We start from the raw sequence: 110,645 nt of genomic DNA, 5'->3' as shown, positions 1-110,645 counted from the left end.
CATGGTTAGGTGAGCAGTCCTTGTCATTTCGGCTCTGCTCATCAAGATGACCTTATCGCGACAGAACCAGGAACGACAACCGCGGGGCGGCGGGTGTGGACAAGCAGTCGATGACGGAATTCGAGGCAGATCTGAAGGATAATCTGTATCGAATCTGGAATCGAATGTCGTCTGGCAGCTATCTTCCGCCGCCGGTCTTGCGGGTTGACATATCCTATTAAAATTAACGTCCTCGACTATCACCGCTATTTGCACCAGATCCATGAGGCGGTAGCCGTGTACGACTGACGACCGCCCGCCACTGAAGGCGGGTCGGAGCGACGCCACCCGTCTATTGGACCGGGCCCGACGCAATATCAGTGCGTTGGCTCACGGCTGCCGTTCGCTCCTGCTCCTTTTCTTCTCCTTCCATCTTGCATAGTGATACCCCACGATGCAACCGTCCATGACTCCGTGTACGGCACGGTGGCCATGCGACATAGTCGGTCACGCCGCTAACCACCGCATTTTTTTCAGACATCCCGCTGCGCGCGACGCGCCGACAGCCGTGAGTATTGTCGGCACCGATATTGCAGCGGCCACATCCGTATATTAACTTGCAGTACTAAGAAGATAGTCGGACTTGGATGCCGTCCAGATCACAGGAGCCTATATGCGGGTTGCGCTTATCAGTGAAACCACGGGCGCTTGAGTCATACCGGGAAGCACGCACGGTTCCAACTCTTCTGCTAAGCCAGCCATCATGGCGATCGCTGCCTCTCCCAAACGGTTCAATGAGCATTCCGTCTGCCAGAATTTGTGTCGATTGACAGAACGGTGGTCGAAAAATATTCTGACTTCACTAATTCTGGCCTTACAACGAAGGAGACTAAAACAATGCTCAGCCCCGCAATGAACGAACGCCTGACGCGTGTCGGCCCTGGAACGCCTGGTGGCGAACTAATGCGCCGCTACTGGATTCCCATCGCGCCCTATTCCCAACTCGACGACAATCCAGTCCGCAAGGTGCGCATCCTCGGCGAAGACCTGGTCCTGTACAAAGACAACAGCGGCAAGCTCGGTCTGGTGGGGGATCGTTGCCTGCACCGCAACGTGGACCTTCAATTCGGAATTCCGGACGATTGCGGCTTACGCTGTCCGTACCACGGCTGGCTTTTCAATCAAGAGGGCAAATGCATCGAGCGCCCAATGGAAGCTACCCCGTGCGGCGAGATCAAGCAAAAGCTCAAGGCGTATCCGGTTGAAGAACTCGGCGGACTGGTGTTTGCTTACATGGGCCCGGCTCCGGCGCCCGCATTACCGCGCTGGGACCTGTTCGTGTGGCCCAACGCGATCCGCCAGATTGCCATCATGCAGATCAACTGCAACTGGCTGCAGTGCCATGAGAACACCGGCGACCCCACGCATAGCGCGTGGGCGCACGGTCATATGTTCCAGTACGTGCTCAAGCAGCAAGGCCGCTTTGAAGAAGCTACCGCGCAGGCAGAGCACACGCTGCACACGCGGCTGAAGACGGGCGTAGGCATCAAGGAGCTGTACGCTCACCCGACCACGCATGGTTTTGCGAAAGGCGTGAATTACTCGCAGGAACTGGGGGCGGATAGCGACTACACCCGCGACCACTCAACGGTGATCTTCCCGTTCTATACGCAGACCGGCAAGACTGGTGCGCCGCGCAGCGAATATCAGATTCGTGTTCCGATCGACGACACGCACACGTATCACATCTGCTATCAGGTCTACGCGGCGCCTCCGGGAGTCGATGTGCCCAAGCAGGATTCGGTGCCGTGGTACGAGCCGCCACGCCACGATGAGAACGGTCGTCCGATTCTTGATTACGTGTTGGCGCAAGATGCGCTGGTATGGGACGCGCAAGGGCCGATCACGGACCGCAGTGCAGAGTTGCTCGGGCGTACGGACGTTCCAATCGTGTTGCTGCGCCGTCAGCTCGACGAGCAAATTACGCGCGTGGAGCAGGGCGAGGAGCCGATCAACTTCTTTCGTGAATCACCGCCGATTATCTATGGGACGGGGGAAGCGCCCGACTACAGCAAGCCGCTGTTGAAGCACAACTTCCGCAAGCTGTATCACAAGGGTTTCTTTAACGACGATGCTGACCGTTACGGGCCGGCGCTTGAGATGGTCAAGGATTTGCATCGGCGCATCGAGGAGTTCGAGCTCGCTCAGGGCACAGCCACGGCGACTGAAAACACGCCCGGCTAACTTAGCCTAAAGCTTCATTGCTTCACCTGAGGATCCAGCAGCTAAAGATTGACCGAGGGTTTAACCGGGACCGTCGCTCGAACGTTAAGCTGGATCCTCGAAATTACCGTTCGCATAGTGTCGTCTTAAGAGCCGTGCCCCACGCGGCCAGGACGCCCTGGTTCGCCTCACCGCTGCCAGGGAATGTGAACGCAGTGCCGGCGAGACCGGCATGCCCGCAGGTTGGGTAGAAGAACAAAGATAAATGGAGACAAGATGACGACAAGATGTACCGTCACAGCAACTGACAACACGTGGTCCGTTCTCGTCGCGGAGTGCGTGGCAGGTGATAGGCGTGCAACGCTGACCTTGCAGGATTCCCCGAGTCATCCTCTCGACAGGGGGATCGTATGGAAATGACCTTCGATGCGATGAAAACCGCTATTCAGCGTTCTCGCCGACTCGAAAGCAAATGGCTGATCATTGGCGCGGCGGTCCTGATCACCGGCATCCTCGCGCTGATTCCGTTGTGCTTCCTCTTCTGGCAAAGCTTCTACACCCCGCAAGTCGCCGATACACCGGCAATGTTCACGTTCGGCAATTATCGTATTGCGTATGGCAGTCCCGAAACGCTGCGCACGCTGGGCAATTCGCTGGAGTTCGCGTTGGGCGCAGCGCTCGTGTCATTTTTCATCGGTACCTTGCTTGCGTGGATTATCGAGCGCACGAATACCCCGTTTCGCAAGCTGTTTTACGCCATTACCATTGTCCCGCTGATCATCCCCGGCATCCTGTTCACGATCTCGTGGATCTTCCTGGCAAGCCCGAAGATTGGAGTGCTAAACGTTGTGCTGACGTCAGTATTCGGGTTATCGAAGCCCGTGTTCAACGTCTACAGCATGGGCGGCATGATCTGGGTCGACGGGCTGCATTATTCGACCATGGCGTTCCTCTTGATGTCCGCCGCCTTTCGCGGCATGGATCCTTCGCTCGAAGAATCGTCGCTGATGAGCGGCGCCGGCATTGCCCGCACCATGTGGCGAATCACGTTGCGGCTGGCTTTTCCGGCCGTGGTGTCCACGTTGCTGATCCTTTTCGTGCGTGCTCTGGAGTCGTTTGAAGTGCCGGCTCTGATCGGCTTGCCGGTCAAGTTGCAGGTGTTCACGTCGTCGATCTACGAAGCCATTGAACAATATCCGAGCCAGGTCGGACTGGCTTCGTCGTATTCGATGCTGCTGTTGTTGATTACGTCGGTGGGACTGTATCTGCAGTCGCGGGTTGCATCGCGCGGCGGCAAATATACGACCATCAGCGGCAAGGGCTTTCGTCCCCGGCAGATGGATCTCGGTGGCTGGCGCTTCGTGACCGCGGGCATCTTTGTTATCTATTTCTTGTTGATCGTCGCATTGCCGCTAGCCGTGCTGCTCTGGTCGTCCCTGCAAAAGTATTACCGCTTACCATCGCTGGCGGCCGCGCATCACCTCACGTTCGATGCTTACCGTTACATCATTCATCTGCCGGCGTTGCGCACAGCAGTGGTAAATAGTCTGCTGCTGTCGTTCGGTTGCGCGACCGCCGTGATGCTGCTAAGCGCCGTGATCTGCTGGATCGTGGTGAAGACCAAGCTGCCGGGTCGCTGGCTGCTCGACAACCTGGCGTCGCTGCCGCTGGTCTTTCCAGGGCTTGTGCTGGGATTGTCATTCATGATCGTGTCGCTGAAGGTCGATATTGGCATCTACGGCACGCTATGGATCCTGCTCCTCGCTTACATCACCCGCTTCATGCCCTACGGCATGCGTTACACCAATACGTCGATGATCCAGATTCACAAGGAACTGGAAGAATCCGCCGCGATGAGTTGTGCGACGTGGAGTTCCACCTTCTATCGGATCGTGTTGCCGCTGCTCAAGCCGGGCCTGATGGCCGGCTGGATCTATGTGTTGATCGTATCCATCCGCGAGTTATCCAGTTCCATTCTTCTATACAGCCCGGGCTCGGAAACGGTTTCAATCGTGATCTGGGAGCTTTGGCAAAACGGTCAGTATGTTGAGCTGTCCGCACTTAGCGTGATGCTGATCTTTGTGTTGCTCGCACTGGTTTCCCTCGCTCAATACATTGGCAGCAAGTTCGGCGTCAAGCCGAACCGCGGCTGAACACACGGAGATCATTGTGCTAAATGTTCAGGGTTTGAATACAGAATATGTCGATGGCAATAACGTGCGCGTACGCGCTGCCCGCGACGTTTCATTCGATGTGCCTCAAGGCAAGCTCTTCACGCTGCTCGGCCCGAGTGGATGCGGCAAGACGACGACCCTGCGTTCCATCGCGGGTCTCGAGCGTCCGGTGGAAGGGTCCATTTCAGTGAACGGCGTGACGGTGTTTGCAGCGGGAAGCAATACTTTCGTCCCTCCGAATAAACGCCAGTTCGGCATGGTCTTTCAGTCGTATGCGATCTGGCCTCATCTGTCCGTCTTCAAGAATTGCAGCTTTCCATTGGAAGTGGGTACAAAGAAATATTCGAAGCGCGAAATTGAAGAGAAGGTCATACGAGTTTTGACCGCTGTCGGGCTGGAGCATATTGCCGACCGCGATGCCACGAAGATGTCCGGCGGGCAGCAGCAGCGGCTAGCGTTGGCGCGGGCCCTGGTGATGGAGCCGAAGCTCTTGCTGCTTGATGAGCCGCTATCAAATCTCGATGCAAAACTGCGCGACAAGATGCGTTTCGAGCTTAAACGCATGCAGCGGGAGCTCCGGATTACCACGATTTACGTCACGCATGATCAAGAGGAAGCGCTCGCGTTGTCGCATGAGATCGCGGTAATGCGGGAAGGGCGCATCGTTCAAAAAGCGACGCCACGTGAGATTTACGATTTGCCAAATAGCAAATTCGTCGCAGACTTCGTGGGGACGACCAATTTCATAGAGGGAACGGTTCTTAGTTGCGATGGACCTGACGGACACCTGATTGTCGATTCGGCGATCGGGCCCGTTGCGGTCGCCAATGCATTTTCTTGTCGAGCTGGCGATAAGGTCACCATTTCCATGCGACCCGAAAACCTCATGGTTCATGAGACCCGCGATGCAGCCGGATCGCACAATGTATTTGAAGGCACGGTATTCACCAAGGTATTTCTGGGCGAGACCCTGGACTTCCAGATCAAGGTGAATGAACAGGTCGTCCTCGCACGGGTTCATCCCGCACACAAAACGCCGGTTGGCGGGACGATTTTCTTTTCCGTCGATCCGGCCAGCTGCATCGCGCTCAGGTCGGAGACCGTATAGGGCCGGGTACGTATCAACCGCTTTTATTGCACGGCGGGATTCGGCCCTGATCCCGCGCACGGGAGTTAGGTGGAACCAGGGCCACCGTCATTGGAAAAACGCTTGACGGTAACGCATTGAATAGCAGTACGACCACGCAGCCGAGTCAAATAAAACAATAGATAGTTAGTATAACTACATTGAGTCTGCAGGGATGCAATGCCGAAGATCGGTTTGCACGATCCCTCGGGCATATAGATTCGAGACGATATAACGGGACGGAGACCCCAATGAAGAAAGCAACGGCAGTATTAATCGCATTTCCTTTTCTGGCTGGCGCGGCTCATGCGCAGACCTCGGTGACGTTATACGGCATCGTTGATTCCGGTCTGGTGTACATCAACAACCAGTCCGGTCATGCGAACCTGGAAACAATCACGGGGCAGACCAATGGAAGCCGTTGGGGCTTGCGCGGATCGGAGGATCTCGGCGCAGGCCTGAAGGCAATCTTCACTTTGGAGAATGGTTTTGACTCATCCAATGGCAAGTTGCTGCAAGGCGGCCGGGAGTTCGGCCGACAAGCGTACATGGGACTCAGCAGCGAGACGCTGGGTACGCTCACCATGGGCCGTCAACGCGATGCGATGAGCCAATACATTGGAAGGAACATATCCGCGACTTCCATATGGGCGTGGGTGGGCACCCATCCAGGCGACTTCGATAATCTTAACGACAACTTCCGCGACAATAACTCGCTGAAATATGCATCGCCACACGTGTACGGTATGCAGGCAATCGCCTTGTTCGCGCCGGGCGGCGTAGCGGGTAATTTCGCGACGAACCGGATCTACAACTTCGCTTTGAATTACGCACAAGGCCCTCTCGATGCTGTTCTTGTGTATGACAACGTGAACAACCCGTCCGAGTCCGCACTCGACGGGACCGTGTTCCCGGGCGCCAAAGGCTATACATCCCCGGGTAAGAGTCCCGTGTTTAGCGGCTACGCCTCTGCGCAAGTCCTGCAGATTTTTGGAGCAGGTGTGGCATATAAAATTGGCGACGGCAGGGTCGGGCTGGTCTACACCAACTCTCGCTATCAGGACATTGTGCGTACTGCGTCCACGCCGAACAGCGGCACGGCAGTCTTCAATAGCTTCGAAATAAACGGCCGCTATAACTTTACGCCGGCGCTGCTGGTGGGCCTGTCTTTTGACTACACAAAAGTCAGAAACGCAAAGTACGAGCAAGTCGACTTCGGGCCGGACTATGCGCTCTCAAAGCGCACGGATCTGAACCTTGTCGGCATATGGCAGCACGCATCCGGGATTGACTCTACGGGACAGGCCGCGGTCGCCTCTATTGGATCACTTGGGCAATCCAGCACACCGACCCAGATAGCAGTGAAAATGGGGATCCGGCACCGCTTCTAAGATTTGATAGTAGAGCCTGGAGATCTATCCGCACGCTATTTGCCTCCGTTTCGGCAGAAGCGAATAGCGTGTTTTACGTTCAGGCTGAAGCGTCCCTGCCTGACGCGGCATGCAGGAAGATCTGGTCGAAGATCGTATTCCACTCGGTCTTCTCAGTCAGCGGCATAGCAGGGTCGACAGGTGTTACGTGCACGTCCTTCAGAGGAGAGGCCACGTTACGATTGGCCGGAACGTAATCGCGGCTCGCGAGGATCTTCTGGGCGTCGACGGAAAGAAGGTAGTCATACAGCAGCAAGCCAGCGGCTGGGTGCGGAGCGTGCTTTAGTATTGCGACGCCATTGACCCGTGCGGCAGCCGGTTGCAAGACGAACCAGTCAATAGGCGCGCCCTTGCGCTTCGCTTGCGCCGGCATGTAGTTATAAACCTCGAGCGCCAGCGGCACTTCGCCCGCCGCCACGAGATTATTCAAGAGCGAATTGCCGGTTCGCGCAGCGACGCCGTTGGTAGCAACGAGCTCCCGGAAAAAATCGATACCCTTGTCGCGGCCCATCTGCATTGCCACGGTTGCGAACCAGTCGGAACTCTTCGCTTCAATGCCCAGCTTGCCCTTCCATTTCGCCGATAGTAAATCCGCATAGGAAGTGGGCAGGTCCGCCTTCTTGATCAAATGCGTGTTGTACGCTTGCACCCACACCGACAGCATGGTAGCCGCCCACTGATGATGATCAGGGATGGTCTCGGGCATGAGGTCTGCAATCACCGGCGACACGACCGGTTGCAGAAGCTTCTCGCTGCGTAACGCGTCGAGAAAAGACGAACCCGTATGCACGGCGTCGGGAATGTATCGGTGTCCTTGAGATTCGGCCACGATGCGCTGAACCACTTGTTCGTCGCCTGCTCGCCAGATGTTCACCTGAATGCCGTACTTTGCCTGGAACGGATCGATCAATGGGGCGACATCCGGTTCTGCTATCGAGGTATAGAAGTTCAGTTCGCCCTCGGCTTTGGCGGCTTGCAAAATCTTTGCGGCTCGATCCGGGCCGGTATAACCCGTCAACCCAAGATTAGGCGAAAGCTTTTCGTTTGCCCGCGCGCTCAAGGGCGCGTTGACGGCGGCCAACGCTAGCCAGGTCGCAGCCATTTTTGTCATGGTACGTCTTGTTGTCATCGTGTCTCCATCGTATTTATTTAGTATCAAGCCGGTATTTGGCGAGGGTGCTTACTGGTTTCTCAACCTACCGCGAAGTTATTGCACCATACGGCCTCAAGCCTGTTCAATAACTCAGGCGGAATCGCGTCCATGCCGGATACGAGAGTCAATTCCTCAAGCTGCGCGAGCGACGAAAAACCGCCCAATGCCGTAGTCACGCCAGCATGTCCAAGCACGAAACGGAAGGCGGCTTGAGCCAGGCTGATTCCGAGTTCCCGAGCGACGAACCGGACCTGCGCCGCTTGCCGCTGCAGTTCCGTGCCACGCTCGCCGTAAGCGCCGGTACTGCGGGCGAGTGAATGACGCTCGTGGCCCTCCACGCTGTCATCGGTTAGAAACCCGCGGGCAAGGACGCTAAAGATCGCCGAGCCGCAGCCGGCGTCGCGTGCGACATTCAGTACGTTGCCTCCGTCCTTGTCTACTCTCAGGCCTTCGGGACACCCCATGCCGGGCGTCGGATTGAGCATCGTGTAGCAGACGTTGATCATGCTGAAGAGACCGGTTTGGAGCAGTTGCTTGATCGGGCCGATGTCGTTACCTCGGCAAATAAAGCCGGCATGCCGGATCTTCCCGGCCTGCAACAGCCGGCGCAAACCTTCGAGCACACCGTCGGGACGCATGAATTGATCAATGCCAAGCGTCGCGTAATACTTGCCCTCGAGCGGCGCCGCGCCGTGCACAGGGCCATTGTGAATCTGCAGGATGTCGAGGTGATCAAGTTGCAGCCGACGCAATGTGGCTTCGGTTGAACGCACCACGTGGCCGGCGATATCGTCGAGATCCCGTGAGCGGATTTCAACCTTTGAGTTCATCACCGGGCGTGCTCGCAACTGCTTCAACACTCGGCCAAGATTTTCTTCCGCTGCACCGTCACCGTAATCCGGCGCATTGTCGAAATAGGTAATGCCGAGGTCGAGCGCGCGTTCAACCACGGTTAGCTGCTCGTCGAAACTGCCGCGCACCATCAGGCCCGCATTTCCACCGCAGCCAAAACCGATTTCCGAAACGGTGAGATCGGTCGCGCCTACTTTTCTATATTTCATTTGCCAGACCCTCAAGCGGGAGCAATGCGGCTAACAACGCCTTGGGCAACAGCTGTGCCTATTGTCTATGTACAGGACTTATCCGGCGCCCGGAATGCACGCCGCACTGTTATCGGGTTGATTACCGAGTTGAGAATAGGACGCGATTGGAATCCGGAAGCGGCGCATCAGTTTGCCACCAGGAATTGTTGGGCCAACACGGGTTAGACAGTCGTTCGTCGCGGGGCTGAGCATTGTTTTTGTCTCCTTCTTCATTAGTGAAGTCAGAATATTTTTCACCCATCGTTCTGTCAAGCGGCACAAATTCTGTTAGCCAGAACACCTATAAATGCGCTATAAATTCATCCATGCAACGTGGCAGGAGACAAGCATGAACACTCAGCATATTGAAAACGATGACGACGCAATGACGGACGCATCGAACGACGACCTCACCGGCGATGACCCTGAAAAGCCCCGTGCCCGGGTCGAGGCAGTCGAGCGATCGCTGGCGCTGCTCCAATGTTTTAGGCAGCCGGGCGAAATCCTGACGCTCGCCGTGCTGGCCCAGCGATCAGGCTTCTACAAAAGCACGATCCTGCGACTGGCTGCATCGCTCGTGTATATGAAATTCCTGCAACGCGATCCACGCGGCCATTATTTGCTAGGGCCCGAACTGCGCCGCTTGGGCGCGCTGGGTCCGGCGCAGGTCAGCCTCGAAGATCTGGTGCGGCCGGCGCTGCAAAAGCTATCTACGTTGACGCGTGAGACGGCGTCGTTTTATGTGCGTGATGATATGGATCGGGTGTGTCTGTATCGCGTGAATTCGTCACGTTCGGCGCGGCACCATCTGGACGAAGGTTCGCGTCATCCATTGAGAAGCGGTGCAGCGGGAAAGGTGCTCTGGGCGTTCGATCCCGCTGCTGCGACTGACGAAGCATCGGCGGCCGTTCGCACCCGCGGGTGGGTTGTGTCGAAGGGCGAGCGGGATCCGGATCTTGCCGCGATTGCCGTGCCGCTGCTTAACGAGAGCGGGGAATTGTTAGGTACGCTGACCGTGTCCGGCTTGCTGACACGCTTCACCACGGCCGAGATCAAGACGTTCCGCAAGCTGCTGCTCGATGTTGCCGCTACGTTGAAACCTCGCCTGCCATCGCGCAGTGTTCTCGACACTGGCAACAAGCCGTGAAAGAGGCGGCCGCATCGCGCGCCGTGCAATTGAAAGTGAAAGAGGAACCTATGTCTGATACAGCCGCCGTGCTCGACACGGCACCCGGTATAGGGAGCTGTGCGGCTGACCATCCCGTGGCTCGAGCGACCATGACTATGCGCGTGACAGCGATCCGCTACGCTGCCCATGAAACCAACGTGTATGAAATTCGCCGTCCCGACAACGCGACGTTACCGGCGGTCGAACCGGGTGCGCATATTGACCTGCACTTGCCGGGCGGCATCGTACGTCAGTATTCACTGATCACAGCCGATGGCGATCCTCGAGCCTTCCTTATCGCCATCAAGCGTGAGCGTGCAAGCCGGGGCGGATCGAGCTTCATGCACGACAGGTTGCGTGTTGGGCAGACGCTTGAAATCGGTGGTCCGCGCAATAGCTTTCCATTGTCCGAAACCGCCCGTCATACGGTATTGATTGCCGGTGGCATTGGCGTTACTGCAATCTGGAGCATGGCGCAGCGCCTCGAAAAAGCCGGCCGTTCATTCGAGATGCACTATGCGTGCAGGGAGCGCGGAGACGCTGCCTTTCTCGATGAGATCGAACGTCTTGCCCAGGTGCGCACGCACATTGACGCGGATTGCGCTGGACAACATCTTGACGTCGCCGCGATTGTCGCGGCTGCGCCAGCCGATGCGCACTTCTACTGTTGCGGTCCTTTGCCGATGCTCCAGTCATTCGAAACCGCCACTGCCTCACTCCCGCCTGAGCAAGTGCACGTCGAATATTTTGCACCGAAGCAAATGGCGGCGATTGATGGGGGCTACGTAGTGCAATTACATCGCACCGGCCAAGAGTTCGCCATTCCCAAGGGGAGAACCATTCTCCAGGTCTTGAGGGACGCCGGCGTCAGCGCGCCTTATTCCTGCGAAGAGGGAATTTGCGGCGCGTGTCAGGTGAACGTGGTCTCAGGCGTTCCCGATCATCGGGATAGCGTACTAAGTCCGAGCGAGCAGCAAACCGGCAAGACCATGTTGATCTGCTGCTCAGGATCCAAAACCGAACGGCTGGTGATCGACTTTTAGCTGCAGCCGGTTTAAACGAAAACGCACATGACTGTTGCGGCGAGACGCGCTCTCGCGCCGTACGGTACCTTCTTTGGGCGCGAGGTAAACACTATGACACTGGACGAAGCAAGGCGAAGGTTGATAGACGCGGGCCGTATTCTTGAAGCCAATGGTTTGGGCGACCTGACCCGCGGTCATGTATCCATCCGGACCCCGGATGATTCGAACCTCTTCATCATGAAACCACACAGTTTTGGTTTCGATGAAATCACCGAAGAGAACATCGTTCTTTGCAATCTTTCGGGCGAGAAGATTGGCGGGGGCGGGCGCCGACATAGCGAAGTGTTCATTCACTCGGAGATCTTCAAAGCGCGGCCGGAGATCAACAGCGTGGTGCACGCCCATCCGGCACATGCTATCGCATTGTCATCGACCGGTCAGAACTTGCAGATGATCAGCCAGCCCGCCTGCAAATTCGCTGATGGCCTTCCGTACTACACCGAGACCATGTTCCTCGTCCGTACGCAGGAGATGGGAGCCGGGGTGGCGAAGGCCCTCGGTCAATGCAAGGCGACCCTGATGCGCAATCACGGCGTCGCAGTTGCGGGGCGCACGGTCGAGGAAGCCGTGGTGCTGACGCTCGCGCTAGAAGAAGCATGCAGGATCCAGTTGATGGCGCAAGCGGCGGGCGGAGTCGGCGAGCGTTTCTCCGACGAAGAGGTCAGCCGCCTGCACGACGCGATCACCCGCGAAGAACAGTTCACCATGAATTTCGATTTCCTTGCTCGCAAGGCCAACCGCCTGCACGCGCACTGACCGATCTCTTCTTTCCATCTTCACCAGGATTCCTTATGATTGGTAAACTCAACCTTTCGATTGCATGCGGCGACTACGACCGCACGCGCCCGCTGCTGGACGGACAGGCACAGATCGACGGCGTCGATCCCGTTTTCATGACGCTCTCGCCAGAAGAAATGTTTTTTCGCGCGTTCCGCAGCCAGGAATTCGATATCAGCGAACTATCGTTTTCAAGTTATGCAGTGAAACTTGCAGACGGCACTTGCCCGTACGTAGCAATTCCCGTGTTCCTGTCGCGAGCCTTCCGGCATACCTCGATTTATGTCCGCCGAGACCGGATCGCGCGCCCGGAGGATCTGAAAGGCGCACGTGTTGGCCTGCCGGAATATCAACTGACAGCGAATGTCTGGGCGCGTGGTTTGCTCGAAGACGACTTTGGGGTCAAGCCGTCGGACATTACGTGGGTACGAGGGGGTATTGACGAACCCGGTCGTCCCGAGAAGATCAAGCTTGATCTGCCGAAGGACATTCGCATTGAAAGCGCGCCCGAAGGCGACACTATTTCGGCGATGCTTGATCGCGGTGATCTCGATGGATTCATGGCGCCGCGCCCGCCTAGCTGCAAGAACCCCGACGTGGGCTGGCTGTTTTCGGATCCGACAGAGGAAGCAAAAGGCTATTATCGCCGCACGAAAGTGTTCCCGATCATGCACGTCGTGGGCATTCGCAAGACGCTCGTCGAAGCGCATTCCTGGTTGCCCGCTGCGGTACTGAAAGCGTTTGAGCATTCGAAGCGCATCGCACTCGAGCGTCTGTCGGACACCTCAGCAACGAAAGTCACGTTGCCGTTTGTCGAAGAGCAGTTGAAGGCCGCACGCGAACTGCTCGGCGACGATCACTGGTCATACGGTATTCAGCCCAACCTCAATACGCTCGAAACTTTCCTGCGTCACCATCATTCGCAAGGCTTGTCGAAACGGCAGCTTACAGTGCAGGAAGTCTTTCATCCTTCGACTTGGGAAACCGCGAAGATCTGATAGCCGCAGCAGTGACCCTCGCGAACCGGGTACTGTAATACCAACCCGCAAGCTCGGTTCGCACCGCCTTGTGATCACCGCCGCATGACCGTCGATCAGTTTGCCTTTCGCCGCTGCCACCGGGCTGTGGCCGCACGCGGGCTCCCGGTCCACTCGGTTCACCGGATAGCGATCGTCAGTGGGGAGTGACCGCCGCAGCGTCCATCGAGCATTGACAAGTTGCCCAGAGCGAGGCGCTACGACGGGAGGTGTGACGACTTTCAATAAGCGGCTGACGGATTTTGGGCGAGTTCGGCGAATTCGCGCCACGCATCGAAACGGGCTGCGAGGTGTTTGCGGTAAAGTAAAGCGCATAGCAGATGCCGCTTGAGCGTGAAATGTTGTCGGATCAGTCCGAAGCACGAGAGGAATTTCTGTGCGCATTTCAGGTCGCGAAAGCCACGGACGTGACGCTCGCGTTGGCAGGTCGGTTGGTGGCTGTTCTCCGCACAATTGTTCAGCCGGGCTGCAGTTTTGACGAACACGTGCTTCACGCTCACCAACTCCGGAATCTCGGCTTTTGCCGCCGGATAGCTGCGCAGTTGATTAGTGACGATCTTATGCGGCACTGGGCTCGAGCGTGGCGCACGCTTGAATGCTACTGAATTAAGGGCTACTGCACCGAGCGAAGGCCAAATCTCAACGAAAGCATGTTAAGTCTAAGAGTCACATAACACAGTGGTGCACGAATCACGAAAAGGGCAGCTGTGCCGGCCAGTGACATAGACGGAATTATAGATGTTGGCGATCAACGCTCGCGCGCAACGCCGAATGTCAAAAGCGCCGCTGATTTCTGCACCTTTGGCAGTTTCCGCCTAGCAGACCAACCCCATGTTGCCTTCAGTCAGTAGGCGCCGAAAATCCGGTCGAGCGCGGCCGAGATAGCATCGCGGCGATCCGCAAGGGAGCCGAGGCGCCTGCCAAGCGCGTTCAAGGGAACAGCACTCATGGCAGGCGTGTCGAGGAAGTGTTTCTCGCCATTGATTTCGAAAACGGGCAGCAAATCGGACGGTTTGCCCGAGAACCCGAGATCCGGGGTCGGTCGAAGAGGAATCACGATGCGCGTCGGCAAGGTTCCGACATGCGTGCTCTGCACGTCGAGCAGATACGGCGCGAGTCGCCGAGTCTCATCGTCAGGATTAGCATAGAGATCAAAACGCGCCATTAAAACGTCCTGTACTTCGAGAGCGGCAGCCCGTCGCGTTCAACCATCGAAGTGTACGCTGCGACCAACTCGGCATTGTCGTCGGCCCAACGACGAGCCTCAGTCTCCTGAATTTCTTCGCGCACGCCACGCTCACTCGCGCGCGAAAGGTTTATCCCTAGCTCCTTGGCCCGATCTAGGACTTCAGGCGGCAGCGTGACATTCGTAGACTTGCGTGCCCGGGCTTCGAGTGCCTTACCCATGCGCATCTCCATGTTGAAAAACATGTGCATTATAGTCCACACCGACGTTAGTCGTGTTCGTTGAGATCTTTCTGCCGCGGAGCGATGTTAATTTTAATTAGACATAATCTTAATTATCACTTTTAAGTAATTGAATACATGATAGGGTTACTTGGACTCGAATGCATGTAACCGGCGCCCGGCCACCCGCCAATCCTCCATCCCGAGTGCCGCCGGCTGCTACGACGGTTCGCACAGCGGCCAGATATGGCCACGGTTTTGTGCGATTAAGCTGCTATAATGGTGCAAATATTGTGCATCCGGGATAAGAAAATGGATACGTCACTATCTCAAGCTGTCGGTCATCGCGCCAGCTTCGACCAGTTCATGGAATCCCTGCGTGACTCGGACTCGCCGGCCTTGTCTGCGCGGGCATTCGGGCAAGCGCTGAAAATTGACCTGCAAACCTTGGCCCAGCAAGCCCATGTGCACCGAAATACGCTCAGCCGGGCGCCCGGCTCTGAGAGCGTACAACGGTTCTTGCGCGAAGCGGTACGGGTCCTTCGGGCCGCGAGCGACATTTCGGGCGACATTGAGCGCGCGATGTTTTGGTATCGAAACGAGCCTCTGCCCGTATTTGGCTATAAAACTGCGGAACAACTCGTTTCCGACGGCCGGGCTGACGATGTGATCCGTTATGTTGTGTCGCTCGAAGCAGGCGCCGCAGGATGATTGTCACTCAGCTTGACCACATCACCGCCTACCGTGTTCACCCGCCAAAGTGGGCTTCGATACCTCTCAGCGGCGCTGGCGCGGCTACCCACGGTGGCCGCGTCAATCGGCCCGGGATCGAGGCGCTCTACCTCGCACTCGATGTACAAACGGCCATTGATGAATACAAACAGGTCTCGACGCTCCTGCCACCCGGTACGTTCGTGACCTATCAGATCAGCGCTGCACCGATCGTTGATTTTCGTGAAGGGTTTAACGCGCGCGAATGGGACCCGCTCTGGGAGGATTTCTATTGCGATTGGCGCGCGTTGTGGTTTAACAATCGGATTGAACCGCCCAGTTGGGTGCTCGGCGATTTGGTGCTCAGTGCCGGGGCCAAAGGCGTTCTTTTCAATTCACGCCTAGCCTCAACGGGCACCAACCTTGTACTCTACCCGAGCGCATTTAACGAGGCCGATACAATGTCGGTGTTTGATCCCGCGGGCGCGCTTCCGAAAAACCAAACGTCGTGGCAATAAACGTTCGTGATCTTGGATCGCCCAGTTGGCATTTCCTCAAAACGCCGCTGCGCGTCGACGACCAATCAAGTTGAGAGGGCTCTGTGAACAAACTGTCCGATGAGTTGACCCGAGTTCTCGCGGAAGCCGGCGAAGGGCTCAAGGCACTACAGGAGGACGTCATCACGACCGGCTTCGATCCGGACGATCCGGTGAGCGTTGAAGCCGCCATTCAGCACGTGGAAGACACGATCGACGCGAAGGTTGCGCGTTTTTACGGCAACGCGTTGGTCAGGGAAGCGGCGAACCAGATCAAAGCCGAGTGTCGCGCGAATATCCTTCAACAGGTCGAGGCCGCAGGCACGAATCGCGGCGCGCGGACTCTGCATTAATCAACGGCGGCCGTTCCGAAATTAACGCCCGATGCAACACGCGCCACGACCAACTGATTGCCGAGAGAAAAGCCGCCGAGGAATTAGGCTCTTGCATAAATTTTGCGATTTCATACAGGGAGCTTTGCTTAGTCGCTAGACTTTCCGAATGCGCCCCTGAGAACTGAGTGCACAAGCTCGGAAGTCGCGTCTTCTCACGCTCAAGCTCCTTCTTGACCAACCCCACTTCGCGTTGTACGGCACATTCGGCACTTGTGAGCAGTTCGTCCAAGCGTAGAGATCCTCTCCGTTCGAATCTTCGCTGAAGGTTATCGCTATATGGTGACATGCGTGGTCAGCTCAACCGCTCTCTCGCGCTTGACTGATGGGGAGATCGCACGCGGCCTCTCAACAACGGCGGCACCGCTTCACGCTCGCCTATAATGCGCGAACTGATAGTGATTTCACGGCGGGGAGCCCCACTTTATGAGTCAAGCACACGGGCGATACTCGGGATCTCGAGACACAGGCCAGCGTCAATCGCGCCAACCTGCAAAAGCGACATCCCACCGACAGAACAAGCCATACGTAAAAGCTCCACCTCCTCGAGACCCGGCCCACACGGCGTCCATTTTCAAAACACGTTCGTTTAAGTTGTTGGTAGATGCGGTGGGCGCGGAAAACATCGCACTGGGACTCGACTCCAACTTAACGCGTGTGGCCGAATTGGCGGATGGCGAGAGATTCACACCTGAGACAGCCTTTCATATAGAAACCACGCTTGGGCTACCCGATGGGTTTTTCGATCAACCCAATCCCGTTCTCACACCCGAGACCATTAGTCGATTGAGGTCACCACTTGACTTCATTCATGCGAACGCCGAACCGGAAATTGCGTACGAGCAAGTATTGAAGCCGGCTCCTGTTACACAGGCTAATCACCACTCTACCCTCACCGATCGCTCGCCCAGAGAACCAGAAATGCCAAAGAAGACCAGTATCGGGTCGCCAAGGACCATCGCGAAGAGCAACGCTACGGCCGCGAAGCCTGCCACGGCGACCCCGACGAAATCAGCGCCCGCGAAAGTCAAAGCGTCCCCAAAGTCGGGGGCTCAGCAATCCTTGCCGTTGAACGACATCGCAGTTCTGGAAAACATTCGTCGCGCCAACCTACACGTGCTCACGTCCCGCAAAGGATCGAAGGTTCGGCTCGGTGCCGTGATGGAAATTAGCGACTCCAACATGGCCAATCGTTTCTATGGACAGAAGCGTATGAACGATGCCGAAGCAAATCGGTTCACCGAACGCCTTGGTTTGCCGACTGGCTGGTTGGACGTTCCGCGTTCAGTAACGGACATCCCTGAGTCTGTGTCGGATTTGCTTGTTCCCCCGTCGCGTCGCCATGCATCCGCTCAGCAAGAACTGCCGCCCGCGATTGAGCCAAAAGCGATAGCGGCGAAGAAACCTGCGGGTACGAAGGCGAAAAATGCGGGTGCTCGACTCACCCTACACCCTGATGCGGATGGCACAGGCGGTCCAACAAGTGTCGCCGCTGAGACGAATGTGGTCACGAGGCAACTAGATCAAGCGGTCCCGTCCGCTGCCGATCCGGCTATTCGGCAAACTGTTGATAACGATGTCTCGTTCTCCGCCGCCCGTCAGCAGTTTGCGCCAGCCCCGGTAACGCAGGTCATCACGGAACCGCGCCGTCTTACCTCGGCAAGCAGCTTGGACGACCTGCAAGGGATTGAACCGATAGCGGAAGCGCTGATAAAGACGCTCGCGGGCAAAGCACGTACTGGTCGCCTAGACGAAATGAAAGCGTTGGAACTATTGCGACAAATCGTGTCGCTCTGATTTGAATCGACATGGCAATTGGTATCTCCGGTTGGACGTTTGGCGGGATCACGCGTCTTATTACGTGAATCATGGCAAGTTCGCCTGCCGTTAAGAGTCAATCACCGTTCAGATGGGATCTGGGTTCAGCGGGACTCAGCTTTCGACGGTCGAACAGTGGCGCGCTTCCTTGTTGCAGCCACTTTCGGCGTTGCGGGCAAGTTTGCCACCTTTGCTTTACCGGCAACGACGTTGCCAGACGTTGATTTACGTGGCCCAGCAGATGGCTTGACTGGCAATTTCTGTGTTACCGCTTGATTGTCCGCCGCAGTCTTCACGCTCATGGTCGGCTTCCGGGCTGTCGTGACAGTCGGCTTGGCTGCCTTCTTCGCTGTGACCTTACCTGCCGATGGCTTGTTACGTCCGGCAGCAAGCTCGGCCGGTGGGTAAGCTTCGGCCATCTCGATGCCGAACACATCGGCCACCAACGCGTCGTCGAGCACTTTGCGTGTAGCTGGGCGTTTTCTCGATTCAGGTAGACCGGTACCGACCTGACGGATGAGATCATTGGCATCGACCCGGCGCAAGGCAAAGAGAAAGTCCGGCTGTTGATCGAGCCGTGCGCCGACGCCGTAGAGCACGGCGGCAACGTGCTTGCACATCGACGCCCAGTCCGGGCAAGTGCAGTTGAACGTGATTTCCTTGGGCGCCGGAAAAAGACCGGTGCCAGGTTTGCAGATGCGATCCATCACGGCTGTCGAGAGCTTGCCCTGCAAGAGTTCCACGATCGAATCGATCGACCCCGAGCAATCGGCTCCGATTGCTTGCCACTGCTTTTTGGGACACGCCGCCACGGTCATGGTAACCGTGTAGAGCCTCGAACCCATTACCTGTGCTCGCACTTCGCCTGCGGTAATCTGGAGGTCAATCACCGAACCGTTGCGCACATAGGTACGGCCGCGCGGCAGGCGGTTGGCATAGTCACTGTAGCGTTCCAGATTGTCGCACCAGGCCTTGCCCCAAAAGGTCTTGGCGATGGCGCCGCGATACGACGCGATTGGTGACAGGACCGCACCGGCCTTCTTCGCCTTGGCGGCGGCCAGTTCAGCCTTTTTCTTGCGTGCGGCGACCGAGACATAAGGCTTCCATCCCCCATAACCCATTGCGCTTCCTCTTGGCGATCAGTTTTCTTGCGCAGCATGAACGTCGAGCTTCACGAGATCGAGCAATTCGCGATCGCTCATCTCGGTGAGCAGGAGTTCTGCACCGCCCTCCAGCACATCCTTCACCAATTGCTGTTTCGCTTCGATCAACTGATCGATACGATCCTCAATCGTGCCACGGCAGATAAATTTATGCACCAGGACGTTCCTCTGCTGCCCGATACGAAACGCGCGGTCAGTTGCCTGATTTTCCACGGCCGGATTCCACCAGCGGTCGTAGTGGATCACGTGGGAAGCGGCGGTCAGATTTAATCCCGTCCCACCCGCCTTTAGCGAGAGCACGAAGAAGGGTGTCAACTCATCTTCCTGGAATCGCTTGACCAGTTCGCGGCGCTTAGCCACCGGGGTGCCGCCATGGAGCACCAGACCTTCGCGACCAAAGATTGAACCCAGGAATGCCGCCAGCGGCTCAGTGGCCTCGCGGAACTGGGTGAATACCAGTACCTTTTCCTGCTTGGCTGCGATGACTTCGCCTAGTTGCCGCAGGCGAGCGAACTTGCCGCTATCTTCGGCCTTCCACGCCGCGTCGCCCAGCCATTGCGAGGGATGGTTGCATATCTGTTTGAAACGCATCAGAAAGCTCAGCACCACACCCTTGCGACCGATGCCTTCGGCGTCCTCAAGCGCGGCGGCCAGGTCCTTCACCGCTCGTTGGTAAAGTGCCGCCTGGTTCGGGCTCAGGTGGCACCATGCCTTGAGTTCAGTCTTGTCCGGAAGGTCGTCGATCACCCGCTTGTCGGTCTTGAGGCGGCGCAAGATGTAGGGCCGCACGAGCGTACGCAGCGGGCCGAAGTGCTCGGCCTTTGCCAGGCGCTTGGTGAAATTGGCGAAAACTTTGTCCGAGCCCAGCAAACCGGGGTGGGTGAAATCGAAAATGGACCAGAGATCGGACAGACGGTTTTCCACGGGGGTTCCGGTGAGCGCGATGCGCGACTGTGCTTGGAGCTGCTTGACCTGTCGCGTTTGCTTGGCGCTCGGATTCTTGATCGCCTGCGCTTCATCAACGATAGCAATGCGCCATTGGATCGTCTCCAGTACCGGCTGGCGAAGAAGCGAGCCAAAGCTGGTGATGACGAGATCAATGTCCGCAAGGCGCGCGGCATCCAACGCGCGCAAATCGGCCGCCGGCATGACCGATGGATGGGCAATCAGCAGCGCCAAGCCGGGGGCGAAACGCTCGGCCTCTGACGCCCAGTTGGCCAGCAGCGATGCGGGGGCGACCAGCAGACTGGGCCGCGCCTCGGCGCTTTCGCGCTTCAGCACGAGCAGCAGCGAGAGTACCTGCATGGTCTTGCCCAGGCCCATATCGTCCGCCAGGCAAGCGCCCAGGCCAAGCCGGGTGAGCAGATACAACCACCGCACGCCAGCCTGCTGGTAGGGCCGCAGGCTCGTCTTGAGTTCCGCGCCCGGGCTGATCTGCGCCAACCCTTCCGGCTGACGCAGCTCCTGCAGGATATCGGCCAGCCAAGGCCCAGCAACAAGCTGCGACCAGTCGCGATCAGCAGGGTCGCCGCTATCGTCGAGCGAAACACCCGCCAGAAGACGTAGGGCTTCGTTGAAGGGCAGACCGGCTTTCGCCGCCTTTTCCATGGCCTCGAACTGCTTCAGGAGGCGACCGAGCCTTTTTTGGTCCACCTCAACCCAGCGACCACGGATGAGTTGCAGGCCGTCGGCGCCTTTGAGCAGATCCCTGACCTCGGAAGCGCCGAGATGCTCACCGTCGAGGGACACCTCCATGCTGAAATCGAGCAATGCATCCTTGCCTAGGAGCGAAGGTGGTCGTGCGCCGACGCTGGCTTTCACAACGGGACGAGCAGGTCGGCCCGCCCGCCAGACGCTTGGCGTGCGAACGACAATGCCGGCGGTTTCGAGTTTGGGCAGGTCTGTGAGAAAGCGATGGGCGTCAAGCGGCGTCCAGCGCAGCGGATGGTATATCTCGCCCGTATCCACCATTTCACGAAGCCAATCGCAGTCTTGCACGGCGCGCTGCACCGGCAGCAGCAGCGACAAGAGCTGTGCCCTGCTCCTGGCCCCCGAAAATTCCGCCAGAGCTTGCGACAGTGGCTGATGCTGCGCCTTGCCATGGGCCGACAGGCGCGAAGTGTAGGTCGCAAGGAAGGCGAACGGTGACTCGGGATCCTGGCGGTTCTCAGCGAGGTTGAAATGCACGCGGCCGACGAGGTTCCAGGCCGGGTGGCGCGACTTCAGGAAATTCTGCAGCGAGACTTTTGTGATCGCCAGTTCCTGGTGCAAGGCGGTATCGATCTCGCCCCACAGCGTGATCAGCACCTCTGGCGTTAGGTACTCCCCGCCCTTCATCGGCGGCGCATCGGAGATCAGGGCATCGAAATCCTTGATAGCAGGGGTGACGACCGCGATCTCGCCGCCTTCGGGCGTGGCGCACAAGGCGGTGACGTAGCGCACGGCAAAATCACGCCACCAGCCCCAGGCGGGTGGGAGAATGCGGCCGATTTCCGCCGTTCCCAGATGCAGCAGGCCATGCCCCGCTCCGAGCGCAAAAGAACTGCCTAGCCGCAGTCGTACTTCATCCGCCAATAGTGGCGCGGCATCCTCCGGCACCGCGAGCAGGTGACCACCGGGCGTCAGGTGTGGCGCGAACATGTCGGGAGCAGTCAAGAACGCCCGTCCACGTCGCGCGGTCGCAGCAAGCGCTGCAGCTGCCTGTTTTCACGGAAAGCGGCTTCGTAAACAACCAGCGGACCCACCCGCCTAGTGCGAACTGGGCGAAGCTCCGTTTGCGCCTGGTCCGATCGAACTGTGGGGTGAACCAAGTTGCCGGGGTGTGCGTGGCCGCTGTGTCGTGCATGTCTGGTGAACTGTCTTTTCATTTGCTGTAGGACGACATGATTGCTACATCCACTCACAGAGGTTCGCCCCGGCACTGCCGCCGGCGGGCCAACCCTCAACGGTTGCGGCGGTTCCGTTGGATTTCCGAATTCTGCGAGAAATAACACTCATGATGAAAGAGTACCAAAACTGAGGCATACGAGATGCAATGCCGATGGCGGCGCCATCCCGCGCAAGCGAAAATCAGTTGGCGCGTATGTTACAAACGACTAAAAGGCGAAGTGTCTCCTTCGGCCGAGGATATGACGACCGACTCGAAGGCGGGAATGACCGTTGCACCTCGACCACCTCCGATCTCGACCGGTGTGAGTCACGCCATTGCGCTCGCGTCTATGCTGCGAACGCCCCTTGCTCAGCCCCACAGCCATTGCTTCGCAAACCCGCTTGTAGCGGCGTACGGTAAAGGTGCAAGAAACTTGCTACGCTTTGTGTGTACTTCCGTGACGCCGCGTACGTCACTAGGCAAGGCATGCGAGGGAGGGATCATGACATTCAAGGCTCAGTGGTACCGAGACAAGTTTGCAAAAAAACGTGGCAAGGGCTTCTGCGGCTATCCAGTGGCAACGGTTGCCTTCTACGGGCCGGACGACACGAGAGCGACGAAGGTCTCTGTTGGCATCGTCGCACACGAAGATGCTGACGCTGACCCGGTTGAGCGGTGGTTTTGCGAAACAACCGATGCGAGAGGCGATCCCGAAATCACCGAAGCGATCGTTCGATTCATCGATCATCATGGTGCCAAATCGGTGGTGGCCGTTGATCGCATCATCGGCTGCCCGCATGAGGAAGGCATTGACTACCCGGAAGGCGAAAAATGTACGCAATGTCCGTTCTGGGCGCACCGTGATCGATGGAGCGGCGAGCTCGTGCAGTGAGACGTCAAGAGGCAAGCGCTTCCATCCTCAGCCTCGTCCCGACCGCGGTCATGCAGCCGTTGAAGCAGAACGCTTTCTGGGCGAGAGGGTCGCGCCCGTGGCGTGGTTTCACGCAATCGTGATTGCCTACGCGACTGGCTTCGACTATATGAAGGCGGGTATTCGCCGAGCTTGATGGCCTGGCGCGCACTCAGCACATGCACTCGCCCCTCCAGCGCAATGTGCACCATCGAGGGCGCCCACGTAGCCCGATCGTCGGCGGCGGGGGCGCAGTAGATTTCGGTTTCCCGGGCATACATCGTCAGAACCGCCGCATCTACCCTTAAGAATATTGGCCATGCGGTGTGTCGAACCGGGCTACGTGCTCCTGATCCGACGAACCACTGCATCGGCGAACTCACTCGTTGACGCGGTGCCTTTCAGATCGCGCGTGCAAATATGGTCCGTTTGGAGTGTTTCGTTGATTGCGGTTCGCAAGCGCTCGGCGAGATCGCCTTTACCAACGTGGTCAAGCATCAACCCCGATGCAAGTAGTAGCGAGATTGGATTGGCAACACCCTTGCCAGCGATGTCCGGCGCAGACCCATGTACAGCTTCAAATATCGCTGTGTCATTGCCGTAGTTGGCGCCAGGAGCCATGCCAAGTCCGCCGACAAGACCCGCTAACTGGTCCGACAGAATGTCCCCAAACAGATTGGTGCACACGAGCATATCGAACTGCCACGGGTTCAACACCAACTGCATCGCACAGGCGTCGACGATCATGTCATTCATTTCCACCCTACCTTGGTATTCCTGGGCCACGTCTCTAGCGGCCTCCAGGAACAATCCGGTAAGTACCTTCAGGATGTTAGCCTTATGTACGACGGTGATCTTCTTTCGTCTGTGCTTCAATGCGTATTCGAACGCAAATCTGACAATCCGCTCGCACGCGTCGCGCGTATTAACACCCGTCGCGACCGCGACTGCTTTTGGATCCTCGTCGACAGGAATATAGTACTCGTGTGCAACATAGAAGCCGCCCAGGTTTTCTCGCACGAGAACGAGGTCGATCTTGTCGTAGCGTCCGGGGACGATGGTACGCACGGGCCTGACGTTGGCAAAAAGCTGAAACTCTTCGCGAAGTCGAACGTTGGAAGAACGGAACCCCTCGCCGACCGGGGTGGTCAACGGACCTTTGAGGGCAAGCTTGTGCTTGCGAACGCTATCGAGTGTCGCATCGGGCAGCGGGTCGCCACTGTGCGCTACTCCGGCGATTCCAGCATGCTGTACATCCCAAACAAATGGCGATCCTAAACCATCCAGAACATGAACCGCGGCGGCAACTACTTCCGGCCCGATTCCATCCCCGGGGATCAGCGTTGCGGGAATTTGATATTTCATCATGTTTTCCATAAGTCATCCAAATTCGAATGGAGCAGACCGCAGCGATTGACCGCTTATGGCGGACGCTGCTGGTACCGCGGTTAGTCGTAGCCGTGGCTAGAACCGACATGCCACTACTACGATGTACGAGACTCGGGCGGGTTTACCCTAATGTTATTATTTTGAGGAATGCGAATCACAACACGCCTTACGGGCCAGAACACTCGGCCCCGGCAACGGTCCAAAGAGCACGCGGTATAGCAAGAATGCCGTCCACCTGTGTTAGTCCTGCCAGCGGTGCTCCGGTCACGCTGCCATGCGCTAATGCGGCAACTCCGTGGAGTGGGAACCAGAACTGAGGGCCATCGCCCGGATTCACCGAGGGGGTCTCGCGAGCCTGAAGATTCATGTCTATCCGTTCGGCGATGTACCGGGTAAGCAGTCGCCCGTCACTCTGTTTCGTTGTCCGGCTGCCGCATCGCGCGTCTTACTTCTCGTCCGCATTCACATGTCTGACTGTACACATAAGACTAGCTTCCGCAGCCACCGCACCCTGCACTTCGGCGCGTGCCATGAATTTCCAGACGCCGCGCATGTGCCGCTTGAACACGACTGTCAGGATCAGTTGGTCCCCGGGCTCGACCACCCGCTTGAAGCGCGCATCGTCAATGCCGGCGAATAGGTACTGTGTGTTGGCCGGATCGTGTGGCTCTTCTGAGAAGGTCAGTAACGCTGCCGTCTGTGCAAGCGCTTCGAGCACCAGCACGCCCGGCATCACAGGGCGTCTCGGAAAATGACCCATGAAGTATGGTTCGTTGATCGACACGTTCTTCAGTGCCTTGATGCGCTTGTGCGGTTCGAGCTCGAGCACCCGATCGACGAGCAGGAACGGATAACGATGCGGCAACAGCGTGAGAATCCTGTGAATGTCGAGATTGATTTTGTCGGTGCTCATGGTATTTCTGCTCAGGTCGCTTACTGTGTGACGATGTCTATGTATACCGGCTCAGGAGGATGGGCAACGCGGCCGGCCGTCCATCAGCGCGACGCTCGGATTGCCTTGTTCTTGCGAAGCAGCGGCAGTTCCGCACCGATCGTCGATTGCACCGCGTCGTTGCGTGCGCAGTTCTCCGCCGAGGTACCCCCGCCTATCACCTCAGGCGCCTACTTCTCGTCGAGGAACGACCTCAATCGTTCGGACCTAGCCGGGTGACGCAGCTTGCGCAGTGCATTGGCTTCGATCTGGCGGATTCGCTCACGCGTCACATCAAACTGGTTTCCGATTTCCTCCAACGAGTGATCCGTGCTGTTCTCGATCCCAAATCGCAAGCGCAGAATTTTAGCTTCACGTGGCGTCAAGGTTGTGAGTGCTTCGCTGATCGCGTCCCGCAGGCTGGCATGCAGGGCGGCATCGGCGGGCAAGATGGCCGCAACATCTTCGACCAGATCGCCCACGGACGTGTCGTCGTTTTCTCCTACGGGTGCATCCAGAGAAACTGGCTCTCTGACCATCTGCAGCATTGCCCGAATCTTGTCTTCGCGTATCCCCATTCGCTCCGCCAGTACTGCTACGTCGGGCTCGTGTCCCGTCTCCTGCAAGATTTCGCGCGAAATCCGCCTTAGCTTGCTGATCGTCTCGATCATATGGACCGGGATTCGAATGGTACGAGCCTGGTCCGCAACCGACCGGCTAACGGCCTGCCTGATCCACCAGGTGGCGTACGTGGAAAACCTGTACCCACGGCGGAATTCGAATTTATCGACGGCCCGCATCAGGCCGATATTGCCCTCCTGTATCAGATCGAGAAACAGCAGGCCACGATTCGTATATTTCTTTGCGATTGAGACCACCAACCGCAAATTCGCTTCAATCATTTCGCCCTTCGCTCGGCGCATTTTCAGTTCGCTTGCCGCCATCGCGCGGCAGACTTCTCTGAAATCGTCAAACGGCAGCACAAACCGCTTTTGCAATTTGATCAGTTTCTCCTGCTCCAGCCGTATCGCAGAGAGGTTTCGTTCCAGCACCCGACCGAATGGGTGCCCTGCTGCGATGGATTGTTGTAGCCACATCGGGTTGATTTCATTACCTCGGAAATGTGCAACAAACGTGTCGCGCGGCATGCCGCACCTGTCAACTACGATCCGCGCGATCTCGTGCTCGATCGTTCGCACCTCGCCGACGAACAGTCGCAGCGTGCCGCATAAACGTTCGACAGTACGCGCGGTGAAGTGGATCGTCGTCAGTTCGGACTCAATCGCCGTCTGCGCCATACGATATCGCCCGGAACCATAACCCTCCGTTTCGTACCCGTCACGTAGTTTCTCGAACCAGTCGGCCACTCGTGAGAACGTCGCCAACGCGTCGCGCGTTAGGGTCTCCATGCGCAAATGTTGTGACGACGTAGCTTCAATTTCGTTGTCTTCATCGTCGCTGTCATCGCTGGGCGCCGGTTCGGCCTCCACGTTTTCCTCAACGATCGCAGCAACATCGTCTGCGTCCGGCGCGCGGGGATCAATGATGTCGTCAACGAACTCTTCGATACGCGTTTCGCCGCTGGCGACGCCGTCAGCGATCGACAGCATCTCGGCAATCGTTGCGGGACATGACAATATGGCTCGAATCATGCCGTTGCGGCCTTCTTCGATGCGCCGTGCAAGCGCAATCTCGCCCTGACGGGTTAGTAGTTCGGTAGCACCCATCTCTCGCATGTACATGCGCACGGGATCGGTGGTTCGACCGAACTCCGCATCCATGTTCGAGAGCGTCGCCGCCACCTCTTCCTCGACCTCTTCATCGGACGGGGTCAAGATCGCATGATCGTGCATCACCACGGTCTCAGCGTCCGGTGCCCGCTCCAACACGGGGACCCCCATGTCGGTGAAGCTTCTGATCACACTCTCGATTGCGTCCGATTGCGCAAGATGGTCCGGCAGGCAATCGCTGATCTCGAAACGGATGATAAAACCGCGTTCCTTGCCCAGTTTGATCAGTGTCCGCAGGTTCGAGCGTCCGTCCTCGCTTTCGCTGGCGGAATCATCCTGCTGCGCAGCAAGAGCCTCCCGCGCGCGTGGGTCTTCCTTCGTCCGGCGTGAGCGGGTGCTCGGTGGAACTGTTCCGACTGTCGGCCGTGTGGTAGGCGCGTTATCCAGTACCGCCGAGGGTGCGTCTTGCGGCGCGACTGTGGTAGCTATGTGCGTACGATCTGAAACGCTTTCGCCCGTGCGTCGGCTCGTCACGTTCATGTTGTCCGCGACCGCGTCCAACCCCTGGTTCTGGTTCGCGGCCTTCTTCGTCACGCTGTCGCTCCTTCAAAAGTGACGTCAGGGTTAGCTCGCAGCACACGCCGCGGTCTTATAGGGGTGCCTCGCCGATTCATAGACGGGCGCCGTGCGCCCGTATCAGTTGAATCAGCTCAGAGACCGAAATCTCATGCCGGACTTCCTGTTCCGGCCCCGTCGCATGGTGGTCGCTGAACCGCTCTTCCGGTTCGATCAAGACAATTGTCTTTCCATCAAGCGTCGCGTACAGAAAGACCTCACCGGGAGCTGGCGCTGCCTCTGCCGACGATCCGACCGGATCGTGACGCAGGCGCATTCGCTCTCGGTCATCGAGGTATGTGGACGAAGTCATCTGAGCTTCCTGTATTCCGTTGCTGAGTGTTGTCGCACGTTAGCTTGGCCGCGTCGATTTCCCGCGCGGCACTTCGAGGACCCCTGCCCGCGTACTGGCATCCCACTGAGGTGATAATATCATTATCATTTACTGCAAATATGAATAGCCTGGAGACATCATGCGTACGGCAGCCGAAGACAAACTCCGCGAAGCTGCGCTCAATTACCACGAGTTTCCTACGCCGGGGAAAATCGCGATTGCCCCGACCAAGCAAATGATCAACCAGCGCGATCTCGCACTGGCGTATTCGCCGGGCGTCGCGTTCGCGTGCGAAGAGATCGTCGCCGACCCGCTGAACGCTGCGCGCTTCACCGCGCGCAGCAACCTCGTTGGCGTCGTGACGAACGGCACGGCCGTGCTCGGGCTCGGCAATATCGGCCCGCTCGCGTCGAAGCCGGTGATGGAAGGCAAGGCGGTGCTGTTCAAGAAGTTCGCGGGCATTGACGTTTTCGACATCGAGTTGAACGAGATGGACCCGCACAGGCTCGTCGACGTGATCTGCGCGCTTGAGCCCACGTTCGGCGGCATCAACCTGGAAGACATCAAGGCGCCGGATTGCTTCATCGTCGAGCGTGAATGTCGCAAACGCATGAAGATTCCGGTGTTCCACGACGACCAGCACGGCACCGCGATCGTCGTCGCGGCGGCGATCACGAACGGCCTGAAGGTGGTCGGCAAGGACATTGCAAAGGTCAAGCTGGTGTCGTCCGGTGCGGGTGCAGCGGCACTGGCTTGTCTGGATCTGCTCGTCGACCTCGGTCTGCCTCTCGGAAACATTCTCGTGACCGATCTGGCCGGCGTAGTCTACAAGGGCCGCGTCGAGCTGATGGACCCGGACAAGGAACGCTTCGCACGTGAAACGCAAGCCCGCACGCTCGCCGAAGCGATCGCTGACGCGGACATTTTCCTGGGGCTCTCGGCCGGCGGCGTCCTGAAACAGGACATGGTCAAACAGATGGCCGACAAGCCGCTGATCCTCGCGCTCGCCAACCCGACGCCGGAAATCCTGCCGGAACTCGCCCTTGAAGTGCGCCCGGACGCGGTGCTCGCCACCGGCCGTACCGATTACCCGAATCAGGTCAACAACGTTCTGGTGTTTCCTTTCCTCTTCCGCGGCGCGCTCGATGCAGGCGCAAGCACGATCACGCGCGAGATGGAAATCGCCGCGGTGAACGCGATTGCCGAACTGGCTCGCCAGGAGCAGAGCGATATCGTCGCGACGGCCTACGGCATCCAGGACTTGTCGTTCGGTCCGGAATACCTGATTCCGAAGCCCTTCGACCCGCGCCTGATCGTGAAGATCGCGCTAGCCGTGGCAAAGGCCGCGATGGATAGCGGCGTGGCCACGCGTGCGATCGAGGACATGGACGCCTACGAACAGCATCTGCAGCAGTTCGTCTACCACAGCGGCACGACGATGAGGCCGATCTTCCAGCAGGCGCGCAGCGTCGAGGCGGAGAAGAAGCGCATCGTGTTCGCGGAGGGCGAAGAGGAACGCGTGCTGCGCGCAGTCCAGATCGTCGTCGACGAAAAGCTTGCCAGACCGATTCTGATTGGCCGTCCGGCGGTGATCGAGCACCGCATCGCGCGCTATGGCCTGCGCATCAGGCCGGGTATCGATTTCATCCTCGTCGATACGGATCACGACGAACGCTATCGCGACTTCTGGCTGGAATATCACGCGTTGATGGCGAGAAAGGGTATCAGCAAGCAGATGGCCAGCCTCGAGATGCGCCGCCGTACGACACTGATCGGCTCCATGCTGGTGAAGAACGGTGACGCCGACGGCATGATCTGCGGCACGATCAGCACGACGCATCGCCATCTGCACTTCATCGATCAGGTGATCGGCAAGCGCGAAGGCTGTAGCGTCTACGCAGCCATGAATGCGCTGATGCTGCCGGGCCGGCAGATCTTCCTCGTCGACACGCACGTGAACGTCGACCCGACGCCCGAACAGCTGGCCGAGATCACGATCATGGCGGCCGAAGAAGTGCGCCGCTTCGGCATTGAACCGAAGATCGCGCTTCTGTCGCATTCGAACTTCGGCACCAGCAACGCACCGTCTGCACAAAAGATGCGCGATGTGATCGAGATTCTCAGAGCGCGCGCGCCGGATCTACAGGTGGACGGGGAAATGCACGGCGACGTCGCACTTGACGCAAAGCTTCGGAGCGAAGTGCTGCCCGAGTCGACGCTCGAGGGCGATGCAAACTTGTTGGTGCTGCCGAACATCGACGCGGCAAACATCTCGTACAGCCTGCTCAAGATGGCCGCAGGCAACAACATTACGATTGGTCCGATGCTGCTGGGAGCAGCCAGGCCGGTGCATGTGCTGACCGCGTCCGCCTCGGTGCGTGCCATTGTCAACATGACTGCATTGGTCGTCGCCGATGCGGGTGCTGCATTCCCATCGCCCCGGGCGACTTGATGTTTCAACTGTCAAAGGCAAGCGCAGGTCAGAATTGATCTACATCAATGGTAGCGTGGTCGCTCGATGGCCATAATGCGGGCGAGCGGTGGACCACCCAGTTGCACTGGAATCTGCATATAGACATGACCCTTTGAGACGACAGACCTGTCATCGCCCGATCATGCAATTGAAGGTTACGCGGGCCCAGCCAATCTACGTGGGTTTGTCGGCATCCAGCACGGTGATAAGGCGCTGCCCCTTGCACAGGATCGCACCCTGGGTTTCAAGGGTAAGAAGCGCTCTGCTGACCGATTCGACCGAAAAACCGACGCAAGCCTTCCGGATCACATGGAAATCAGACCTGGCGCTTGTCGCTGGCGAAGCAATCAGACCAATGCGTGCTCAACGACCAGCCAGTCAAGCAGGGCGCCGGGCTATCGTCCGGGCGCCGCCCAGCATGGCGGGCGCAATGATCGTCGGACCCCGCGTCGAGACCGTGCTGCGCGGTTGTCCATCGTGATGACTTCCGCCACCCCATGCGAAGGTCCTTCGGCAAATCGACGCGTCAGCTATGTTGTGGACGACTGCCTCCGTTCAACCTCGAGCGTAAGTGGTCTCAGGACCACATCGCGGCTTCAGCCTGTTTCAGGTACTCACTATCCGCCGCTAAAGGGCAGCCAACTCGTCCCGGTGACGATCGTTATCGTGCCCGCCACGTCGATTGCGGACGCGACGATCCCAGACATCTCCCGTAACTTATGGCGTGTCCGCCGACTCCCGCGCGTGGGCGATTACACTATTCGCTGCCAATGTGGTGTTGAACCCGTTGACCGGCGGCTCACGTGTTCGGTGAAAAGCGACGCTTAACACCAAGGGCTTTACCAACTCGGAAAGACACGATGCCTGACTCATTGGCCCAAATAACGCCATCGCTTCTGGCCGCAGGTTTGAACCTGCTGCTTCTTTTGTGGGCAGATGATCGGCGCAGACCCGTGGTACGAACCACGGTGAGATGTGTAGTATTCGCGTTGCTGACCGCAGCTATGTTTCACGATGGTATCGTCCCGACCCAGGCTTCGGACCGCCTGGCACACCCAGAGGTCCGCTTCGTTCGAGGGGTGTTGGAAGTAACCTGGTGGCTGCTGGCGGCCGCGACGATCATCACGGTCATGCGCACGTACTATTCACTCGTTCTGCGCCTTCGCGAGCACCGTTTCATGCTCGACGTCACCGCGACGTTGCTGTATCTGGGCGCAGCCCTTGCGATCATCACGGATGTACTGGATATTCCCTTGAAGGGGGTTCTCGCTACGTCGGGAGCGCTTGCCATTGTTCTGGGGCTGGCGCTTCAAAGCACACTGTCGGATCTCTTTTCCGGCTTGCTTATCAATGCCACTGCGCCCTATCGTGTTGGCGACTCCATATCATTGGACAGCGCCACCGAAGGAGAAGTTGTCGAGATCACCTGGCGCGCGACTCATCTCGCGAAAGCGAACCGGGACCTGATCGTCATTCCCAATAGCACGATTGCTAAGTCGCGCATTGTGAATGCCAGCGTTCCCCGCGGGCCGCACGCAACGACCGCTCTGTTCCAGGCGCCTTCGCGGTTCCGGCCGTCCGACGTGGTACATGCATTACAGCTTGCCATCGAAACCTGCGTCAGCATCGCCGCGCAACCGGTGCACACCATCGCCACGAAGTCAGTCGGCTGGGAGGCGACCGACTACGAAATCACGTTTTTTGTTTCGCATCGTTGGTCGCAAGCCGAAGCGTTGAACAACTTCTATGACGCCGCGCACCGACACCTGGAATCGTTCAATGCGTTGATCGCGCCAGCAGGTGAAGCTAGCGATGCGACCACCGAAACACTGGAGTACCGCCTCATTGAAGCAATCAATGTCTTTGGTCTGCTGCCCCGGGATGAACGAAACAAACTCGCAACCGCGCTCGTCCGGCGCGAGCTGATGCCAGGCGAGGTCCTGATAGAACAGGGACAGATCTCCGAAGCAATCACGATCATCGGTTACGGCATTCTTGCGGCGTCCACCGCTCACGACGACACAGGTGTCGACATCATGCGCTTCGGGCCGCGCGAATATCTTGGAGAAAGCGGTCCCATTGCCGGCGTGCCGTTCAACGTGACCGTCACCGCAAAGACTTATGCCATCGTCTATGACTTGCCCGGCAGTGAAGTCGCAAGACTCCTGAAGGAACATTCCGACGTCGCGCACGCGCTTGCCGCCAGGCTTGCCGCGAGGGAGCGTGAGGGGCGTGCACTGATGCAACCCGCACCCGAGATACCAGTGACCCAGCATGGTCTCGCTGATTGGATAGCAAGACGCATCCGATCCCTGCACGATTTGCGCTCCTGATGAACTTAATGGCAAAAAGAAAGCTCACACGACAAGGTGCCTGGCGTTCTGCCAACGCAGTCATAAGCGCGATGTCTCACTTTAGGCAATAGAGAAATGTCGGTCATGTCAGTGGATAACGTACTGTCCTCCACGATCAATCCCAAAACACGGGCATTTGTCACCGTATCGGTCATGCTGGCGACGATCATGCAGGTGCTGGACAGCACGATTGCCAACGTCGCCTTGCCTCATATGGAAGGCAGCCTGTCGGCGACACAGGACCAGATCACCTGGGTGCTCACCTCCTATATCGTCGCCGCGGCAATTGGCACGCCGCTCACCGGCTGGCTCGCTGGAAGCTTTGGGCGCAAGCGCCTGTTTCTTCTGTCCATTGCAGGCTTTACCGTCGCGTCAATCGTCTGCGGCGCGTCGACATCACTGGCCGAAATGGTAGCGGCACGCCTTCTGCAGGGCATATTCGGTGCGTCGCTGGTACCACTCTCCCAGGCGGTGATGCTCGATATCAACCCGCCCGAGAAACACGGTCAGGCGATGGCTGTCTGGGGGATGGGTGTCACCATAGGACCAATCCTCGGGCCCACGCTCGGTGGCTGGCTCACGGACAGCTACAACTGGCGATGGGTCTTTTACGTCAACGTTCCGATCGGCATCGTGGCGTTCATCGGCATTCTGGCGTTCATGGCGGAGACGAAGGTTTCGCCAAGAAAGCTCGATCTCTTCGGGTTTTCCACGTTGAGCATCGCCATCGGTGCGCTCCAGCTCTTTCTCGATCGAGGTGAAGTGCAAGACTGGTTTGGTTCGACCGAAATCTGGATTGAATCCCTGAGCGCGTTAATCGCGTTCTCCCTTTTCCTCGCCCATACCCTGACCGTTCAAACGACTTCATTTCTCAATAGAGAACTTGCGCGCGATCGCAACTTTGTGGCGGGCTGCGGATTTTACTTCGTCATGGGCGCCGTGCTATATGCAACCCGCGCTCTGCTGCCGCCGATGCTTCAGGACCTCATGCAATATTCCGTCGTCAAGACAGGACTGGTCACTGCGCCAAGCGGCGCCGGGTCGATGATCGCCATGATGCTTGCGGGCCGCCTCGTCGGCCCACTGAAGCCTCGCACCCTGATCGCTTCAGGTTTTGCGATGGCCGCGTTTTCGCTGTGGCAGATGTCCCACTACAACCTGTATATGTCGGAAAGCACTGTCATCTGGTCCAATTTCCTGCAAGGCCTGGGTTTGGGCATGATTTCGGTGCCTCTTACAACGGCGGCCTTCTCTACGCTGGACCAGCATTTGCGCGGGGACGGAACCTCCATCTACAGTTTGAGCCGCAATATCGGCAGCAGCATCGGCATCTCGTTTGTCCAAACGGAGTTGACACGGAACACGCAGATTGCACACTCTTCTCTCGTGGAGCACATCAATATCTTCAACCCGCTTGCGCAACCCGACGTGCTGCCGCCCATCTGGGATTTTCGTTCGCCGTCGGGCTTGGCCGCGCTGAACGCGGAGGTAACCCGGCAGGCATCGATGATCGCCTACATCGATGACTTCAGGCTTCTCTTCATACTTACGCTTGCCGTGATGCCATTGCTGATGTTGCTAAAGGCGACGCAAGCGCAACCCAAGGCGTCGCCTACGCCTGAACATTGAGCATACCCTGGGCGCACCGCTAAATATAAAAGGCGAATGGGGTACGCGCGCCGGTGCCCAGGTCTTTGCGCGCGATCAATCGTTCAAGCCGGGCGTGAATCCTCGCGGAACGCGAAGGCGGCGAATCACAGTTACTACAGGAATCGCAAGTCAGGCTCCACGGTATGTCCAGATCCTTGACCTACATCATCTTCATCACCTTGCTAATGAAACAGTATTCGGACAATATCCGCCTTGGAGTGCGTCCGTGCCGTCCAATCCTTCCGCCGCTTCTCGTGCCGAATCCTTTCACCCCGCCTTCGTCGTTGCCTGGATATTTTGCCTGATCTTTTATTTCGGGCAGTACGCGTTACGCTCGGCTCCAGGCGTCATGGTTCCCGAGTTGACCCATGCCTTTGCGCTGTCCGCGCTCGGCGTAAGTTCGCTCGTTGGGCTCTACTACTACACGTATTCACTGTTTTCCCTTGTCGCCGGCGCCTCGCTCGACCGGTACGGCGCTAAATATGTGATCCCGCTCGGCGTGGTCATGCTCGCAGGGGGAGCCGCGCTGTTCGGGGTCGGATGGGTTGCTTCCGCTGAATTCGGCCGCTTGCTCCAGGGCGCCGGCGGCGCATTCGCCTTCACTGGCGCCGTGTATCTGGCGACCCACGGCTTCCCTCCACGCTATCTGGCTACGGCCGTTGGCTTTACCCAATGCTTCGGTATGCTGGGCGGATCCGCCGGGCAATTCGTCGTGGCGCCATTGATTCACGGCGGGATTGCTTGGCAGCAGTTCTGGCTGTATGCGGGCATCGCGGGCGTGATCGTCGCGGCGCTCATCTTGGTCCTGACTCCCGCGGACCATGACGTCAGGACAACAGAGCAATCGTCGGTCTGGTCGATGTTCACTCCTTACAAGACCGTGCTGACCAATCCGCAATCGTACTTGTGCGGGTTCGCAGCAGGCTTGCTGTTCCTGCCCACGACGATCGGCGACATGATCTGGGGCGTGGCCTTCTTGCGCGAAGGCTGGCATATCGACTACGCGCAAGCCGTCGATCGCGCGTCGATGGTCCCGCTTGGCTGGGTGATCGGCTGTCCCGTGCTCGGGTACATTGCCGACCGGATCGGCCGCCGCAAGCCCATGTTGATCGCTGGAGCCCTGGTGATGCTGGCGGCGGCACTCTCCATACTCTACCTCCCGCAGGGCACCCTGCCGCCCTACCTGGCCGGCTTCATTCTTGGATTTGGGTCTGGCGCGGCGATGATTCCCTACACGATCATCAAGGAAGTCAATCCGGATCATGTGAAAGGCAGCGCGACGGGCGCCATCAATTTTCTGGTGTTCACGTTCAGCGCCGTGATGGCGCCGGTCTACGGCTGGCTTCTGACGAAAATCTCCGGAGGCGCCGAACTCACGCTGCCAGTCTTTCAGAAGGCGGGCGTCGTGGGTATTGCCAGCATCGTGCTTGCAATCATCCTGTCGCTGTTCCTCAAAGAGACCGGCCGCGCGGTGACAGCGAAGTCCGGGCCGCCGCATGAAGCCGCGCCGCAGGCGCCGGATCCGTCCGTGATCGGGGAGCATTAAAGCCTGCGAAGCGCTCCGGTACGCGGCAAGCCGATACGTCCTTCCCCGCTACCGCAGCGTGTCCGCGTTCAGCAACATGCCGTCGTCAACGCTCGACGTTTCATAAAGCGATCCCGTTGAAAAACTGGGAATGTGCCGTCCCGCAATGGACGACGTTTTGACACCAGAAAAGGGGCACACCCAATGAGTACCCTACACAGCGAAATGAGTCCGGTGGTGAACCTCACGCGCAGACACGCGGTAGGAGTCGAGCGGACGAGCCATCCCGTGTACGTCGATTTGCTTCCCCCGTGCAATCACGCTTGCCCCGCTGGCGAAAACATCCAGGCTTGGCTCGCGCAGGCGCAAGCCGGACACTGGCACGCTGCCTGGGAGACGCTCGTCGCCGACAACCCATTTCCGGCAATCCATGGACGCGTGTGCTACCACCCGTGTGAAGGGAGCTGTAACCGGGGTGAGCTCGATAGCGCAATAAGCATCCACGCGGTCGAGCGTTTCCTTGGCGACCAGGCGCAGGCCGAAGGCTGGACAGTAGCGAAGGCGGCGCCAAGCGGCAAGCGCGTGCTCGTAATCGGTGCCGGCCCGAGCGGACTTGCGGCCGCCTGGCACCTGGCACGCCTCGGACACGAGGTGGAGATCCGCGATGCCGGGCCGGTCGCCGGCGGCATGATGCAGTTTGGCATTCCGGCTTACCGGCTGCCGCGTGAAGTATTGGCAAAAGAGATTGCCAAGGTGGAGCAGCTGGGCGTGAAGATCGTTCTCGATCACAAGGTCGAGGACATACTCGCCGAGCAGCAGGCCGGGCACTTCGATGCGATCTACATAGCGATCGGTGCGCAGGTTGGACGCCATATTGACATCCCGGCACGCGACGCGGCACGGGTGCTGGATGCAGTCTCGCTACTGCATACGACTGCCAGCGGAGAGAAGCCCCTTCTCGGGCGCCGTGTCATCGTCTACGGTGGCAGCGGCACCGCGATGGACGCGGCGCGCACCGCGAAGCGGCTCGGAGCGGACGACGCGATGATCGTCTACTACCGCGACTCCGCTCGAATGGCGGCCCAGCCATTTGAGGTCAAAGAGGCGCTTGCCGAAGGCATCAAGATAAAGTGGCTTTCCAGCATCAAGGACATCTCCGGCGAGACCGTCACGGTAGAAAAAATGGTGCTGGACGACAAGGGCCGCCCTCAGCCAACGGGCGAATACGAAACCCTGCAAGCCGACTCGGTAGTCCTCGCCCTGGGACAGACCACGGACATCGGCTTCCTGCGCAAGATTCCCGGCATCGAATTCCAGCAGGACGGCACGGTGATCGTCGGCGATGACATGCAAACCGGGCGCGCGGGCATCTTTGCCGGGGGCGACGTAGTACCGGCTCAGCGTAGTGTGACCAACGCCGTGGGCCTTGGCAAGAAGGCGGCGCGCCACATTGATGCCTGGCTTGCCGGTACGGTCTGGACACATCCGTCCACGCACCGTCTCGTGTCCTTCAAAGAGCTGAACCTGCCGCTATACGCCGACGTCATCAAGGCGCGGGAACCCGAGTTGCCGGCGCCCGAACGCGCGGACTTCTCTGAAATCGTGGGCGGTCTCGACGAGGCGGCGGCCCGGCACGAGGCGCAGCGTTGCCTGTCCTGCGGCAACTGCTACGAGTGCGACCACTGCTACGCCGCCTGTCCGGAGGCGGCCATCGTCAAGCTCGGCCCTGATCATGGCTACGACGTGAACCTGGACTTGTGCACCGGTTGCCAGGCCTGTTTCGAGCAGTGTCCGTGCCATGCGATCGACATGACACCCGAGGCGGCGGCAGCCACAGGATCTGCCCCTATTCCCAGCGAGAAGGAGTTGACCGCATGACGCGAGCGACGATGGATGCCAACACGGCGGTTGCCACGATCGCCTACAAACTCAACGAGGTCTGTGCGATCTACCCGATCACGCCTTCCTCCACCATGGCCGAGCTGGCGGACGAGTGGGCTTCCGCCGAAATCCCCAACCTGTGGGGCAACGTACCGGTGGTGCAGGAGATGCAGGCTGAAGGAGGTGCCGCAGGCGCCGTCCACGGAGCCTTGCAGTCCGGCGCGCTGACAACCACCTTTACGGCATCGCAAGGCTTAATGCTGATGCTGCCGAACATGTACAAGATTGCCGGCGAACTTACCGCGACGGTATTCCACGTGGCCGCGCGTTCGCTCGCGACGTCAGCCTTGTCGATCTTCGGCGACCACTCGGATGTGATGGCCGCCCGCATGACTGGCTTCGCATTGCTTAGTTCCGCTTCGGTACAAGAGGCGCAGGACAGCGCGCTGATCGCGCAGGCGGCGACGTTGGAATCGCGCGTGCCGTTCATGCATTTCTTCGATGGCTTTCGCACTTCGCACGAACTCAACACGCTGGAACTGCTAGACGAATCGGTTTTACGCGCGATGATCGACGACAAGCTGGTCCATGCCCATCGGGCCCGTGCGCTCAACCCGGAACATCCGTTCGTGCGCGGCACCGCGCACAATCCCGACACTTACTTCCAGGCGCGCGAGGCGGTCAATTCATTTCACGACGCGGTGCCCGGGATCGTCGAGCGCGCGATGCAACGTTTTTCAGATCTTACCGGCCGCCATTACCGGTTGTTCGAGTACGAGGGCGCCCCGGATGCGGAGCGTGTGCTCGTGCTGATGGGGTCGGGCGCCGAGACTGTGCGCGAGACGGTCAAAGTGCTCGTGGCCGCGGGCGAAAAGGTCGGCGTGATCCAGGTGCGCCTGTACCGCCCGTTCTCCGCGCAGCGACTGCTCGCCGCGCTGCCTCAATCGGTGCGCCGGGTCGGGGTACTCGAGCAGACCAAGGAATCCGGCGCCACAGGTGAGCCGCTGTACCAGGATGTCGGCACAAGCCTGTCGGCGGCATTCTCCCGCGGCGAACGTGCGACCCTGCCCCTTGTGATTGGCGGCCGCTACGGCATCTCCAGCAAAGACTTCACCCCGGCGATGGTCAAGGCTACGTTCGACGAACTCGCCACCGAGCGCCCACGCCACAGTTTTACCCTCGGCATCGAGGACGACGTCACCCACCTGAGCCTGAGGTACGACCCAGCATACTCGATCGAATTGGACAGTACCCGGCGCGCCGTGTTCTACGGGCTCGGCGCCGATGGCACGGTCGGCGCGAACAAGAACAGCGTGAAGATCATCGGGGAGGACACGCCGCTCTACGCCCAGGGCTACTTCGTCTACGACTCGCACAAGTCCGGTGCGCAGACCGTCTCGCACCTGCGCTTTGGTCCGGAACCGATCCGGGCACCCTACCTGATCCATCAAGCGCAGTTCGTGGCCTGCCACAAGTTCGAGTTCCTGGAGCGGCAGGACGTGCTGCGGGCCGCCGCCCCCGGCGCAACCTTCCTGCTCAATGCCCCCTACAGCCCCGAAGAAGTCTGGGGGTACCTGCCACGGCCCGTACAACAAACAATCATCGACAAGAAACTCAAGGTATATGTCATCGACGCCTCCGAAACAGCGCGGGCGCTCGGGTTGGGGTTTCGCGTCAACACGATCCTGCAGACCTGTTTCTTTGCGCTCTCCGGAATTTTGCCTCGCGACGAGGCTATCACGCACATCAAGGAATCGATCCGCAAGAGCTACGGCGCAAAGGGCGAGCGCTTGGTCCAAATGAACTTCGCGGCGGTGGACGGGGCACTTGAGCGGCTGCACGAAATCGATGTACCGGCGACGGTGAATGTCAATGCGCACGAGCCCGCGCCGCTCGTCCCTCGGGAGGCCCCTATCTTCGTGCGCGAGGTCACGGCGCGCATGTTCGCAAACGAAGGCGACAGCATTCCCGTGAGCAAGATTCCCGCCGATGGCACGTTCCCGTCCGGCACGAGCGCGTACGAAAAGCGAAACATCTCCGACACCGTGCCTCAATGGCGCTCCGACCTGTGCATCCAGTGTGGTCAATGCAGTTTCGTGTGCCCGCACAGCGTGATCCGCAGCCGCTATTACGACGAAAAACTACTCGAGCAGGCGCCGGTCGATTTCCCGTCGGCGACGATCAACACGCGAGGCTACCCGGACACAAAGTTCACGTTGCAGATCTATGTCGAGGATTGCACTGGATGCGGGCTTTGCGTTGAGGCATGTCCTGCTACCAGCCTGATCGAGCCTGACACCAAGGCACTGAATATTATCGACAAGCTGCCGATCCTTCAGCGCGAGCGCGACAACATCCGTTTTTTCGAGACGCTGCCGGTGAATGACCGGGCGCGCGTGGATTTCGCCAATGTCCGCGGGGTGCAGTTCCTGCAACCACTCTTCGAATTCCCCGGTGCCTGCGCTGGCTGCGGCGAGACACCCTATCTGCGTCTTCTGAGCCAGCTTTTTGGCGACCGCCTGCAGATAGCCAATGCCACGGGTTGCTCGTCGATTTACGGCGGCAACCTGCCGGTGACGCCGTGGACCAGGAACCACGAAGGACGCGGACCGGCCTGGTCCAACTCGCTGTTCGAGGACAATGCCGAGTTCGGCCTGGGCTTTCGGCTCGCCGCCGACCAACACGTCTCGCTCGCCCACAAGCTGCTCAAGCAGTTGGCAGACCGGGTTGGCGGCGACCTCGCCCGCTCGATCATCGATGCGCCTCAGATACAGGAGTCGGATATTCGCGCGCAGCGCGAACGCGTCGCGGTGCTCAAGGTGAAGCTGCTTGCGCTCAAAGGCAAGGATGCGCAGGCCGACGACCTGCTCTCGGTGGTCGACCACCTGGTGAGGCGCAGCATCTGGATTGTCGGCGGCGATGGCTGGGCCTATGACATCGGCTACGGCGGACTGGACCACGTGCTGGCTCAAGGCAAGAACGTCAGCGTGCTGGTGCTTGATACCGAGGTCTATTCGAATACCGGCGGTCAGTCATCAAAGGCCACCCCTCTTGGGGCTGTCGCCAAGTTTGCCGCAGCCGGCAAGCGCACGCCGCGTAAGGACCTGGCACTGCAAGCCATTGCCTACGGCAACGTCTACGTGGCGCAAGTGGCAATGGGCGCAAACCCGCAGCACACGCTACAGGCTTTCCGCGAGGCGGAAGCCTACGACGGCCCATCTCTCATTCTCGCCTATAGCCAGTGCATCTCTCACGGCATCGACATGCGCCTTGGTATGCAGCAGCAGGACTTGGCCGCGGCGTCCGGCTACTGGCCGCTATTTCGCTTCAATCCCGCACTCAGGCAGGTTGGGGCCAATCCCTTCAGCCTGGACTCGCCGCGCCCGACGATTCCCTTCAAGCAATACGCGTACAACGAACTTCGCTATAAGTCGCTCGCTACCACGCGTCCCGCCGAAGCGGCCGAGTTACTCGCCTCGGCGCAGAAATGGGTGGATGAGAAATATATGCAGTACGCAGATCTCGCTTCCCGCGATGGCAGCCGCTTTACCCTCGAAGCACATCCGGAAGCTGTCGATGCAGCCGACGGCCAAAAGGAGCCAGTGTAATGAAAGTGACGTTGTTTACGACTCATCCGTTCGAAGAAGAGGCGTTCGAGCTCGCCCGTGAGGATATGGGAAGTGCTCACGCGCTGACGTATGTCAGCGCACCGCTCGACACCCGAACAGCCGAACTTGCGCGCGCAAGCGAAGTCGTGGTGCCGTTCGTCAATGACCGGCTCGACGTGCCGTTGCTGAGGCAACTGGCGGCCTACGGGGTGAAACTGATCGCGCTGCGTAGCGCCGGCCATGACAACCTGGATCTGGTCGCGGCCCGGCGGGAGGGGCTTCGGGCAGTCTACGTGCCGTCCTACACACCGCACGCCGTGGCCGAGCACGTGTTCGCGCTGGTCCTCTCGCTGCTTCGCCACGTGCCTCGTGCCTTGGCGCGGGTGCATGAGGGCAATTTCAGTCTCAATGGACTGATCGGTTCGCAACTGGTGGGGCGTACTTTCGGTGTGGTTGGCCTTGGCAGGATCGGCCGGGTCGTCGCGGGTATCGCTGAGGCATTCGGTTGCGAGGTGCTTGCCTGCGATCCCCTGGCACAGGAGAAAAAGTGGCCGCTGTTGCCGCTCGACGAACTGCTCGCGCGAAGCCACGTCGTGTCGCTCCATGCGCCGCTCAACGCCCAGACCCGCCATTTGATCGACGCGCGCCGTCTGGCGTTGATGCAGGATGGCGCGATCCTGGTCAACACCAGCCGCGGCCCCATCCTGGACACCCACGCGCTGATCAATGCGCTCAAAGAGGATCGCCTTGGCGGAGCCGCGCTCGATGTCTATGAGCGCGAGGCCGAGGTTTTCTACGTCGACCATTCCGACAAGGCTCTTCAGGACGACGACCTGGCACGGCTGCTGAGTTTTCCGAACGTTATCGTCACCTCGCACATGGGGTTCATGACCCGCGAAGCACTGGGCGAGATCGCCCGGACGACGCTAGCCAGCGTGGACGAATTCGAAAAAGGAAAGCCCTTGTCGCACGAACTCACCTTATAGGATGCCCGACATGAATCTCACGACACGCTACCTCGGACTGACCTTGCGCAATCCGCTGGTCGCCTCGCCCTCGCCGGCCAACGCCGAACTGGGTCACCTGAAGGCGCTGGAAGATGCGGGCATCGGCGCGGTGGTCTTGCCGTCGCTTTTCGAAGAGCAACTGTTGGCGCACCGTGAAAGTATCGACGCAATTCTCGCGCAGGGGGAAGCCAATAATCCGGAAGCGCAGAATTATCATCCCCCGTTGGCGCTCGATGGCCCTTATGGCGTTGGGCCGCAGAGCTACCTTGAGCTCATTCGCACAGCCAAGGCAGCACTCGATATTCCGGTATTGGCCAGCCTCAATGGCAGCACGCCCAGCGGCTGGACCGATTATGCGGCGCAAATCGAGCAGGCCGGTGCCGACGCGCTCGAGCTCAATATCTACTACGTGCCGATCGACATCGAGCAGCCTGGGTCGGCGATCGAGCAGCGCTACCTGGACGTGCTCGCCGATGTGCGCCGAACCGTGAAAATTCCTGTCGTAGTGAAGATGCCTCCGTACTTCAGCTCAATTGGAAACATGGCGCAACGCTTCGTCGATGCGGGGGCGAACGGACTCGTCATCTTCAACCGGTACCTGCAGCCGGACATCGATTTGTTGCGCATGCAGCTATCGAGCGAACTGCAGCTGAGCCAACCGGCAGAAATGCGACTTTCATTGTTGTGGACCGCCGTGCTTGCCGGGCGTGTGAAGTGTTCGCTGGCAGGCTCTACCGGTGTGGAAACCGTCGACGAGGTCATCAAGTACCTGCTCGCCGGTGCGGACGTGGTGATGACCACGGCTGCGCTGCTGCGTCACGGGCCGGGCTATATCAGCACGCTGCTGGCCGACCTCGATGCCTGGTTCGAGGCCCGGCAGGTAGGCTCGCCGGACAACCTGCGCGGCGTGATGAGCCACAGCCGTCTGCGCAAGCCCGACGTCTATGAGCGTGCGAACTACATTCATCTGATCGAGCATTATGCGAGTTCGCATCGCAGATGATATCAAGCGCGTGGGCATCAGTATTACGGTGAGAGGCTGACTAGAGCGTCCCCTGCAACGCCTTTCCAGCAAAAAAAGCCATCCGTAAAAGCTCCCTCGCCTTTATGTTGAAGTCATCTGTCGTCCGTCTCGTTGCCTGGTCGGTGCGCCATCCCGCGCGAGTCGTTGTGTTGTCGCTCATGCTTGCCATTCTGAGCGGCTACTATGTCGTCCAGCACTTCAAGATCAATACGGATATCAGCCGCCTGGTCAAGGCGGACAAGGCGTGGTCTGCCCTTGACCAGGCGATAGACAAGGCGTTCCCGCAGCGCGCGCAGACGGTCCTCGTCGTGGTCGCGGCGCGCGCGCCCGAATTCGCCGATGCCGCCGCCGATACATTGAGCGCCGCACTACAGAAACAGAACAACGAATTTGCCGCCGTCACGCAGCCGGAAGGGGGCTCGTTCTTCGAGCACGACGGGCTGTTGTTCCTATCGCTTGGAGAGGTCCAGTCCACCACCGGACAACTCGTCAAGGCGCGCCCGCTTATTAACGCATTGGCCCACGATCCGAGCCTGACCAGCCTCGCCGGCTTACTGACGACAACCCTGTTGCTGCCGCTGCAGATGGGTGAGGTGAAGCTCAGCGACATGAGCCCTCTGCGGTCGCGCAGCGCAGCCACGCTCGATCGATTATTTGCCCGCCAGCCGGCGGCGCTCTCCTGGCGTGCGCTGGTCGATAAGGGTGTCTCGACCGACCCGGCACGTGCGTTCATTACCGTGCAGCCAAAAGTCAACTATGGCGCGCTCGAGCCCGGTGCGCGCGCATCGAAAGCGATCCGCGCAACCGCGGCGTCGCTGAACCTCGCGGCACGCTATGGCGCGACCGTGCGGCTGACAGGCGAACAGCCGCTCGCCGATGAGGAATTCGCCTCGCTGCAGGAGGGGGCGGCGCTCAATGGCGCCGCCGCTTTCGTCGTCGTGCTGGCGATCCTGTGGCTCGGGTTGCGCTCAGGCCGCATGATCACGGCGGTATTCATCACGCTGTTCGCCGGGCTCGTCATCACTGCGGCGATTGGCCTGATGATGGTCTCCGCGTTTAACATACTGTCGCTCGCCTTCATGGTGCTGTTCGTCGGACTCGGAGTCGACTTTGGCGTGCAGTTCTGCGTTAAATACCGCGAAGAGCGCTATCGCGACGACCGGCTCGCGGCCGCTCTGGTCAAGACCGCCCATAGCATTGGCGTGCCGCTGACGCTCGCCGCTGTAGCCGTCGCCGCGAGCTTCTTCTCATTTGTGCCGACCGCGTATCGCGGTGTATCGGAGCTTGGGAAAATTGCTGGCGTCGGAATGTTGGTCGCATATCTGACCACCATGACGCTGTTGCCCGCGCTGTTGAAAGTCTTCAATTTGCCAAAGGAAACGGTTTCACCAGGTTTCAAGCGACTAGCACCCGTCGACGATTTTCTCGACCGGCGCCGCAAGCCGGTGCTAATCATGACGCTTGTGGTGGTAATCGGTGCGTCGCCGCTGCTCACGCACCTACGCTTTGATTTTAATCCTCTGCATCTGAATGATCAGCATACCGAATCGATGTCAACGCTGCTATCGTTAAAGGATTCCCCCGAAGGGGCGGTCAACAACGTACACGTGCTGGCGCCGTCACTTGCCGATGCTGACCGCGTCGCCACACATCTGGCAACATTGCCAGAAGTCCGTCGTATCACGACGCTCTCCACCTTCATCCCCCCCGACCAGCCACAGAAAATCCTGCTGATCGCAAATGCCGCGCAACGGCTCCTTCCAGCGCTAACCCAAACGCCGACACCGCCCGCGACCGATGCAATACGTGTGGCAGCATTGAAACGAGCGGCCAATCAGTTGGCGCTCGCTGCGGAAGATTACCCAGGTCCGGGCGCCGTTGAGGCCGACCACTTGTCGGTCACGCTTCTAAAGCTGGCGTCCGCGGACACCGCCACGCGCGAGCGCGCCGAAACGGTGGTGGCCGGGCCGCTAAAGATCGCGCTCGGACAACTGGCGGCCCTATTGCAGCCCTACGAAATCACGCGCCACCGTCCCGCCGCAAATCGTGCGTGACTGGGTTTCCGCCGACGGCAGCGCGCTAGTCGACATTGCGCCGAAGGTCGCGCCGGGCGCCGATGCAGGCGACGATACGATGCTGCGCCGCTTTGCGTATGCGGTGAAGGCCGCCGAGCCCGGCGCGATCGGTGGGACCATCTCAATACTGCATTCCGCCGACACGATCATCAGTGCGTTCCTGGAGGCGGCGGGGTGGGCGTTATTGACGATGACGATCCTGCTGTGGCTGACGTTGCGGCACATGAGCGATGTATTACGCACGCTGATTCCGCTCCTGGTGTCGGCGACCGTCACGCTGGAGTTGTGCGTCGTATTCGGCATGCCACTCAACTTTGCCAACATTATCGCGCTGCCACTGATGCTCGGCGTCGGCGTCGCGTTCAAGATCTACTTTGTGATGGCTTGGCGCAGTGGCCAAACCGGCCTGTTGCAATCGAGCCTCACTCACGCCGTGATGTTCAGTGCGGCCACTACCGCGACCGCATTCGGCAGCCTGTGGCTGTCACACCATCCGGGCACATCGAGCATGGGGCGGCTTCTCGCCCTGTCTCTGTTCTGCATGCTGATTGGTGCCGTGGTGTTCCAGCCTGTCTTGATGGGCAGGCCCCGTGTAAGGCGCGCGTTGCAAAAACATTGATCGCGACAACGGCCGGGACCCGGGTCTGTGGACATACATGTTCCATTCAGCCCTCCTCGAGGAAGTTCACGGGATATGCGGGCCGGTTTTAGACCGCTTGATGTAGATCAACCGCGCCGGAATAGGGACTAACGCCCGCGTTCTACCATTACGATGCGTCAGGCCGCGCATTCGTCAGGAAGCCTCTTCGCATGCGCCGATCGGAGCGTCCCTGAGCCGAACGGTTGACGTGATCCTGGCAACATTTGTTTGGGCAGCCAGCACTTGATCACCTGGCGTCCTCCCGGGAACCCATCAAGTAGACGCTCGACAGTTTGCACCGACCTTGCGTTGGATCAAATTGTGTACAGCACGGTAAATCACCGCTGACGACGACCAGCAGCACGACTGTCCGTGTGGACCGGCAGGTTCCCTCGTTGACCAAGGTCAAAGGGGGCCACCTTTGACGGTCTACGCTCGTGGTGTTCCGGTGAATGCACTGCCGGCCACCGCTAGCCGACCTCGAGCCGGGCGGCACGCGAGGAGAGATCAATGGGAAGCAGGATAGAAACGGCCCAGACACTCAGTGACCTGTTTCAACCGGTTCAACTCGGGTGCTATCAATTGGCAAACCATATCGTCATGGCGTCGCTGACGCGCGGCCGCGCGGGCGAGCACGGTATCCCCGGTGCACTGATTGCCGCGCACTATGCGCGGCGGGCCTCTGCCGGGTTGATCATCAGCGAGGGCGTCAACATCTCGCCCACCGCAAGAGGCCATGCGTTGACGCCGGGCATCTATGACGATGCGCAGGTCGAGGGCTGGCGGCGCGTAACAGAAGGCGTCCATGCCCGAGGCGGCCGGATTTTCCCGCAACTCTGGCACGTCGGCCGGGTATCCCACCCGTCGTTGCACAGCCCGGCGGCGTGTTGTCGGTCGCGCCTTCGACGCTCAGACCAGATGCCACCTCCTATACCGCGTCCGGCATCCAGCCCTGCCCGACACCGCGCGCCGGATTCGACGGAAATTCCTGCGATTATCGACCGGTATCGCCGTGCGGCACAAAACGCGCTGGACCTCGCACGGCGGCAGCAAGGACGCAGCCACCCCGGGATGATCGGGTGACACCGATATTGAGGATGACCCACCGATTTCGTCACAACAAAACATAAAACAACCGTGTTCGATAAACTCCACACTGCTGTATCAGCACACCGCTTGCAGGTTCTGCTGGCGCTCACGCTTCTCGTTGTCGCTATCGGCGGCTACGGCGCGTGGCGCTGGCCGACACTGTTCGGTGCCGCTCCGGACGCCCGCGGGATCATCGTATCCGGCAACATCGAGGCGCACGAAAGTGTCCTGAGCGTCACGCAGGTGCAGGCGCCGATTGTCTATCTGCCGTTTGACGAAGGCGCATCCGTCAAACGCGATACGGTGCTCGCACGGCTCGACGATCACCTGTATCTTCAGCAAACCGAAATAGATCGCACCGACCTGGACGTTGCCAGCGCGCAGATCAGCGCGAACGAAAGCACGCTGGCTGCCGCTCATAACAGCGTCATTAGCGACCAGTTCGACCTTGCCGAAAAGCAGTTGGATCTCGCGCGTGACGAAACCCTCGTGAAAGGCAATGCAGTCGCCGTTCAGGCGCGCGATCTTGCTTTTACTGCCGAGCGGCAATCCACCGCCACGCTTGCGCACGATCGGGCACTAGTGGAGGTCGCACGCAACAACATCGCGCTCGCGCGCGCGAACCAGGCCGCCGCCGATGCAAAGCTCAAACTCGACCAGGTGATGCTGTCTTACACGGTGCTACGCGCCCCCTTTGATGGGGTGATCGCCGTGCGCGAAGCGGAACTTGGCCAGCTTGCGGGCGCCGGTGTCGCCATCTTTACGCTCGACGAACTCGACCATGTCTGGCTGCGCGCCTATGTGAACGAGCCTGATATCGGCAAGGTTCGTCTGCACGAAGCTGTCGACGTGACGACCGACACTTACCCCGGCAAGACCTATCACGGCCATATCAGCTTCATTTCCCCTCAGGCAGAGTTCACGCCGAAAACGGTCGAGACGCACGCGGAACGCGTAACGCTGGTGTACCGGATTCGTGTCGATATCGACAACCCGACCCACGAACTGTTGCCGGGCATGCCCGCCGATGCGTCGATCGCGCTGTTGGCACCCGGCAAATGAGCACCATGCCAACGGGCCCCGCCATCCACGCGCATGCGCTGATCCGCAGCTTCGGATCTGTGCATGCCGTGCGCGGTATCAGCTTCGACATCGCGCGAGGGGAAATCTTCGGGCTCGTCGGGCCGGACGGCGCGGGCAAAACCACCATCATGCGCATGCTCGCCGGCGTGCTGCGCCCAGACTCCGGCGAAATCCGGCTGGAGGATATCGACGTCGTGGCAGCGCCCGAGCGCGCCAAGGCGGCGCTCAGTTATATGCCGCAGCGCTTCGGCCTGTATGAGGATCTGACCGTCGCCGAGAACATCGCGTTCTATGGCGAACTGTTCAGCGTGCCACGCAAGACGCAACGCGCGCGCAGCGACCAGCTTCTCGAGGCCGCGGGCCTCGTGCCGTTCAGGCAGCGTCTGGCCGGCCAATTGTCCGGCGGCATGAAGCAGAAGCTCGGTCTCGTCTGCGCCTTGATTCACACACCGCGCGTGTTGTTGCTCGACGAACCGACAACCGGGGTGGACCCTGTGTCACGGCGCGATTTTTGGGAAATCCTGTACAACCTGCGTGAAAGCGGCGTCACCATCGTGCTGTCCACCGCGTATATGGACGAGGCCGAACGCTGCTCACGTCTGGCGCTGCTGCATGCCGGCGAAATCCGTCAATGCGACACGCCAGCGCGGCTCAAGCAGGCCATGCCGGGGGCATTGCTCGCCATCATGGCGCCCGACCCACGCGCGGTGCATGACGCCCTTGTCGACGCGCCAGGCGTGCTGGGAACACTGCTGATGGGCGACCGCGTGCATGTGCGAGTCGACGACGCGGCGCGCCGCACGCCGGAACTGGGCGCTTTCCTTGCCAGCAAGGCAATCGTGTACACGACGATTACGCCCGTCGAGCCCGGCATCGAAGACGTTTTTGTCGCGCTCGTCGGCTCGGGAAGCGCAGCATGACCGATCTCGGCGATCCCGTCGTCAAGGCAACGGGGCTGACCAAACGATTCGGCACCTTCACCGCGGTGGATCGCCTCGACCTGTCCATCGGCAAAGGCGAAGTCGTTGGCTTTATCGGTCCCAACGGAGCCGGCAAGTCGACCACCATCCGCATGCTGTGCGGACTGCTCTCGCCGACCGCCGGGCAGGCGTCGGTGGCAGGTTTCGATGTCGGTACGCAGGCCGAGGCGCTGCGCGCGCACATCGGCTACATGTCACAAAAATTCTCGTTATACGGGGACCTGACCTGCCGCGAAAACCTGCGCTTTTTCTGCGGCATCTACCGGGTGCCCCGGCCCGAGATCAACGAGCGGATCCGGCGGGCCATCGCCATGGCGGGGCTGGAGGGACGCGACGATACACTCGTGCGCACGCTCGCGGGCGGCTGGAAACAGCGGCTCGCGCTCGGCTGCGCGATCCTGCATCGCCCACCCGTGCTGTTTCTCGATGAACCGACCTCAGGCGTCGAACCGGAAGCGCGCCGGCGCTTCTGGGACCTGATTCACGAGCTTGCCGCGAGCGGAGTGACCGTGCTGGTGTCCACGCACTATATGGAGGAAGCGGAGTACTGCCACCGCATCGCGCTGATCGACGCCGGCCGGCTGGTGGCGATCGGCAGCCCAGGCGCCCTGCGCGAGCACGACCTCGGCGGCAATCTGTTCGAACTGGTTTGCACGCCGCTTGGCGCCGCCCTTGCGGCGTTACGCGAGACGCCGGATGTGATCGATGCAGCGATCTTCGGCGACCGGCTGCACGTGCTGATGCGCACCGGCGTGACCGAAGCCGGGCTCGTGCCCCTGCTGGCGCAACGGCAGATCGAGTCGACGCCGCCGCGCGCCATACGTCCCAGCCTCGAGGATGTATTCGTGCAGATTGTCTCCCGCACGGACAAAGGAGCCCATCCGCGATGAACCTGAGACGTCTGTGGGCAATGGCCTATAAGGAAACGTTGCAGATCTGGCGCGACCCGCGCAGCCTCGCGATTGCGCTGCTCATGCCGTTGCTGCAGATGGTGCTGCTAGGTTACGGCGTCAGTCTGGACATCAGACGCATACCGCTGTGCGTCGACGACCAGGAACATAGCCAGATCAGCCGCGAACTTGTGCAGAACTTTGTCTCATCGAACTGGTTCTCCGCCGTCCACCCGCTGAACAACGAGCGTGCGCTGCGCAACGCGATGGACCGCGGCACCTGTGCCGGCGTAGTCACCATTCCGGTCGATTTTTCGCGCGTATTCACCGCGACCGGCGTCGCTTCGGTACAAACCGTGTTCGATGCAACCGATGCCAATACGACCAATATCGCCATCGGGTACGCCCAAGGTGTGATCGCCCAGACCACCGCGGCATTTCAGTCCCGCTGGAACCAGGCGCATGGGCTGCCGCCAAAAACAGTCGGCCTAGTCGATCTGGAACCACGGGTCTGGTTCAACGAAGGACTGGACAGCCGCAATTTCATCATACCTGGGGTCGTCGCGGTGATTCTCGCGCTGGTCGGCGCGCAGCTCACGTCATTGACGGTCTCCCGCGAATGGGAACGCGGAACGATGGAGCAACTCATCTCGACCCCCGTCACCGCGCTCGAAGTGATGCTCGGCAAGCTGCTGCCGTACTTTGGGATTGGGCTTGCGAACGCCGCGTTCTGCCTGCTCAGCACGATCTTCTGGTTTGACGTACCGTTTCGCGGCAACATCGTCACGCTGGTCGCCACCACCGCGCTCTTCACGCTTGTCGTGCTTGGCATCGGCTATCTGGTCTCGGTTCATATCCGCAGCCAGCTCGGCGCGAGTCAGGTTGCGCTACTGCTGACAATGCTGCCAACCAGCATGCTGTCGGGCTATACCTTCGCGATCGACCAGATGCCGGCACCGATCCAGGCCGCGACCCTGCTCGTCTACGCGCGCTACTACATCACCATCTTGCGCGCGGTATTCCTGAAAGGCAGCACCGTTGCCGAGCTTGCCGTGCCGATCCTCGCACTGGCGTTATATGCAGTCGCAATCATCTGGATGGCAGCCCGCGCCTTCCACAAACACCTGGACTAGCCTGTCATGTTCGACCGCCTGCAGGTCATGCTGATGAAGGAATTTCTCGAGCTCAAGCGGGACCGCTGGGCAATGTTCCGGCTTATCGTGCCGCTGCTGCTCCAGGTCATTGTCTATGGTTATGCTGCGACCTTCACGGTCAATCACGTGAGTCTCGCCGTGCTCGATCTTGACCATAGCCAGGCAAGCCGTAGCCTTGTCTCGCACTTCGCCGCCACCGGCAAATTCTATGTCGTGGACAATGCCGGCTCGGAACCGGAGATCACCCATGACATCGATACCGGCGATGCCACGATGGCAATCGTGATCCATGCAGGGTTCTCGCAATATCTGAACGGCGGCCGCAGCGCGCCGCTGCAGGTCATCGTGGACGGTACCAATTCCAACACGGCTCTCATCGCGCTCGGTTACATCAGCCAGATAGTCACGCAATTCCAGACCGATCAGATAAGCGAGGCCTGGCCCCAGTCTGCCGGAGCGGCGCCGTCCACCGTGGCGGTCTCGCTGCGCGAGCGCCCCTGGTACAACGATGCCATCGACGACCGCTGGTTTTTCATTCCAGGCGTGGTTGGTACGCTCTCGCTGATGCAGGTGGTCAGCCTCACGGCGTTTGCAGTGGTTCGCGAACGGGAGATCGGCACGCTCGAGCAGATCATGGTCAGCCCGATCAGGCCGATCGAATTCATTCTCGGCAAGACCGTGCCGTTCTTCCTGATCGGCCTGGGCGACGTCGCGCTCGTCACAGCGGTCGGCGTCTGGTGGTTCCACGTGCCGTTCGTCGGAAATCTGTTCGTCATGCTGGCAGGCGCATCGCTTTTCCTGCTGGCGGCGCTCGGTCTCGGCTTGCTGCTGTCGACCTTCTCGCGCACCCAGCAACAGGCGTTTGCCCTGAATTTCTTTCTGATCAATCCGCTTTTCATCCTGTCGGGCTTCGCGTTTCCGATCGCGGCCATGCCCAAGATATTGCAATGGATCACGTTGATCAATCCGCTACGCTATTTTCTCGTCGTGCTGCGCTCGGTGTTCCTCAAAGGCGTTGGCTTTGCCGTGCTGTGGCCGCAACTCGCGGCAATGGGCATACTGGGCGGGGTCATGCTGACAATCAGCGTGCTGCGATTCCGCAAGTCTCTTGACTGAGTCGCGAACAGGGTTGGGTCCGGCGCTGCTTCGTTGCTGCTGCCGGCCCGTTTCGCGCCGAGCCGCAGTGCGAGCGGTTGAGCCGCCACATCGCCGTCACGCGTGAACGCGTAGACCGTGCGCTCCTGATAACGCGCGACCCGGGGCAAAGATATGCGCGGCTACACCAAAGCTGCAGATGCCGATTCGCATCGCCCGTCATGTTCAGCGTCCGGTAGCCGATAAGTCCCACGCACAGCAATGGTGCCGCTTCCAAGTCCGAAATTTGAGTCAACGCTTCAATCGAGACGTCGGCGAGCGTTTCGGGAACCGGGACAAAAACAAAGATCGTTAGGAATGTTCGCTTATATCTCCTTCATTTATTAAGCTATCCAAATCTAATTGGAAAGGTGTTTGCAATCTTAAATCCATCGGCTCTGTCCAGAATGCAAGGCACACCCTCACCTCAATAACTCGAAACGGACCCGGGACTCGTGTCAATCGGACAGGCAGTGCGCAAGTCACCAACTGAAACCGGTGCCGCTTTTGCAGCCGCATCCGACTCTATCGTTGATACAGGTCAAGTGTGAGGCCGGCAGGCGAGTGCCTACTGGCATGCATGCTGGGTTATGCCACACGTCGCAGGACAAGGCTTAGGGGTTACAACATGAAAGTAAAGGCGAGATTGCTCCTGGCCATAGCATTAGCCCTGACCGTCGGTACGTTCGAGGCGCGTGCACAAAACGTGGCGCAAGCTCCATTGGCTCCGGATACGATGCCATTTACGCTGGCGCAGCTCGACCAGATGCTGGCGCCGATCGCGCTCTATCCCGATCCCCTCGTCGCTCAAATTCTGATGGCGGCAACCTATCCACTCGAAGTAGTCGAGGCCGATCGCTGGCTTGAAGACCCGAAAAACAAGGCGCTTTCGGGAAACCAACTGGCGACCGCGCTCGAAGCACAGCCGTGGGATCCCAGCGTAAAGTCACTGGTGCCCTTTCCCCAGATTCTACGCATGATGGACAGCAATCTCGACTGGATAGAGCGTCTTGGCGACGCCTTCCTGGCCGACGAGGCCGCGGTAATGGATTCGGTCCAGCGTCTTCGTCGGCAGGCTGAAGCGGCCGGCAAGCTGGACTCGACCTCCCAGCAGGTGGTCGTAACGAATGGCCCCGCAATTACGATCGAACCGGCTAATCCCGAGATCGTGTATGTGCCGGTTTACGATCCCGCGTATGCCTATGGCGTGTGGCCGTATCCCGCTTTTCCGCCTTACTATTTTCCTGGCTACTTCGACGGCGTGATCGTCGGCAGTGTCGGTTTTGGCTGGGTTGGTATCGCGATCGTCGGGCCGCTTTGGGGCTGGAACTACTGCGACTGGGGACGGCACCGGATCGGTCTCGACCGGGACCGCTTCGCCGGCCTCAACCGCAATCGTCCGCCAGGTGGGACCGTGTGGGCACATGACCCGTCACATCGCCTTGGCGTGCCGTATCGCGACCCTGGCGTGCGGAATCGGTTTGCCGACAGCATGGGGGTGCCCGATGCACGCCGGAGTTTCCGCGGGTATCCGGCTGACAGCGCAGCTCATTTCCATCCGTCGATGGGCGTTGCGCCTGTCTCAGACTTCGGACGCTCCGCGGCGGCGCTGACCCGTGTGTCTCCAACGGCACCACGCTTTCCGTCGACATTCGAATCGTTCGGTCGCGGCGCCGAAGTCCGAAACGAGGCTGACCGTGGACGTGGCAGCCGTATGTCAACGCCGGCGTTCGGCGGGGGCCGTCCGGCCGCCCCGAGATCAATGCGTTCGGGCGGCGGCGGGAGACGTTAATGAGCGTAATCGAAACCCGGCAAAAGCCCAGAGAAGATGCGATGACCAGCCCAAACCGAACCCGTGCCCCGGTGTTATCCAGACGCCGATTGATCACTCTGATCGTGAGCGCAGCCATATCGGCCGGCAGCGGCCTGTGCGCGGCCGCCGCCGCCGTTGCTGACGGAAGAAGGTTCACTTCGCCTGAACAGGCCGCCGACACGTTGGCCGCTGCCTGGCAAAGCGACCAGCCCGATGCGCTCCTGGCGATATTCGGGCGCGGCGCGGAAAAACTCGTCCGTTCCGGAGATCCGGTGGCCGAACGGGTAGCCAGAGAAAAACTGGCCTCGGCATACGCCGATGAGCACCACCTCGAAACGGTCAACGCACGGGAAGTTGTCATCGTCCTCGGAAAGGACGCATGGCCCTATCCGATTCCGCTCGTCAGACAGGGAGCCGACTGGACCTTCGGTGTCAAGGCAGGCGCGCAGCAGATCGTCGATCGCAGGGTCGGCAGAAACGAAAAAAACGCGATTGAGGTTTGCCGCGCCTACGTCGAAGCGCAACGGGATTACGCACTCAAGAATCGCCAGGGCAACGGGCAACATGAGTACGCACAGCGTGTTGCAAGCACCCCGGGAACGCATGACGGACTTTATTGGCAACGCTCGGCGGGTGACGAGGAAAGCCCGCTCGGCCCACTCGTCGCCGGGGCCGAAGCGCAGGGCTACGGTGCGGCGAGTGCCGCGGGGCGCGCGGCTTTTAATGGCTATTACTACAGGATCCTGACCCGGCAGGGCCAGCAGGTATCCGGTGGTGCCCGCGACTATGTGGTCGACGGACACCTGACAGGCGGTTTTGCGCTGGTTGCGTTTCCCGCAAAGTATGGCGATTCCGGCGTAATGACGTTCGTTGTCAATCAGCACGGTATTGTGTTCGAAAAAAATCTTGGCCCCGATACGTCCACCGTCGCGCGTCGTATGAAGCAATATAACCCCGACCGAACGTGGAAAATCGCGCAGCCGTGAAGGGTCGTTGCATGGATGCCATGCCGGTCAGCCGGTTCCATCCGCCTCTGGCATACCCATGAGCGAGCGAAGCGCGGCTCGCCGCTCTTCGCGTTCGACGTCCGAAATCTCTTCATCGAAGGCGAGGCGTCGATCGACACCCCTGACGCTCTGCGCCTGCATCACACGGAGGTTCGCGAGCCGCGCTTTGCCCGGGCATTTTCACGTCTGCACCCTGCGACATGCTGAAGTAGACGCTCGTGAACTCCGGAGCGCCCGGAAGCTTGCCCTGCGGCCAAATCATTGGGCTACGCCCTGCAGGCTAAACCAGCCTGACCATCAATTGTCGCGACTCGAAACTGGAAAAGCATCGACAGACGGTTTCCAGTGTGAGTCCCAGCAGGCTGCCAATTTCGCTTCGCGTGCGACACAGGCGGTGAAGAGCACGTCATTCTTCGTAAGACGGAGTTGCCCGGAGAGTGGTCGCTGGGTGTACAAGCGGCGCGCACAAGCAATAGCGGTTCATGGCACAAAGCTCGCAACGACTGCGTGCCGGTGTGCCGGTGTGCGTTGAGGGTTGCCGTGAAGGACAGGCTTCATACGATGACGGCTGGACTGAATGAGCGTGAGCGATGCAGGCGACGCGTCATGGCACGCAATTGGCCAACGTGAAACGCTACTGTTTCGGGAGAGAGCCAGACTACTGATGGAAGCTTCGCCGTCAGTCGACTCGCCGATACATGCGGCCCCTTGGGCTGTGTTCGCCTGCTGAAACGGCCAACGTGCGGCGAAACAACCTCGCATGTGCGGACCGGCATCCTCTCAACACGCGATTCCCGGTCGAACAGGGAGTGCCTGGGTGCTCATATCGCTCGCCAATATGCCTGGACCTGGCATGGTCTATCCATAAACGATCAGATGTCGTCGATGGTGACTCATTGCACGTACCCGGAAATGTTCTTTATATTTTGTGGATTCCTTATCCATTTATCGCGGCACAGCACAATGTTGCGCAGCAAAATAACGTCACCTCCCGGCTTCGTCAAACGGAGAAGACTGAGCACATCCACGCCGTACCGCAGTCTTAGGTACGGCACGCGGTTGCTACAACGATAGCAGTGCCGGAGCCGCCTGGTGGGCAATCGCCTCGCCGCTCGGTACACCGGGCGGAGTGAGTTCTCCCGACCGTCGTGGCTGGTCATGTCCGCCCGCTTTGCATTTTCTGTGGTTATCCTAAACGATACAAACGGCAGCGCACACCTGATGGGGCGAACCTGTCATTCGTCCGTTCGCGGCGAAGCTGTGGTGCAGTTTCCAGCCCCATGTTTCACGCTAGTGAAAGTTTGACTTCGGTTTTCCATTTGCAGCACTTTGGCGAAAAAGTGACGACAGTGTCAATGCGCCGACCATGATGAGGTGTGGGGCTACATCGACCTGTACATCCAACCGGTTGCGGGTTTTTTCAGCGCTGGAATTTGCCTACCAACCGCAGCAGGAAAACGTTCTCTTAGCTACTAGCGAAGCTGTTGGAATCCCGTTGCTATGATGCGCGATATGGCGCGACGCCATCCACGCTTTGCGTGACGGCGCGCAAGCTGCTGTCATCGAGACGCACGGTGATCTCAAGTCCCCGTCGCTGCTCCTGGAGGTGCCAGTCGACGCAATGACCGTGACGTCGTCCCCGGATTCCCTGAGATCTCGACATGCTCGACGTGCAACCAGCCCACTACATACAGCGCCATATAGCTTGCACGATTCACCAGTTACGCCGCGCATGTGCATTGCCATGCCCTCTCGACAATATCCAGACGCCTGCGGCGATCACAACAGCCACTACGCCCGCCACACACAATGCCGATGCGAAACCACTGGCGAAACTTACCCGGGCGGCATGCGTAAGCGACGCTCTCGCTATAGGCGACAGATGAGAAGTCGCCTGCACAACATCTCCGGCCAGCACGCTCGAAAGAAAGTCAGCGCCAAGCACGGTGCCGGACCCATGTATGGCTGCGGCACTGGAATCAAGGCCAACGCGCGTCTGCGCAGCAAGCACCGCGCCAAGCACCCCTACCGAGGTGACAATCGCGGTGAACCGGGTCGTCGTACTGATGCCGGAAGCCATGCCGGTGCGATTTGTCGGCACGCGCGCCATGATCGCCTTCTGCGTGTCACCGTTGAGTATGCCCGCACCTAAACCCGTCAGCAGCATCCCGATCGCGACGAGCCCGTAGCGGGCATCGCCGGCCACGAACGCGGTGGCTAGGTTCCCCGCTCCAATGAGCAATAATCCGACCATCAATACTGAATGACCGTGGATCCTTGTTCCGAGCGCTGAGCCGATATAAGGTCCTGCGATCATCGCGATCGCGAACGGCAGCATACCTAGACCCGCAGCGATTGCAGACAGACCAAATGCGTTTTGCAGATAGAGCGGCAGAAAAGTCATCATGACTTGAGCGCAGGCCGCATAGCCAAACATCGCCAGCACAGCAGCGACGAACCGCGGTTGCCGAAAGAGCGCCAGATCGATCATTGGGTGCTGCTTGAGTCGTTCGACTTGGACAAATCCGATCAATAACAATACACAGCCAGCGAACCGCAGGACTGTAGGCAAGCTTCCCCAGCCGTCAGTAGGCGCACCAATAAGTCCCCAGATCCCGAGCGAGAGTCCCGCACCAAACAGCACGCTGCCCAGGACATCGACCGCGCTCGCATTTGGATTGAACGAATCACGAATACCGACTTTGACACATACGGCCAAAACCGCACACACGGGTAAATTCAATAGAAAAATCCAGCGCCAGCCTATCCATTGAGTGATTGCCCCCCCTATCAGGGGCGCCGCAGTCGTTGCAAGTCCCATGCATGTACCCCACACCGCCCAGGCTCTAGCTCGCTCCGGCCCTTCGTGAAACGTATGCGCGATGATGGCTAGCGCCGATGTCAGGAACATCGCCGCGCCGAACCCTTTCGCCGCGCGCGCGACGTTGAGAATGAACATCGACGGCGCTAGTCCACATCCGAGCGACGCGAGCGAGAACACGGCCAAACCGAGCATCAATATTTTCTTCCTTCCAATGCGGTCGGCCAAACCGCCCGCCGCCAGCAGACACGACGCAAACGCCACCATGTATGCGCTCACCACCCATTCGACGTCGGCAAAGCTCGCGTGAAATGATCTTGCTATGGCGGGTAAGGAAACGGCAACGACGTTGGCATCTAGCACGGTAAGCGAACACGCTACCGATGCAGTAACGAGCACAAATCGTCGTGCGCCCGCCGTCAGCGGCGGTAGATCGGTGAATCCTGGCTTTGGCGCCGCGCCCGGTTGACTATTCAAATGAGCTGCTACCGCTGGACCGACCTCGGAAAGACTCGTAACTGTTTCTTTACTACGCGTTATGGACATGGGCCTACGACCAAGACTGGACAATGACTCCGATGATATGCGCGGCACCGTTTCCAGTCATTAATATAGAATTGCAGAATAATTAACGAAAATGTAAATTCCATGCGGCTACCAGAACTCCGGCATATACGATGCTTCGTTTGCGTGGCGAAACATCTTCATTTCTCGCGGGCGGCTGAGGAACTCGGCATTGCGCCGCCCTCGCTTACCAAGCAGATCCAAGAGGCGGAGAGGCTGCTCGGCGTGCGGCTATTTCACAGGACCAAGCGCTCGGTCGCACTGACAGATGCGGGCGAGGCATACCTTGTTGACGCGCTTGCGGCGCTTGAACATTTGACTCGCGGGGCCGAACGCGCATCGTTCGCCGAGCGAGGCGAGCTCGGGCGAATCGCAGTAGGCTATGTGGCATCAGCCGCCTATGCAGGAGTGCTGCAACAGACGATCAGAGCGTTTCGCGCCAGTCATCCTCGCATCGAGTTCGATCTCGTCGAGGTTGCGATGGACCGTGTCGTGTCCATGCTTAGCGATGAACAAATTGACGTGGCCTACGTTCGTCCTCCGATCCAATACCTGGAGGGCATCCAAGCGGTAACGGTGTACCGCGATACCTTCACACTGGCGCTACCAACGGACGCCGTACTCTGCGCATTTGATGCCGTAGCGCCCGCTCAGTTGCGTGGTGAGCATTTCGTCGTGCCCGAGCAGGAATTCGGCACATTGGAAGTTGCTCGGCGAGGACGATTCACTCCCATACTGGGACCCCGCCCCGGAACGCTAGCGGCAGTACTGGCTCAAGTAGCATTGGGCGGGAACGTCGCCATTGTTCCCCACACGCTCGCCTCCTGTGTGGCCTTGCCTGGCATTACCTACCGGCCCATTTCAGGGAAAGCGATTCCCTCCGAAGTCGCGGCTGCATTTCGCCGCCATGAGCGAGCCCCAGCTGTAAAGGCCTTTCTTCAATATGTCCGTCAAAGTTTGCCTGATTGACTCGCCATGTTTGAGGGAGCGAACTCGAAATTGATATCGGCACGACCGGGCCGCCGCAAACCACAACACGGTCTTCATTGTGCCAAAAACAGGCACGGCGTCGAATGAATGCAATGGCCAAGCAGAGGCGCTATGGGGCCATCCGACTAACTCATGATCTGCTTGAGCCAGACGATGAAATCCGCAACCTCTGGGCGCTTGACATTGTCCGGTGAGGCGGTCAGATAGAACCCATAGGTGGATGGCGCACTCAGTTCAAAGAGCCGGACGAGCGTACCGGCGCTCAGATACTGTTCGGCCATTTTCTGGCGCGCAAGTGCGACCCCCTGGCCATTGATACAGGCCTCCAACAAAAGCCCCATGTCGAAATAGTCCACATCGGCTTTCGGTTCCGGCCAATCAAGCCCCGCTGCGTTCAGCCATGGTCGCCAGGGCTCCAAAGCGCTGCGCAACAAAACAGCACGGGCTAGATCCGGCGGGTTTTCAAACCCGCCGTGACGTGCGAGGTACAGCGGGCTGCATACGGGAAAGGCCGGCTCGTGGGAGAGTAAAAATGTTTCCAAGCCTTCATAGATGCCGTCTCCGAAGCGAATTTCGACATCCGCGTCATCGGCCTTCAAACCCACGAGAGGAACCGAAAGCTGCAGGACCGCATTCAGGTTCGGGTGACGCTCAAGGAATTCTGGTAGTCGAGAGACCAGTATCTGCCGGGCGAAGCTCGGGGGCGACGCGATCCGGAGTGTGCGAGTGCTCGAACTCCGTGAAGCCGCAACCGGATAGTAATTCAGCGCCGCCAACGATGACTTGACGACCTCCAGATATTCGGCGCCACGCGGGCTCATTGTGTATTCACCGTTTGGCCCGGTGAAAATCTTGAATCCGATTCCATCCTGCAGTTGCCGCAGCCGATGACCTACAGCACTAGTCGACACATGCAACTCTTCGGCGGCCTTGGTTAAGCTGCGTAAGCGCGCGACTGCTTCGAAGGCGACGAGACAATGGATTGGAGGAACGAGATAGCGCATGACATCGGGTTCAGGTGAACGTGGCATGTCATGTTACGGACGCCCGTGTCCACGTCAATACCGATTGACCCGATGCCTTCATCGAGTCAGGCGCATATGCGATCTGACGATCTGCGGCCTTCGAAGGAGGGGCTTCCTCACCCGAACGTGGGCCGCGGATCCAGACCGCAAGGGCAGGCTTGCGTCGTGGTACGCAACTACTCGCAATGCCGTGCAGCCGCGACCCGTTCTCTCAACGCTCGCGTCACCAAACCACGGTCACTTCCAACGCTGAACATACGCACACCGCGAGCAAACCAATGCGCACGTTCGGCAGACATATCAGAAGCAGATTCCGAGAACAAGGAGGCGACCACGTCTACACCGCGCTGCTGCGCTTTTTCGACGACTAGCTCCAGTGCCGCGGTGACCTCGGGGTGCAGCACCTGCCCCGGGTAACCCATCTCGTGAGCCAAATCGAACGGCCCGAGCGCAATGGCGTCGATCCCCTCTACCGCGAGAATCTCGTCGATATTGGCAACGCCCGCGGTGGTTTCGATCAGCGCCCACACGGAAACGTTGGCGTTCGACCATGTCGCAAAGCCATTCCAGTCGGATGTTTGATAGTTAGTGGCCCGCGTACCGGGACAAGCACCACGCATGCCGCTGTTACCATCCGCCTTGTACCGAGCCGCGTTAACTATCGCCTGCGCCTGAGCTCGCGTCGACACATTGGGTACGATTACCCCCATCGCGCCTGCATCGAGTGCCCGCATGATCAAGCTCGGCTCGTGGCTCGGCACACGAAAAAGCGGCGTGATGCCGAACACGTCTGCCGCGCGAAACATGTGCACCGCTGTTTCAAGTTCAAACGATCCGTGTTCTGCATCTATCCACACGAAATCGTAGCCCGACGCGCCGCACATCTCCACCATCTCAGGCGACGAGAGCTGAACCGTCACGCCAGCGATAAGATCTCCTTTGCGGTCGCTGTTCTTGACTCGATTGACACGCTGCTTCGTATAGCCCGACATTTTCCCATCCTTCGATTAATGAACCTGTGACGATGTAAGTGCAAAACTTTCCTCGCTCGACCCGACTGCTGCATTACTTCGTCTCACAGCCAACGCCTGCTGCATGTCGGCGAATTTGCTATACGCCTCGGCGTCCGGGCGCAGCAGGGAAGCGATAACGCCGGCGGCAAAGGAAAGTGGTATTGAAAACAAACCCGGGTTTTTCATCGGGAAGCACCACCAGAGACGTGCGAATTCCTCCGGCGTGCGGTGTAGAACGTCGATTTGAACGGTAGGCGAAAGCACGATCAGCAATACGGCCGAGCCAGCCCCGACGAGAATTGCCCACACGGCGCCAGCAGTCGTTAGCCGCCGCCAGAAGAGCGCCAGCATGAGTACCGGAAAATTGGCGGAGGCAGCGATCGAATAACTTAGGCCCACCATGAATGCAACGTTTTGATGCTGGAAAGCGAGTGCTAAAACGACCGCAGTGGCTGAAATTGCCGTAGCCGCAATCCGTGCCACCCGGGCCTCGTTTGTGCGGCGGCCGCGTCTTATAACGCCTCCCCAGATATCGTGAGCAAAGGTTGTCGCGGCAGAAAGCAGCAGACCCGCGACAACCGCCAAGGTCGTCGAAAATGAGATGGCGCAGATATATCCGAAGAACGCGTTGCCGCCGAGCAGACGGCTCATCAAGGGAACGGCCATGTTGCCCCCGCCACCGGCAGCGCCAATGGCTGATCGGCCCACGAGAGCGAGGCACCCGAAACCCAGCAACAGAACCATGATGTGGAATACACCGACTAAGCCCGTGCAATACAAGGCCGAGCGACGGGCTTCGGCGGCCGAACGCACAGTCAGAAATTTCGTCAGGATTTGCGGCATGCCGAGAGCGCCGACCGTCATGGCCACTCCGAGAGAAATCGTGTCCCATCGAGCCAGTCCATGGGATGGACGCGGCGCGAGCGTCTCAACGCCGTAGGTGTCAGAGACGGCGCGAAATAGCGCGAAGATACTGAAATTGAACTTCGCCAGGACCATTGCCGTGAGAACAACAGCGCCACCTAACAATAGTCCCGCCTTTACAATTTGTACCCACGTGGTCGCCAACATACCGCCAAACAGGACATAGCAGAGCATGAGCACCCCGACGCAGGTCACCGCGGGCAGATATGGCATTCCGAAGATCAGATCAACCAGTCCACCGGCCGCAATCAATTGCGTGATCAGATAAAGCAGGACGATTGGGATACTCGCCAAACCAACGGCAATTCTCACCGGCTGTTTGGCCAGGCGCCAGGCAATCACGTCGGTAAGCGTGAAGGTGCCGAGCCGCTTGATCGGTTCGGCCAATATAAACAGGATTAATGGCCAGCTCGCCACGACACAAACGCTGTATAGAATGGCATCGAAACCGTTCAGGGCCAATGCACCGGTCATCCCCAGCAACGCAGCGGCGCTTAGGAATTCGCCAGCCATCGCGAAGGCGTTCTGTCCAGCACTGATCTGGCCTCCCGCGTTGAAGTATTGGCTCGCCGATTTTGTTCTCTGGGACGCGAAGACGGTAATTCCAACGGTGATAATCAAAAACCCGATAAAACAAAGCAATGCTGGTCCATTGCCGTGAGCGATAATATTCATTATTAAGTCCCCTCTCAAATGTCGCTTTCCAAGCGCTCTATTAATACGTAATAAGCGAGGCTTATTATCAGTGCAGTCGCAATCAAGGCGGGCTCAACGATAACGCCCCAAGTGACTCCGGGTGCGACCGTGGATGAAAATACGTCCCGGCCGAAGGTGAACATGCCAATGAATGCGGTAAAGATGGCAACAATGACGACTGTAAACCACGTTGAAAGACGCTTTCTTCGCTTATTCATGCTCCCGTCTTCACAGCTTTTATCAACCGCCCATATTTGCTCTTTCATATTTGGCAACTCCGAAGAAAATTGTTTAGCTGGCTTGATATTTCAAGGAATGCCAAAGTGCGATGCGCGAACTCCATGCTCAGATTGTTGCCCCAGTGATGAAGGGACACAATTGAGAAATTTCTCCTGGATGCCGCCAATTCTTTTCAATGTGCGCCGGAGGTGGCGGAGCGCACTAGCTCGCGTCCGTCTCTCATTGCTCATAGACGCGCTCGTCGCTCGGTAACGGAGCGCATTACATCCGCCGTTCATCGACGAAACGCGCTGTGCCTCCCGAAATCTCGAAAGTTCGTTGATCCTGCTATTGCAAGAGCGAACCTACTTCGCGGCGGCAATAGAAAAGTTCGACCTGCCTTCGCGCCTGAGCGTTGTATTCGTGCCAGTGCGGCAAGTTGGATCAAAGCTAAATCGCTACGACAATGCGTCCTCGATTCGGCACGCGAGTTTCCTTGCGGCACTCTTTCCTACGTCAGATGATGCTGCTCTTCATCGACTATTTGGCTAAAGTAAGCGAACTGGTGCGAAGACTCGTGTTCTAAACGACGCGGTTGGCATTGCCACAAGCAACATTTTCGTCATCAAACTGCTCCCCCCGGCGGCAGTAGTACATCGACCATATCCACAAAACACTCGACGATGGTTTCCATCAGCGTGCCAGGCCCGAAAACCTGATGGACGCCTTGCCGCTTGAGCTGCATTACGTGCGCGGCGGGAACGGTGCCCCCGACCGCAACCGAAATCGGCGATCCACACAGCCGTAGCGCATCCACGAGCTGCGGTATCAGTTCGAGGTGAGCGCCCGAAAGCGACGAGATGCCCACTACATCCATCGACATGTTTACCGCCTGCGCTGCAACCTCGCCCGGAGACTGAAACAGATATCCGAGCACAACTTCGAACCCAGCGCCGTCAAGTGCCGCTGCGACGAGCTTCGCTCCGCGATCGTGGCCGTCCTGTCCCATCTTGGCAATAAGCACCCGCGGCCTGCGCCCGATCCTCTCGCTCAAGCGTCCCACGCGCCCGCAGGCACTCCGCCATGCCTGACCGGCCAGATCGGACCCACGGTGGGCGCGCTCCTCGCCATAGATGCCAGCACTAAACCGCTGAGGCATCGTGTATCGAGGCCACACTCGTTCCAGCGCCCGAGTACATTCCCCAAGCGTTGCCCGCGCCCGAACGCATTCAATTGTCAGCGCTAGCAGATTGCCCTCCCCGCTTTGAGCCGCGTCCGTCAACATCGAGAGCCGGCGCGCTACCATGTCGCTGTCCCGGTCCTTCCTAAGGTGGGAAAGACGGGCGACCTGTTGAGCGCGAACGAGGGCGCCGTCGATCTCCAGGCATCCAGAAAAGGCGCCATCATTCTCGCTCGACTGAAAGCGATTGACGCCCACGACCACCTGTTGCCCGTCATCGATATGGGCCTGGGTTCTCGTCGCAGATTCATGAATCTGGCGATGCACCCAGCCGGAGCGGATCGCCTCGAGCACTCCGCCCTGTGCATCAATCGCATCCATTGCCTCGGAAACGCGCCGAGCGATATCCGCGGTCAGCGTTTCCATCATGTACGACCCGGCCCAGGGATCGATCACATCGCGAAGCCCCATCTCGTGTTGCATGATGAGTTGAGTATCCCGGGCGAGGCGCGACGCATCCGCGCTCGGCAATGCGAGCGCCTCATCGTAGGCGTTCGTACGCAAGGACTGGGTCCCACCGAACACAGCGGCCATCGCCTCAATGGTCGTGCGCACGACATTGTTCTGAGGTTGCTGCGCGGCGAGCGACCAGCCGGACGTCTGGCAGTGCATGCGCAGCGCCCCCGCCTTTGCAGTGCGAGCACCTGACTTCGCCGTCAAGTCTGACCAGATAAGCCGCGCGGCGCGTAACTTTGCGATCTCGACATAGAAATCGGTACCGACGCCGAAAAAGAAACTAAGCCGGCTGCACAAGGCGTCGATGTCCATACCACGACCGCGCAACTCATCGATATACGCGCGAGCGTTCGCGAAGGTCAGCGCAAGTTCAAGCACCGCGTCCGCGCCGGCCTCCTGGAAGTGATAGCCGGATATCGACATCGCGTTGAACTTCGGCACATGTGTCGTCAGATAGTCAACGACATCCGCCGCAATGCGCATCGACGGGACCGGTGCGAAGATCCAGGTGTTCCGCACCATGTATTCCTTCAGGATGTCGTTCTGGATCGTCCCGGCAAGCTGCGCGGGTGCGACGCCCGATTCCTCAGCCGCCACGATGAAAGCCGCGAGAACAGGCAGCACCGCGCCGCTCATCGTCATCGATACAGACACTTCATCGAGTGGGATCTGCGCAAACAGGCGCTTCATGTCCTCAACACTGTCGATCGCAACGCCCGCCATTCCGACATCCGCGTACGCCCGGGGATCATCGGAGTCATAGCCACGATGCGTAGGCAGGTCGAATGCGATAGACAAGCCCTGAGCGCCCTCGGCAAGCGCCGCGCGCAACGCAAGGTTCGAATCCGGCGCATCCGCATAACCCGCATACTGGCGAATGGTCCATGGTTTCTGCGTATACATCGTCGGGTACGGACCGCGCACGAACGGCACTTCGCCCGGCTTGCTCGCGAGATGCTCGATCCCCTCCAGGTCCGCTGCCGTATAGAGCGACTTTGGTTTGACGCCATGCGCCGGGTTGCGTGACCTTGTCATTAACTTTTCCACCGCTTATGGGTCACCACGTCGGCGATCTTCTGATTGTCCAGACCGCGACGTACCTCACACCAATGCGTGAGGCCGTGATCGTCCGAACGCTCCAGCACATACCCGAGCCTCAGTGTCTCGCCCACATTGACGTTCCCATGGAAAAAAAGATCCCGGCCCACGACGGCCGGCCGATCGGCGAAGCGGTGTCGCTGCCATTCGCCGCGGTCCACGAAGGCTTGAAAGCTCGCGAAGTAGAGAAACTCCGCACCGTTGAAGTCGTTGTTCGGACATGGAAGAAACTCCAGGGACTCATTGTGAATAATATTTTGGTCGGCAGCATCCACAACACGGGACAGGCCCATGTGACCGCGCCACTGCCCGGTTCGAAACTGCTTGCCGATTTGCGCCAGCTCGCGGGCCTCGTTCGGAGGTACGCAAGACGTTCGCTCCATCGACGCGAATGCGCCCCGTGCGACGGAGCGGTTATCGTGAGCGAGTTCGCGCCGCACGAATGTCGATGTCATCGAGACTCGGGCGATCGTCGCGCCCGCCACGCTGACCGTGTGGTGACTGAAGTGCCGGGCACCGCCCGTACGGCACAGTTGCGTGCCAATTTCGAAAGCGTCGTTTTCTTTTATCGATACGAGTGACGCATCTCGCAGCCGTACTGCCGTAAAAGCGGCATAGGATTTGTTGCCGGTATCGTCGATAAATTCGGGTACGGCATGACCTGCGTCGGCAGCCAGCGCCTCCCAATGGCGATGACCGCATTCCTTGAGCAGCCAGTTCTCCGACAGGCCGTTAAGCGCGAGTTGCGGCATGCCGGCCCGATACTCTTTGAGGGATATCGTCATCGGTCAGGCTGCGAGTTCGACGGGTGATCGCGCGCCCTGTTGCTGAGCCGCGCGGATAGTCTGCACGATATGCTCCGCGTCACGAGCGATGCCCGAGAAGCGGCCCGATCCCCACGTGTGCAGCCACGGTAAGCCAACAAAATACAGCCCCGGTAGCGACGTGATGCCCCGTTGGTGCCGCGGATACCCTCGCGCGTCGAAGATAGGTGCATCGATCCATGTAAAGTTCGGTGTAAAGCCAATGCACCATATAACGGAGCCGATACCAGCGGCGTGAAGATCCAGGATCGTGCGTTCAGCAGGCGGCGTCCAGACCGGCGCATAGGACACACCCGGTGGAGCATCAATGCCGCTCTTCTCGATGAACGCATCGATACCGGCATTGATTCGGTTATAGGTATCGTCCGCATCGTCCAGATTGGCAGTTAGATTCGCGGCGAAACGCAGTTGGCCGTCGCGCAAGTCTTCAAGCTTGCCAAATAGCTCCATGCCTTCGGCCGCGAACTTGCGCAGGTCGATGTCGCGGCCGCCGTCGCGCCCGGTGACATAGTGATTGGTGTTATCGCGCACGCCCTCGCGTAATGGATGCTGGTCCACCGGCATATCGTAATACTTCATGTCGGCGAGCCAGTCGACTACATCGCGTCCCCGGTAGAAACGCGCACAGCGCGGCGCCTCGCCAACGGCAAGATAGACCTTGCGTCCCGCAAGATGCAGATCCTCGGCTATCTGCGCGCCTGACTGCCCTGAACCAACCACGAACACCGCGCCGTCAGGAAGTGCCTGGGGGTTCCGGTACTCCGACGATTGTATTTGCTTGATCGTCCCCGGCAAGCGCGCAGCCATGTTCGGTACGATAGGCGTCTGATAGCCGCCCGACGCGACCACGACCTGGTCGGCCGTAAAGTCGCCGCGCGTTGTCGAAACAGCGTAGACACCGTCCTCTCCACGCGTGACACGCTGAACATGTGTGTGTTCGAGCACGGGCGCATTGACCATTCTGATGAAGCCGTCGAGATACTCGATGATCTCGTCCTTCTTCATGAAGCCGTGTGGATTGTCGCCACGATAGGGATAGCCCGGCAGCGCGCATTGCCAATTGGGTGTAACAAGACAGAACGCATCCCAACGCTGACTGCGCCAGGTGTGAGTGACCGTTTCCTTTTCAAGCACGAGGTGATCAATGGCCGCCTGCTTCAGGTAATAGCTGATCGAGAGGCCCGCCTGACCGCCGCCCACGACGATGACACTAAAGTGCGTGCCGGAAGCAGGCGGGATGACGGAAGCGTGAGAGGTCTGCGACATAGTGGCTCCTTGCATTTGAGCGTGGGGTCAGCCGCGTGCGGCGGACGGTTGGGACGACAGTGGCAGTTGGCCGCATTGGGTTAAACAAGCAGCTGTCGCTTCGAAAAATGGAGCGAACTGGCGAGCTCAGTGTCAAGCTCATGCGTTAAACCGCGTCAGCGCTACAAAACCGCTTTGCGGGGTCATGCACGGGGGATAGCGTTCGAGCTTCGCGCGCATGAGATGGTGCGGCCGTCCGAGCAGGTGTTCTTCTGCACGCACCTCCCAATGAAGACGCCGGAAAAGCGGCACATTCTGGCTTTGCACATGTGCGAGAAAGGTTGTGCAACCGAGCGCATGGGCACTGCTGACCGCCAGCTTGATCAGTGTTGCGCCGATCTTGCCGTGGCGCCGGAATGCGGCATGCACGGCAAGACGCGAACCAAACCACACGCCAGGTTCTTCCTCGTGAATGCGCACGGTACCGACCACCTGTTCCGGCATCCCCGCGATACAACTCAATGCGACCAACTGCTGAGCATGCGGGTCGATCTCATCACGGTCATCGCCCACGAAGATCCCCTGTTCGATGCAGAACACCGCACGGCGCAGCGCGTGCGCTTGATCGGCCTCCCACGGCAGCGTGGTCCACTTGATGCGGTATTCAGTCGGAGTGTAGAGGCGGGCAATATCTTCGATATCGGCAAGCATGATCAGACCTCGTAGGATGACAACGTGTTCATGCAAATCCCGATGAGAATAAAAAGCTATTCATGGGCATCGACGTAGGCCCTCACTGTATTCAGACGGTCCAGGTGTGAATGACGAGCGCGTTGTCCTTGCGGTGAAGCAATTGGATATCGAGCACATCGAGCGGACTGACCGGACGGATGCCTTCAATCAGGGAGGCCTCACCGTGTCCATAGAGCGCCTGCAACGCAAAACGGCACGCGTAGACCTTACCGTCCTCTTCCATGAACTTCGTCAGTTGCTTGTTGAAGTTCAGGTGGCCGGGAAACGCTTCGTCGCCGAGTGTGGGAAAGCCGCGCTGCAGGCCTAGCGTCACGCCCGGACCGTACAGCAGCACCGACGTTTCGAAGCCCTTGCGTTGCAAGCGCGTAGCCTGAAGCAGATTGACGAAGCCAATCGAGCCTTCGAAGGCGACCGTATGGAAAGTAACGAGCGCCTTCTCACCGGGTTCCGCCTTGACGTCCTCGAATACCTTCTCTTCATAGTCGACCAGATAATCGCCTTTCTTATGCATAGGTATATTGACTGCGGGCATTTGGCACTCCAATTAATTGTTTCAAGTTTCAATAGCATCGGACTTCTTGTCCTGCATCGTGACCAACAATGCAACCCTCATGCCATCAGAGGTCCAACCAAATGCGATCAATGCACGATCAATAAAGCGATCAATACGACTAGGGTGCGAAAAAATTTCATTGGTACACCAGCTTCCGGGCGTTGCCGGCAAGTCCACATCGCGCCGTGCACCACGCCGGCGATATCGATCATCCGGATACGCGCAACGGTGGTGCAGCTATGCCCTCAGCGGGGCGAAATACGATCAAGTTACAAACAAATGCGATCATTCATTATTGCCGCACCAAGGTTGGATGATCATTGCTTGCTTAATCGCATGAAGCAAAGCCAATCGCCCTCGCAGACGAGTTCTTCGGAAAACGATCGGCGCGATACTTTAAAAAAGCCGATCATGTTAACTATGTCAAATCAATTAATTGTCTAGGAAGCCCGCCGGCTAAGGCTCTGCTCTATTTCACTCGCCGCGCACAACCGGAATTCGTTGTGTTAGCCGCCACCCACTCTGCAATCTCCGCCGCAGCCACGCCTCGCGTGATGATGGTGAAGCCTGGACGGAGTGGTGCTTTAGACGCGCCAGGAGATAAAGCCGCCACCTCCACCCCGCCTCCCCCTGGGTCGAGCTGGACACCGTACAAGCCGCCGCGCGCCATGACGATGCCTTTGAGACGCAAAAGTGCCGGCCCAAAACGATGCTGTGCCTGAATCAGCGCAGGTGCGATCCGGTCGATGTCGACGTCGTCGGGCAAACCCAGAAATGCGCTGTCGATCGTCGCCGTGTGGTCATGCGCGTGATGATCATGGTCATGTGCCGCATGCCCCCGATGCACCCGTGGCAATGCTTCCAACGGAACAGCCAAAAGCTCCAGCACCCCCTCGATCGGCAGCGATGCCTTGGCCGACTTCAAGATAGGGACATGCGGCGACAATCTTCGGATCACCGCTTCCGCATCCGCCATCTGTTGGGCATTCGAGAGGTCGGTTTTCGTGACGACCATCAAGGAGGCTTGTTCGACTTGGTGGCGGCACTCCTCATGCATTGCCACCTGTGCCGGCCCGCTGCGTGCGTCGAGCATTGTCACCGTTCCGGCGATACGATAACGCTCCGCAAGCAACGAATGCCGAGCCAGCATGTCAAGGATCGGTCCTGGATCAGCGACTCCCGTCGTCTCGATCAGCACCCAGGATATCGGCGGAATTTCGCGGCTCAATTGCTGCCAAAAAAGGCGTTCGAGCGTTGCCGCCAGGTCTTCGCCCGCGGTACAGCAGGCACAGCCGTTCTCGAGCAACAGCGTTTGCTCGCTCGAGCTTTGGATCAGGCGATCGTCGATACCGACTTCGCCAAATTCATTGACGATTGCCAGCGCTCCCGAGAGCGCCGGCGAACGCAGCCATTGGGCCAGCAGCGTGGTCTTGCCGCTGCCCAGGAAACCGGTGATCAGCAGGATTGGCGAGGTTCGAATCTCGGCCATTATCGGCTCGCTTCCCATTCACCCGACACATCGCATGGGAGGCCGGGCAAGAGATCAGGCGTGCAATCAAACATGGGCAATTTCCTCATAGATGACTTGAGCAAAGCCCGTGTGGAGCGGCCCGTGGTAATTGCGATGAATGCAACGGACCTGGGGCGACAGCGCCCCGCGCATCGCCAGCCACATGATGACCTCGGCACCTTCAGCTCCTCCTCGGACGATGAAGTCCTGCAGCCTGAGCGAGGCCAGTTTCTCGGGATCGGATTCCAGCAGATCGAGGAATTCCATGTCCCATTCGTAGTTCTTGTAACCGAAGCGCTCGCCATGCAGTTGGTGCGAGAGCCCGCCAGTGCCGAGCACAACCACGTCGAAATCGGCCGGATAGCTCTCGACCGCGCGGCGCAGTGCCTGGCCCAGGCGCCAGAGCCGGCGCGGCGATGGCACAGGGAACTGCAGCACATTGACCGCGATCGGCAGGATTGGGCACGGCCAGGGCCGCGACCGGTCGGGCCAGAGCGCCGAAACAGGCGTCAACGCGCCGTGATCGAGCGGCATGTCGTGGCAGAGCGTGATGTCGAATTCGTCGTCGACGAGGCTATGAGCGATATGCCATGCAAATTCGCTGTTGCCCGGGATCGGTGCCAGCGGCCGAGGACCAAAACCTTCATCCGCAATGCGATGCTCAGCCGCGATCGAGAGCGCGAATGTTGGATAGGTCTCGAAAAAAAAGGTCGTGACGTGATCGTTGTAGATCAGGATCGCCGCGTCCGGCTTACGATCCGATAGCCAGGCCTGCATCGGCTTATAGCCGTCCATCAGCTTCTTCCAATCGGGCGAATCCCAATCGCCCTTGTCGATCAACGCACCGATCGACGGCGCATGAGGCGAGCCCAGCCCACCAATAATCCGTCCCATATATCAAGTTCCTTTCGTCACCTGGCGCGAAGCCAGATATTGCTCCAGGGTCTCGCCGCGCATCTGCGCGCCGGTCTCGGTCAGATTGTGGCCGCAGAGCTGCGACAAGCGCAGCAGCACAAAGACATTCCCACCACGCCGTACCAGCCCCAGCCAGTCACGCTGGCGCACCAGGACCCGCTCGGTCTCGTCCAGCCCATAGCGGGCCATCGCCGCTTCGGGATCTGTCTTGAAGGCCTCGCGGTTCTCCGGAATGCGCAAGTCGTAGCAGAAGCGATTAAAGCGCAGCGCCTGCTGAGCGGGCTGGCCGCAATTGGCGTATGTGCCCTTCGGCATCGCCTCGAAATCGATTTGTCTACTCATCGCGTCCTCTCTTCCTACTGCATCCCTGTACAGGACGGGGATATCGCCCAATCCGTTGAGTGCGTCATATATCCAGCGCGCTCGGCGCGAAAACCGAGTCGATATCGACGCGCGACGGGGTCAGCCCTTGCTCGTGGAGATACAGCGTGATCGCCTCCAGAACCGGACGCGCGGCCTTGACGCCGTAAGGCATGGGATCGGGCGGCTGACGCAAGTTGTCCCCGCCATCCACATTGCCGGCTTCGATCCATGGCTGCATCGCGCCCCAGGTTTGGCGGAATACGAGGTCCTTCGCCTTCTGGAAGGCCGTCTGCAGATTGAGCGCGATCCAGGGATGACGTTCCAGCAGCTCACGCCGCATCACCAGGGTGTGATTGATCGGGTAGATGCCGGTCTCGCCAAGATACCGGCGCCCCTCGGCCACGACATCGCGGAACAGCGGCCGGATGATTTTCACCGACGCGAGGTCGATGCGGCTGCGATCTATCAGGTTCGGTTCGTTCAGGTAAAGCACCGTCGCATCCAGTTCGCCGGACGCCAGCATCGAGCCGATATTCTTTTCGGGCGGGATCCGCTCGAGCCTGATCCCGCCCGGCGGTTGGAAGCCAGTCGCACCGCCGTGGCTCATGTCGGGCATCCGTTCCATGTGCCATTCCACGTCGCGCGGATCGAGACCGAACGCATGCTGGAAGATGCCCCGTGACCAGACGGCCGATGTCTGCTGGTATTCCGGCACGCCGACGCGCTTGCCCTTGAGATCGGCCGGCCCTTCGATGCCGCGGTCATCGCGGACAAAGGCAAGCGTGTGGAAGAAGCGGCGCATGGTGAACACCGGAATCGCCACCCAGCGGAAGTCGCCCTGCGATGCCGCGATGAACAGCGAGGCCAGCGACATCTCCGAGACGTCGAATTCGGCGAATTTCAGTTGGCGCCAGAACATCTCGGAAGGGTGCAGCACGGTGGTCGCCAAGCGAATGCCGTCTACATCGACCAAGCCGTCGATGATCGGGCGCGTTCGCTCGTTGTCCGAGAGAGCAAGGCTGAGATCGAACTTACTGGCTGTCATGGGAAAAGCCTTGAATGATTAAACGCCGAACGATGTCAGCAAGGTGTCGAGATAGCTGGACTCGCTCGTGACGACGAGCATCTGCATGTGCGGGCGAAGCTGGGTGAAGTTGTCGCGCAGCTCGACACCGTGCCCCTGCTCCGACAGGACCACCGCCATCATCGAGCGGCGCATTGGCCGGCCGGCGTCCACGATGGCGCGGGCGGCGCCGGTATCCACATCGTGCACCGATGCCACCAAGATTACGGCCTCGACGGCCCCGACAAGGTCCTCGGGCGTGATAGCCCCGCCTTCAAGATGCGCGAGATGGGGCCCGGCTTCGATGGCCGGCTTTTCTACCGGCAACCCGGGTTCCAGCGCGACGAAGCATGTCACCCAGGCCCCCGCACGACGGGCAATCCCTTCGATCGCCTGACCGCTCGAACGACCGAGAGCGACGATGCCGATGCGGCGTTTCGACGAATTGGGTTGCTGCACGCGAAAACGCGATTCGTAGGCGCTCGTCGCGCGTGCGCATTCGCTGAGGCTGTAACCGGAAGAGACGCTCATGACCAGGGGTCCACGCAGCAATGGATGACCGGCTCGGAGCCGAGGGAAGCCTGAGCGCGAATCGCGGCATCCGTGGCCTCAAGGGGGAACACTTTCGTGCTCATCTCGCGAATGTTGTGCTCATTGCGCTGGATCATGCCCAACGCCAGCTCCACAGACTGGTAGCTATGGCCCCGCATGCCGCGCACGGTCAGGAACTTGTTGACGATCTGGTTGACGTTGAAAGATTCCATCGGCTTCGACAGATGGCCGCCCAACACAACACGTCCGGTTTTCCGCACGATCTGGAATGCCGAATTCACCGCCGCCTCGGCACCCGTGCACTCGAGAACCAGATCGGCCATACGGCCGTTCGTTATCTCGGCGAGGGTTTCGAGCAGATCGTCCTTGCCGATCTCGATCGTATGATCGGCTCCGAGAAAGCGGGCGAACCTGAGGCGCTCACGATCGTTGTCATTGGACAGCCCTGTCACGACGATCATGGCTACGCCGGCAGCCTTGGCCGCGATCACACACGCCAGTCCCTGCTGACCGGGCCCCTGTACAACGACGATATCGCCCGGTCCAGCCTTGCCATGGAGACGGGTCCACTCGATACCGTTGGCCACGGGGAGCGCCAGGGCCGCGTAACGCCCTTCCAGGTCATCTGGCACCCGATGAAAGACGGTGTTCGGATGAAGGTACTGATATTGAGCGAAGCCGCCCCAAAGACCCGGCGCGCGATCGAACTCGGTGGCTCCATAGCGCAGGCCGCCCGAGCGCCATTCCGTCATCTTGCAATGACGGAATTCACCCGAGCGGCAAAATTCGCAGTGGCCACAGGGGACATACTCTTCCAATACCACACGATCCCCTTCCTTGAGACCCCAGGCCGCCAACGCATCGCGCCCCGCTTCAGCGATACGGCCCACAGTCTCGTGCCCGATCACCAGCGGGCCGCGAGCGCGGACAAACTGGTCGTAGAAGCCCCAATCGCTGCCGCAGACTCCGGTCACCTCGACTTCGAGCAACCCTGAGACGGAGCTGAGCGCAGGCCTAGGCAAGTCACGCAATTCCGTGACGCCCGGCAACACCGCCACGGCGGCGAGAACAGTTGAATCACTCATGCCGGTTAAACCGTAATCAGGGGCGCGCCCTGCTCATGGGGCATCGTGCCCATGACCTTCTCGGCAAAGGGCTCATCGCGCTTCAAGAAGAAGGTCGCCTGGCGGACACGATGGTGGACCGGATCGACGCCAGGCGGCGTCACGCCCTTCTCGGCCAGCGCCTTCGCCGCCTTCATCAGGCGGTGACGCGCCATGATGATGCCGTTGTCGGTGCCGACGAGGTTCTCCTTCGTCCTGTCGCAGACCGGCCCCATGCTCTCCTGCAGGGCCGCATCCTGGAAGCCCACGCCCCAGATGCCGCTGATGGTTCGATTGGAACGCTGGGCCTCACGGTCGATCCGGTAGTCGTTGTTCTTGTTCGAGGCCGGGATGTACGTGCCAGGGACGTAGCTGACATGGATGCCGTTGCCCTCCTTCATCAGCCGGCGCTCCCGGTCAGTCAGCTCACGCTGAGGATGGAAGTCGTAACTCCATGCCCAGCAATGATGGTCGTCTATCGGGATCCAGAAGTGGCCGTGGATCGGATGATCGCCGCGCGGCGGCACGCCAGTGAAGCAGGGCATGACCCAAGGGGTGACACGCCAGTAATACCGGTCGTCCTCCGCGTTGCGGCGCACGCCGATATAGAGACCTCCCGGGGATTCGACGACCTCGAAGACAGGCTGCAGATCGCTGGTGTTGTACTTGTTGCCCGGAGCGCCCGACACCAGCGGATCCTCGTCGATATCGGCGCGATGTAGCCAGGCAACGTGAGCGGAGTCAATGCCGCCCTCCATCGCCTGCAACCAGTTGCATTCCTGAAAGCGCTTGGAAACGAAGCTCTGTCTGAGCGGAACGCTCGCGAATTCGTACTCCGGCTGCGGCGGCTGCTTGGCAGGGTCGCCCATATAAGTCCAGAGGATGCCGCCCTTCTCGATCAGAGGATACGAATTGAGCTTGATGCGCTTGCAAAAGCCGTTTTCCGCAGGCTCCGACGGCACGTCGACACACTGGCCGGACACATCGTATTTCCAGCCATGATAGGGGCACCGGATACCGCCTTCCTCTGTACGCCCGAACCAAAGCGAAACACCGCGATGGGCGCAGAATTCGTCGATCAAACCCAGCTTGCCTTCGCTATCCCGAAAGGCCAGCAAGCGCTCCGACAACAGCTTGACCCGCACGGGCGGGCAATCGGCCTCCGGCAACTCTTCGGCCAGCAAGGCTGGGATCCAGTAGCTGCGAAACAGATTGCCCATCGGCGTACCCGCGCCGGTCTGCGTCACGTAATCGTTTTGTTCCTGCCTGAGCATTTCGTCTCCTGAGCAAAAAAGAGCGCCTGCCGCCGACGGCAAATGCCGACGGCTTAGCGCAACCCACTTCCGAATTTCGGACTTGCGGCGTTCCTTTATGTGAAACACCGTTCTTAATAACGATGATTGTCTTCCTGAGGCATAGACAAGTCAAGGATGGAACCGACATTGTGGCGAGAGGCGACGGAAAATGCCTTGGGCTTACCGCTGGTCGGCGCAATCATTCCCGATCAAAAATGCAGTTTCCTATGCGTGAAACCGGTTCTTCCACCGTAATTCAAGACGTGCGCCTGCGGAAGTCTTTTGGGTCGGTGACACCGAAATCGGCATAACCACGATGGCGAAGCGCTTGGGCACGTGGAACCTCGTACGCCCGCGACGAAGACCGATCCAGACTATCTCGCGAGGCGCTTGCCCAAACACGCCAGGACGGACTTGCTAAGGAAACCGAACGATATGAGGTTGACATACGTTTGATCATTAGGGACGCCAATATTTGGCGCCAATCGGCAAGTTGTTGGGGCGATCAGGCTCGCGGGACCCACGCATCGCTTGTCCGATGAGGTCATCCCAAAGCATATCCCCTTCGTGCTCAATGCAGCCCGGGTCATCTCTCGCCGTTTGGGATCCGAGGCGCTCAAAGACTTCTAAGTTGAGTCGCTCTTCGTATTTCGCCATGAAAAACCCCAAGGGCCGGAATTCATGTCCAACGCTTAGGGTTCAGTTCAGACGGCGTGTGCGAGAGAGTTCAAAGCGCCCGCGAGCTCGGCCGGCGCTGAATAGAACGGCGAGTGGTCAGAATCTAGCGTGATCACGTGCTCACACGACTGTAACGTGTGCATCCAGCGCTGGAGGTCGATAGAGATCGCTCGATCGTGCAGTGTTTCGATGTAGGCCCGAGGCACCGTTCCATAGCGCTCATCGCTCAGCACAAGGGGGCATGTGGACGGGCTGACAGGTTCACGCGACAGGTTCTGCTCGACATGCAAAAGCCGATCGTCCGACGTGCGGTTGTAGAAGAACTCGCGCGACGCGCCTGGAGCAACTGTCGTGTACAGTCCGTCGCCACTCAATCGGACGACTTGGTCTCTTTTGGCCGTTACGGCACTCGGTATCGTGTTACGCATCTCTGCCAGAGTACGTCCGGACGGCACGAGATAACCAGCAAGATAAACGAGCAATCCAATCCTGTCGCAAACGCGTTCCGCTACCTCGCTGATGACGATTCCCCCTCGGCTATGCCCTACGAGGATGACCGGTTCTTCCTGTTCCCGAACCAGATCGGCGATATCGTCTGCCCAGACGCGAAGCGCGTCGTCCTTTGGGAGTTCTCGTTCATCGGAGCCCATCCCCGCCAGATTGGGCGTCAGGACGTAGTGACCTGAACGCCGAAGCAATGGGCCCAGGTACTCCCAACACCAGTTCCCATGCCACGCGCCGCTAACCAGAATGAAGTTCGCCATTGATAGAACTTCTTAGTTTTTTCGTCGATGCACCCGGTTCAGTTCGAACAGCGTATTACAGAGGTCATTTCGATATCACCGTTCGATAATCGGTTGCTTGCAGCCATCGTCGAATACGCACGCCCCAACATGACGCTGCCGATCAAACCGATTGCGAACGGGATCGCGGCGACGTAAAAGATGACCTGGATCGGGATATGGAGCTCCACGATCAAACCGCCGACCACCGGACCAACGACAGCGCCAACACGCCCCACGGCAAAGGCCCAACCCAACGCATACGTGCGGCAATAGGTGGGGTAGACGATCGATGCGATCGCATTGACACCAAACTGGATGCCCAGCGCGCAGAAGCCGGCAAGGAACATCCCCGCGAACAGCAAGGGCTTCGAGTCCGTCAAGAGACCAACAGTGCCAATAATCGGGACCGCCGCCAGGAACAGCACCGCAATCGCGCCGACGCCGCGCCGGTCGATCAGCCGGCTCAGGGTGAGACCACCAACCGTGCCGCCAATCTGGAAGATCGTGGTCGCCAGAGCCGCCACCGATGGCGCAACATGGGCCTGCTCGAACAAAATCGGCGTCCAGTTCATGAGGAAGTAGTAGCCCATCAGTCCTCCCGCCATACAGATCCACAACGACAAGGTCGCGAGGATGAGCCCCTTCGAAAAGAGAAAGGCGGGCGAGGTAATCCGCTTGGCCGGTGCGTTCCCCGCCGCTTCGTCGACGAGATAGAACGTTGTGCCGGGGCTGAATTTTGTTTTGGCAAAACGGGAAACCAGGGCGGCGATACGACGCTGGCCACTGCGATGCGTTGCCAGGAACTTGACCGACTCCGGCATGAACAAGGTCACGAGCAGCGCCATGACCAGCGGACCCGCGCCCCCGATGAGAAAGAGCACCTGCCAGCCAAAGGCGGCGACCAGTCCCGCCGCGACCGCGCCAACCACGGCGCCGCCCAATGTGATGCCGGTGTACATGCAGATGACCATGGTCGCCCGGAACCGCTTCGGGGCATATTCGGCGACCAACGAGATCATGTTGGGCGCGAGACCACCCATCCCGAGGCCGGTCACGAATCGCAGGACGACGAGTTGCCACAGTTCCGTCGATACCGAACAGGCCAGACTGGCGGCACCCATGATCACGCAGGCAATAGCAACGGCGGCCTTTCGTCCGGCGCGGTCGCCAACCCAGCCCAGGATCGGTGCGCCGAACATCATGCCCAACAGGCTCGCGCTGAAAATCGGACCTAAAATACCCCTGTTTGCCAAATGCCAGGTCTTGATGATGCTCGGCCCGGCGAAAGCCAGCGAGCTCACATCGTAGCCATCGAACACCATCACGAAAAACGCAAATACCGTGAGACCGATATTGAATCTCGTCAGACCTGTCTCGTCGATAAGCGCACCGATTTCGACGTGATCGTTACCTGTCATATGCTCCTCCAAGTCGCAGAATTATCATGATTTCTGCTCTAATAATTCAATATAAAGGGTCGAATCTTTCTTGCGCCGACTCATAGGCAAGCTAGGGTATGCCGATCAAGCATTCCTCTCTTACGGTCTTTTTCCGGCCTTGTCATTACCGCGGTACCCACAGTCATAGGCACAGGCATCAATAAAACTGGTCGAAATGCATGCGGTCGGACGGCACTCGATGAGCCAGCAGCATCTGTTGCACCGCGGTCCCCATTGCCGGCGGTCCTGCGAAGTAGATCTCCATGTCGCGCAGGCGCTTGCCGAGCAACGCGTTGGCCAATTCGTGAACGAACCCAAGATGATTCACGGCGATGGCCGCCGCACCGGCCTGCCCGCCTTCGTTGACTTCTGGCGCCGAAACCGCCGCGTAATAGCGGATCCGCTCGCCGAAGCCCGGCAGTGCTTCGAGCATATCCTTACCACACAGGTCCTTGCCGCTCCGGCCGCCATAGAGGAAATGCAGCTTGACGTCGCGCAGCGCGGGATCGGCGGCCATGCCGCGCGCAATCGAGATCATCGGCGCAAGACCGGAACCGCCGGCGAGACAGACGATATCGCGCTTCACTTCGCGACGCAGCCACGCATGGCCGTAAGGACCGTCGATCTCGATGCGCTGGCCAGGTCGCATCACGTCGAACAGCACGCTACTGCCCTCGCCGCCAGGCACGCGGCGCACCTGGAAGTGCAGCGACGGCGAAGCGGGATCGGCAATATTGCTCATCGAATACGCGCGCGCCCCCCTGACGCCGGGCAGCGTCAGCAGCGCGTACTGGCCCGGCTCGAACGGCATCGGAGTGTCGATCGCAAATCGGAATTCGCAGATGTCGTGCGTGATGTCACGGCGTTCCGTCAAGGTCGCCGACACACGCCGCGGCGTGTGGACCGGCGCGTACTGCGCCGAAGTCCGGACCTTGATCGTGCAGTCGCCGTGGGGGACCGACTGACAGCCGAGAAGGCGGGCGCGCTCGCGATCCTTGTCCGTCCAGCCCGGCGCTTCAGGCCACTTATTGCCGAGTTCACCTTCAATCAACTGAAACTTGCAGTTGCCGCACGCGCCGACATTGCATTCATAGGGAAACGCGATGCCGGCCCGCAATGCGGCGCGCAGGACGGTGTCGTCGGCGTTACAGGAAAACTGGACCTCGGTGCCTTCCAGGGTCAGGTTGTGTGTCAGTTCGGACATCGATTCGCTTGGAGACCATTTCAAAAAGACCCCGAGGGGGCTGTTAACTATTCCGGCAAGCTGTCAACCCTGGCTATCTGAACAACCGGAACCAGGGGGATCGCCACGCCGGCCAATGATGACTAGCTGTGGGCGTTAATTGGATCGGTGATCGCAAAGCGTCGGACCGACCGCGGAAGGGGCCGCGACAAATTTCGCCGGGTGGTCGAGCGTATTCACGCGTGGCTCCACAACTTTCGTCGTCTTCGCATTCGTTTTGAGCGGCGCGCCGACATTCACGAAGCATTCCTCAAACTCGGGTGCCCCTCGTCTGCCGGAACATCGTCAGGCATGCAGAGCATTCGTTTTGAACCGGTTTCTTGTCTATTCCGTGTATAGCTCGAAAGACGCGTGGCGTTTCGCAATCAACCACACCGCGCCATGCTTCACAAATTCGTCTTCGAATGCGCCGAGCACCTGGCGCGTCGCACGGCGGCCGAACGGGCCAGGCGCTTCCGAGGTGCTGCTGCTCCACACCAGCACGCGACTCAGCCCGCGCGCGCGTTCTGCGCCCACTACCTCGACCGACGTGCCGGCAATAAGGTGCCGCGTGATGCGATCGGCCGTCCGCGCGCGATACGACGCGAGGATCGCCTCGCGCCCGGTCAGCAGGCCCCCGCCCGGACGCCAGAGCTGTGCGTCGCCAGTGAAGAGCCGGGTCAGTTCGTCCGCGTTCGCGGCATCGACCGCATCGGCCGCGTGCTGCACGAGCGTGCAGCACGCACGCTCGATCATCAATCGTTCGATGTCGGTCAGTGCTGTGTCGTTCACCCTTGCTTCGCGCCAGTTGCAGGCTGCGCGAGCCACCCGGCCAACGCGGCCGATACGGCGTCTGGTTGCTCCATCGTCGCCATATGGCCCGAACGCTCGATCACGCTGAGCGTCGCCCCCTGAATCGCCGCCTGCATCGCTTCGTGCCGCGCCAGCGGGCTCCAGCCGTCGGCGCGTCCACAGATCACCGTCGTTGGACAGGTAATCTGCGCGAGCAGCGGTTCCGCGTCGGGCCGCGCGAGCAGCGCGCCGATCTGCGCCTCGAAGCGCGCCGGCGTGCTGCGCTCGATCATGTCGAGGATGCGCTCGAAAAGCGGCGTCCCGACGCGTTCTTCGAGCACCATGCCGGGCGCCCAGGCTTGCCCCATCGCGCGCATACCCTGCTGTCGCGCCAAAGCAATGAGCGCCATCCGGCCCGCGCGTTCGCGATCGCCTGCCTCACCGGCCGGGAGCGGCTGGTAACCCGTGTCGAGCAGCGCGAGCCGCGCGATGCGATGCGGCGCAAGCCGCATCATTTCGAGCGCGACGCGCCCGCCCATCGAGTGTCCCGCGACCGAGAGCGCATCGTCGTCCACACTGGAGAGCGCCCGTTCGGCCATCTCGCGGATCGAGTTGCAATCGCCATGTTCGGCGACCACGCAATCCGCCAACGGCGCCAGCGCCTCGCACTGGTCAGTCCATACCGTCGCGTCGCACAGCAAGCCCGGAATCAATACAAGCGTTTCGCGTTTCATCTTCCTCAAATCCTCAGGTGCTGCCCGACGCGTGCGTTGCGTGCTCATTTTCGTTGCGGCGGCCGTCCCAGACGGCAGACGCCACGCACACATGTCCGTCGAACAGCCAGCGCGCGGTACGCAGCAACGCCGCACTTTGCACGGACGGCGCATGCGGCTCACCGCCGAGCTCCAGTTCGACCGTAAACTCGCCGCTCGGATGCTCGATCGACAGCCGCTGCGTCGCACTGTCCCGCAATGCCACGATGCCGTCGCAGACCGAGCCCGGCAACACCGCGGCCGTCGCGACGCTCACCGCGCCGAGCACGCCGATGGACGCATGGCAGCGGTGCGGAATGAAGGTCCGCGTGCTCAACGTACCGCCGTTCTGTGGCGCGGCGACGATACACATCTTCGGCACGGTGCGCCGAGCGACGTCGCCGAGGTTCATCAGCGGGCCCGCCTTGAGCCGGATCGCCTCGATGCGCTGTTTCAATTCCACGTCGCCATCCAGTTCGTCGCGCGACTCGTAGCCGGAGCGGCCGAGGTCGCGCGCACGCATCATCACGAGCGGCATGCCGTTATCGATGCACGTCACCTCCACCCCGTCGATCATGTCGCGCAGATGGCTGGTCGGCAGCAACGCGCCGCACGTCGACCCCGCTGTATCACGAAACTCGATCGGCACGCCGGCGGCGGTGCCCGGCACGCCGTCGATCCGCACATCGCCTGCGTACTCGACGCAGCCGCCGGATGTCGGCACGTGCGCGACCGCAATCTGCCCGGTATTGAGCATGTGAATCCGCACCGGCGTGCGCGCGCAGCGCACTGGCACCATCCCCTGCTCGATCGCGAACGCACCGACGCCAGCAAGAATGTTTCCGCAGTTTTGCCCGTAATCGACGCGCTGCTCGTTCACGACTACCTGCGCAAACAGGTAATCGACGTCGGCATCGGCACGCGTCGCGCTCGACACGATCGCCACCTTGCTCGTCAACGAATCGGCACCGCCCATGCCGTCGATCTGGCGCGCGTCGGGGGAGCCCATCGCGGCTAGCAGTACTGCATCGCGTACCGCGGCGTCGTGCGGCAGGTCGCTCGCGAGGAAGTACAGCCCCTTCGATGTGCCGCCGCGCATCACGACGCACGGAATACGGGTCTGGCTTGCGCTGCGCATCTCAGATCCCGTCCAACGAATCGACGTAACGCAGCCCCTTCGCGGCAAGCTTCTCGCGCATGCCGTAGTAGTCGAGCCCGAGCTGGCCGCTCGCCAGCACTTCGCGCGTGTGCTGCTCCTTTTCGAGCCGCTCCTGCGCCGCGCTGGCCACCTGCGCCGCATGCGCGGCCGGAACGATCACGACGCCGTCGTCATCCGCCACCACGACGTCGCCCGGGCTCACCAGTTGCCCCGCACATACGACCGGCACGTTCACCGAGCCCAGCGTTTCCTTCACGGTGCCCTGTGCGGAAATCGCCTTCGACCACACCGGGAATTTCATCTGTTCCAGTGCCCGCACGTCGCGGCAACCCGCGTCGATGACGAGCCCGAGCACACCGCGGGCCGCCAGCGAAGTGGCCAGCAGCTCGCCGAAATAGCCGTCCTCGCACGCGGACGTGGTCGCGACAACCAGCACGTCGCCGGCTTGGCACTGCTCAACGGCGACGTGCAGCATCCAGTTGTCCGACGGTGGCGCCAGCACGGTGACCGCCGGGCCGGCAATCGCCGCGCCCGTCCAGATCGGCCGCAGATACGGCGCGAGAAGACCGAGGCGGCCCTGCGCCTCGTGCACCGTCGCACTGCCCGCAACGCCCAATAGCCTGACCGCAGCGGCATCCGCGCGGCCGATGTTACGCACCACGACGCCGCGGTTCACGACAGGTCTCCCATCACTTGCGGCGTGATGCGCTGATAGCCTTCCGCATAGCGGATATCGCGCGCCGCAGTAATGCCGATGTTACGTTTCGCCTGCACGCCGCGTTGCAGCGCCACGCGTGTGTAGTATTCCCACAGATGTTCCTGGCCGGCCATGCACTCGATCGCGCGACGCTTCGTGTCCCACACCTCGGTGATGTCGAGAAACACATTCGGCGACCATTCGCACTGCTCGGTCTGGTGCGGCTCGAACGCGTAGACCGGCGGCGCGCCGACGATCTTCCCGCCCGGCTTGTGGCCTTCAGCCTGGGCGATGATCCGCGCTTCCTGCGCGACGTGCATGGCAAGCGGGTGGTCGAAGTTATACGGATCTTTCAGCGAGTGGCTCAGCACGAACGACGGCTGCAGCTCGCGATAGATATCGACGAGCCGCATCAGCGCTTCGTCCGGGACACGTAGCGGATAGTCGCCGAGATCGAAGAATTCGAGCTCCGCGCCGAGCACGTCGCCAGCGCGCTCCGCTTCCTCGCGGCGCGCGGCCTTCACCTTCTCGAGCGTCATGCCCGGCTTGCGCCACAGCTTCGCGGATTCGCCGCGCTCGCCAAACGCGAGGCACACCACCTTCACGCGGTAACCGTTACGCGCGTGCAGCGCGATCGCGCCGCCGGCCCGCCACACGAAATCCGCGCTATGCGCACTGATAATCAACGCCGACATTTTTTCCGTGCTCATCTGTGCCTTTAAAAGATTGCGTCAGGATTTGAAACCACGATTCGATGAACGAAGAGCGTACTCGCACACGACTCGGCATGGCGTTCCCAGTGCTACAAACCCCATCTAATTTACTTATCGATGGCTAGCGACAGGGGTATATTCCTGATGCGGCGCGCCACGCGCGTCAACGACACTGCCGCCATCCACACCGCGCCCTCCTCATGACGACACGCTCCTATTTCAAACCTGACAGCGACGAACTGAATCTCGCCCGTCTTCGCACATTCGTCGAAGTGGCGCAGCAAGGCGGCGCGACGCGCGCGGCGGAAACGTTGTTCCGCGCGCAATCCGCGATCACGCGGGCCGTGCAGGAACTGGAGCGGGATCTGGGCGCGCCGCTGTTCGAGCGGCGTACGTCGGGCATGTTGCTGACGCCAACGGGGAAATGCGTGCTCGCGCGTGCGGAGCGGGTATTCGATGAATTGCATGCGCTCGCTCGCTGGTGCGCGTCGCGCCGCGACGGCGTGCGGCCGCTGCAGCCGGGCTCGCTGCCCAGTTATCTGCTCGGCACACGCCGGTTGCAAATCCTCGCGACGCTCGCGCAGAGCCGCCACATGCCGAGCGCCGCGCGCAGCGCGGGCGTCACGCAGCCTGCGGTCAGCCATGCGATCAAGACCCTCGAAGCCGGCGCCGGCTTACGACTCTTCCAGCGCGGCGGCAAAGGACTGCTGCTGACGCCGGAAGGCGACATGTTCGTGCTGCACGTGCGGCGCGCGCTGAACGAACTACGCCAGATTCGCGACGATATCAACGAACTGCGCGGCTCGATCGGCGGCCGCGTAGTAGTGGGCGCCCTGCCGCTCGGCCGCACGACGATCCTCCCGGCCGCAGCCGCACGGGTCGTGACCGCGTGGCCCGGCATCATGGTCACGACGGATGAAAGCCCGTACGAAATGCTGGTGTCTGCGTTGCGCGCTGGCGATGTGGACTTCATTCTCGGCGCGTTACGCCCGAGCGACGACCGCGCGGATATCGTGACCGAAACGCTGCTGGCCGAAGGCATGGTTGCGGTCGCTCGCGCCGGTCATCCGCTCGCCGGCCGGTGGTCGCTGACGCTCGCCCAACTCGGCGACGCGCGCTGGATTCTTCCGCGCGACCATACCCCGGCTCGCCTGCTCCTCGATGCGTTGTTCCGCCGCGAGGGGATCGACTCGCCCATTGCTGTCATCGAATCCGCCGATCTGGCGGTGATTCGCGGCGTGTTGATGTCAACCGACATGATCGCTGTCGTTTCCGCCCACCAGTTGCAACATGAAATTCAGTCCGGTGTCTTGACCGTACTGCCGGTGGCAATGCCTAGCACCGAACGTGCGATCGGGCTGACGTTGCGGCGCGGCGCGGAGCCGTCGCCCGCCGCCCGCGTAATGCTCGACGCTGTACGCGCCGTCGTCGCCGATATCAGCGAACCATCTCAAGGGTGATAGCCAAGGGCTGAAGAAATACCGTTAGCGGCGGCAAGCAAGTTCGGCGCCGCCGCACGCAGTGTCTTCCTCGTGAGACGCTGCGCAGGTCCGCCGAAACCGATCGCCGCAACCACATTGCCGCTGATGTCGCGCACGGGTGCAGCAATGCCGCGCATGCCTACCTCGGATTCCTCGTCGTCGATCGCATAGCCGATGGACCGCACTTCTTCAAGCGCTTTCAGAAACGCCTGCGTATCGGTGTTGGATTTCGGTGTGCGCGCGACGAGCCCTTGCTTGATCACACGCGAGACGACATCCGGCGTGCAGGACGCGAGCAGTACATGCCCTTCCGCGGTACAGCAGGCCGGTTTGCGCACACCGATATACGAGCGCATCCGGATGGCCTGTTCGCTTTCGAGGTTGAACATGTAGACGACGCTCGTATCATCCAGAATCGCAAGGTGCACGGTTTCGTCCGTCTGTTTGCGTAATCCATGCAGGAACGGCACCGCCTGTTTCGTCACGTCGAAACGCCGGCGCACGAGCCCGCCGAGCGAGAATAACTGGATGCCGAGCCGATAACGTCCGTTATCCGGGTTCTGCTCCAAAAATCCTTCGGCGAGCAACGCAGCGCATAGACGATGCGCCGTGCTCTTCGCAACGCCCATCCGTTTCGACAATACGCTGATGCCGAGCTCGGGCTCATGTTCCGAGAACACCTTCAGTAGCCGCAATGCCGCCGTTACCGATGACAGCCTGCGCGGCCCGTCCTCTTCCATTTCGTCGTTCTGTACGATTTTCGCGTCCAATTTAGCCATCCGCCAGTTCAAGGGGAAACTCAAGAAGTTCCACTTTAACATGTCCTGTTCTGTATACAGGAACATCGCGAAAGGGCAACAGATTGGTAAAAGACGACTTCCGAGACATTGGCGCGGGCGCGAAATTCATGACGTGCGCATGTCTGCCTGGCGCTTTTCCAAAAGCGCCAGGCGCATCGATTTCATTCGCCATCCGTTTCAATCACGATCACGCCGTCTTCAACGTGCGTCTTGTACGTCTTGAGCGGAATCACGCATGGCGGCGTGACAGCCTCGCCGGTCTTGATATTGAACGCACCGTTGTGGAAATCGCATTCCACCGTGTCGCCATCGATATAGCCTTCCGACAACGAGCCCGGACCATGCGTGCAGGCGTCGTTCGTAACGAAATACTCGCCTCCGATGTTGAACACGGCTAGCGTGAAGCCGTTTTTTTCGACCTTGATCGCTTTACCATCGGCTACGTCCCCAGCGTGGCAGAGGTGGGCAAATGCACAAGCGTGACTCATGAGGAATCTCCTTCGTTGACGTGTTGTTGTGCCAATGATAACTCCGTTCCCCCTTGATGAACATAGTTCCTTATAAAGGAACTATCGCCGCGAGCAGCGGTCAATAAAATACCCCCACCCTAGGATAAACCCGCCCCGCTCATAGCTTGACAAAAGTCAAGTAGACCGGCCCAATACGGCCACTTAGTCCGAATATAGAAACAACGTTCCTCATATAGGAACAAAAGGGACGAAGCACGTAAGGGACAGTGGAGCGTCAACTGGATGTCACCAATACGTCCCCCGGCTTTGGAAGCGGCTCGATTCAACATCCGGCAATCGTGTGATGAACTATTAGCACACCGAAGTTTTTTTGGCTATTGATAAATCAAAAAGAATGGAGACTCAATGAAGAAAGCATGGATCGGTGTATATCTAGCGGGAGCGTTCGCTTCAACGACAGCGGCGGCACAATCGTCCGTCACGCTGTACGGCATTGCCGACGCCGGGTTGGAGTTTACGAGTCACAGCACGGCTGGCGGCACGAGCGGCTCGACCTTCTCGGCGGTTTCGGGCGCGGCGCAGACATCCCGCTTTGGCCTGCGCATTTTCGAAGATCTCGGCAATGGCTACGGCGCATTGGCCGTGCTCGAAAATGGCTTTGACGCTACCAAGGGTACGGCCAACAATGCGGGGCGCCTGTTTGGGCGGTCATCGTACATGGGCATATCTTCGCCGTATGGACAACTGACCATGGGTCGTCAGACCACGGGCGTGTACGACTTTGGTCTGACGTTCGACGCGGTCGGTCCCGCCCTGTATTCAGCCGTGTCCTTTGACTCCGCATTCGTAGGCCGTGCGGACAATTCGGCCAAATATACCGGCAACTTCAATGTGCTGGGCGGAAAGCTGATGGTCGAACAGCTCTACAGTCTCGGCTACGACGGCGTGACCGGCGCCGGTACTGTTGCAGGTGCGTTCCGGGTCGGCAAGGAGGAGAGCTTCTTCGCCACCTACAGCCATGGCATCGGGGCACTCGGGCTGTTATTCGATCAACAGAATGGCGATACGGTCGCATCGCAGGGTGTCAAGACACAGCGCTATGGCGTCGGGGCATCGCTCGATCTGAATTCGCTACAGCTCTATGCGGTTTATCGGTTCTATGCGCAGAAGCAGCCGGGGCAGAATCTCTATTCCTCCCTTTACTGGGTGGCCGCCAGGTATCGCGTCACCCCGTCCTTCAGCATCAGTTCTGACCTGTTCTATCAGGCGGATCGTAATACCGGCGAGGGGAATCCGCTGATGCTTTCCGTCCTCGGGAGTTATCTCCTATCCAAGCGCACAGACATCTATGTGCAACTGGGAGAGACCCTCAATAAGGCGCACTCCAACCTCGGCGTCACCGGATTCGGCACAGCCACTACGGGAGCCATTCAGACTGGCGTAATAGTGGGCGTGCGGACCCGGTTCTAACGCGAATCGGTTTTATCGCAACAAGGTTCGAGGAAGATGGCCAGACACGGATATATAGGGTTCTTTCATAAGCCGTTGAATGAAAGGGCTCGGCAAGTGTCTGGCCCATTCGATCTCCTTGCATCTGACCCTTGACGATCCTGTGCATCACTTCGACGCATGCCAGATGGTTCTGTTGCAATAGCGGAGGCTGGTATGCTGCGGGACCTTACAAAATGATGTGAACGACAATGAAAGCGCTGAGTCCGGGGGTAGCCAAAGTGCTGAAGCGGTTGCACTATCCGCTGGACGTGATGTTGTTGTGCGTGCGTTGGTACGTGGCATACCCACTGAGCTTGCGCAATCTCGAAGAGATGATGGCCGAACGTGGGATCGCGGGCGATCATTCGACCGTGGGTTCTGTTGCGATAAGGAAATCTGGACGAAACGAGGTGATATAGATAGGATAACTTATGTTTCTAGAAAATAGAACTGTTCGGCAACTGAGCACTTCGGTACAGCGCCATCGATCATCTGGCCTTTCGCAATCATGTGCATGACCTCGATTCCACCCAGCAGGATCCGGGCGCAGCGAAATGTCTTGAATCCCAGCATGGGTCGGGTACGGCGCTTGATCGCACGATGGTCTTGTTCCACGATATTGTTGAGATACTTGACTTGGCGGATCTTGATGGGCGCCTCACGCTCGGCGTTCACGGCGTGCAACCCGGCCAGATTGGCAACACTTTTGTCGATAGTTACGGTGTCGGGCGCGCCATTCTGATCGATGGCCTTCTCGAAGTACCGTCGGGCCGCTTGCTTGTCCCGCCTGGCTCGCAGCAAGAAGTCAACCGTGCTGCCAGCCTTGTCAACGCCGCGGTACAGATATTTCCATTGCCCCTTGACTTTGACGTAGGTCTCGTCGACACGCCAGCTCTTGTTGACCGGGCGCTTGCAGCGGCGGAACGCTTTTTCAAGCACCGGTAGAAGCTTAATGGCCCACCGGTGCACGGTCGAATGATCGACCGCGATCCCACGTTCGGCCATCATCTCTTCGAGATTGCGCAAGCTCAGCGGGTATGCCACGTACCAACGCACGCACAACAACATCACGTCCAGCGGATAGTGCAACCGCTTCAGCACTTTGGCTACCCCCGGACTCAGCGCTTTCATTGTCGTTCACATCATTCTGTAAGATCCCGCAGCATACCAGCCTCCGCTATTGCAACAGAACCAGTCGAACTGCCCTTCCGGAACCGCGCAAATTTGTGTCTTCTCGTCGTTGACCGTCAGCTTCAGCTTGCTCATGATCTCGCGTAGTCGCGACAGCGCTTCCTCAGCTTTGCCTCGCTTGCACAGGATCACCAGATCGTCCGCGTAGGTCACGATTCGACTGCCAAGACTTCGCTGAAGCCCGAGCTTCTTCCATGCCAACACAAACCGGCGCATGTAAATATTCGCCAACAGTGGTGAGATGGGTGAGCCCTGCGGAATGCCTCGCCTGCTGTCCTTGGCCTCGGTCGTACGTGTCTTCCGGCCTCGGTGATCGGTTTCTTCAACGGAGCATTCCAACGACATCTTGAGATTCTGTTGCAAATAGGCTCGGTGAATCAGTTAAGGTATTCAGCCTAACAAACTGGTGGCCGGTGATGAGCAAGCGGAAGGCTCTGGAGGGGATGTTCGATGGGCGGCATTTTGATCGCGAGATCATCGTTCTATGCGTGCGCTAGTACCTTCGCTACAAGCTCAGCCTGCGCGATCTAGTCGAGATGATGGCCGAGCGGGGTTTGTCGCTGGTGCACACCACGATCATGCGTTGGGTGAAGCGCTTTACGCCAGAGTTCATCAATCGTTGGAATCGCTTTGGCATACCTACAGGGCGCTCATGGCGTGTCGACGAAACCTACCTGAAGATTCGTGGCAAATGGGTTTATCTGTACCGGGCGGTAGATCGAGCCGGCCAGACGGTGGACTTCATGCTCCGGGCAAAGCGCGACGTGGCCGCGGCCAAAGCCTTTTTTAGCAAGGCAATCAAACATCAAGGCCAGCCGCCGGAGACGATCACACTCGATGGTTATGCTGCTTCGCACCGGGCGCTGCGTGAGATGAAGGCCGATGGCCTGCTGCCTAAGGACACGAAGGTCCGGTCTTCGAAGTACCTGAACAATCGGGTCGAGCAGGACCATCGAAACATCAAGTCCAGAACAAACGTAATGCTCGGCTTCAAACAGTTCAGGAGTGCCGCGACCACGATCGCCGGCATCGAGTTGATGCACCGCATTCGCAAGGGGCAGTTCAATCTCTTCATTCCCGGGCTCAAAGATGCTGCTGCGCCTGCAGTGTGGAATGCTGTCCTGTTCGATCGATAGGGTATCCATAACTATAGCCACCTTCTCGGCCGGGGCACCTATTTGCACCAGAGCCGCAGGCATCACAGTGTTCGTGCCAAAGTCGGTAACCTCGGGTGCCACTGCCGATGGTCGCTTCGGCAAGGACGACTTTATCTATGACGCATCGAAAACGAATATTCATGCCCGGCGGGTGAGCGTCTGATCTGGCGGTATGCAACCGTGGAGAGCGGTCTGAGACTTCATCGCTACTGGAGTTCGAATTGCCAGCAACGCACGCTAAAAGACAAGTGCACTCCCAGCGTTCAACGACGGGTGAGCCGATGGGAACATCAGGCCGTTCTAGAACAGATGCAAACGCGTCTTGACCATGCACCGGACATGATGCGTATCCGGAGGCAAACCGTCGAGCATCCGTTCGGGACGATCAAGGCCTGGATGGGCGCAACACATTTCCTGACCAGAACTATTGAGAAGGTCAGCACTGGGATGAGTTTGCACGTGCTGGCGTACAACATGAAGCGGGTCATCAAACTACTCGGCTCGGCGGACTTGATATGCGCAATTCAAGATCGAAGCGTGCAAGCAGCGAGTTGATGGCAGGGAGGAGGATCGCACCTCATCGTGTCGCACACGCGACTCTACGGCACCAGAACCTTCTACGGACGACGCTTTGGTCCGCCGCCGTTGACACTGTTCTGGCCACCCCTTGTTATTGGGGTTTTGACACACTCTGGGCCGAATCCAGCCGAAGCATGGGCGTGTGGCGTATCGCGCGCTTGCTCGCCGGAGGGCATCAGCTCGTATTTAAAGGCTTGGAGGATTTGCATGGCGTCCGGACAGTGCCATACGTTCCGGGGGTTATCAACGGCTGTTCCGGAGCCAACGCACTAAAGGACGGCTACGCCGTCCGCGCTATCCTTCCCCGCCGTGAACGACGGGGTTTGACGCGCATTCCGATCACGTCTGGATCGTTTGCTCATTGAGCCTTCGGCAACTACTCCTGCACGAGCGCGAGCACACGCAGCGGACTGCCCGAGCCGGCCTGAATCTTCAGCGGCGCGGAAACGATCACGGCGCCCGTGGGCGGCAGTTGATCGAGATTGCGCAGGCACTGCAAGCCATAACGGTTCGAGCCGTGCATGAGCGTGTGGCACGGATACGGAATCGGCCAGCTATACGCCTGACCCGCATCGGTGTTGATGGTCTCCACGCCGAAGCCATGCACTTCGCGCTCGCCGATCAGCCATTCCACCGCTTCCTGCGTCGGTCCCGGCGTGTGCGCGCCGTCGTCGCGCAGATTCAAGAATTTCGCCGGGTCCGTGCGCTTCGACCAGTCCGAGCGCAACAGCACCCACGCGCCGCGCGGAATGCGGCCGAGCTTTGCTTCCCAATCTTCGAGAAAGCCGACCGTGAGCAGCCAGTCGTCGTTCTCTGCAATCTCGGCGCTCGCGTCGATCACGACCGCCGGTGCAATAAAATTCTTCACGTCGATCGTGTCGACGGAGTTTTGTGCATGGTCCTTACCGGAAATCCAGTGCACCGGTGCATCGAAGTGCGTGCCGGTGTGCTCGCCGCAGGAAAAATTATTCCAGTACCAGCCGGGACCCTGCTCGTCGTACTGACTGATCTTTTCCGTCTTGAATGCCCACACCTGCCCGAACTGCGGCGGAAGTTGCAGCGCCGGAAACTCCGGCGAGAGCGTTTGCGTCAGATCCACCACGCGAATCTGGCCGCTCGCCAGTCCGGTGGTCAGTTGTTCGAGACTGCTCGTCATCTTGCACTCCTCGTTCTCACTCGCGCGTCATCGTTGTGTGCGGCACACACGCCGGCACATGGGGTTATCTGCGATTCGATTATCTCGAGCATAAATTAATCCATAATCACGGTTACTCCCTTTTTTTCCCTACGCTTGCCTCTCGATAAGTCGGGGTCGTGGTATGTTGTCGGCTCGACGGGAGCACTCCCCGTTTTGTGCCGATTTCCGCCGCCGTCTTCCGCGATACCACGTATGAGCCAGCCTACTTCCAGCTTCGTCGACAATTACACACCCGCACTGCTCGCCCAGGTCAGCCAGCTGATCTCCGGCGAATTCCACGTGATCGTGCAGGCCGCGGGCTTCGAAGTCTCCGACTGGCGCGTGCTCTCCACGCTCTCCGACGGCAAGGCCGTCAGCATCGGCCGTCTCGCGCAGGTTTCAGTCACCAAACAGCCCACAATCACACGTCTGCTCGACCGCATGGAAGCGCAAAGCTACGTCAAGCGCATTCCGCACAAGGGCGATCGTCGCGTCACGCTCGTGCGCATCACGCCCCGCGGCAAGAAGCTCGTTTCCACGTTGATCGATCAGGCCAAAGCACACGAAGAGCAGGTGCTCGCACCGCTCGGCCACGAGAAAGTCGAAGAACTCAGAGCGACGCTGCGCCTGCTCATCGAACTGCATCGCCCGCCCGCCTGAAACACGGCAGGCGCAGGTCCAAGCGTGATTGCCCGCAGGAGCCATCGCCGCGGCGCGGCGCAACTCGATTCAGGCAAACGCGTGCTGCACCAGCGCCGCGTGCAGCTTGTGACCATGCTCGTCCGCGAGCGCGGCGTTGCGCAGATCGCGCAACGTAGCCGGCGCGAGTCGCGCGCCCGCCTTCACCACAACCGCCATCACCGTTTCATAGTTCTTGAGTCCGCGCGAATGCGTGTCGCTGTAACCTTTCACCATGCACTGGCATTGCGCGACTTCTGTGGCGAGCGCGGGATCGATTTTCGCCGATGCGACGATCTGCGCGAGCCACGCCTCGATGCGCGTGTTCTCCAGTTCGTAACGCAGCGTGCGGCGACGCATGCCGCGCAAGCGCGCAATCACGTACAGCATGAGATAACCGTGCAGCGAACTCGTTTTCACCACACGGCCCGCCTGCGTGTGGCCGCTCACGAAGCGATTCACCCAATGCGGCTGCGCGAGCCAGCGACCCAAACCGGCGGGCAGCGTTTCGCAGATTTCTTCCAGACGCGGATGCATGAATTCGTTGATCGCCAGCAGTTGGTCCGCGTTCGCGTTGACCTCGTCGCGCACGCGCTCGAAACGCGTGCCGCGCGTCTTAAGGTCGGCCACGCGAATCACGTCTTCATACGACATCCAGAGCGCGAGATGACGCGCAGTTTCGCGCAGCAAGCCGTCGTCCGCATCGGGAATCGCGCGCCGCAACGAAGCGAGACGATCGAGATAGAACGCCGCATACGCCGGGTCCTGGTAGTCGATCAGGCGACGCACGCCTTCTAGCGCGAATTGCTGCGCCGCTTCCGGCACTTCGGCGCGCATGCGCTCGACCAGTTTCGCGACTTCGGGATCGCGCGGTGTAGCGGAGGCCGTGGCCGATGGCGCGGCGGCAGGCTGCATTTTCGCCGCGTAATCGCTGGTCTGCTCGCCCGCATCGTTCGCGTGGCGATACGCGAGATCGAATGCGCGCAAGCTCGGCTTCACGCCTACACGTCCGCGCTCGATGGTTTCCTCGAACTGCTGGCGGCTGAACGGCAGCACGCTCGTGCCCGCGAGTGCGCCGAACAATACGGCGCTGATCACGCTGCCCGTGTCCTGCGCGGCCTGCGCCATGTCGAAGCGCACGAAGCGCTTCGCGGCCTTGCCCGCGTGCGCCACGAGCGTTTCGCTATCCACGCGGCCATCGCCCATCGCAGTTTTTTCGGCGATGGAAAACACGCGGTGCGTGGAGGCCACGAGCGTCGTGCGATCCGCGCTCACGAGACCGCGCTGCACCGCGCGGCCCGCTTCCATCAGTTCGGATGCGAGCACCACGTCAACGTCGCCAGGCAGTGGCATGAGCGCGAGAATGGGCTTACGCGATTCGTCGGCTTCGTGCGGAAACAGTTCGACGTAGTAGATCGTTGCGCCGGTACGCTGCGCCACGCCGGGCACCGAGGTGGTCTGCGCGAAATAACCGTTGCGCTCGCCGAGATCGGCGATCCAGTCGGCGAGCACTGCGCCGCCTTCGCCGCCCATCGCGAGAATCGCGATCTTGATCGGCTGTGTCTTCGTCATTGTCAATCCTTCGCTCAGAACGCGTAGCGCGCGCGTTTGACCGCGTCGCGACGTTGCAGCGCGCCGATCACGGCGTCGCGCACGTACTGCTTCAGCTTATCCAATTTAGTAGGATTACTTATGATTTGTGCTCTGTAGAACGACGGACACAGCACCGCCGCATGCGAAATCTCGCCGCACAGACCGCAACCCACGCAGCTATCGAGTACGCACGCGACCGGGTCGGTGCGCAGTGGATCGGGGTTCGGCTTGATCGACAGCGACGGACAACCCGAGAGGCGGATACACGAGTGATCGCCGGTACAAGTATCCGAATCCACGCCGAAGCGTTCGCGCACCACACGCTCGCCTGCGGCGATCGCCTTGCGCTGCTTCGGCTTTTCGCGGCGCTGCTTGTTGAGCATACACTCGCTCTGCGCGATCAGCACCTTCGGGCCTTTCGTGCCCGTGGTAAGTGCTTCGCGTAGCGTGCCCATCATCGCCTTGAGGTCGTAGGTACGGCGCACCGTCTTGACCCATTTAACGCCCACGCCGCGCACGGCCTGCTCGATTTCGTGGCCCGTGCTGCGCGTGGGATTGAGCGCCGTCGATGAAAGAATGTCCTGGCCGCCCGTCGCCGCCGTATAGCTGTTGTCGACGATGATCGTGAGGTTGTCGCTGCGGTTGAATACCGCGTTCGCGATGCCGCTCGTGAGGCCGTTGTGCCAGAAACCGCCGTCGCCCATCACCGAGATCGCGCGCTTGCTACCGCTCGTGTTAAACGCGGACGCGCTTGCAGCGCCGAGGCCGTAGCCCATCGTCGTCGCACCGAGATTGAACGGCGGCAGGATCGAGAACAAATGGCAGCCGATGTCGGCACTCACATGATGTGCGCCGAGTTCGCGCTCGACGAGTTTCATCGCCGTGAAAATCGGACGCTCAGGGCAACCCGTGCAGAAGCCAGGCGGACGCGCATGTATGTTCGTATCGAGCGCGGCGAGTTCTTCCGTCACGACCGCAGTCGTAACACTCGCCGCAGTCGCGGTATTCGTTGCTGGCGCATCCATCGGCATGGCCACCACCGGAATCACCTTGCGCGGCTGCGGTTCTAGTACGCCATAGCGCTCGAAGAACGTGCGCAGACCCTTCATGACCGTCGCCGTGTGGTACTCGCCCGCGAGCGGCAGCATGTCCTTGCCGTGCAGCGCGACATCCACGTTTTGCTGACGCAGGATCGCACTCGCGTTCTGCTCGACGAAGTTCGGCTGACCTTCCTCGATCACGAGCACCGCGCGCTTGCCTGCGCAAAAACGCTGCCATTCGGAATCGATGAGCGGATACGCCACGTTCATCACATATAGCGGCACTTCCGACTCGCCATAGACATCGGCGAGACCGAGACGCTCCAGTGCGCGCAGCACCGTGTTGTAGCTGCCGCCCTGCACCGCGATGCCGATATCACACGCATCGGCGGAAAAAAATTCGTTAAGCTGACGTTCTTCGATGAACTTCACCGCAGCGGGCCAACGCTCGTGAATTTTCTCACGCTCGTGCAGGAAAGTCGCGGGCGGCAGCACGATGCGATCGACATCGCGGCGCGGTTGATCGAGCGCCTGCTGGATCGTGAACGACGGCCGGCGATTATTAGACGCGACGAACTGTCCGTGCACGTGGCACGCGCGAATGCGCAATTGCAGCATCACGGGCGTGCTGCTCGCCTCGGAGAGATCGAAGCCGTCCTTCACGGCCTGCACGATGCACGGCAGGTTTGGGCGCGGATCGAGCAGCCAGATCTGCGACTTCATCGCGAACGCGTGGCTGCGTTCCTGCATGATAGACGAGCCTTCGCCGTAGTCTTCGCCGACGATGATGAGCGCACCGCCCGTCACACCGCCCGAGGCGAGATTCGCGAGCGCGTCCGAGGCGACGTTGGTGCCCACGGTCGCCTTGAAGGTGACCGCACCACGCAACGGATAGTTGACCGACGCGGCCAGCGAGGCGGCCGCAGTGGCTTCGCTCGCACTGTTCTCGAAGCGAATGCCGTGCTCGGAGAGAATATCCTGCGCGTCGGCGAGTACATCCATCAAATGCGAAATTGGCGCGCCCTGGTAGCCAGCCACGTAGGCCACGCCTGATTCCAGCAGCGCCTTCGTGACGGCGAGAATGCCTTCGCCGCTGAACACCTCGCCCGCGCCGAGACGCAACTTCTTCACCTCCTCGACAAACGACCTCTCTGCCATAACCGTCCCTTCCGATGATCGACTCGTGGCGCACGACTTCGTATCGTCATGCGTGGAGCATATAAAGTTTAAATTACGGAATGGTTTTCATGAAAAATCTGACTCAAGAACAATTTCGTCCTGCTATGAGTTGGATTAGAAAAGAAAATATCGGGGCTTGCACTTTCGACAATCTGACCGCCATCCATAAAAACAACGCGATTCGCCACGCGTTTGGCGAATCCCATTTCATGTGTCACGCACAACATGGTCATCCCGTCTTTTGCCAAAGAAACCATGGTTTCCAATACCTCATTCACCATCTCGGGGTCCAGTGCCGAAGTTGGCTCATCAAATAGCATGATTTTGGGTGCCATGCATAAAGCACGGGCAATCGCTACACGCTGCTGTTGGCCGCCGGATAACTGCCCCGGATACTTTGATGCCTGATCGGGTATCTTTACCTTGGTTAGATAATGCATAGCCCTATCGACGGCGTCTGCCCGAGACATTTTTCGTGCTGACATGGGGGCCAGTGTGCAATTTTCCAGTACGGTTAAATGAGGGAACAGATTGAAATGCTGAAAGACCATGCCCACGTCTTGACGGATCTTATCGATGCGCTTTATATCGTTCGTGAGTTCAGTTCCATCAACGACGATTTTTCCGTCTTGATGTTGCTCCAGGTGATTGATGCACCTGATCATCGTGGACTTGCCAGAGCCAGAGGGGCCACAGATAACGATTCGCTCTCCCCGTTGAACCTCAAGATTGATATTCTTTAAGACATGGAAATCGCCATACCACTTACTCATGCCGACGATATTGATAGCGGGTTGCATATTATATTTTTACCTCGCCTTTTCATTCTGAAACCGTTTTTCGATTTTATTCACGACGCGAACCATGGGCCACAGGAAGATCAGATAAACGAGTCCAGCCCCGATCAACGGTGATGCGTTGGCGTAGAACGCCTGCGCATTCTGGGCTTGCTTCAGGAGTTCCGGGAGAGCCACAGTGGAGGCCAGCGAGGTGTCTTTGAACATCGAAACGCAGTTGTTGGCCGTGGGCGGTATCACGATGCGAATGGCTTGCGGCAAAACTACCTTGCGCAGCGTGACAAGGAACGGGATTCCCAGGGCGGCTGCGGCCTCGAATTGACCTCGGGGGATGCTTTGGAAGCCTGCCCGGAAAACTTCAGCAGAGTAGGCGGCCATGACACAGGAGAACACGAGAATGACCGATGTCCAGTCTGAAAATTCGATGCCTACCATAGGTAGCGCGTAATAAACCAGGATCAGCACGACAAGCACGGGCAGCGACCGAAGAATGTCGATATAGAGCATGGCCAGCACGCGCAAAGGTTTCGGCGCATACAGTCGAACTAGGCCAATAATAGCACCCGCAGGAACGCCAATGAGAATGGAAACGAAGCCGAGGGCAAGGCTAGTGACGGCACCACGAAGAAGCAACGGAATGCTTTCTCGGAGAATGTCGTAGTTGAGAAACGCTTGCAAAAACGATGACATAAGTCTTCCTATATAGCACAGGAGTACCCCGCTTGCTGGGCCGAGAAAGCGGGGGCTCTATTAGCCTTTCGGAACCGGCAGAACAGAAATCGTGGATGAGCCCTGTGCAGGCTCAACGCCAAACCACTTCTTATAAAGCTGGGCCATCGTGCCGTCGGTTTTCATGGCACTCAGCGCGTCATTAATCTTGCCAAACATCGGATTGTCCTTGGCGAGCATAAGGCCATATTGCTCGCCACCCTCGATCCGTGCCTTGACCGCAAACCCCTTTTCTTTCGCGAACAAATATTGCATGCCGGGGACATCACTGACCGCGGCATCGATACGGCGATTGCGCAGATCCTGGAACATATTCTCTTGCGAGTTGTAGCCCTTGACATCGGCAAATCCTAGTCGAGCCGAATTCTCAGTCGTCCATTTTTCGCCGGACGAGCCCGAAAGAACGCCTACATTCTTACCCTTCAGATCTGCTGTACTATTGATCGGACTACTATCAAGAGTGGCAATTCCCTGATCCGAGGTGAAGTAAGGCTGCGTAAAGCCCATCGTCTTCAGACGATCGGGCGTGATCGTGATCGAGGACAGCGCAACGTCGATTCGCCTGGATGCAATACCCGCGAACAAGGCTTGGAAGCCGTAGTCCTTGATGTCGGTATTCATTCCCAGACGCTTTGCCAATTCCTCCGTAATGTCGATTTCGAAACCCTGGAAAGAACCGTCGGCGGTTTTAAATTCGAAGGGAGGATTATTCGGGTAGGCCCCCACCTTCAGAGTGCCTGCAGCCTGAGCGCCGAGGCTCATCACGCCAGCAATACTAGCGGCAGCAAGCAAGGTCAGGAAACGACGACGGATCAACATAGCTTTTCCTCTGTATATGAAAGACTTTCGGGCTAAGCCGAAGGAATCGAATGCAGAATCTTACTGCCTGTGTTTGGCAATGATGCCGGCCAGAACTTGACCGAAACGAGCGATTTCCTCGACCTTGTTGTAGTGGACGAGAGAAACACGGATGCAGCCTTCCTCCATGGTCAAGCCCAGACGCTTCATGAGGCGGGGGGCAAACATGTGGCCATCACGCAAACCAATGCGTTGCTCACCCATTTCTTGAGCAATCGTCTGCGGCGAAAGACCTTCTATGTTGAAGCAGATGGTAGGAACACGCATATGCATCCGCTCTTTATCGGTAATACCGTAGATCGTTGCGCCATGTTCCTTCAGGACGCTGAACATCTCGCCCATGAGGTAAACCTCGTATTCGCGAATGACGGCCATCGCCTTGACGATCGCATCGCGGCGCGAGTGACCTTCGCCCGTGAGGAAGCGACGTCCGATGCTTTCCAGATACTGGATTGCAGCATTCATGCCGGCAACGCATTCATACGTGAAAGTACCGACCTCGATCTTGTACGGCGGAACGTCGGGAATAAAATCTTCCTTGAACGTCGGCAACTTGCACAGAAGGTCATACTTCCCCCACAGGAAACCCATGTGCGGCGAGAAATTCTTGTAGCCCGAAACCACCATGTAATCGCAGTCCCACGCCTGGACGTCGATCAGGCCATGCGGACCGTAGTGCACGCAATCCAGGAACACTTCGGCGCCCGCTGCGTGCGCGAGTTCGCCCACAGTCTTGACATCAACCATCGTCCCGATCGAGTGGGCGGTAACGGTGCAGGCGACGAGGCGGGTTTTATTGTTGAGGAGAGGCTTCAGATCTTCGACGTGAAGAGCGCCATCTTCGCGCATGTGCCACCAAACAACCTTCGCTCCTTCGGCTTCGAGGGCCAGCCACGTTGCGATATTCGCGTCGTGGTCCATATCCGTGACCACGATCTCGTTGCGCTCCTGGAGCATTTTCGAGATGCCGAGACTTACGAGACGAATGAACGACGTGGCGTTTTGGCCGAAGGAAATTTCCTCGGGGCGGTTGGCATTTACCAAGATGGCTACGGATTGGCGCGACTCAGCGAGCGAACGATCAACACCTTGACTGTGCTGATACTTCGCCATGCGCTGCACGTTGTTGTCAATCAAGTGATTGCATACCGCGTCTACGACTGTTTGAGGGACTTGTGAGCCACCCGCATTATCCAGAAAAACGAAATCTCCAGATTTTTTCAATGCGGGGAAAAGCGAGCGAATTTCATCGACCGGAAAAATCACAGCCGAGTCGGTGGGCGAGTGCGTAGGCATCTTAGTAAAACCTCGTCTATATGAATTGGTGAATCGAAACCCAAGCATAGGTGCCTGGATTGTCTCTCCGCTTAACCGGAGATCGCCATAACTCGCGGCCTACTTTAGGTCTCGAAATTTTACGTGTCAACAAAAATCTATGAATTTGGAAGTATCTTAAAATTACCTCGAATTGCGCGCCCGACATATCACGGATGCACGTCATTTCAGCCGTCGACGGGTGCTCCATTTCGTCACGCTGATCTGATGGTTCCTCGGCGGCAAGCGGACTTGCGTGCAGACCGAGCTAGACCGTTTCTTCGCGGTGCTGTGCAACCAAGCCGACCTCGCGCACCGTCAGCGCTCAAGCTTTGTCCAAGGCTCGCCAACATCTGCACAAACAAAAGAAGTCCGTGGAATGCACCTCCCCGGGCTTCTTTTCTTCAAGACAGGTCAGAAACTGTGGCGCATACCCACAGACAGGCCAAGCTGATTATCGCGCCCCGGAAGCTCCGTATAAGCCCCGCCCGTCACGCGATTGAAGTCAGCCGCACTGTAAATCTGCGTGGCTTTCGAGAGCGAATATTCGAGAACACCCGCGCCCGTGATACGAGAGCCGCTATTGCCCGCGAATCCGTTCACGTTGCCCATCTTGTCATAGTAGACACCGCTATAGAGAGCGAGTGCCGGCGTGAACTGCCACTGAACGCCGCCGTAGAACATGGCATCACGACGTCGGTTCATGGTGAAGTCACCGGTCTCAACATTACGACTCGAATCATTGAGCGCAGCATCCACGTTACCCGTAGCATCGCTACCGCCGAGGTATCCGACGAATGCTGTCAAGTTCGCAAACCGATACTTCGCAGCTGCACCCCACATGCGCTGAGAGTTGTTTTTCAGATCGCGGACGTCTTGATACGTGCCGCCGAAGCTCAGTGGCCCAATGTCGTAGGACAGACGCATACTGATCGAAGACCCGGTGCTAAAGCTCCCGGCTTGGCCGCCCAGCGTTCCCGTGACGCCGATGTGCAGGCCATCGAACAGACCGGCGTACGTAATCGCATTGCTGATGCGCCCGACCGTCATAAAGAATGGCCATGAGTTATCGGCATAGTTTGCAACCGTCAGCGGATCGAAATCGCCCGTGAAGTTAAACGCCTCGGTCCCCTGGCGTCCCATAGTCAACGTACCGTATGGAGATGATATTCCGACATAGGCATAGCGGCTGAACAATGCGCCTCCGTCGAGTTGACCGTTCTGCGGTTCAAAACCGCTTTCGAGGTCAAAGATCGTAGACAATCCCCCACCCAAGTCCTCACTACCCTTCAAACCCCAGCGCGAATTCGTGATCGCGCCATTCGTCAACTGGATCTGGTTAGCATTCTGAGCATTCGAATTCGTAGTGAAACGGACACTCTGATCGACGATGCCGTAAAGCGTGACCGAACTTTGCGCCATGGCGGATCCGGTCAAACCGGTTCCGAGCATGGCCAGTACTACCCAATGCTTCCGATTCATTCAATTTCTCCACTATCGATGAAAGATATCCTGCGTGAACTGTCGCAGTTCAGAACAATTACTTTGGAAATATTTATATGTCAAATAATGATCGCGCAGGCACGACACTAATTGGCGACAAAGGAGGGTTTTTGCTTATACCGCGACCAATATGGTTGGGTCGCGTTAAGGCTGGTAGGTAGAATTCGAGGCTTACAAATATGCTTTGGCTGGCCGATGAAGAAGACGCAAACACCGCGAAAGACGCTTGCTCCGGGCATCGCCCGGGTGCTAAAGCGGCTCCTCGATCCGTTTGATGTGATGCTGAGCAGACCGGCGGCACTAAGACCGACACTGCCGAGGCCGCGAGCGCGCGCAGTTCCTCGCCCGGCCGAGCGAAGGGATCGCCGCACCACCGCTCCGGTTCGATCGCATTTCGACCGTCTCCGCAAAATATCCGAGACGGTCGTCGGGCAGATCGGCAATCAGTGCACGGATACGCTTCAGTAAATCTTGACATCCTCCCCGGCCTAAAGACCGGGGATTCCTACGGCGCTCAGACCAAAACAGCCTGAGTCGCTTCGTTGGGTTCCTGCTTCGCTGGGTGGCCTGACAGCGCCGTCCCTCCACAGGCAAACAAGCGCTGTCCGCGCTCTAAAACGTTGATCGCACCGACATGATCGGCGTTGTTCTCGTACTGGCACGCGATGCAGGCAAAGAGCGTCTGAGTCTTGCGGTTATCCTTCGCCACGTGGCCGCGGGACGGGCAGGTTTGGCTCGTATAGGCCGCCGGCACCGCGACCGTGAAGCCGCCACGCCATGCCGTTTTGTACTCGAGTTGACGACGGAATTCAAACCAGCCTTGATCGAGAATGGCCTTGTTTAAGCCCGACTTCCGAGCCACTTTTTTACCCGGCAGTTCGCTCGTACCTGCTGACGATTTCGACATGGAGCCGATCCTGAGATCTTCGATACACACGAACGCGTGGTTTTGGCTGATTGTCGTAGAAGTCTTGTTCAGGAAGTCATTGCGGGCATTCGCGATGCGCGCGTGAATACGCTGGACGCGGGCTTTCGCCTTCTTCCAGTTGTTCGAAAACTTGGTCTTGCGAGACATGCGACGCTGGTACTTCGCGAGCCGCTGTTCGTGCTTTTTGAAGCTGTTGAGCGGCGCGACGAACGTGCCATCGCTCAGGGTCGCGAACCGCGCAATGCCCACGTCGATCCCGACAGCGGGGCCGTGCGGAACCGGCTGTTCGACCTCGCGACGCATCAGGATGGACACGTATCACTTCCCGCCCTTGCTCGACACCGTCACGTTGCGAAGCTCGCCCAGCGGCACGCGGCTGCTGCGGTAGCGCATGTAGCCGAGTTTTGGCAGGAACACGCGGCCGTTTTCCCGGTCGAGCTTTATCTGCTTGGGATCGGGGAACCGGAAGCTATCGGCAGATTGGCCCTTGCGCTTGAAACGCGGGTAGTCAGCACGCTTCGCAAAAAAGTTGCCGAATGCGCGGTCCAGATCCCCGATCGTTTGGTTCTGAGGATGGCGGGGCGATTCCTTCAGCCACGGCGTCTCGGGCGCGTTACGCCACGCAGTGAGGTGTTTTCCATCGCGTATGCCCCATTCACTAACATGCCTTGTTAGCCTGCTCAGGCTGCTGACGCCTCAGTCGTGCTAAACATGTACGCAAACCATGCGCAGAGGTATCAGCATGGTCACTGCCAGCAATTACCCACCACTCCCCGGCGACAGTTTCGAGCAGTTCTTGAGCTCGCGGCGAGATCCTGACGGCAATACCTCCATTGTTTCAGCACGTCGCTACGCCGATGCCCTTCACGTCGACCTGCACACACTGGCCAGCCAAGCGCATGTCCATCGCTGTGCATCAAAAGATGCCCATCACATATCCCCTCTGCACCAGTTCGGAATATTCGCAAAGCTTGTTGCCACTTAAAATCCGCTATTTACGAACACGCCTTGAGCGAGCGCGACAGCGGGCGTAATCGAAGCGACAACTGCGATGCACACGATAAATTTTCTCATGATTTTTCGCAGATTTTAGGTCGGACGATTGCAGCCCGCCCAGCGCGCCGACCGCACGCCGCGCGCCAGGCCGAGTTTGCGCCGCCGCTTCGGCCACTCGGCCCGTACAATCATTAAGGCATCTCTAGCCCCGCCAGCCGCACACGCGGCAAGCAAAAAAGCGTTGTGGATAGTCGTGTTGCAGACATGCTATAGTAAGTCATGGCTGATACCAAAAAACATGATGAGCGTCACGTCATTTCAAAGCGGCGCGGTAACGGCGAACTGAGGCGCGAAGTATGGGTCGATTCGACCGGCAACGTGACCCGCTATAACCTGGCTTACATCAACCATGATCTCCACCAGGGCGACAACGGCCGCGTGATTGGATACGACAACGCGCACGGCTACCACCATCGGCATTATTTTAGTCATGTGGAGCCCGTCGCTTTCATCTCTTTCGAGGACATCGAGGTCCAGTTTGAAACTGACTGGACCGCACTAAGGAGCAAAGCATGACCAAGACTTACATCGGGACCGGCACCGAAGCTGAATTTTTCGCGCGTGGCAAACGACTCGCGCAGAAGATCGACCGAGGCGAACCCATTGCCGAAACCCATATCCTCACGTTCGAGGATCCCGCCGACGTCGCGCAACTGCTCACGCAGGCAAGGATTGGCCTATTTCGCGCAATCAAGACCGAGGCAGCTTCGATCACCAACATTGCGGCGCGCCTCCACCGTGATCGCAGTGCCGTGAAACGCGATGTTGATGCGTTGCTTGCTGCGGGACTCGTATCGGTCGAGAAAGAGGTGAATGCAGGCCATGGAACCCATAAGGTCGTTCGCGCAGTCGCATCGCGTGTCGATCTGCATGTGACGATCGACTAAATACGAATCAACCCATGGCTGCATGCCGGTTCAAAGCGTCTTAGACGAAGCGATTTATCGGGCCACGCAAGGTGCAACAGGAGATCCATGCATGATCAAAAACGGCATGCGCCCGATCCATCCGGGCGAAATCCTGCGCGAGGACTACCTTGCGCCGCTCGGTATAAGCGTGAACGCGCTGGCGAACCGTCTCCACGTGCCGAGCACACGTATCAATGAAATCGTGCGCAGCCGACGCGGTATCAATCCGGATACGGCCCTGCGTCTTGCCGCTTTCTTCGGTGGCGATGCGACGTCATGGCTGAACTTGCAGCAGGCATACGACCTTAAGAACGCCGAGGCCGAGGCCGAAGCCGGGCAGCGCATCGCTCAAGATATCCGCCCAATAGAGCGCACATGAGCATGGACAAGGACATGGCGCAATTTCAAGCCGATCTCCTCGATTCGGTCGCGCAGATGAAGGCACGGCAGGCGTCCATGGCCGAATACGAGGCCATCGTGCGCGATGCGCGAGCGGTACCCTCGCCATTGGTCACCGAGGCCGATTACGATCACCATAGACCATGCCATCCGCGAGCGCGAGCTGACGCGCGAGCAAGCGGCCAAAGCCATCGGCGTGCCGCCGGCCGAACTCTTCAAGATACAGCGCGGGCACTTCCGCGGCATCGATAAGGCGACGCTTGAGGGCATGCTCGCCGCGATCGCGGCCATCGGCAAGGATTCGAAATGAGCACCGACGGCTACACGTACAGCGTTAAATGGTCCGCCGAGGATGGCGAGCAAGTCGGGCTGTGCGCCGAGTTTCCCAGCCTGTCGTGGCTGGCCAACACGCCAGAGGAAGCGCTCGCCGGCATCCGCCAGGTCGTCGCCCGAATCCGCGGCGGATCTGCGCGCCAGCAACGAGCGCACACCGTGACCACCTACGAAACTGACATCGCCGCATGGGCGCGCGTGCAAGCCGCGCTGCTGCTCGCCGGCCGATTCGATGTGGTCGATATCGTTCACGTTGCAGACGAAGTTTTAGATGTCGCGAAGGCCGAAGAAAACGACCTTGCAGGGGCTGTCGAAGCGCTGCTGGTGAGCCGCTCCAGTGGCACCTTAAACCGATGCTCAGGTGCGAAGCGTGGCGGCAGGATATCGCCTACCATCGAGGCGTCGTGGAGCGGTGCTTCGATGTTTCCCCGAGCCTGCGCGCTTGCCTCGAGGATCCGAAATTCGAAAAAAGCATGTGGATGTGCGCAGTTTCTGCCGTGATCGCCGACACCGGCCGCGATGACATTCCCGCCGCGTGCCCGTGGGCGATGGACGATGTAATGCGAGCGGGCTGGTTGCCCGAATGACACCATGCAGATGAATGACGCGTACGAATTTGCCGAAATCGAGATCGGTACCGAGTTTTGGACCACGGCCACATACAAATGGCGCTGCACAGACAAAGGAACGCGCGTAATCGTCGCTGTGCGGATCGTTGACGGGTATCCGGCACCGCACCACCATCCACCGTTTGCGGATGCCGTAGAGCACGTTTTCGACGAGTATGCGATCGGTGGGTGCTTCCGCGAGCCTCTGGCTGACTGACCGCGACAATCCCCGTCCTTCAGGGCGGAGAGGAAGTCAACGAATAAGGCAAGTCTTGCGTCTTCGGGCGCGCGATAGTCAGCTCCTAGACCAGAAGGAGTTTGCCGAATAGATTGGTCTTTAAAGGGCAGGCGTCGAACCGGACGCTTGCCTTTTTCATTTGGCCGATTAAAGCGAGAGCCTATCCGGAAAGTGCCCCGGCGTTCCCAGCAGGAAGCACGTCAGGTCATCGGCCAGATTCGACAAGTCCTCGAGGAGAGGTTTGTAATCGTCGTCCTCGGCATTTGCATGAAAAACCACGGCTTCGCGGGCGAACTGGACAGCATGCGCGAACACGTCCGCGACGATCCGCTCGCGGTCGGCTTTGTTCGGAAGGGTGAGGCTCTCCGCGCTGCGGACGCAACTATGCATTTTTGACGAAAACGGGTCTGCCGAATGAATTCCACGGGTTGATGATGTTGGCGATGACAACGCTTCACACTTCTGTGACTCGAGTTTTTGCGTTAACAGTTTTGCGCCGATGCATCGCTTGATGCGCGAGATCTGCGCTTCAACCAGCGCGCGCAGTCCGTAGCCGTACTTTTTGTGAAATGCATAAATGCTGCCTTGGTCCTTGATGTATTGCACCGTCTGGTCATGCAATTTTGTGTTTTCATCGCCATGCACCACAGCGTGCGACGGAGGCGGAATCACGGCAACGATGCCGCGATCGTTCAGCGCTTCTCCTCGCTCGATGCTGTAGTAGGCACCATCGGCGATGACCCGATCAATCGCGAGGTCCATCGGCAGGATACGGTCCATTCCTTCGCTATCGGACACGTCAGTGCCCGTGATCTCGATCGCGTGGATATTCATGTCCGGATCAATCGCCAAGTGCATCTTGCGCCACGGCGTGCGGGCCGCCTTCTTACCGTACTTCTCTTCGTACCACTGGCTGGTCCGGTCGAAGCTCAGTCCCGTACTATCAATGATGACCGTGACGTCTTCGCCATTCGCGAGCCGTCGGGCCAGCCGCTAGCAGCGTTGTTTGACCGTAATATCCAGCTTCGAAAACAAATCGCTCAAATGACCGTAACTGGGCACCGGGATGTCCAGGCCCAAAGTCTTCCAGTAATCTTCCATATAGCCCGCGATCTGCCGCATCCCCCAGCTGAACAGGCGATAGAAAGTGTAGATCAGCTCGACATAGGGCGCGCGATAGGATGATGTGCGCCCGGAAACGCCTCGCGTATAGGGCGACGCATCGATGAACTGGCTCAACAGATCGCCATCCGGAAAATAAAGGCTTATCTGTCCGCGCTTCTTCAGGCTCTGATTGTAGTCGTGGCAGTTCGTCACCCGATACGTCGGCTTCTTACGCTTGCGTTCTTGACCTTCCTGCAATCGGGCTTTATACGGCATCCGCTCGAATCCAATTCTGCTTTGAAGTCTTGCTTATATCGCAGCCCCGACTCGATCACAACACCCCTTTCGAACAAAGCCCATCCGGTTGCCCCAGATCGAAACGAACAGGTAGGAAGATACCGGCCGCCCCATCCAACGATGTTCGCGTCGTGCAATATAGTCTGCAAGTACCTTGCAGGTCCAGGCATGCAAAGGAACGAATCTCGACTTGCCTAGCTTCGCTCCACGGATCGTCAATATCCCCGCTGTCAGATCGACGTCCTGCAGTTTGAGATTGCGCGCTTCACCCAGACGCATGCCTGATACGCTCAGTAATCCGAATAGACAATGATAGGTCCACGGCAGTAGAGCACCCCGTTCATAGCGGTATGGCATCTGGAGCGCAGCCCGCAATAGTGCGCGAATCTCGCCGGTCGAATATAAATACGGTCCGGCTCGCTTAGGTTGAAACGGCAACAAACCCGGCGCTGGTATCTCGGTGCGAAGATCGGTCGCACTGCGATGGCGCGCAAAATCGCGCACGAAATCCAATCGTCGCGCCCATTGCGCGGGTTGGACATTCGATGGTTGTCGAGCCCAGGCGAAAGCCAACGCCTGAGTGACGTAGGAAGCACGATGTCGCTCCATGAACACAACGAAATCTGACAGCGCCTTGCCTGCCTCCTTCAGCTTAAATCCCAGGCCGCGCCTCAGATCAAGGTAATCCTGAACGGCTTGGCGAAGCGTGTTCATCGTACACCTCCCGGCCACGGCAATGCGAGTGTGCGCAATGTCTTGATGTCTACCTTCGAATAGATCTTTGTAGTCTGTGGATGACGATGACCCAACACCTCGCCGATCTCGCTGAGCGAGGCTCCATGGCTCAACATCTGGGTGGCCAGGCCATGGCGGAACTGATGGGCACCCAACGTGGGCGGTTGTGTCGCAGTAAGACAGGAGGGACGAGTAAATGCGATATCCGAAGGATACCTTATGAAACGAGCGAGTAGAACTGCTGGGCGGCGGACAGCGGGATTTTACCCAAGCACTTCATCTGCCCTTTCTTGATCATGTGCATAGTCTCAATGCCACCGAGAATTACGCGCGCGCAGTCAAAGTTCTTGAACCCCTGCATCGGCCGAGTGATGCGTTTGATGGCCCGATGGTCCTGTTCGACCACGTTGTTCAAATACTTGACTTGACGAATCCTGATGGGCATCTCGCGCTCGGCATTCACCGCATGAAGCGCGGCGAGATTGGAACCGCTCTTGTCGATGGTCACCGTCTCGGGCGAGCCGTTCTGACCGATTGCCTTTTCAAAAAACCGCCGAGCAGCAGCCTTGTCCCGCTTGGCTCTAAACAGAAAGTCGATGGTGTTGCCCGCCTTGTCCACGGCTCGATAAAGATATTTCCACGATCCTTTGACCTTGATATAGGTTTCATCCATGCGCCAACTCGCGCCCACCGGGCGCTTGTGCTTGCGAAACGTCTTTTCGAACAACGGCACCAACTTGATGACCCAACGATGCACTGTTGAATGATCCACGCCAATGGCCCGCTCAGCCATCATCCCCTCAAGATTCCGAAGACTTAGCGAATAAGCCACATACCACCGCACGCACAACAACATCACGTCGAGCGGATAGTGCAACCGCTGCAGCACCTTGGCAACGCCAGCAGCAAGGGCCGTTCGTGGCGTTGCGGTCTTCTTCATCGAGGGCCCAAGCAAAGTTTTGGCAACCCGAACTTTACTGCATCGTCGCTAATGCGACAAAACCAAAGGGAATGCCGTCTTATGGCAATGCATCGACGAACCGCAACTCGCCTACGAAGGCGCCCTTCCGCCGCCGATGGACAAATCCCATATCCAGCCAACGCATTACCCCCAAGC

The 110,645-nt window shown here is 59.2% G+C and carries 91 protein-coding genes and 10 pseudogenes; 46 read left to right on the top strand and 55 right to left on the bottom strand.

Features of this window, described 5'->3' with window-relative positions; all coding sequences use genetic code 11:
- Positions 1-876: 876 nt before the first annotated feature.
- From HB376_RS28260 to HB376_RS28245, 4 genes are all read left to right on the top strand, one after another.
- A complete protein-coding gene (locus tag HB376_RS28260; RefSeq protein ID WP_213767009.1) occupies positions 877-2,223 on the top strand; it encodes a Rieske 2Fe-2S domain-containing protein in 1,347 nt (448 codons plus the stop codon).
- Between the two features lie 389 nt (positions 2,224-2,612).
- The gene (locus HB376_RS28255) at positions 2,613-4,355 is read left to right on the top strand and encodes an iron ABC transporter permease (RefSeq protein ID WP_213767008.1); all 1,743 of its coding nucleotides are present in this window, start codon (positions 2,613-2,615) and stop codon (positions 4,353-4,355) included.
- A gap of 16 nt (positions 4,356-4,371) precedes the next feature.
- Positions 4,372-5,484 (top strand): ATP-binding cassette domain-containing protein, encoded by a 1,113-nt coding sequence (locus HB376_RS28250; protein ID WP_213767007.1) that lies wholly within the window; start codon positions 4,372-4,374, stop codon positions 5,482-5,484.
- A 269-nt stretch (positions 5,485-5,753) separates the two neighbouring features.
- Positions 5,754-6,893, top strand: a complete 1,140-nt coding sequence (locus HB376_RS28245) for a porin (RefSeq protein WP_213767006.1) — start codon at positions 5,754-5,756, stop codon at positions 6,891-6,893.
- Positions 6,894-6,972: 79 nt separating this feature from the next.
- Here the strand turns inward: HB376_RS28245 and HB376_RS28240 are convergent, their stop codons facing one another.
- Positions 6,973-8,061 carry an extracellular solute-binding protein gene (locus HB376_RS28240; protein WP_213767005.1) on the bottom strand — a complete coding sequence of 363 codons (1,089 nt, stop codon included), beginning with the start codon at positions 8,059-8,061 and terminating at the stop codon, positions 6,973-6,975.
- A 62-nt stretch (positions 8,062-8,123) separates the two neighbouring features.
- Entirely contained in the window at positions 8,124-9,146 is a 1,023-nt protein-coding gene (locus HB376_RS28235; RefSeq protein ID WP_213767004.1) for an aldo/keto reductase, read from the bottom strand.
- A gap of 370 nt (positions 9,147-9,516) precedes the next feature.
- Between HB376_RS28235 and HB376_RS28230 the strand changes: the two genes are divergently transcribed.
- The 4 genes from HB376_RS28230 to HB376_RS28215 all read left to right on the top strand — a co-directional run bounded on the left by HB376_RS28230 (position 9,517) and on the right by HB376_RS28215 (position 13,195).
- Positions 9,517-10,314 (top strand): IclR family transcriptional regulator, encoded by a 798-nt coding sequence (locus HB376_RS28230; protein WP_255631613.1) that lies wholly within the window; start codon positions 9,517-9,519, stop codon positions 10,312-10,314.
- 50 nt (positions 10,315-10,364) lie between these two features.
- Positions 10,365-11,378 carry a PDR/VanB family oxidoreductase gene (locus HB376_RS28225; protein WP_346730599.1) on the top strand — a complete coding sequence of 338 codons (1,014 nt, stop codon included), beginning with the start codon at positions 10,365-10,367 and terminating at the stop codon, positions 11,376-11,378.
- A 93-nt stretch (positions 11,379-11,471) separates the two neighbouring features.
- Entirely contained in the window at positions 11,472-12,176 is a 705-nt protein-coding gene (locus HB376_RS28220) for a class II aldolase/adducin family protein (protein WP_213767003.1), read from the top strand.
- A gap of 38 nt (positions 12,177-12,214) precedes the next feature.
- A complete protein-coding gene (locus HB376_RS28215) occupies positions 12,215-13,195 on the top strand; it encodes an ABC transporter substrate-binding protein (protein WP_213767017.1) in 981 nt (326 codons plus the stop codon).
- A gap of 260 nt (positions 13,196-13,455) precedes the next feature.
- On the opposite strand, the pseudogene HB376_RS28210 reads toward HB376_RS28215, so the two are convergent.
- The 3 genes and pseudogenes from HB376_RS28210 to HB376_RS28200 form a co-directional block, all read right to left on the bottom strand.
- A pseudogene (locus HB376_RS28210) lies at positions 13,456-13,830 on the bottom strand (DDE-type integrase/transposase/recombinase); the annotation flags it as partial.
- Positions 13,831-14,078: 248 nt separating this feature from the next.
- The gene (locus HB376_RS28205; RefSeq protein ID WP_213767002.1) at positions 14,079-14,399 is read right to left on the bottom strand and encodes a CcdB family protein; all 321 of its coding nucleotides are present in this window, start codon (positions 14,397-14,399) and stop codon (positions 14,079-14,081) included.
- A complete protein-coding gene (locus tag HB376_RS28200) occupies positions 14,399-14,641 on the bottom strand; it encodes a type II toxin-antitoxin system CcdA family antitoxin (RefSeq protein WP_255631612.1) in 243 nt (80 codons plus the stop codon). Before HB376_RS28200 ends, HB376_RS28205 begins: the two co-directional genes overlap by 1 nt.
- A gap of 312 nt (positions 14,642-14,953) precedes the next feature.
- On the opposite strand from HB376_RS28200, the gene HB376_RS28195 reads away from it, so the two are divergent.
- The 4 genes from HB376_RS28195 to HB376_RS28180 all read left to right on the top strand — a co-directional run bounded on the left by HB376_RS28195 (position 14,954) and on the right by HB376_RS28180 (position 18,077).
- The gene (locus tag HB376_RS28195; protein ID WP_255631611.1) at positions 14,954-15,352 is read left to right on the top strand and encodes an antitoxin Xre/MbcA/ParS toxin-binding domain-containing protein; all 399 of its coding nucleotides are present in this window, start codon (positions 14,954-14,956) and stop codon (positions 15,350-15,352) included.
- Positions 15,349-15,870, top strand: coding sequence for an RES family NAD+ phosphorylase (locus HB376_RS28190; protein ID WP_213766999.1), 522 nt, complete (start codon positions 15,349-15,351; stop codon positions 15,868-15,870). The genes HB376_RS28195 and HB376_RS28190 overlap by 4 nt, the downstream gene beginning before the upstream one ends.
- A gap of 83 nt (positions 15,871-15,953) precedes the next feature.
- A complete protein-coding gene (locus HB376_RS28185) occupies positions 15,954-16,241 on the top strand; it encodes a hypothetical protein (protein WP_062092573.1) in 288 nt (95 codons plus the stop codon).
- Between the two features lie 648 nt (positions 16,242-16,889).
- Positions 16,890-18,077, top strand: coding sequence for a hypothetical protein (locus HB376_RS28180; RefSeq protein ID WP_346730598.1), 1,188 nt, complete (start codon positions 16,890-16,892; stop codon positions 18,075-18,077).
- A gap of 125 nt (positions 18,078-18,202) precedes the next feature.
- Here HB376_RS28180 and HB376_RS28175 read toward each other — a convergent pair whose 3' ends face one another.
- Both HB376_RS28175 and HB376_RS28170 read right to left on the bottom strand, forming a co-directional pair.
- Complete coding sequence (locus tag HB376_RS28175) at positions 18,203-19,219, bottom strand: hypothetical protein (protein WP_213766997.1); 1,017 nt, start codon at positions 19,217-19,219, stop codon at positions 18,203-18,205.
- A gap of 18 nt (positions 19,220-19,237) precedes the next feature.
- Positions 19,238-21,901: a DEAD/DEAH box helicase gene (locus HB376_RS28170; RefSeq protein ID WP_213767016.1), complete on the bottom strand. Its 2,664-nt coding sequence runs from the start codon at positions 21,899-21,901 to the stop codon at positions 19,238-19,240.
- A gap of 731 nt (positions 21,902-22,632) precedes the next feature.
- Here HB376_RS28170 and HB376_RS28165 point away from each other — a divergent pair.
- Positions 22,633-23,022 (top strand): hypothetical protein, encoded by a 390-nt coding sequence (locus HB376_RS28165; protein ID WP_213766996.1) that lies wholly within the window; start codon positions 22,633-22,635, stop codon positions 23,020-23,022.
- Between the two features lie 357 nt (positions 23,023-23,379).
- Here HB376_RS28165 and HB376_RS28160 read toward each other — a convergent pair whose 3' ends face one another.
- The 4 genes from HB376_RS28160 to HB376_RS28145 form a co-directional block, all read right to left on the bottom strand.
- On the bottom strand, positions 23,380-24,417 hold the full coding sequence (locus tag HB376_RS28160) for an isocitrate/isopropylmalate family dehydrogenase (protein WP_213766995.1): 1,038 nt from the start codon (positions 24,415-24,417) through the stop codon (positions 23,380-23,382).
- A gap of 457 nt (positions 24,418-24,874) precedes the next feature.
- Positions 24,875-25,342, bottom strand: a complete 468-nt coding sequence (gene fabZ, locus HB376_RS28155; protein WP_213766994.1) for a 3-hydroxyacyl-ACP dehydratase FabZ — start codon at positions 25,340-25,342, stop codon at positions 24,875-24,877.
- 209 nt (positions 25,343-25,551) lie between these two features.
- On the bottom strand, positions 25,552-27,630 hold the full coding sequence (rpoD, locus tag HB376_RS28150; RefSeq protein ID WP_213767015.1) for an RNA polymerase sigma factor RpoD: 2,079 nt from the start codon (positions 27,628-27,630) through the stop codon (positions 25,552-25,554).
- Between the two features lie 130 nt (positions 27,631-27,760).
- Positions 27,761-28,018: a hypothetical protein gene (locus tag HB376_RS28145; protein ID WP_213767020.1), complete on the bottom strand. Its 258-nt coding sequence runs from the start codon at positions 28,016-28,018 to the stop codon at positions 27,761-27,763.
- A gap of 160 nt (positions 28,019-28,178) precedes the next feature.
- Between HB376_RS28145 and HB376_RS28140 the strand changes: the two genes are divergently transcribed.
- The 15 genes and pseudogenes from HB376_RS28140 to HB376_RS28070 all read left to right on the top strand — a co-directional run bounded on the left by HB376_RS28140 (position 28,179) and on the right by HB376_RS28070 (position 52,588).
- Positions 28,179-30,491, top strand: a complete 2,313-nt coding sequence (locus tag HB376_RS28140) for an NADP-dependent malic enzyme (protein WP_213766993.1) — start codon at positions 28,179-28,181, stop codon at positions 30,489-30,491.
- An 824-nt stretch (positions 30,492-31,315) separates the two neighbouring features.
- The gene (locus HB376_RS28135; RefSeq protein ID WP_213766992.1) at positions 31,316-32,845 is read left to right on the top strand and encodes a mechanosensitive ion channel family protein; all 1,530 of its coding nucleotides are present in this window, start codon (positions 31,316-31,318) and stop codon (positions 32,843-32,845) included.
- Between the two features lie 105 nt (positions 32,846-32,950).
- Complete coding sequence (locus HB376_RS28130; RefSeq protein ID WP_213767014.1) at positions 32,951-34,495, top strand: MDR family MFS transporter; 1,545 nt, start codon at positions 32,951-32,953, stop codon at positions 34,493-34,495.
- A 247-nt stretch (positions 34,496-34,742) separates the two neighbouring features.
- Positions 34,743-36,062, top strand: coding sequence for an MFS transporter (locus tag HB376_RS28125; protein WP_213766991.1), 1,320 nt, complete (start codon positions 34,743-34,745; stop codon positions 36,060-36,062).
- Between the two features lie 183 nt (positions 36,063-36,245).
- Positions 36,246-37,919, top strand: a complete 1,674-nt coding sequence (locus HB376_RS28120) for an NAD(P)-binding protein (protein ID WP_213766990.1) — start codon at positions 36,246-36,248, stop codon at positions 37,917-37,919.
- A complete protein-coding gene (gene nifJ, locus HB376_RS28115; protein WP_213766989.1) occupies positions 37,916-41,530 on the top strand; it encodes a pyruvate:ferredoxin (flavodoxin) oxidoreductase in 3,615 nt (1,204 codons plus the stop codon). The genes HB376_RS28120 and nifJ overlap by 4 nt, the downstream gene beginning before the upstream one ends.
- Complete coding sequence (locus tag HB376_RS28110) at positions 41,530-42,516, top strand: 2-hydroxyacid dehydrogenase (protein ID WP_213766988.1); 987 nt, start codon at positions 41,530-41,532, stop codon at positions 42,514-42,516. Before nifJ ends, HB376_RS28110 begins: the two co-directional genes overlap by 1 nt.
- A gap of 1 nt (position 42,517) precedes the next feature.
- On the top strand, positions 42,518-43,540 hold the full coding sequence (locus HB376_RS28105) for a dihydroorotate dehydrogenase-like protein (protein ID WP_346730597.1): 1,023 nt from the start codon (positions 42,518-42,520) through the stop codon (positions 43,538-43,540).
- Between the two features lie 104 nt (positions 43,541-43,644).
- Positions 43,645-46,255, top strand: a pseudogene (locus HB376_RS28100) (MMPL family transporter).
- A 531-nt stretch (positions 46,256-46,786) separates the two neighbouring features.
- Positions 46,787-47,359 carry a hypothetical protein gene (locus HB376_RS28095; RefSeq protein ID WP_213766986.1) on the top strand — a complete coding sequence of 191 codons (573 nt, stop codon included), beginning with the start codon at positions 46,787-46,789 and terminating at the stop codon, positions 47,357-47,359.
- Positions 47,360-47,413: 54 nt separating this feature from the next.
- Positions 47,414-48,427: an efflux RND transporter periplasmic adaptor subunit gene (locus HB376_RS28090; protein WP_213766985.1), complete on the top strand. Its 1,014-nt coding sequence runs from the start codon at positions 47,414-47,416 to the stop codon at positions 48,425-48,427.
- Complete coding sequence (locus tag HB376_RS28085; protein ID WP_213766984.1) at positions 48,424-49,368, top strand: ABC transporter ATP-binding protein; 945 nt, start codon at positions 48,424-48,426, stop codon at positions 49,366-49,368. Before HB376_RS28090 ends, HB376_RS28085 begins: the two co-directional genes overlap by 4 nt.
- A complete protein-coding gene (locus tag HB376_RS28080) occupies positions 49,365-50,318 on the top strand; it encodes an ABC transporter ATP-binding protein (RefSeq protein ID WP_213766983.1) in 954 nt (317 codons plus the stop codon). Before HB376_RS28085 ends, HB376_RS28080 begins: the two co-directional genes overlap by 4 nt.
- Positions 50,315-51,451, top strand: a complete 1,137-nt coding sequence (locus tag HB376_RS28075; protein WP_213766982.1) for an ABC transporter permease — start codon at positions 50,315-50,317, stop codon at positions 51,449-51,451. The genes HB376_RS28080 and HB376_RS28075 overlap by 4 nt, the downstream gene beginning before the upstream one ends.
- A 6-nt stretch (positions 51,452-51,457) precedes the next feature.
- Positions 51,458-52,588 (top strand): ABC transporter permease, encoded by a 1,131-nt coding sequence (locus tag HB376_RS28070; RefSeq protein WP_213766981.1) that lies wholly within the window; start codon positions 51,458-51,460, stop codon positions 52,586-52,588.
- A 14-nt stretch (positions 52,589-52,602) separates the two neighbouring features.
- Here HB376_RS28070 and HB376_RS41270 read toward each other — a convergent pair.
- Positions 52,603-52,859, bottom strand: a pseudogene (locus HB376_RS41270) (hypothetical protein); the annotation flags it as partial.
- Between the two features lie 375 nt (positions 52,860-53,234).
- Between HB376_RS41270 and HB376_RS28065 the strand changes: the two are divergent.
- Together HB376_RS28065 and HB376_RS28060 are read left to right on the top strand one after the other, a co-directional pair.
- Entirely contained in the window at positions 53,235-54,398 is a 1,164-nt protein-coding gene (locus HB376_RS28065) for a DUF3300 domain-containing protein (protein WP_213766980.1), read from the top strand.
- Positions 54,398-55,405 (top strand): DUF2950 domain-containing protein, encoded by a 1,008-nt coding sequence (locus tag HB376_RS28060; RefSeq protein ID WP_213766979.1) that lies wholly within the window; start codon positions 54,398-54,400, stop codon positions 55,403-55,405. Before HB376_RS28065 ends, HB376_RS28060 begins: the two co-directional genes overlap by 1 nt.
- 1,735 nt (positions 55,406-57,140) lie before the next feature.
- Here the strand turns inward: HB376_RS28060 and HB376_RS28050 are convergent.
- The gene (locus tag HB376_RS28050) at positions 57,141-58,793 is read right to left on the bottom strand and encodes an MFS transporter (RefSeq protein WP_213766978.1); all 1,653 of its coding nucleotides are present in this window, start codon (positions 58,791-58,793) and stop codon (positions 57,141-57,143) included.
- A 102-nt stretch (positions 58,794-58,895) separates the two neighbouring features.
- Here HB376_RS28050 and HB376_RS28045 point away from each other — a divergent pair, with 102 nt between their 5' ends.
- Positions 58,896-59,780: a LysR family transcriptional regulator gene (locus HB376_RS28045; RefSeq protein ID WP_213766977.1), complete on the top strand. Its 885-nt coding sequence runs from the start codon at positions 58,896-58,898 to the stop codon at positions 59,778-59,780.
- 146 nt (positions 59,781-59,926) lie between these two features.
- On the opposite strand, the gene HB376_RS28040 is transcribed toward HB376_RS28045, so the two are convergent.
- From HB376_RS28040 to HB376_RS27945, 19 genes are all read right to left on the bottom strand, one after another.
- Positions 59,927-60,805 carry a LysR substrate-binding domain-containing protein gene (locus HB376_RS28040; protein ID WP_255631609.1) on the bottom strand — a complete coding sequence of 293 codons (879 nt, stop codon included), beginning with the start codon at positions 60,803-60,805 and terminating at the stop codon, positions 59,927-59,929.
- Positions 60,806-61,002: 197 nt separating this feature from the next.
- The gene (locus tag HB376_RS28035) at positions 61,003-61,818 is read right to left on the bottom strand and encodes an aldolase/citrate lyase family protein (protein WP_213766975.1); all 816 of its coding nucleotides are present in this window, start codon (positions 61,816-61,818) and stop codon (positions 61,003-61,005) included.
- A gap of 15 nt (positions 61,819-61,833) precedes the next feature.
- Positions 61,834-63,438: a cation acetate symporter gene (locus HB376_RS28030; protein ID WP_213766974.1), complete on the bottom strand. Its 1,605-nt coding sequence runs from the start codon at positions 63,436-63,438 to the stop codon at positions 61,834-61,836.
- 14 nt (positions 63,439-63,452) lie between these two features.
- The gene (locus HB376_RS28025; RefSeq protein WP_213766973.1) at positions 63,453-63,725 is read right to left on the bottom strand and encodes a DUF485 domain-containing protein; all 273 of its coding nucleotides are present in this window, start codon (positions 63,723-63,725) and stop codon (positions 63,453-63,455) included.
- Positions 63,726-64,303: 578 nt separating this feature from the next.
- Positions 64,304-66,409 (bottom strand): methylmalonyl-CoA mutase, encoded by a 2,106-nt coding sequence (scpA, locus tag HB376_RS28020; protein WP_213766972.1) that lies wholly within the window; start codon positions 66,407-66,409, stop codon positions 64,304-64,306.
- Positions 66,409-67,224, bottom strand: coding sequence for a Pnap_2097 family protein (locus HB376_RS28015; protein ID WP_255631608.1), 816 nt, complete (start codon positions 67,222-67,224; stop codon positions 66,409-66,411). Before HB376_RS28015 ends, scpA begins: the two co-directional genes overlap by 1 nt.
- 36 nt (positions 67,225-67,260) lie before the next feature.
- Positions 67,261-68,562: an MSMEG_0569 family flavin-dependent oxidoreductase gene (locus HB376_RS28010; RefSeq protein WP_213766970.1), complete on the bottom strand. Its 1,302-nt coding sequence runs from the start codon at positions 68,560-68,562 to the stop codon at positions 67,261-67,263.
- 138 nt (positions 68,563-68,700) lie between these two features.
- Positions 68,701-69,252: an MSMEG_0567/Sll0786 family nitrogen starvation N-acetyltransferase gene (locus HB376_RS28005; RefSeq protein WP_213766969.1), complete on the bottom strand. Its 552-nt coding sequence runs from the start codon at positions 69,250-69,252 to the stop codon at positions 68,701-68,703.
- 91 nt (positions 69,253-69,343) lie between these two features.
- A complete protein-coding gene (locus tag HB376_RS28000; RefSeq protein WP_213766968.1) occupies positions 69,344-69,826 on the bottom strand; it encodes an MSMEG_0572/Sll0783 family nitrogen starvation response protein in 483 nt (160 codons plus the stop codon).
- Positions 69,827-70,316: 490 nt separating this feature from the next.
- Positions 70,317-71,336 carry a GTP-binding protein gene (locus HB376_RS27995; RefSeq protein WP_213766967.1) on the bottom strand — a complete coding sequence of 340 codons (1,020 nt, stop codon included), beginning with the start codon at positions 71,334-71,336 and terminating at the stop codon, positions 70,317-70,319.
- Positions 71,337-71,402: 66 nt separating this feature from the next.
- Positions 71,403-72,251 (bottom strand): class III extradiol dioxygenase family protein, encoded by an 849-nt coding sequence (locus tag HB376_RS27990; protein ID WP_213766966.1) that lies wholly within the window; start codon positions 72,249-72,251, stop codon positions 71,403-71,405.
- A 3-nt stretch (positions 72,252-72,254) separates the two neighbouring features.
- Positions 72,255-72,614, bottom strand: a complete 360-nt coding sequence (locus tag HB376_RS27985; RefSeq protein ID WP_213766965.1) for a protocatechuate 3,4-dioxygenase — start codon at positions 72,612-72,614, stop codon at positions 72,255-72,257.
- A gap of 64 nt (positions 72,615-72,678) precedes the next feature.
- Positions 72,679-73,608 carry a hypothetical protein gene (locus HB376_RS27980; protein WP_213766964.1) on the bottom strand — a complete coding sequence of 310 codons (930 nt, stop codon included), beginning with the start codon at positions 73,606-73,608 and terminating at the stop codon, positions 72,679-72,681.
- 90 nt (positions 73,609-73,698) lie between these two features.
- Positions 73,699-74,229, bottom strand: a complete 531-nt coding sequence (locus HB376_RS27975; protein WP_213766963.1) for a hypothetical protein — start codon at positions 74,227-74,229, stop codon at positions 73,699-73,701.
- Entirely contained in the window at positions 74,226-75,335 is a 1,110-nt protein-coding gene (locus HB376_RS27970; protein ID WP_213766962.1) for a zinc-binding dehydrogenase, read from the bottom strand. The genes HB376_RS27975 and HB376_RS27970 overlap by 4 nt, the downstream gene beginning before the upstream one ends.
- Positions 75,336-75,340: 5 nt before the next feature.
- The gene (locus HB376_RS27965; RefSeq protein ID WP_213766961.1) at positions 75,341-76,627 is read right to left on the bottom strand and encodes an aromatic ring-hydroxylating dioxygenase subunit alpha; all 1,287 of its coding nucleotides are present in this window, start codon (positions 76,625-76,627) and stop codon (positions 75,341-75,343) included.
- Positions 76,628-77,352: 725 nt separating this feature from the next.
- Positions 77,353-78,090 (bottom strand): alpha/beta fold hydrolase, encoded by a 738-nt coding sequence (locus HB376_RS27955; protein ID WP_213766960.1) that lies wholly within the window; start codon positions 78,088-78,090, stop codon positions 77,353-77,355.
- Between the two features lie 38 nt (positions 78,091-78,128).
- Positions 78,129-79,433 (bottom strand): MFS transporter, encoded by a 1,305-nt coding sequence (locus tag HB376_RS27950; RefSeq protein ID WP_213766959.1) that lies wholly within the window; start codon positions 79,431-79,433, stop codon positions 78,129-78,131.
- 274 nt (positions 79,434-79,707) lie between these two features.
- Positions 79,708-80,754: a 2Fe-2S iron-sulfur cluster-binding protein gene (locus HB376_RS27945; RefSeq protein WP_213766958.1), complete on the bottom strand. Its 1,047-nt coding sequence runs from the start codon at positions 80,752-80,754 to the stop codon at positions 79,708-79,710.
- Between the two features lie 147 nt (positions 80,755-80,901).
- Here HB376_RS27945 and HB376_RS27940 point away from each other — a divergent pair.
- Positions 80,902-81,104: pseudogene (locus tag HB376_RS27940) on the top strand (IS5/IS1182 family transposase); the annotation flags it as partial.
- A 13-nt stretch (positions 81,105-81,117) separates the two neighbouring features.
- On the opposite strand, the gene HB376_RS27935 reads toward HB376_RS27940, so the two are convergent.
- Genes HB376_RS27935 through HB376_RS27915 form a run of 5 tightly spaced genes read right to left on the bottom strand, consistent with a single transcriptional unit; the run spans position 81,118 to position 84,882 of the window.
- Positions 81,118-81,564 (bottom strand): nuclear transport factor 2 family protein, encoded by a 447-nt coding sequence (locus tag HB376_RS27935; protein WP_213766957.1) that lies wholly within the window; start codon positions 81,562-81,564, stop codon positions 81,118-81,120.
- Positions 81,561-82,298, bottom strand: a complete 738-nt coding sequence (locus tag HB376_RS27930) for an alpha/beta hydrolase (protein ID WP_213766956.1) — start codon at positions 82,296-82,298, stop codon at positions 81,561-81,563. Before HB376_RS27930 ends, HB376_RS27935 begins: the two co-directional genes overlap by 4 nt.
- A 13-nt stretch (positions 82,299-82,311) precedes the next feature.
- Positions 82,312-83,454 carry a 4-oxalomesaconate tautomerase gene (locus HB376_RS27925; RefSeq protein WP_213766955.1) on the bottom strand — a complete coding sequence of 381 codons (1,143 nt, stop codon included), beginning with the start codon at positions 83,452-83,454 and terminating at the stop codon, positions 82,312-82,314.
- Between the two features lies 1 nt (position 83,455).
- Positions 83,456-84,151, bottom strand: coding sequence for a 4-carboxy-4-hydroxy-2-oxoadipate aldolase/oxaloacetate decarboxylase (locus HB376_RS27920; protein WP_213766954.1), 696 nt, complete (start codon positions 84,149-84,151; stop codon positions 83,456-83,458).
- Positions 84,148-84,882, bottom strand: a complete 735-nt coding sequence (locus tag HB376_RS27915) for a PIG-L deacetylase family protein (RefSeq protein ID WP_213766953.1) — start codon at positions 84,880-84,882, stop codon at positions 84,148-84,150. Before HB376_RS27915 ends, HB376_RS27920 begins: the two co-directional genes overlap by 4 nt.
- Positions 84,883-85,085: 203 nt before the next feature.
- Here HB376_RS27915 and HB376_RS27910 point away from each other — a divergent pair, with 203 nt between their 5' ends.
- Positions 85,086-86,345 carry a LysR family transcriptional regulator gene (locus tag HB376_RS27910; RefSeq protein WP_213766952.1) on the top strand — a complete coding sequence of 420 codons (1,260 nt, stop codon included), beginning with the start codon at positions 85,086-85,088 and terminating at the stop codon, positions 86,343-86,345.
- Here the strand turns inward: HB376_RS27910 and HB376_RS27905 are convergent.
- Both HB376_RS27905 and HB376_RS27900 read right to left on the bottom strand, forming a co-directional pair.
- Positions 86,336-87,145: an IclR family transcriptional regulator gene (locus tag HB376_RS27905; RefSeq protein WP_213766951.1), complete on the bottom strand. Its 810-nt coding sequence runs from the start codon at positions 87,143-87,145 to the stop codon at positions 86,336-86,338. The two genes, HB376_RS27910 and HB376_RS27905, sit on opposite strands and share 10 nt — an antisense overlap.
- A gap of 182 nt (positions 87,146-87,327) precedes the next feature.
- A complete protein-coding gene (locus HB376_RS27900) occupies positions 87,328-87,654 on the bottom strand; it encodes a non-heme iron oxygenase ferredoxin subunit (protein ID WP_213766950.1) in 327 nt (108 codons plus the stop codon).
- A 387-nt stretch (positions 87,655-88,041) separates the two neighbouring features.
- On the opposite strand from HB376_RS27900, the gene HB376_RS27895 reads away from it, so the two are divergent.
- Positions 88,042-89,106, top strand: coding sequence for a porin (locus HB376_RS27895; protein ID WP_213766949.1), 1,065 nt, complete (start codon positions 88,042-88,044; stop codon positions 89,104-89,106).
- Positions 89,107-89,336: 230 nt separating this feature from the next.
- Positions 89,337-89,501 (top strand): annotated as a pseudogene (locus tag HB376_RS27890) (IS6 family transposase); the annotation flags it as partial.
- Positions 89,502-89,556: 55 nt separating this feature from the next.
- Here the strand turns inward: HB376_RS27890 and HB376_RS27885 are convergent.
- Together HB376_RS27885 and HB376_RS27880 are read right to left on the bottom strand one after the other, a co-directional pair.
- Positions 89,557-90,258: an IS6 family transposase gene (locus tag HB376_RS27885; RefSeq protein ID WP_213766948.1), complete on the bottom strand. Its 702-nt coding sequence runs from the start codon at positions 90,256-90,258 to the stop codon at positions 89,557-89,559.
- 6 nt (positions 90,259-90,264) lie between these two features.
- Complete coding sequence (locus HB376_RS27880) at positions 90,265-90,681, bottom strand: reverse transcriptase/maturase family protein (RefSeq protein WP_255631607.1); 417 nt, start codon at positions 90,679-90,681, stop codon at positions 90,265-90,267.
- 80 nt (positions 90,682-90,761) lie between these two features.
- Between HB376_RS27880 and HB376_RS27875 the strand changes: the two are divergent.
- Positions 90,762-91,454, top strand: a pseudogene (locus HB376_RS27875) (IS6 family transposase).
- 55 nt (positions 91,455-91,509) lie between these two features.
- Positions 91,510-92,030, top strand: a pseudogene (locus HB376_RS27870) (transposase); the annotation flags it as partial.
- Between the two features lie 400 nt (positions 92,031-92,430).
- On the opposite strand, the gene HB376_RS27865 reads toward HB376_RS27870, so the two are convergent.
- A complete protein-coding gene (locus HB376_RS27865) occupies positions 92,431-93,210 on the bottom strand; it encodes a cyclase family protein (protein ID WP_213766947.1) in 780 nt (259 codons plus the stop codon).
- A 234-nt stretch (positions 93,211-93,444) separates the two neighbouring features.
- Between HB376_RS27865 and HB376_RS27860 the strand changes: the two genes are divergently transcribed.
- Positions 93,445-93,891 carry a MarR family winged helix-turn-helix transcriptional regulator gene (locus HB376_RS27860; protein ID WP_213766946.1) on the top strand — a complete coding sequence of 149 codons (447 nt, stop codon included), beginning with the start codon at positions 93,445-93,447 and terminating at the stop codon, positions 93,889-93,891.
- Positions 93,892-93,960: 69 nt separating this feature from the next.
- Here HB376_RS27860 and HB376_RS27855 read toward each other — a convergent pair whose 3' ends face one another.
- From HB376_RS27855 to HB376_RS27825, 7 genes are all read right to left on the bottom strand, one after another.
- Entirely contained in the window at positions 93,961-95,481 is a 1,521-nt protein-coding gene (locus tag HB376_RS27855) for an indolepyruvate oxidoreductase subunit beta family protein (RefSeq protein WP_213766945.1), read from the bottom strand.
- Positions 95,482-95,495: 14 nt separating this feature from the next.
- On the bottom strand, positions 95,496-97,700 hold the full coding sequence (locus tag HB376_RS27850; protein WP_213766944.1) for an indolepyruvate ferredoxin oxidoreductase subunit alpha: 2,205 nt from the start codon (positions 97,698-97,700) through the stop codon (positions 95,496-95,498).
- Between the two features lie 68 nt (positions 97,701-97,768).
- On the bottom strand, positions 97,769-98,521 hold the full coding sequence (locus HB376_RS27845; RefSeq protein WP_213766943.1) for an amino acid ABC transporter ATP-binding protein: 753 nt from the start codon (positions 98,519-98,521) through the stop codon (positions 97,769-97,771).
- A 9-nt stretch (positions 98,522-98,530) separates the two neighbouring features.
- Positions 98,531-99,208, bottom strand: coding sequence for an amino acid ABC transporter permease (locus HB376_RS27840; RefSeq protein WP_213766942.1), 678 nt, complete (start codon positions 99,206-99,208; stop codon positions 98,531-98,533).
- Between the two features lie 60 nt (positions 99,209-99,268).
- Positions 99,269-100,066: an ABC transporter substrate-binding protein gene (locus HB376_RS27835; protein WP_213766941.1), complete on the bottom strand. Its 798-nt coding sequence runs from the start codon at positions 100,064-100,066 to the stop codon at positions 99,269-99,271.
- 60 nt (positions 100,067-100,126) lie between these two features.
- Positions 100,127-101,401, bottom strand: coding sequence for a cysteine desulfurase-like protein (locus HB376_RS27830; RefSeq protein WP_213766940.1), 1,275 nt, complete (start codon positions 101,399-101,401; stop codon positions 100,127-100,129).
- Between the two features lie 432 nt (positions 101,402-101,833).
- Entirely contained in the window at positions 101,834-102,871 is a 1,038-nt protein-coding gene (locus HB376_RS27825) for a porin (protein ID WP_213767011.1), read from the bottom strand.
- Positions 102,872-103,117: 246 nt separating this feature from the next.
- On the opposite strand from HB376_RS27825, the pseudogene HB376_RS27820 reads away from it, so the two are divergent.
- Positions 103,118-103,207: pseudogene (locus tag HB376_RS27820) on the top strand (IS6 family transposase); the annotation flags it as partial.
- Between the two features lie 229 nt (positions 103,208-103,436).
- On the opposite strand, the pseudogene HB376_RS27815 reads toward HB376_RS27820, so the two are convergent.
- Positions 103,437-104,486: pseudogene (locus HB376_RS27815) on the bottom strand (transposase); the annotation flags it as partial.
- Positions 104,487-105,125: 639 nt separating this feature from the next.
- Here HB376_RS27815 and HB376_RS27810 point away from each other — a divergent pair.
- From HB376_RS27810 to HB376_RS27785, 7 genes and pseudogenes are all read left to right on the top strand, one after another.
- Positions 105,126-105,422, top strand: coding sequence for a DUF6516 family protein (locus HB376_RS27810; RefSeq protein WP_213766939.1), 297 nt, complete (start codon positions 105,126-105,128; stop codon positions 105,420-105,422).
- The gene (locus HB376_RS27805; protein ID WP_213766938.1) at positions 105,419-105,793 is read left to right on the top strand and encodes a MarR family transcriptional regulator; all 375 of its coding nucleotides are present in this window, start codon (positions 105,419-105,421) and stop codon (positions 105,791-105,793) included. Before HB376_RS27810 ends, HB376_RS27805 begins: the two co-directional genes overlap by 4 nt.
- A gap of 91 nt (positions 105,794-105,884) precedes the next feature.
- On the top strand, positions 105,885-106,193 hold the full coding sequence (locus HB376_RS27800; RefSeq protein ID WP_213766937.1) for a HigA family addiction module antitoxin: 309 nt from the start codon (positions 105,885-105,887) through the stop codon (positions 106,191-106,193).
- Positions 106,194-106,298: 105 nt separating this feature from the next.
- Entirely contained in the window at positions 106,299-106,523 is a 225-nt protein-coding gene (locus HB376_RS27795) for a hypothetical protein (protein ID WP_213766936.1), read from the top strand.
- Positions 106,520-106,669 (top strand): annotated as a pseudogene (locus HB376_RS41265) (toxin-antitoxin system HicB family antitoxin); the annotation flags it as partial. The gene HB376_RS27795 and the pseudogene HB376_RS41265, both read left to right, overlap by 4 nt.
- Before the next feature lie 36 nt (positions 106,670-106,705).
- On the top strand, positions 106,706-107,047 hold the full coding sequence (locus tag HB376_RS41260) for a DUF29 family protein (protein ID WP_346730600.1): 342 nt from the start codon (positions 106,706-106,708) through the stop codon (positions 107,045-107,047).
- Positions 107,048-107,137: 90 nt separating this feature from the next.
- Complete coding sequence (locus HB376_RS27785; protein ID WP_213766934.1) at positions 107,138-107,371, top strand: hypothetical protein; 234 nt, start codon at positions 107,138-107,140, stop codon at positions 107,369-107,371.
- 168 nt (positions 107,372-107,539) lie between these two features.
- Here the strand turns inward: HB376_RS27785 and HB376_RS27780 are convergent, their stop codons facing one another.
- The 5 genes from HB376_RS27780 to HB376_RS27760 all read right to left on the bottom strand — a co-directional run bounded on the left by HB376_RS27780 (position 107,540) and on the right by HB376_RS27760 (position 110,468).
- Complete coding sequence (locus tag HB376_RS27780; protein WP_255631614.1) at positions 107,540-108,325, bottom strand: transposase; 786 nt, start codon at positions 108,323-108,325, stop codon at positions 107,540-107,542.
- A gap of 60 nt (positions 108,326-108,385) precedes the next feature.
- Complete coding sequence (locus HB376_RS27775) at positions 108,386-108,772, bottom strand: transposase (protein ID WP_213766933.1); 387 nt, start codon at positions 108,770-108,772, stop codon at positions 108,386-108,388.
- A gap of 33 nt (positions 108,773-108,805) precedes the next feature.
- Entirely contained in the window at positions 108,806-109,507 is a 702-nt protein-coding gene (locus tag HB376_RS27770; protein WP_213766932.1) for a tyrosine-type recombinase/integrase, read from the bottom strand.
- Positions 109,504-109,683: a tyrosine-type recombinase/integrase gene (locus HB376_RS27765; RefSeq protein WP_255631606.1), complete on the bottom strand. Its 180-nt coding sequence runs from the start codon at positions 109,681-109,683 to the stop codon at positions 109,504-109,506. Before HB376_RS27765 ends, HB376_RS27770 begins: the two co-directional genes overlap by 4 nt.
- A gap of 62 nt (positions 109,684-109,745) precedes the next feature.
- Complete coding sequence (locus HB376_RS27760) at positions 109,746-110,468, bottom strand: IS6 family transposase (protein ID WP_213766930.1); 723 nt, start codon at positions 110,466-110,468, stop codon at positions 109,746-109,748.
- Between the last annotated feature and the right edge of the window lie 177 nt (positions 110,469-110,645).

Source organism: Caballeronia sp. dw_19, assembly GCF_018449515.1.
Taxonomy (GTDB): Bacteria; Pseudomonadota; Gammaproteobacteria; order Burkholderiales; family Burkholderiaceae; genus Caballeronia.
The sequence above is the reverse complement of the archived record's forward strand: the minus strand, read 5'-3'. Positions and strand labels throughout refer to the sequence as shown.

What these genes read in the sequence shown, in the direction of transcription:
- HB376_RS27910 (WP_213766952.1), top strand. Translation starts at nt 85,086, where the DNA reads ATGACGACACGCTCCTATTTCAAACCTGACAGCGACGAACTGAATCTC.
- HB376_RS27990 (WP_213766966.1), bottom strand. Translation starts at nt 72,251, where the DNA reads ATGGGACGGATTATTGGTGGGCTGGGCTCGCCTCATGCGCCGTCGATC.
- HB376_RS28170 (WP_213767016.1), bottom strand. Translation starts at nt 21,901, where the DNA reads ATGTTCGCGCCACACCTGACGCCCGGTGGTCACCTGCTCGCGGTGCCG.
- HB376_RS28105 (WP_346730597.1), top strand. Translation starts at nt 42,518, where the DNA reads ATGCCCGACATGAATCTCACGACACGCTACCTCGGACTGACCTTGCGC.
- HB376_RS28075 (WP_213766982.1), top strand. Translation starts at nt 50,315, where the DNA reads ATGAACCTGAGACGTCTGTGGGCAATGGCCTATAAGGAAACGTTGCAG.
- HB376_RS27805 (WP_213766938.1), top strand. Translation starts at nt 105,419, where the DNA reads ATGACCAAGACTTACATCGGGACCGGCACCGAAGCTGAATTTTTCGCG.
- HB376_RS27950 (WP_213766959.1), bottom strand. Translation starts at nt 79,433, where the DNA reads ATGGTGTTCGATGGCTACGATGTGAGCTCGCTGGCTTTCGCCGGGCCG.
- HB376_RS28245 (WP_213767006.1), top strand. Translation starts at nt 5,754, where the DNA reads ATGAAGAAAGCAACGGCAGTATTAATCGCATTTCCTTTTCTGGCTGGC.
- HB376_RS27855 (WP_213766945.1), bottom strand. Translation starts at nt 95,481, where the DNA reads ATGACGAAGACACAGCCGATCAAGATCGCGATTCTCGCGATGGGCGGC.
- HB376_RS28235 (WP_213767004.1), bottom strand. Translation starts at nt 9,146, where the DNA reads ATGAAATATAGAAAAGTAGGCGCGACCGATCTCACCGTTTCGGAAATC.
- HB376_RS27775 (WP_213766933.1), bottom strand. Translation starts at nt 108,772, where the DNA reads ATGCCGTATAAAGCCCGATTGCAGGAAGGTCAAGAACGCAAGCGTAAG.
- HB376_RS28230 (WP_255631613.1), top strand. Translation starts at nt 9,517, where the DNA reads ATGAACACTCAGCATATTGAAAACGATGACGACGCAATGACGGACGCA.
- nifJ (WP_213766989.1), top strand. Translation starts at nt 37,916, where the DNA reads ATGACGCGAGCGACGATGGATGCCAACACGGCGGTTGCCACGATCGCC.
- HB376_RS28200 (WP_255631612.1), bottom strand. Translation starts at nt 14,641, where the DNA reads ATGGGTAAGGCACTCGAAGCCCGGGCACGCAAGTCTACGAATGTCACG.
- HB376_RS28205 (WP_213767002.1), bottom strand. Translation starts at nt 14,399, where the DNA reads ATGGCGCGTTTTGATCTCTATGCTAATCCTGACGATGAGACTCGGCGA.
- HB376_RS27810 (WP_213766939.1), top strand. Translation starts at nt 105,126, where the DNA reads ATGGCTGATACCAAAAAACATGATGAGCGTCACGTCATTTCAAAGCGG.
- HB376_RS28085 (WP_213766984.1), top strand. Translation starts at nt 48,424, where the DNA reads ATGAGCACCATGCCAACGGGCCCCGCCATCCACGCGCATGCGCTGATC.
- scpA (WP_213766972.1), bottom strand. Translation starts at nt 66,409, where the DNA reads ATGACAAGGTCACGCAACCCGGCGCATGGCGTCAAACCAAAGTCGCTC.
- HB376_RS27925 (WP_213766955.1), bottom strand. Translation starts at nt 83,454, where the DNA reads ATGCGCAGCGCAAGCCAGACCCGTATTCCGTGCGTCGTGATGCGCGGC.
- HB376_RS27975 (WP_213766963.1), bottom strand. Translation starts at nt 74,229, where the DNA reads ATGAGCGTCTCTTCCGGTTACAGCCTCAGCGAATGCGCACGCGCGACG.
- HB376_RS27830 (WP_213766940.1), bottom strand. Translation starts at nt 101,401, where the DNA reads ATGCCTACGCACTCGCCCACCGACTCGGCTGTGATTTTTCCGGTCGAT.
- HB376_RS28015 (WP_255631608.1), bottom strand. Translation starts at nt 67,224, where the DNA reads ATGCCGCAACTCGCGCTTAACGGCCTGTCGGAGAACTGGCTGCTCAAG.
- HB376_RS27835 (WP_213766941.1), bottom strand. Translation starts at nt 100,066, where the DNA reads ATGTTGATCCGTCGTCGTTTCCTGACCTTGCTTGCTGCCGCTAGTATT.
- HB376_RS27955 (WP_213766960.1), bottom strand. Translation starts at nt 78,090, where the DNA reads ATGGCGAACTTCATTCTGGTTAGCGGCGCGTGGCATGGGAACTGGTGT.
- HB376_RS28065 (WP_213766980.1), top strand. Translation starts at nt 53,235, where the DNA reads ATGAAAGTAAAGGCGAGATTGCTCCTGGCCATAGCATTAGCCCTGACC.
- HB376_RS28000 (WP_213766968.1), bottom strand. Translation starts at nt 69,826, where the DNA reads ATGCCCGCAGTCAATATACCTATGCATAAGAAAGGCGATTATCTGGTC.
- HB376_RS27885 (WP_213766948.1), bottom strand. Translation starts at nt 90,258, where the DNA reads ATGAAAGCGCTGAGTCCGGGGGTAGCCAAAGTGCTGAAGCGGTTGCAC.
- HB376_RS28260 (WP_213767009.1), top strand. Translation starts at nt 877, where the DNA reads ATGCTCAGCCCCGCAATGAACGAACGCCTGACGCGTGTCGGCCCTGGA.
- HB376_RS28130 (WP_213767014.1), top strand. Translation starts at nt 32,951, where the DNA reads ATGTCAGTGGATAACGTACTGTCCTCCACGATCAATCCCAAAACACGG.
- HB376_RS28010 (WP_213766970.1), bottom strand. Translation starts at nt 68,562, where the DNA reads ATGTCGCAGACCTCTCACGCTTCCGTCATCCCGCCTGCTTCCGGCACG.
- HB376_RS27860 (WP_213766946.1), top strand. Translation starts at nt 93,445, where the DNA reads ATGAGCCAGCCTACTTCCAGCTTCGTCGACAATTACACACCCGCACTG.
- HB376_RS27800 (WP_213766937.1), top strand. Translation starts at nt 105,885, where the DNA reads ATGATCAAAAACGGCATGCGCCCGATCCATCCGGGCGAAATCCTGCGC.
- HB376_RS27985 (WP_213766965.1), bottom strand. Translation starts at nt 72,614, where the DNA reads ATGAGTAGACAAATCGATTTCGAGGCGATGCCGAAGGGCACATACGCC.
- HB376_RS27865 (WP_213766947.1), bottom strand. Translation starts at nt 93,210, where the DNA reads ATGACGAGCAGTCTCGAACAACTGACCACCGGACTGGCGAGCGGCCAG.
- HB376_RS27965 (WP_213766961.1), bottom strand. Translation starts at nt 76,627, where the DNA reads ATGCTCAGGCAGGAACAAAACGATTACGTGACGCAGACCGGCGCGGGT.
- HB376_RS28160 (WP_213766995.1), bottom strand. Translation starts at nt 24,417, where the DNA reads ATGGAAAACATGATGAAATATCAAATTCCCGCAACGCTGATCCCCGGG.
- HB376_RS28030 (WP_213766974.1), bottom strand. Translation starts at nt 63,438, where the DNA reads ATGAATATTATCGCTCACGGCAATGGACCAGCATTGCTTTGTTTTATC.
- HB376_RS27945 (WP_213766958.1), bottom strand. Translation starts at nt 80,754, where the DNA reads ATGTCCGAACTGACACACAACCTGACCCTGGAAGGCACCGAGGTCCAG.
- HB376_RS28220 (WP_213767003.1), top strand. Translation starts at nt 11,472, where the DNA reads ATGACACTGGACGAAGCAAGGCGAAGGTTGATAGACGCGGGCCGTATT.
- HB376_RS27785 (WP_213766934.1), top strand. Translation starts at nt 107,138, where the DNA reads ATGCAGATGAATGACGCGTACGAATTTGCCGAAATCGAGATCGGTACC.
- HB376_RS28025 (WP_213766973.1), bottom strand. Translation starts at nt 63,725, where the DNA reads ATGAAAGAGCAAATATGGGCGGTTGATAAAAGCTGTGAAGACGGGAGC.
- HB376_RS27845 (WP_213766943.1), bottom strand. Translation starts at nt 98,521, where the DNA reads ATGCAACCCGCTATCAATATCGTCGGCATGAGTAAGTGGTATGGCGAT.
- HB376_RS28145 (WP_213767020.1), bottom strand. Translation starts at nt 28,018, where the DNA reads ATGACTTCGTCCACATACCTCGATGACCGAGAGCGAATGCGCCTGCGT.
- HB376_RS28080 (WP_213766983.1), top strand. Translation starts at nt 49,365, where the DNA reads ATGACCGATCTCGGCGATCCCGTCGTCAAGGCAACGGGGCTGACCAAA.
- HB376_RS27825 (WP_213767011.1), bottom strand. Translation starts at nt 102,871, where the DNA reads ATGCTCGGAACCGGTTTGACCGGATCCGCCATGGCGCAAAGTTCGGTC.
- fabZ (WP_213766994.1), bottom strand. Translation starts at nt 25,342, where the DNA reads ATGAGCACCGACAAAATCAATCTCGACATTCACAGGATTCTCACGCTG.
- HB376_RS27905 (WP_213766951.1), bottom strand. Translation starts at nt 87,145, where the DNA reads ATGGCTAAATTGGACGCGAAAATCGTACAGAACGACGAAATGGAAGAG.
- HB376_RS28040 (WP_255631609.1), bottom strand. Translation starts at nt 60,805, where the DNA reads ATGCGCTATCTCGTTCCTCCAATCCATTGTCTCGTCGCCTTCGAAGCA.
- HB376_RS28120 (WP_213766990.1), top strand. Translation starts at nt 36,246, where the DNA reads ATGAGTACCCTACACAGCGAAATGAGTCCGGTGGTGAACCTCACGCGC.
- rpoD (WP_213767015.1), bottom strand. Translation starts at nt 27,630, where the DNA reads ATGAACGTGACGAGCCGACGCACGGGCGAAAGCGTTTCAGATCGTACG.
- HB376_RS28175 (WP_213766997.1), bottom strand. Translation starts at nt 19,219, where the DNA reads ATGGGTTATGGGGGATGGAAGCCTTATGTCTCGGTCGCCGCACGCAAG.
- HB376_RS27900 (WP_213766950.1), bottom strand. Translation starts at nt 87,654, where the DNA reads ATGAGTCACGCTTGTGCATTTGCCCACCTCTGCCACGCTGGGGACGTA.
- HB376_RS28190 (WP_213766999.1), top strand. Translation starts at nt 15,349, where the DNA reads ATGATTGTCACTCAGCTTGACCACATCACCGCCTACCGTGTTCACCCG.
- HB376_RS27895 (WP_213766949.1), top strand. Translation starts at nt 88,042, where the DNA reads ATGAAGAAAGCATGGATCGGTGTATATCTAGCGGGAGCGTTCGCTTCA.
- HB376_RS28165 (WP_213766996.1), top strand. Translation starts at nt 22,633, where the DNA reads ATGACATTCAAGGCTCAGTGGTACCGAGACAAGTTTGCAAAAAAACGT.
- HB376_RS28255 (WP_213767008.1), top strand. Translation starts at nt 2,613, where the DNA reads ATGGAAATGACCTTCGATGCGATGAAAACCGCTATTCAGCGTTCTCGC.
- HB376_RS27760 (WP_213766930.1), bottom strand. Translation starts at nt 110,468, where the DNA reads ATGAAGAAGACCGCAACGCCACGAACGGCCCTTGCTGCTGGCGTTGCC.
- HB376_RS28110 (WP_213766988.1), top strand. Translation starts at nt 41,530, where the DNA reads ATGAAAGTGACGTTGTTTACGACTCATCCGTTCGAAGAAGAGGCGTTC.
- HB376_RS27995 (WP_213766967.1), bottom strand. Translation starts at nt 71,336, where the DNA reads ATGGCCGAGATTCGAACCTCGCCAATCCTGCTGATCACCGGTTTCCTG.
- HB376_RS28070 (WP_213766981.1), top strand. Translation starts at nt 51,458, where the DNA reads ATGTTCGACCGCCTGCAGGTCATGCTGATGAAGGAATTTCTCGAGCTC.
- HB376_RS28140 (WP_213766993.1), top strand. Translation starts at nt 28,179, where the DNA reads ATGCGTACGGCAGCCGAAGACAAACTCCGCGAAGCTGCGCTCAATTAC.
- HB376_RS28050 (WP_213766978.1), bottom strand. Translation starts at nt 58,793, where the DNA reads ATGTCCATAACGCGTAGTAAAGAAACAGTTACGAGTCTTTCCGAGGTC.
- HB376_RS27840 (WP_213766942.1), bottom strand. Translation starts at nt 99,208, where the DNA reads ATGTCATCGTTTTTGCAAGCGTTTCTCAACTACGACATTCTCCGAGAA.
- HB376_RS28045 (WP_213766977.1), top strand. Translation starts at nt 58,896, where the DNA reads ATGCGGCTACCAGAACTCCGGCATATACGATGCTTCGTTTGCGTGGCG.
- HB376_RS27850 (WP_213766944.1), bottom strand. Translation starts at nt 97,700, where the DNA reads ATGGCAGAGAGGTCGTTTGTCGAGGAGGTGAAGAAGTTGCGTCTCGGC.
- HB376_RS28035 (WP_213766975.1), bottom strand. Translation starts at nt 61,818, where the DNA reads ATGTCGGGCTATACGAAGCAGCGTGTCAATCGAGTCAAGAACAGCGAC.
- HB376_RS27915 (WP_213766953.1), bottom strand. Translation starts at nt 84,882, where the DNA reads ATGAGCACGGAAAAAATGTCGGCGTTGATTATCAGTGCGCATAGCGCG.
- HB376_RS27970 (WP_213766962.1), bottom strand. Translation starts at nt 75,335, where the DNA reads ATGAGTGATTCAACTGTTCTCGCCGCCGTGGCGGTGTTGCCGGGCGTC.
- HB376_RS28240 (WP_213767005.1), bottom strand. Translation starts at nt 8,061, where the DNA reads ATGACAACAAGACGTACCATGACAAAAATGGCTGCGACCTGGCTAGCG.
- HB376_RS28005 (WP_213766969.1), bottom strand. Translation starts at nt 69,252, where the DNA reads ATGCTTGCCGATATCGAAGATATTGCCCGCCTCTACACTCCGACTGAA.
- HB376_RS28225 (WP_346730599.1), top strand. Translation starts at nt 10,365, where the DNA reads ATGTCTGATACAGCCGCCGTGCTCGACACGGCACCCGGTATAGGGAGC.
- HB376_RS27795 (WP_213766936.1), top strand. Translation starts at nt 106,299, where the DNA reads ATGCGCGAGCGGTACCCTCGCCATTGGTCACCGAGGCCGATTACGATC.
- HB376_RS28060 (WP_213766979.1), top strand. Translation starts at nt 54,398, where the DNA reads ATGAGCGTAATCGAAACCCGGCAAAAGCCCAGAGAAGATGCGATGACC.
- HB376_RS27930 (WP_213766956.1), bottom strand. Translation starts at nt 82,298, where the DNA reads ATGAAACGCGAAACGCTTGTATTGATTCCGGGCTTGCTGTGCGACGCG.
- HB376_RS27770 (WP_213766932.1), bottom strand. Translation starts at nt 109,507, where the DNA reads ATGAACACGCTTCGCCAAGCCGTTCAGGATTACCTTGATCTGAGGCGC.
- HB376_RS28195 (WP_255631611.1), top strand. Translation starts at nt 14,954, where the DNA reads ATGGATACGTCACTATCTCAAGCTGTCGGTCATCGCGCCAGCTTCGAC.
- HB376_RS28095 (WP_213766986.1), top strand. Translation starts at nt 46,787, where the DNA reads ATGGGAAGCAGGATAGAAACGGCCCAGACACTCAGTGACCTGTTTCAA.